An 89,851-nucleotide genomic window follows, 5' to 3' on the forward strand; every position below is an offset into this window, starting at 1 on the left:
CTTCGCCGCCGCCTCCGCGGCCTTCGCCGGGTCGAGCTTGCCGGTGCGGCCGAGCCCGGCCAGCGCGGCCACCACGATGGACTGCGCGTCGACGTTGAACACCCGCCGCGCGGCCGGGCGGGTGTCGGAGAAGCCGAAACCGTCCGTGCCGAGCGTGGTGAAGTCACCGGGCACCCACTTGCGGACCTGGTCGGGCACCGCCCGCATCCAGTCGGTCGCGGCCACGTACGGACCTTCGACCCGCGACAGGGCCTCGGTGACGTACGGAACCCCCGGCTCGGCGCCCGGGTCGCGCAGCGCGGCGATCTCCTTGTCCAGCGCCTCCTTGCGGAGCTCGCCCCACGAGGTCACCGACCACACGTCCGCCTGCACGCCCCACTCCTGCGCGAGCAGCGCCTGCGCGCGCAGGCCGTCCGGCACGGTGACGCCGGAGACCAGGATCTGGGCGCGCACGTCGCCCTCGCCTCCGCGCTGGTACAGGTAGATGCCCTTGAGCAGACCGGCGACGTCGAGGTCTTCCGGCTCGGCGGGCTGCGGGTAGGGCTCGTTGTAGAGGGTGATGTAGTAGAAGATGTCCTCGCCGCCGAACTCGCCGGGATCGCCGTGCGGGTGGGTGCCCGGCAGCGGTGCCGAGCCCTGCGGCGGGGTGCCGCCGCCGTACATGCGGCGCAGGCCGTCGCGCACGATGTGGGCGATCTCGAACGCGAACGCCGGGTCGTAGGTCACCACGGCCGGGTTGGTCGAGGCCAGCAGCAGCGAGTGCCCGTCGTTGTGCTGCAGGCCCTCACCGGTCAGCGTGGTGCGTCCTGCGGTCGCGCCGAGCACGAAGCCGCGGGCGAGCTGATCGGCGGCCGCCCACAGTCCGTCGCCGGTGCGCTGGAAGCCGAACATCGAGTAGAAGATGTACAGCGGGATCATCGGCTCGCCGTGCGTGGCGTAGGAGGTGCCCGCCGCGGTGAACGACGCCGTCGACCCGGCCTCGTTGATGCCCTCGTGCAGGATCTGCCCGACGGCGCTCTCTTTGTAGGCAAGCATCAATTCCGCGTCGACGGAGGTGTACAACTGCCCATTGCGGTTGTAGATCTTCAACGAAGGGAACCACGAGTCCATACCGAAGGTGCGGGCCTCGTCGGGGATGATCGGGACGATCCGCTTGCCGATCTCCTTGTCCCGCAGCAGCTCCTTCATCAGCCGCACCAGCGCCATCGTGGTGGCGACGTTCTGCTTGCCCGACCCCTTGCGCACCGAGCGGTAGGCCTCGTCGCCGGGCAGCTTCAGCGGCTTGGCCGCGGCGCGCCGCTCGGGCAGGAACCCGCCGAGCGCCTTGCGCCGGTCGAGCATGTACTGGATCTCGCGGGCCTCCATACCGGGGTGGTAGTACGGCGGCAGGTAGGGATCCTTCTCCAGCTCGGCGTCGCTGATCGGGATGCGCTGCAGGTCGCGGAAGTCTTTGAGGTCCTGCAGGGTCAGCTTCTTCATCTGGTGCGTGGCGTTGCGGCCCTCGAAGTGCTTGCCCAGGGTGTAGCCCTTGATGGTCTTGGCCAGGATCACCGTCGGCTGGCCCTTGTGCGCCATCGCGGCCGCGTAGGCGGCGTACACCTTGCGGTAGTCGTGGCCGCCGCGCTTGAGGTTCCAGATCTCCTGGTCGGACAGATCCTGCACCAGCGCCTTGGTGCGCGGGTCGCGGCCGAAGAAGTGGTCGCGGACGTACGCGCCGTCGTTGGCCTTGTAGGTCTGGTAGTCACCGTCGGGGGTGCTGTTCATCAGGTTCACCAGCGCGCCGTCGCGGTCGGCGCCCAGCAGCGCGTCCCACTCCCGGCCCCAGATCACCTTGATGACGTTCCAGCCCGCGCCGCGGAAGAACGACTCCAGCTCCTGGATGATCTTGCCGTTGCCGCGTACAGGGCCGTCCAGGCGCTGCAGGTTGCAGTTCACCACGAAGGTCAGGTTGTCCAGACCCTCCATGGCCGCGACGTGCGCGAGACCGCGCGACTCCGGCTCGTCCATCTCGCCGTCGCCGAGGAACGCCCAGACGTGCTGATCGGAGGTGTCCTTGATGCCGCGATCGTGCAGGTAGTGATTGAACCGCGCCTGGTAGATGGCGTTCATCGGGCCGAGACCCATGGACACCGTGGGGAACTCCCAGAAGTTGTTCAGCAACCGCGGATGCGGGTAGGACGGCAGGCCGTGGCCGGGGCCGCCGTTGCTGTACTCCTGGCGGAAACCGTCGAGCTGATCGGTCGACAGCCTGCCCTCCAGGAACGCGCGGGCGTAGATGCCCGGCGAGGCGTGGCCCTGGATGAAGATCGAGTCGCCGCCGCCGGGGTGGTCCTTGCCGCGGAAGAAGTGGTTGAAGCCGACCTCGTAGAGCGCCGCCGAGGACGCGTAGGTCGAGATGTGGCCGCCGACGCCGATGCCGGGGCGCTGGGCGCGATGCACCATGATCGCGGCGTTCCAGCGGATCCAGGCGCGGAAGCGGCGCTCCACCTCCTCGTCGCCGGGGAACCACGGCTCGTTCTCGGTGGGAATGGTGTTGACGTAGTCGGTGGAGGTCAGCGACGGGATGGCGACCCGACGTTCACCGGCCCGCTCCAGAAGACGGAGCATGAGGTAACGCGCACGGCCGGGGCCCTCCCGGTCGAGCATCTCGTCGAACGACTCTAGCCATTCGCTGGTTTCCTCCGGGTCGATGTCCGGTAGGTAGGACGCCACCCCTTCGCGGATCACCCGCACCCGTCCGGCCGGCTGCGGCGCGTGCGACCCATTCGGATCACGGCTCGCTGCGGGCGCGGGAGCGGAGCTGGTACCGGCGGATTTCGCCGGTGCGGAAGAGTGGATCAGGTCGGTCAAATCTGCTCCTCGTACAGGGGTGGACATGCTGATGGCGTCGGTATCCCCGGGCGGGTTCGCTGGTTGGCGGACCGCCCGTAAACGAAAGGTTCGGGCGCACCATCCATCCTTGCCGATGGCGCGTCCCAAATCATCATGTCAGCCGGAAATCCAGTACCGTTCGACAGGCAAGGTGAGCATGTCGAGCGTGGCAGCCCTGAGGAGCGGGAGGACGATGAAGCTGCTGAACCCACGCGGGTTCGGAATGGTGTGCGCCACCGGCGCGGTCGCCGTCGGAGTGGTCGTCGCGGGGTGCGCCAACCGGGTGGAAGGCGTGGCGGGTCCGAACACGAGCGATCTGGCGGCATACAAGACCGAGGCGGCGTCATCGTCGGCGGCGGCGACCTCTTCCCGGCGCGCGGCGGCCCAGGCCAAGGCCATCTCCGACAATTGCGGCCAGTTCCCCACCATCACCGGCGCCGGCGTCGGCAGATACAACGAGTTCGTCGACGCGCACGATTCGAACGCGCCGGACTACGTCGCCAAACGCGACTCGGCGGTGCAGACCCTCGAGGACGCCGCCAACAAGGTGGAAAGCGGCGTGAGTTCCGCGAAGGACGCGCTACCCCCGGATCTGGCGGCCCTGTTCACCGAATATGTCAACGCCGCCCGCGCGCTGGCCGCCGAGACCCGCAAGATGACCTACACCGCCCCGGTCGCGGCGCTCAACGACGCCAGCAAGCGGGTCAACGACGCGCGCAACGCCGTGCGCGACTCGTGCCCGAAGCGCTGAGAAGGCCCTTGACACACCATCGCAACGCGACATTCGGTACCTATTTCGCCCGATCGGCTTGCGCTGAAGCCCATAACCATGTTCGCTTGCAACTATCTACTGTCGGGAGTTGAGGAGGACACCACCGTGGTCGCCGCGGCGGACGCGCAGAACTACGCTCAGAAGCTTGGCATTTCACACGGCTTGGTTGTCCAGGAATTGGGCTGGGACGAGGACGTCGACGACGATCTGAGGGCCGATGTCGAGGACGCGATCGGCGGTGAACTCGTCGACGAGGACTCCGACGAGGTGATCGATGTCGTGCTGCTGTGGTGGCGCGACGGGGACGGGGATCTGGTCGACGCTCTGATGGACGCCATCGCCCCCCTCGCCGACGACGGTTTCGTCTGGGTGCTCACGCCCAAGACCGGGCAACCCGGCCATGTCGAGCCGAGTGAAATCGCCGAATCCGCACCGACCGCCGGTCTCACGCAGACCTCGGCGATCAGCCTCGGCTCGTGGACCGGCAGCCGACTCGTGCAGCCCAAGGCACCCTCGAAGCAGCGCTGAGCCACCGCGCTATGGTTTCCACCAGGGCGGCGCCGCACGCCCGCCCGGTGGAGACCCGACACGATGGAGGATTCGCTATGCCGCTCGAGGTTGGCACTGTCGCGCCGGATTTCACGCTGAAGGACCAGAACAACCAGGAAGTCAGCCTGTCGGACTACCGGGGGAAGAAGAACGTCCTGATCGTGTTCTACCCGCTCGCCTTCACCGGCATCTGTCAGGGCGAGCTGTGCAAGGTGCGCGACGAGCTGCCCAAGTTCCAGAACGACAACGCGGAGATCCTCGCGATCTCGGTCGGCCCGCCGCCCACCCACAAGATCTGGGCCGCCGAACAGGGCTACACCTTCCCGCTGCTGTCGGACTTCTGGCCGCACGGGGCGGTCGCCCAGGCCTACGGCGTCTTCAACGAGAAATCGGGCTACCCCAACCGCGGCACCTTCGTCGTCGACCGCGAGGGCTACATCCGCTTCGCCGAGATGAACGGCCCCGGCGAACCCCGTGACCAGGCAGCTTGGGAGAAAGCGCTCGCCGCGCTAGATTCATAAGCCGCCGGTAACGGCACGGGCGTATAGCTCAGCGGTAGAGCTCTGGTTTTACACACCAGCGGTCGGGGGTTCGATCCCCTCTGCGCCCACCGGTATAGCTGCAGGTAGACGACAGGCCATCCAGCATGGGTGTTTGCCCCATGTCACTCCGAACATGGGACAAACATCCCAGCGAGATGACTCTCAACCCGGTCGAGGGGGCCGAGTGAATCTTGTGGACCTGTGTTCCGCGATGAACTGGCTCGCGGTACGGACCTGGCAGGACTACGCAGACAGTTCCCGGTACCGGCTCTCCCTGGACGAGGAGACAACTACCGATCGCAACTTGCTCGAGCTGCGACGCTTGTTTCCAGACCTGCATGTTCACAAGTACACCCGACAGCGAGAACATACAGTCGGGGCCGACTGGGAGTGGTGGATCGGATCAGACAGCGAAGGCTGGCTGTGCCTGCGTATCCAAGCGAAACGGGTCTTCGCTACGACTTATAAGCAACTCGACCACCCGGGCGCCAAAAGGGGCGTGCACCAGGGCAAGTATCAATATGACACGCTCATAAGCAGCTGCAGAATGGCAGGATACATTTTCCCGTTTCACGTCTTCTACAACGGCTGGGAAGCGAGTCGGTTCGCCCGTCGAAGCGGCACGAGGCTCGACCTCGCGGCCCTGGAGCTGAACGATTTCTGGCCACGCTACGGGCCACGTTATGGGGCGAGGGCGTGGGGTTGCGCGGCCCTATCGACCTACCGTGTGGCGAGCCTTCACTCAGTTGGCGGCCCTACTCGGTCGAGCGTTCCACGCTATCTGGAGCATTCAGTGCCGTGGTCGGAGTTGTTCACGATCGCATCTGCACCAGACTCGCAAGACCACAGAACCGAGCTCGATCTTCTCCAAGAAAGTCTCACGACGGCCACCACGCACGCGACAGCGCCGATGTCCGGCGGCGAAACCGAGCTTGCTGCTCACCCCGAGCGCCGCCGCGAACGCCTACCAGAGTATGTGCAGATCATCCTTGCTGGTCGCTCCGATGGGGCGGACATCGGCATGTTTCGCGATTACGGATTCCTACCTGCCAAGCGTGTTGTGGTCGTACCGCTCGACCACAACACTGCTCGCAATCAGGATTGATTCCGGCCCTGTCCTGTGCGCATATGCCTTCGCCGTCCACACCGACTGCCACGTGGACGCACTAGTGGGAGTCCGCTGCCCCTCCCCGGCACGTTAGACGGGCAAGATATAAACCTTCAACAGGCTGGAAGCCAGGTTCCCGCGTCGCCACCCACCCAAGCTGAGTCGACCAGCGGTCGGGGGTTCGATCCCTTCTGCGCCCCGCTTGACAGTTCCCACTTCTGCACCTTCGGAAGAGTGTCCGCCGCAGACCAGCAGGCTATGCACGTTCGATCACCGCAGGAGGGTCAGCCGTAGTCGGATGGCCAGAAGATCATGGCGAACACCACCGCCAAGGGGACTGCGATCACGAATACGAGGCCGATCTGGGCCCCGCTCATCGGTGCACCCCGCCGAGAGCGGGCCACTTGGCGAAGGATGCTCGCGGTGTCGCGCATTCGACATCGACCACGGCCATCAGCCGGTCCAGGGTGACGGCGTCTATGTGCGCCGACGACGGCAGCAACACCACGTCAGCGCCACACGCCGTGACCTGTTCGACCAGACCCAATATCGATTTCGGGTCCGCCCAGTGCAGCGGGAACCCCAGTCGACGCGCCAGTCGCCGCACCTGGGCTGCGTCCCAATCCGGTGTCGGCGATGACGGGTCTATCCAGCCGATCGCGTCCATCCCCTGCGCCTTCCGTCTCTGCTGTCCGTTGGCAATCCCTCGCGCCGGGGAATCGAATTCGACCCAGCGCGAGGGCTGAGGCATACGTTGGCAGCGCGGACACCCTCGAACTCCGAAGGGTTTTCGTACTCTTGGAGCCTCGGCGCACTCAGGATGGAGTGGTGACCATGAGTGATAACCGCAGCGGCGTAGCGGCCCGGGTAGCCCAAGCTCGCAAGCTGGGTGGGCTGACACAACGGCAGCTCGCCGCGAAGGCGAACGTGTCGGTCGGACTGGTCCAGTCGGTCGAGCAGGGCCGCGTACCCGCCACACCGGCGTTTCTCGGCTCGGTGTCCAAGGCGTTGCGTGTGTCGGTCGCCGAACTCAACGGCCAGCCGTTCCCACCTGCCCCGGCAGACGTCGAGGTGCACAGCGCGATCGCAGTCCTACGCACCGAGCTGGCCGCCTACGACATCGACAACGCCGCCGTCCTCCAACCACGTGGGCTGGCGGAAATCGCCGCTGATGTCGAACAGGTGTGCCGGTATCGACGCAACGCTTCGTTCCACCGGCTCGGCGACATGCTGCCTGCACTGCTCGGCGAAGTTCGCGCCGTCGCGCACCGCACCGGCGGTACCGATCGGGATCGCGCCCTGGTGATGCTGTGCGAGTTGTACTACTCGGTGCACTCTCTCGCGCACAAGCTCGGCTATGCGGACTTGGCCGCGCTGGCGGTCGACCGGATAACGTGGGCTGCCGCCGAAGCCGATCACCCGCTGTGGCGGGCGACCGCGCAGTTCCAGCGCGCCGCGTTGCTCACCTCGGGCGGCGACTGGACGGCCGCGCTGTTGTTCCTCGAACGCTGTCGCGCGAACATCGAACCGCGGCTCGGCGAAGGACGGCGGGAGGATCTGATCGCCTGGGGTGGCCTGCACCTGCAATCCGGGCTCGCCGCCTCCCGATCAGGCAAACGCGACCTCGCCGACCAGCACCTCGCCGAAGCACGTGCGGCCGCCCGGCGCGTCGGCGACGACCGCGACGCGATCCTGTCGTTCGGCCCCATCAACGTCGGCATCTGGAGCGTCGCGCTCGCCGTCGAGGCCATGGACGGCGCCGAGGCATTGAACCGCGCTCGCACGCTCGTGATTCCTGCCGACGCGCCCAAGGAACGCGCCGGACACCACTACATCGACCTTGCCCGCGCCTACCTGCTGCACGGTGATCGGCGCGCTTCTCTCAACGCGCTGTTGACGGCGAAGTCCATCGCGCCGGCACAGACCCGTTACAGCCCCGGTGTCCACGAGACGGTGCGAGCGCTGGCACGCGCAGAGGCGCGCAGCGTCGACACCGTGCACGGATTCGCCGTGTGGTGCGGAATCACGAACCGGCTCTAGTAGGGCAGCCCCTTGGCTGCCGCCGGGGTCAGGAATTCGACGCGGAACGACTCGATGAACTCGCCGCGCCGGTCGAGGAAGCGCCGGGTATGCGGCTGCCGCTCATGTTCATCGAACGCGGCCCGATCTCGATACACCTCGTAGAAGACCCGTGACAGCGGCTCACCCTCGACTGTGTGAGTGGCGTATACGAGCGTGGCGGGCTCATGGCTGCGAATGGCCTCGACGGTCTCGGCGACAAGTTGGTCGAACGCTTCCGCCTTATCGGCGTCGATCAAGTCGAATTTCACCACGAGTGCGAACATTCGCAGACGGTACCGCAGCGCGTCGGTAGGGACGTGTCGGCGCGGGGCGAGCGAGTCTGATCGGTCTGGATAAAGACAAGGGGGTTCCGCGGCGTCGTGGCGATGACGTTGGCCTGGTCGGCACGGTTCTCGGTGCCTGGCTCTGGTCAGCTGGTGGGCCTGCCCGCGAAGGACGAGCTGTCTTCTTGGATACTGCTCCGTACAGGAGCGCCGCCGGAGCGCTTTCCGCATCGTCCTTTGCCCTGGTCCTGGGCGGCCGGATCGGTATCGTCGCGATATGCCCGCGTTGATCGCTCCGACGACACGTCTGCATGCGGCCTGGCTCGAGGCGCATCGGGAGTGGGGTCCCGGTCCGCATGAGGATGGTTTCGGGTTGCGGCCGTACGACGAGGTGCGTTCGCCCGCCGGTTTCGCGGCCTGGGTGGACCGGTTGGCCGGCGAATCGAGTGAGGCATGGGCCGGGACCGGCCGGGTGCGGTGCACCTATCGGTGGATCATCGAGGGCGAGCGGGTGGTCGGCGGGATCGCGCTGCGGCACGGGTTCGACGACTTCGTGCGGTGGGCCGGTCATATCGGCTACGGCATCCGGCCCTCCGCGCGCAGGCGCGGACTGGCCTGTTGGGCGCTCGGCCGGATGCTCGACGAGGCCGGGAAGCTGGGCATGGACCGGGTGCTGATCGTCTGCGCGGCCGACAACGTCGCCTCGGCGAAGACCATCGAACGCCAGGGCGGCGTGCTCGAGCGGATCGTGGACACCCAGCTCGGTCCGGCACGGCGGTATTGGGTCGACACCGTCGTCCATGTCCGACGGTCGCCCCGCTGCGCCGAACAGGCGACTGCGCGACCATGAAGCACACGGACCCCACACTTCGCATCGCGGAACTTGCCTTACTCGCGTGTTACTGCGCCCACTACCGGCCGCGTATCGAGTCGCACCGGCCCCTCTATGCGGCGGACGTAAAATGCTCGGTACGGAAACCACTCCTCCAGGAGGTCGGTGATGACCGACAGTCCACGATCAATTGCCGCCATCGACAAAACACTCCCGCCGGGTGCGGAGGATGAGCGATTTTCCGGCTACGGAGTGATGGGAATGCCTTTCGTCAGCGGTCACTACTTGGCCCTGCGGCATTTTCCCGCCAGTTCGGTCGGCGCGGGATACGACGCGGTGTGGCATCGAGATCCCGAGGAAAAATGGGTGATCTACAGCAGTGTTTCCCCGGCGACCAGCTGCGCCCGCTACTTCGGGTCAGCACTCGAGGACGCGCGAGTAGAGGACATCTCGGTGGATTGGACGGGGCCCGCCGCGTTCACCGTGCGGGTGGGCGACCGGATCGAGTGGGATCTGGAGCTGGGACGGTCGGTGGCTACCGCCGCGATGACCGGCCTCGGTCGCATGATGCCCGCCGCTTTATGGCGGCGTCCCGCCGTCTTGGCGCTCATGTCGCGGGTGGCGGGTCCGGCGCTCGGTCTCGGGCGGGTGCGTCTCAGCGGCACTTCCCCGAATGGTCAATGGTTCCTGGCCAATCCCCGAATGCTGTGGACCGTGGAGGACAGCACGGCCCGGATCGACGGAACAGATATCGGCCCGCCGGGACCTCTGGCCGAGCAGGCCAGATTGGGCGACTTCTGGCTACCGCAACGCGGAATGTTCGCCGTGGGCGAGTCGTATTTCGAGCAGTATGATCCCGCACGCCATCGCCCTGCCCGCCCGGTTTCCTGAATCGCCGCGCTCGACGCTCTCACCGGGCTTTGCCGGAACGTCGTCATCGTATGCAGGGTCATGGCCTCCCCTCGCAGTGCCCGAGCGCTGGAGTCGAAAGATTCCGGCCCGAGGGTTGATATCCTCTCGAGCCTCCCCCGAGCAAAGTAGGTGGTGTCCACGTGCGGGGAAACCCTGAGGACGAGATACCCATTCAGCTTGCGGTATCCAAGGGAGGATGAAATGAAGTACGTGGTTTCGTGGACTTACCGATGGACCGGCTCCGCACCGGAGAACGAGGCGAGTATCCGGCGCGCCTTGGATGTGTTCGCGAATTGGAAACCGCTCACCACCACGACCTACCACCAGCTCGTCGGCAGACTCGACGGCAGCGGTGGGTTCGCGGTGGTGGAGACCGACAATGCGGCGGACTTGGCGGACGCTCCCAATAAGTTCGCCTTTTTCGCGGACTACCAGATCTACCCCGTCGTCGATATTGCCGAAGCCGCGCAGGGAGTCCAGGAAGGCGCGGAGTTCAGGGCGTCGATCGCCTGAATTCGATCGGACTCATACTGACGTCGTGCACGCCGACGAAGTGCGGTCGGCGCTGCTCAATCCGAGCGACGTCCGGTGATAAGGAGGTATTCCCACTCCATCCGCCCGCTGCCCGCGTCGTGCCGGGCGGCGAGATCGACGAGTGCCCGATCCAGTTGCGCGACGCGGTCGGGCTCCGCACCGATGGCCTTGTACACCGCGACCGTCGGGCCGTAGTAGGACTTGAAGAAATCACGGAACTCGGCCGCGTCGGCGAAGCGGTCGATGACGGCCTTTTCACGTCGCAGCTCCAGTCCGGCGACACGATCGCCCAACAGCGACCGCACGTGCGCCTCGTCGCCCCACAGCGGCGGTGGCTGTGCGCCGGGCGGGGGCGGCGGAGCGAACGGCTTCATGGTGGCGAACATCTGCCCGATGAATCCGTCGGGCGTCCAGTTGATCAACCCGATGGTGCCGCCGGGCTTGGTCACGCGCACCAGTTCGTCCGCCGCCGCCTGATGGAACGGCGCGAACATGATGCCGACGCACGAGACCACGGCGTCGAACTCCGCATCGGCGTAAGGCAACGCCTCGGCGTCGGCCTCCTGCCACCGCAGCTCGACTCCCCGCGCGGCGGCGATACGCCGCCCGGCCTCGAACAGCTCCGGCGTGAGGTCGCTGGCCACGACGTCCGCACCGGCCTCGGCCGCGGGGATGGCGGCATTCCCGGATCCGGCCGCGATGTCCAGCACCCGCTGCCCCGGACCGATCCCGCAGACCTCGACCAGACGCCGGCCCAGTCCGGGGATGACTTCGGTGGCGATGGACGAATAGTCGCCCAGCGCCCACATCGCGCGATGCCGCCGCTTCAGGTCCGCTGATCCAGGCTCGGTCATCTGACGCTCCCTTGGTGGTCGGGTCGGTGGATGCCGCCGAAAGCCATCGAATTCGTTCCGGCCTGCCCCGTCCGCGCCGAGAGCCGTCCCTCCGCCTCGCGGCTGCGCGCAAGCCGGCCGCCCAGATGTCTACCCGGCAAAGCTCGCGGCAAACGGTACCCGGGCGCGCTGCCCCGGAGTTCTCACCAGCTTCGCGAGTGGCACACCATCGTGGGGGCTTCTCGCGTTTCGCCGCAGCCATGTGCCACTCGCGCGGATGCGGGGCGGGAGCCGGGGCGGGGTGCTGTCGTCAGTGGTGGCGCGGGGTTAGTGTCGTGATATGCCGAGCGAGTCCGCGCCGCCCCTCCCGTCTTTTCACGAAAGCGCGATTCCGGATACATCACAGGCTGATGCCGACGACCCGATGGCCGTGCTGGTCGGCATCCTCGATCTCCAAGCGGCGCTGCCGGGTATCCGGAGAATGCGGGCATGGGGGCACGAAGTGCTGGACGTCCAGCCGGGCGAACGCGCACTGGATATCGGGGCCGGGACGGGCACCGAGGTGATCGAATTGGCGGGCCGGGTCGGGCCCGGCGGGGAGGCGGTCGGGGTCGACCCGAACCCCGCGATGCTCGCCATCGCCCGTGGGCGCGCCGAGACGGCGGACTCCCCCGCCCGTTTCGTCGAGGGCACCGCGTATCACCTGCCGTTCCCGGACGGCTACTTCGACGCGGTGCGCTGTGAACGGGTCTACCAGCACCTCGACGACCCGGCGGCCGCCACCGCCGAGATCACCCGCGTGCTGCGACCGGGCGGTCGCGTACTGCTCATCGACACCGACTGGCACACCGTGATCGCCCATCCCGGCGACCCCGAGGTGGTCACCCGTCTGACGAAGGCGATGCTCGAGACCACCCCCAACCCCGCGTCGGGCCGCCACCTTCGCGGCCTGCTCACCGCCGCCGGTTTCACCATCGACGACATGGGATCGGAGGCGGTGATCTGGAACCCGGAAACCGCCCGTCCCTTGTTCACTCAGATGATCGCGTCCGCGAGCACCAGCGGCGCGATCACCGAGCAGGAAGGACGAGACCTGCTGGCCACCATGGAGGCAGGCATCGCCGAAGGCGACTACCACCTGTCGGTCACCATGTTCGCCGTGCTCGGTCACCGAGCCCGTTGACGCGACTGCCGCGAAACGACGACGCGACAAAGCGGGACGAGTCCGCTCACGACGATCGCCGGAGCGGCGCCAACGGTCATCGTCGCGTTACGCCTAGCCGTGTCGGCGCCGAGCACGACCACAACTACATCGGTGTCGAGGACCAGCTGTCCGCATTGCTCGGTGCGCCGATGTCCCCCCTCCGAACGCGCTTGACCCGAAACCGATGCAGCGACAACGAGCTACCGGACCCGGCCGAATGGATGATCCCCGGCGCTGTCGGTTCGCACGGCTCGCAACTTCAGCCCCTCAGAACAGATGGCACTGGTCGGCGGGGAGGACGCGCGCCACGCACAGGCCGACTATGCCGAAGAACAACACGCTCGCGATCGCGCCTCGAACCGCGTCGACGATGCCTGGGGGAATCTCCACTGCTGCCGCTACCGGTTCGGCGCTGATCTCGGCGGTGGCCGTCGCTGGGACGGCTGTCGCGGCCGTCAGGGCAATCGTCGCTGCGGCGATGATCCGCATACCGGCATGTTTCATGGTCGACTCCTCGCTCTCGGCACCGACCGCGTGACCACCCTACGTCCGTCGTCGGATCCCGGGCAGCCGCCAATTCCGGTGGCTCCCGGAGCCGCGAGCCCTACCCCACGTCCCGGCGCAGCCAGGTGACCTCCGCGCCGGATTCCGTTCCGTACCGGTAGATTTCGAGGTCCTCGTCCCAGGCCGTGCCGAGGGCGCGGTCGATTTCGGCGGCCAGGTCGTAGGCGGAGTACTTGCCGAGTTCGCGGGTGGCCTGGAGCATCGCGCGCAGGCGCATCTCGCCGATCATGACGTCGCCGTTGGCGCTCGTGGAGCCGTGCCACAGACCGAGGCCGGGGACGAAGCTGTAGCGCTCGCCGTCCACGCCGTCGCTGGGGTCCTCGGTGACCTCGAAGCGCAGAACCGGCCAGGAGCGCAAAGATTGGGCGATCTTCGACGCGGTGCCGACGGGGCCGATCCACTCACTGGTGGCGCGCAGTTGGCCGTCGGCCGGTTGGGCGGTCCAGCGCAGTTTCGCGGGGGCGCCGAGGGCCGAGGTGAGCGCCCACTCGACATGCGGGCACAGCGCGGCAGGCGACGAGTGGATGTAGACCACACCCGCCGTCGCGTCCGCGAACTGACTCGATGCGCGCACCACCAACACCTCCAGCTTCGACGAGGAACGTCTTCCCCAACGATTCGTCGAACTGGCGTTGCCTGAGTGTACTGGAGTGCCCGAAGTTACACGTGTTACTTCGTGACCGTGTTGCGCGTGGCGGTCGCCTCCGCGATGACGGCATCGCTCAGCGGTGGCCAGGCCGCGCGCGCCCAGTCGCCGAAATTCTCGTCGCTCAACGCGAGACACGCCAACCCCGTGCTCGGGTCAACCCATAAAAATGTCCCGGATTGGCCGAAATGTCCATAGGTTTGTGGCGAATTCGTGCCACCGGTCCAGTGCGGCGTCTTGCCGTCGCGGATCTCGAAGCCCAGTCCCCAGTCGTTCGGGCGCTGCGAACCGTAACCGGGCAGCACGCCGTTCATGCCGGGGAACTGCACCGAGGTGGCCTCGGCGTGCGTCTGCGCCGAGATCAGCTGGGGACGGAGCAATTCGGCGGCGAAACGGGCCAGATCCGCCGCGGAAGACCGCGCGGCGTGCCCGGCCGGACCGGTCAGCACCGAAGCGGTCATGCCCAGCGGCCGGAACACCGCGTCGCGCAGGTACTCGTCGAACGCGATCCCGGTCTGGGCGGTGACGAAGTCGGCGAGCACCTCGAAACCCGAACTGGAGTAGATCCGCCGGGTTCCTGGCGGGGCCTGGACGTCGGTGGTATCGAACGCGAGTCCGGACGTGTGCGCCAGCAGATGACGCACCGTGGCTCCGGGCGGGCCCGCGGGCTGGTCGAGTTCGACCGCGCCCTCCTCCACCGCGACCAGCACCGCGTAGGCCACCAGCGGCTTGGTCACCGACGCGAGCGGGAACACCCGCTGCACATCACCTTCGCTCGCGACACCGCCGTCGGCGGTGACCACCGCGGCCGCCGCGTGCCGGACCGGCCATTCCCGGATCTGCTCGAGTGAACGCACCCTGCGAGCCTACGAGAACCGGATAGCTACCATCCATTCACCATGAGTGAAACGCCCACTGTTCACGGAGACGTCGCGCCCGGCTTCGAACCGGTCGCCGACGCCTTCCGCCGCAATTTCGAGCGCCACGGCGAAATCGGCGCTGCTGTCGCGGTCTACGCGGGCGAGCGCCCCGTGGTGGATCTGTGGGCCGGGTTCCGCGATCGCGAGCGCACGCTCCCGTGGGAGCGGGACACGATCGTGCCGGTGTTCTCCTCGACCAAAGGCATGGCGGCGTTCACCGTCGCCGCCGCGGTGGCCGAAGGCCTGCTCGACTACGAGCAGCCGGTGGCGAAGTACTGGCCGGAGTTCGCCGCCAACGGCAAGGAAACGGTCACCGTGCGTCAGCTGATCGACCATCAGGCCGGGTTGTCCGGCCTCAGCCAGACCGTGCGTCTGCCCCAGATCGCCGACCTCGATGGCCTCGCGACCATTCTGGCGGCGCAGAAACCGGCTTGGCGGCCCGGCACCAGGCACGGGTATCACGCCATCACTCTCGGCCTGTACCAGGGCGAACTGCTGCGCCGGGTCGACCACGGCCGCCGCACGCTGGGGCGGATCTTCGCCGAGGACATCGCCGCACCGCTGGGCGCCGATTTCTTCATCGGCCTGCCCGCGGAGCAGAGCATGGACCGCATCGCCACGATGTCGGCCACCCGGGGGCTGGACGTGCTGCGCTACGAACGCGATATCCCGCTGCGCATCGGCGCGGAGATCTACGCCGAACGCGGTCTGTCCTACGCGGCGCTGACCAACCCGCGCTGCGGAGCGCCGGCGCGGGCGACCCGGCGCGAGTTCCTGGAAGTGGAACTGCCCGGCTCCAATGGCGTCGGCAACGCCCGCGCGCTGGCGAAGGTCTACGGCGCGGCTGCCGGTCGCACCGGCGCGCTGCCGATCGATGACGCACTGCTGGACCGGCTCGCCGCGGCCGATACCGCCGACGATGTGCCTGCCGAGGACCTGGTGCTGCACACCAAGAGCCGCTACCACCTCGGCTTCCGCAAGTCGCGCGGGAGCTTTCGCTTCGGCTCGGACAAACGCGCCTACGGCACCACGGGACTCGGCGGCTCGTTCGGGTTCGCCGATCCCGCGACGGGGCTCGGCTTCGGGTACACGATGAACCGGCTCGGTCTGGCGGTCCTCGACGACGTCCGCAGCCGCAACCTCCGCGAAGCGCTGCTGCGCTGCCGGATCTGAGCCCGCCGCGCCGAGCCTTCCACGACGCCCGCACCGGTGCTGCCTACACTCGCGAGACCCATGCCTGCGAAGGCAGATCGGTTACCGACCGCGCTGCACGAAGCCACCTAGGCGATGAGCTACGGCATTCTCACCTTCCGGCGCACGGCCGCGATATCGTGCACTTCGCGGGGTGGAAGCAGCATGTGAGCCTCCACCCGGTCCCGGACGGCGATCCCGCGTTGGCCCGCGAGCTCGGGCCGTACCGGGCGGGCAAGGGAACGCTGCGGTTCCGGCTCGGCGAACCGGTGCCGTACGAGCTGATCGCACGCGTCGTCATCGCGCTCGCCGAGCGGCGGTGAGGCGCTCTACCAGTCGGCTTCGGTGTACTTGATGATCCCGCGGATGTTCTTGCCGTCGAGCATGTCCTGGTAGCCCTGGTTGATCTCCTCCAGGGAGTAGCTGCGGGTGACCATGTCGTCCAGGTTCAGCTGGCCGGACTTGTACAGCGACAGCAGGCGCGGCGCGTCCTGGCGGGCGTTGCCGCCACCGAAGATGCAACCCTTCACCGTCTTCTGCAGCATCGACAGCAGGAAGCTGTTCAGCTTGACGTCGTTCTCGTCCATCCGGCCCATCGAGGTGACCACCAGGGTGCCCGCCTTCGAGGTGAGGATCAGGCCCTCTTCGATGTACTCGCCGTGCATCTCACCCATGGTCAGGATGACCTTCTCGGCCATCCGGCCCTCGGTGGCCTCCATCAGCGGCATGATCGCGGCGGCCATGCTCTCGTAGGTGTGCGTGGCGCCGAACTTCTGCGCCTGCTCGCGCTTCCACGGATTCGGATCGATCGCCACCACCTTCGACGCGCCGGACAGCACCGCGCCCTGCAAGGCGCTCATGCCGACGCCGCCGATGCCCGCGATGACCACGGTCTCGCCGGGAGCGACCTGGGCGACGTGGGTGGAGGAGCCGAAACCGGTGGGAACGCCGCAGCCGACCAGGCAGGCCACCTCGAAGGGGATGCTCGGATCGATCTTCACCACGGAGGTGTGGTGCACCGTCATGTACGGCGCGAAGGTGCCCAGCAGGCACATCGGGATGACGTTCTCGCCACGGGCCTGGATGCGGTAGGTGCCATCGCTGATCGCCTGTCCCATCAGCAGACCGGCGCCCAGATCGCACAGCGCCATATGTCCTGCCACGCAAGCCGGACAGCGGCCGCAGGCGGGGATGAACGACAGGATCACGTGGTCACCGACCTGCAAATCGGCCGGGCAGTTCGGGCCGAGCTTGGTGATCACGCCCGCGCCTTCGTGCCCGCCCATGACGGGGAAGGACGGCATCGGGGTCGCTCCGGTCACGATGTGGTGGTCGGAGTGGCACATACCGGCGGTTTCCATCCGGATCTGCACCTCACCGGCGACCGGGTCACCGACCTCGATCTCCTCCACCGACCACGGCTGGTCGATCCCCCACAGGATCGCGCCCTTCGTCTTCATTCCTGTCGACCCTCTCGCATGCACGTGCTTATATGTGACTGCACCCACAGTACGAGAAAAATGTAACGCGTTCTAGTGTCGGTCGAAAAATTCGTCGGTAGAGCGTGACCTTCTAGCCGAACGCGTTACAGTTCCGCGATGCGTTTCAGCCGCGCACGTCGTGCACGTGGTGCACCAGATCGTGCAGGATGTACCGGGCGAACGACTCCACGGTGAACTCCGCTCCGTCACTGCGCGCACCCCGCAGACCGCGCCGCTCGCGCGGCACCGAGGCGAAAGACCGCGCAGCCCGCTCGGCGGCCTCGGCGAACTCCTCGGCCACCCGGGCCGGGTCCTGCTCGTTGTAGCGGTCGGCTTCCGCGGCCGCGTCCTGATCCCAGTTCTGGAAGCGCGGCGGCTCGCCGTCGGGGTCACCGGCCAGCATCAGGCCGAGGCGAGTGTCGGACATACGGCACACGTCACGCACGTGCGCGCCGTATTCCAGAGCCGACCAGGTCGATTCATCCGGCCGCACGCGTACGCCGGGGCGGTCGAGCACCGCGGCGAAGCGGACAGCCGTCTCCCGGATCAGGGCGGGCACGGCTTCGTAGGTGGTCGCGGCGGCGTCGAAACCGCATTCCGGGCAAGGGCGCTCGAGCACCCAGGTCCAGTCCTTGACATCGGGAACGATCGGCATGCGCTCAACCTAGGCGCGGCCGTATCGCGCCTTCCACCGATATCCGGTCAACTATCGGGCACATCCCGACAGCGTCACTCCATCAGCCGCTGCGCCCGTTCGAACAGTTCCAGCGTGATCGCGTGCAGGAAGTCGCCGACCTGCTTGGGGGCCTTACCCGCGAACGCGCGGGCATGCGTGCCCTCCAGGACGATGCCGAGCTTGAAGCAGGCCAGCACGGTGTACCAGGGCATGGCGGTCAGGTCGCGATCGGAGAACCGCGCGTAGTGCTCGATCATCTGCTCGGCCGTCGGCAGCCCGCCGACCGCGCCGAGCTTGCCGACCAGCGCCGCACCGGTGGTGCCCGGCTCCGGACGGGTGGCGATCTGCCAGCCCAGATCCAACAGTGGGTCGCCGATGGTCGACATCTCCCAGTCGACCATCGCCGCCACCTGCGGCCCGTCGAAGGAGAACATCATGTTGGCCAGATGGCAGTCGCCGTGCAGGATGCCGGGGGTCCACTGGGCGGGGCGATTGCGGTCCAGCCACTCGCCCACCGCGGCCACGCCGGGGATCTCGGGGCCGGGGTAGCCCTCGTTGGCCGAGTAGGACTCGAGTTCACCCAGCCAGCGCGGCACCTGGCGTTCCAGGAAACCTTCCGGCTTGCCGTAATCGGCCAACCCGAGCGCCTGGTAGTCCAGCGCGCCCAGACGCGCGATGGCCTCGACCGCCGACAGGCCCATCTGCCTGCGGATCTCCGGATCGCTCGCATGCGGTTCCGGCAGTTCGTTCTGCGGATTGAAGCCGTGGATCGGCTCCATCAGGTAGAACACCGCGCCGAGCACCGACTCGTCGGTGCAGGCCGCGATCACCCTTGGCGCGCTGACCTCGGTGTCGCCCAGCGCGCCGAGCAGCCTGGCTTCCCGCCGGATCACGTCGTTGCTCTTGGCGCGCAGATGTTTCGGTCCGCGCCGCAGCACGTAGGTCCGGCCGCCGCGGGTGAAGCGGAGCATGATGTTCTGCGTCCCGCCGCCCAGCGCGGTCACGTCCTCGAACTCACCCCCGGACAGACCCTGCTCATCCATCCACTTTCCGACGACGGCGAAGTCGACGACGGCGGGATCCACATCGACCGGTTGCGCAACAGACATGCACCACATTGTGCACCACCCGCCGACCCGAACTGAAGGCAGACGACAACAGTTTGCCCCGACCGGCGCGGCGTAGGGTTTCCAGCACCATGCGCACGCTGTTGATCGACAACTACGACTCGTTCACCTACAACCTGTACCAGCTGATCAGCGAGGTGAACGGCGTCGAGCCCACGGTCGTGCGCAACGACGAGGCGCGCACGGTCGCCGAACTCGGTCTCCGACGCTACGACAACGTCGTCGTCTCGCCGGGGCCGGGGCGGCCGGACGTGGCCCGCGACGTAGGGATCTCCGCGGCGGTGATCCGGGACAGCGACCTGCCGCTGCTCGGCGTGTGCCTGGGCCATCAAGGGATCGTGGTCGCCGCGGGCGGCGTGGTGGCCGAAGCGCCTTCCGCTCGGCACGGTTACCTCGATCGCATCGAGCACGACGGCCGGGATCTGTTCGCCGGGGTTCCGCAGGGTTTCACCGCCGTGCGGTATCACTCGCTGTGCGCGCTGCGGCCGCTGCCCGACGACCTCGAGGTCACCGCGCTGTCGGGTGACGGCGTCGTGATGGGCGTGCGGCATCGCACGCGACCGCAATGGGGTGTGCAGTTCCACCCGGAATCGATCGCCAGCGAGTTCGGCGCGGCCCTGCTGCGCAACTTCGCGAGACTCACCACAGCGCACCGGAGCGGGCGCGCCTCGCCCGCGCCGAGCCCGTCGATCGACGCGGGAGAGGCGTTCGGCGCGGAGCCGGTTGCCCAGGGCCGCCCGCTCACCGCCGCCCGCACCGGGGACTCGCCCGTGCCGCTGGCCGCCGAGCAGTTCCCCGCCGGGGCGGCCGAACTCGAGCGTCCCGCCGGGCGCGCGGTTCGCGCCTATGCCCCGGCCCCGCGGACCTTCCGGCTGCAACGGGCCGTCCTCGAACGGCCGATCGATACCGAGAGCGCGTTCGTGCAGCTGTACGCCAACTCCCCGACCGCGTTCTGGCTCGACAGCGAACACGTCGAACCAGGCGCCGACCGCTTCTCCTTCCTGGGCGACGCGAGCGGTCCGCTGGCCGAGGTGCTGCGCTACCGCGTCGGCGACGGCGCGGTGACCGTGGAGTCGTCGGACGGGCATCGGCGCACCGCACCCGGCGGCATTCTCGAGTTCCTGGCCGCCGAGCTGCGCGCGCGCAAGCTCGAACTGCCGGATCTGCCCTTCGATTTCGCCGGCGGCTACGTCGGCTATCTCGGCTACGAGGTCAAAGCCGACTGCGGCGGGAACATGGCGCATCGCGCGCCGACTCCGGACGCGCAGTGGATCTTCGCCGACCGGATGGTGGTGGTCGACCACGTCGGCGGCCGCACGCATCTGCTGGCGCTGAGCGACGACGGGGAGACCGCCCGGTCGGCCGCCGACTGGCTGCGCGACACCCGCGAAACCCTCGATACCCTTCCGACCTGGACGAACCCGCCGCCCCTCGAACTGCCACCGGACGGTGACGCCGTCGCGCCACTGCTGACCCGCGGCCGGGAGCGCTATCTGGCCGACATCGCGGTCTGCCTGCAGCGACTGCACGCAGGCGAGTCCTACGAGATCAACCTGACCGACAGCGCCACCATCCCCGCCGCCGCGGCCGACGGCCTCGACTTCTACCGCACGCTGCGCCGGTGCAACCCCGCCCCGTATGCCGCCTACCTGCGTTTCGACGATCTCGACATCGCCTGCTCGTCACCGGAGCGCTTCCTCAAGATCGACCGCCGCCGCATCGTGGAGAGCAAGCCGATCAAGGGGACCGCGCCGCGCGGCGCGACGCAGGAGCAGGACGAGCGCCTGCGCCGCGAGCTGGCCGACAGCCCGAAGACCAGGGCGGAAAACCTCATGATCGTGGATCTGCTGCGCAACGATCTGGGCCGGGTCTGCGAGATCGGCAGTGTGTACGTCCCGAAACTGATGGTCACCGAGCAGTACGCGACCGTGCACCAACTGGTGTCGACGGTGCGCGGCAAACTGCGGCCCGAGGTCGGCGCGGTCGACTGCCTGCGGGCCTGCTTTCCTGGTGGATCGATGACCGGCGCGCCGAAGCTGCGCACCATGGAGATCATCGACGAACTGGAAACCGAAGCGCGCGGGGTCTATTCGGGCACTATCGGCTTCCTCGGGCTCGGGGGCACCGCCGACCTGAACATCGTGATCCGCACCGCCGTCCGCTACGGCGGACGCTGGCGGATCGGCGCGGGCGGCGCCATCGTGCTCGACTCCGACCCGGCAGACGAGTATCACGAGGTGCTGCTCAAGGCGGCCGCCACGTTGCGCGCGGCCGCCGACCCCGCGCACCGCTGAGCGCTGGATTCGACTATTTGCGCCGCCTGGCCGGCTTCCGCCGGGGCGGCTCGTCGGCGGGTGGCTCCGGCGCGCTGAGGCCGGTCAGCTTGCCGAGCAAGGCCACGCCGGGCAGCTTCGCCAACCGCCCGAGCACGTCCTCACCGAGCGAGATCATCGCCTCCAGCCGGGGCAGCAGCCGGTCATAAGCGGCGAAGGCCGGATCGGCCAGGGCCAAGGTGCGGTCGAGCCGGTCGATGGTGGAGTTGAGCCGCTCGATCGCGGTGGACAGGTTCTCGATCAGGCCGGGCAGTTGCGCGGCCAGCTGCGCCGACGCGGGCGGCAGCCGCACCGCCGTGTCGAACGCCGACGTCGCGGTCAGCTGGGCGGCTTCCAGCGCCTGGCCCGCGGCCGTCTGCGCCGCTTCGACCGCAGCCTGCGCGGCGGCGAGGACATCGGCGGGACCGGGCACACGCCCGCCGGGGAGCTTGGGGGTCTGCGGCTTACGACCCGGGCGCTTCGGGCTCGTCATGGGAACACTGTGCCGCACGCCCCGCCGAAGGACCGCCCTCGCGCGTTCGGCGTGTCGGAGGGTCGTGGCATAGTGCGAGCACCATGAAACTCAGCAAGGGCGCGAACGCAGCGGTACCGACATCCCTTCTAGCCGTAGTTGTTTCATGGCGATCGGAGCACGCGGTGGACGCGCACGCCTTGCTGCTGGACGCCTCCGGTTCGGTGCGCTCCGACCGCGACCTGGTGTTCTACAACGCGCCGCGGCACGTGTCCCAGGCGGTCACCCTCGATCAGGAACCCGCGCCGGGCACCGCGCGGCTGAGCGTCTCGCTGCCGCGCACCGAAGCCGACGTCGAGCGCATCGTGGTCTCCGGCTCGGTGGAGGACGCCACTTTCGGCGACATCCACGGGCTCACCGTCGCGGTGCACTCGGTCGACGGGGCGGTGGTGACGTTCGAGATCGATGACGCCGGCGCGGTGCAAGCGCTGATGTTCGGCGAGTTCTACCGCCGCGACAGGCAGTGGCGTTTCCGCGCGATCGGGCAGGGCTGGTCCAGCGGACTGGCCGGGTTGGTCACCGAGTTCGGCGTCCAGGTCAACGACCCCGAGGCGCCGGCCCGCACCACCCATCCCACCAACCCGTTCCGGGTGCGCCGCCCGGCTGTGAATACCTCTGCGCAGGAGCGGCTTTCGTCGAACAGGACAGAAGCCACCGAACCGGCCCGACGATTCGCGCACGGATCGCTGCCCTCCGGTCAACCTCCGCGAAACGGGCGATCTCCCGAAGATACGGAGCGAACCGACAGCGCCGAGAACGCACCGGCCCCGCGTGAGCGCCTCCGCGCCGACGACCCGGCCGGGCGGCTGGAAGCAACCGAGGTACGCCCGGATATCGACACCCCTGCCCGGTCGCACACCGAAGTGCTCGACCGCGTGGACACCTCTCCCCTGCCGCGGCACACCCACCGCGCGGTCGACCTCCACCGGCACAGCCGCGACGCCGCGCCCCTCGCTCCCCCGCCCCCGCGGCCCGAGCTCGCGGACTGGCACCCCGAGCCGGACAACCCGCAGGTCATGCGCTGGTGGGACGGCACAGCATGGACCGAGGACCGCTGTCTACGGCCACCGCCCGGCGATCGCCATTGCGCCCGCTGCGGAAACGCGCTGCGACGCAAGTTCTTCGGCGGGTTCGCGCCGTGCCAGAGGTGTGCCCAGGAGATCGAGGAGTTCCTCGTGCACTGGCATACCCGGGCGTGGCGGGTGCTCACCGGCCACGGGCCGCGCGGCCCCGAGTGGGCGGAAGTGTGGGCGTCGTTGCGTTACCAGCGCATCGACGCCGGAGCGGGCCGCGCGGCCTTGCGCGACGCGGCGCTCAGTTACGTGGAGCGGCTGGTCACCTTCGCCTTCGCCGACGGTGAGGTCAGGCACGCGGAATTGGAGCTGTTCGAGCACGCGGTCACCGAACTCGCCCTCGGCGGACCGCTCATCGAAGACCTGCGCAGGCGGATGCATCGCGGCAACACCCTCTACCGGCTGCGCACGGGCGATCTGCCGATCGTCCGCACACCCGGTCTGCACCTGGACCCCGAGGAGACGGTGCACCTCGACCTGCCCGCGACGCACGTGCGGCAGCTCGCGCGCGGGCCGAAGCTGACCGAGGGCAGGCTGATCGGAAGCAACAAGAAGCTGCGGTTCGTCGGCGCCGACACCGGCATCGAGATGCTGTGGTCGCGAGTGGTTTCCGTGCACGCGGAACAGGGGACGGTGGTGATCGCGGCCACGTCGGCGCGCGGCGGCGCGACCTTCGCCGTCGACGATCCGGATTATGTCTCGGCCGCGCTGGAGGGCGCGCTGCGCGTGGCCAAACGTCTCGTCCTCACGCCCGGTCAGCGCGACACCCGCAGCATCCCGCAAGAGGTGAAGGCGCAGGTGTGGCAGCGCGACGGCGGCCGCTGCGTCGAATGCGGCGACGGACACTACCTGGAGTTCGACCACATCATCCCGCTCAGCCGCGGCGGCGCGACCAGCGCCGCCAACCTCCAGATCCTGTGCCGCGCCTGCAACCGGGCCAAAGGGGCCCGCATCTAGCCCGGTGTCACTCGCCGAGCAGGCCCGCGGTGCGGCCCAGATCGGCGAGCATCGCGTCGAACAGGATCTCCGGATTGTCCAGCGGGATCGGATAGTTGCCGAACACCTCGAGCGTGACATGGCCGTAGAGCCGCGCCCAGATCTGGATCATCAAGTACGTCACCCCGAGGTCCAGCTTCTCGGCGGGGAACTTCTGGCCCGACTCCGACAGCGCAGCCAGCAGTTCGGTCTGGAAGTGCACCAGATCCTCGCGCAACTCCGGCGGGATGACGTCGGTGGGGGGCGTGACGATGTCGTAGTTCGCCAGCAGCCTGCCCGCCGCGGCCAGGAAGACCCGGCCGAAGGGCTCGTCGAAGCGGCGCAGCGCGCGGGCCCTGCCCGCGCCGGGCGAGGCGAACACCAAGGTGAACTCCCTGGTGTGCGTCAGCGCCCAGCGCCGGAACCCACGGCAGATGGCGAAGAACTGCGCGGCGCCGTCATCGGGCAGCGTGGCGATCTCCGCGGTCAGTTCCTCGGCCAAGTCGGCGCAGAAGTCCAGCCGCAGCCGCTCCAGCAGGTCTTCCAGCGAGCCGTAGTACCGGTACAGCGCCGGCGCGGTGACACCGAGTTCCCGTGCGATGGCGCGCAGGGTGACCGCGTCGGGCCCGCGCTGCACCAGCAGCGCGCTGGCCACCCGCCGGATATCGGTGTCGGTCACCACCGGCGAGCGGCCCCGGGGTTTGGACTGTTGCACCGATCGATTCAAGCGTATTCGACTTCCCAGCGCTTGATTCCGTTCAGCCAGCCCGACCGCAGCCGCACCGGCTCGGACACCTGGCGCAGGTTGGGCATCACGTCGGCGATGGCGTTGAACATCAGATCGATCTGCAACCGGGCCAGGTTCGCGCCGACGCAGTAATGCGTGCCGGTGCCGCCGAAGCCCACGTGCGGGTTCGGGTCGCGCAGCACGTCGAAGGTGAACGGATCCGCGAACGCATCCTCGTCGAAATTGGCCGAACTGTAGAACAACCCGAGCCGCTGGCCCTTCTTGATCTCCTGGCCCCCGAGCACGGTGTCCTGCGTCGCGGTGCGCTGGAAGGCGGTGACCGGCGTGGCCCACCGGACGATCTCGTCGGGCGCGGTGCGCGGACGCTGCTGCCGGTAGATCTCCCACTGCTCGGGGTGGTCCACGAACGCCTTCATGCCGTGGGTGATCGAGTTGCGCGTGGTCTCGTTGCCCGCCACCGACAGCAGGATGACGAAGAACGCGAACTCGTCCGAGCCGAGATGCTCACCGTCGATGTCGGCGTTGACCAGCTGGGTGACGATGTCCTCGGCCGGGCAGGCGCGCCGCTGCTCGGCCATGTTCCAGGCGTACCCCATCACTTCGGCGGTGGCGGCGTGGTGGTCGCCCTCGAACTCGGGATCGTCGTAGGAGATCATCTGGTTGGACCAGTCGAAGATCTTCTTGCGGTCCTCCTGCGGGATGCCGATCAGCTCGGCGATGGCCTGCAACGGCAGCTCGCAGGCGACCTGTTCGACGAAGTCGCCGCTGCCGGACTTCTTGGCTTCGTGCACGATGCGCGCGGCGCGTTCGGTCAGCGCGGCACGCAGGCTCTCCACCGCTCGCGGGGTGAAGCCCTTGGAGATGATGCGGCGGGTCTTGGTGTGCTTGGGCGGGTCCTGGTTGAGCAGCAGCATGTCGCCGAGCATGTCGATCTGCTCGCGGGTGGTCTCCTCGTTGAACCGGATGATCGCGGTGTTCTCGTGCGAGGAGAACACCTCGGGGTTCTTCGAGATCTCCTTGATGTGCGCGAGCTTGGAGACGACCCAGTAACCGCCGTCGTCGAACCCGCTGGCCCGATCGGATTGGGCGCACCACCACACCGGGGCGGTGCGGCGCAGTTCGGCGAACTCCTCGATGGGCAGGCGGGTGGCGAGCAGGTCGGGGTCGGTGAAGTCGAAGCCCGTCGGGATCGAGGGCGTGGTCACGGTCACGGCTAACTCCTACGGCGGTCTGGGCGCAGACCTGACGAACACGGTCAAGACAGATGCAACCACAGAACCGCCGTTCGTGAACAGCGTTTAGTAAAACCCGTTTACTTTTGCGCTCAGCGCAGCGCGATCAGCGGCGGCGGCTGCCAGCGCCGCTGCAGGACGGCCGCCTTCGGCTCGAACAACGCCAGGCTCGCCGAGAACGGATCCGATTCCGGCACCGGCAGCCAGTTGCCCTTCGGAACGCCGGGGCCGGGATCGTGCTGTTGCAGCGTGAGGTCGAGGGAACCGTCCGGATTGAGCACGACGGGCACGTGGTGGCCGACCGAGTAGATCTCGGCCTCGTTGGGCACCAGATAGTCTTCGGCGTCATAGACGGCCAGCGCCCAGAACGCGTCCACCGGCGGCAGCTCGCCCGCCGCGAAGTGCAGCCGGAACGGGCCCGCGCCCGCGGGCACCGCCGTGAAGAGGAAGTGCGCGTCCCGGGGCAACGGCATGCCCGGTGCGCCGAGCGCGGTGACCGCCCGCAGCAGATAGTCGGTGCCGTACCGGCCCGCACCCAGGTCGGAGACCCAGCCGTTCTCGTTGACCGTATTCGGGCCCAGCGTCACCGGGAGTTGCTGCTGAGCGGTCCGCACCGCGGCGGTCAGATCGGCATCGGAGATGCCTTCGATCGAGCCGCCCGGCCGGATCCCGATCTTCTCGAAGCGCCGCATCGCGGGCTCGTCCTCGGGCGCGGGCGGGTCGGTCGACATCAACCCGCACATCCGCGCGAAGAAATCGTGCGGATCCATCGTCAGCACCTGATCGACCGGGCGTTGCCCACTCGCCCGCGTGGGCGGCGCGACGGGCGGCTCGGCGCCCGCCACCCAGGCGCTCAACGGCACCAGCCGCAGTCCCTGCTGGATCGAGCGCACCACGGGCAGATCGTTCTCGCCGTCGACCTGGATCCGGACGATCAACCACACCGTCGGCGTCGGCATCGGCAACGGCGTGAGACCATCCGGCAGCGCACCCGACCAGCCCGGACCGGTCACCACATAGGTGTACGGCGGCGTCGCCGACCGCGCCTGGGGCCGGACGGCGCTGGGATCGTGCACATTGTTCGTCCAGGCATCCATCACCTGGGCCAGCCAGAACCGGCCGCCGTCCATCGCGGGCACGCTGAGCACCATCGGCTCGCTCGCCACATCCAGCCACGCGGTGGAGTGCAGCGTGTCGGGGTCCGGCCGCGCCACGGCACGTTCGGCCGAGGTGGGCAACGAGGTGGCGTGCTGGAACTGGTTGACCGGCGTGGCCGCTTCGGACGTCCTGCGGGCGACATCCATCAGCACCAGCGGAAAGCCGAACACGTAGGCGTCTTTGGCGATCGTCGCGGCGTCGCCGGTCACGGTCGGGTGGGCCGAATCGTCCTCGGACGAACCACCGCACGCCGCCACACCGAGCGCGGCCGCCGACGCCATGCCGAGCACGGCGCGCCGTGACAGCGCCGGAACGCGGTGGGTCCAGTCGTCCATGATCCTGTCCGCCTCCGATGCGATCGGTCGCCGCGTCAGCTCCGTCCCGGAGTATATCCGCACGTTTGCGGAAAGGTAGCCGACTGAGCGTCCCCCTCACCGGCCGAGCGCGGGCATCCATGCACGAAATCAGCGCGCCGGCGACAGCGGCGGCGGACGCCAGCGCCCCTGGATGACCTCCGCCTTCGGCGCGTACAGGCGCAGGGTCAGCGAGAATTGCCCGGATTCAGGAATGGGCAGCCAGTTCCCGGCGGCTACGGCGGAGCCGGGGTCGGTGTACTGCAACGCGATGTCGGCGGACCCGTCCGGATTCACCACCACCGGATCCGGATGGCCGACCGCGTAAATCCCAGCCGGGTTGGGCACCAGGTAGCTCTCGGCGTCATAGGCGGTCAGCGACCAGAAGTCGTCGACTGGCGGCAACTGGCCGGGTGCGAAGTGCAGCCGGAACCGCCCCGCGCCCGCGTCGGCTTCCGTCGAGGCGAACAGCGTCGGATAGAAGGCGGTCTCGGCCAGGCCTGCGCCGAGCGCGATCTGGGCGACGGCGGCGCGCAGGAGGTAGTTGGTGCCGAACCTGCCGACGTCGGGGTCGACGAGCCAGCCGTTCTCGTTGACCGTCCGGGCGCCCAGGTACACCGGGATCTGCTGCTTGGCGGTGTTCACCGCCGCGGTGAGTTCGGTCTCCGAGATGCCGTGGACCGTACCGCCCGGCCGGATGCCGATCTTCTCGAAGCGCCGCATCGCAGGCTCGTCACCAGGCGCGGGCGGGTCGGTCGACAGCAACGCGCACATCCGGTCGAAGAACATCCTCGGGTCCATCCCGGCGACCCATTCGGGCGGCGGCTGCGCACTCACCTGCCCGCTCTCGGCGGGCGCGGGCGGCTCGGCGCCCGCCACCCAGGCGCTCAACGGCACCAGCCGCAGTCCCTGCTGGATCGAGCGCACCACGGGCAGATCGTTCTCGCCGTCGACCTGGATCCGGACGATCAACCACACCGTCGGCGTCGGCATCGGCAACGGCGTGAGATCATCCGGCAGCGCACCCGACCAGCCCGGACCGGTCACCACATAGGTGTACGGCGGCCGGTCCGATTTCGCTTGCGGCCGACGGTTGTTCGGGTTGTGCGCGTTGTTCGTCCAGGCGTCGAGCACTTGGGCCACCCAGAACCGTCCGCTGTCCATCGCGGGCACGCTCAGCACCATCGGCTCGCTCGCCACATCCAGCCACGCGGTCGAACGCAGCGTGTCCCGGTCCAGCCGCACCACGTCGCGCTGCGCGGGGGTGGGCAACGCAGACGCGTGCTGGAAACGGTTGATCGGCGTGACCGTCTCCGCCGCCATCCGGGTGACGTCCAGCAACACCAGAGGGTAGCCGAATACGTAGGCGTCTTTGGCGATCGTTGCGGCGTCACCAGGGGCGGAATCGGTTGCGCGATCCTGCCCGGATCCGCCGCATGCCGCCGATCCGAGCGCGGCCACCGCCGACGCCGCGATGCCCAGCGCCCTGCGCCGCGACACCGTGAGCTTGTCCTCGGTGCTCTCGTCCATGATCCGCTCCGCCTCCGATCCTATCGGCAGCGCGAGATCCGCACCGGAGTACGACCGCACTCACGGCGGAAACCGCGGTTGGAAGGGCTTTCGCGGACCAAGTGGACGACCGTGCTCCAACGAGGTCCGAGGCAGACCCCCGCGATCACGGCCGGTGCGGCCCGTTCACCGCGTGTTCGCCGCCGAACGCGCGAGAAGCAGGGCCGCACCGCCCGCGCTCAGAACTCGAGCACGGTGTTCATGATGGTGCCCGCGCTGGTGGCCACCACTCCGCCGATCATCGCGCCGGCGATCATCTTCGGGGACTGCAATCCGCCGCCGCTCCACTTCTCCCAGGCGAATCTGCCGCCCGCGTAGATGATGCTGACGATGCCGGACGCGAGAGCGAACCAGGTCAGGTACCGGACGAACTGTAAGAGCTTGTCCGCCAGGGGCGGCGCCTCCGGGGTCGGATTGCCGATCTGCGCCAACGTCGTGAACGAATCGCCGACCGACGCCAGAATGATGCTCACCGTTTACTCCCTCTACGCTCGAATACAACCCTGCCGCCGACCAGCCGCTTTGCGAAAGCCGTTCGACCACCGATGAATTCGGCCACGAACCAGGATACGGGCACAGACGCCGCCGCGGTGCGCGCACTGCGTGCGACGTTCGCGCCCAGCGGTGGAACGGGCAGCACGCTCACAGGTCCGGCTACCCGGCCGATGGCGCGGGAAACACGAACTTCCCTGCGCTGCTTGGACCTGACTGCGTCGGGGCGAACGAACGGATACGATCTTCTCAGCGAATCACTTGCCCCTGTCCCGAATCCAGAATGAGCGAACGACGATGATCCTGGCCGCCGCTTACGACACCCTGGCGCAGATCGGCAACCCCACTCCAGAAGCACCGCCGATCTCCGACAAGTTCCTCCAACTGGTCCGCTACCTGACGTGGTTCGTGCTCCTGTCGGGCATCTGCGGCATCATCTACGCCGGTGGCCGCTTCGCCTGGGAGAAGTGGACCGGCGGCGGGCTCGAGTCACCGAAGATGGTGGCCGGGGCCATGATCGGCGGGGTGATCGCCACCAGCGCGGGCACCATCATGAACGCCGTCATCGGCTGAGCCGCCGCGAACCGGAAACACACACCGTCATAGCTTTTCGCTATAACAAGCGGGCAGTGTGCGGCGGGCAGGGTCTGCCGCCGCGGTGATCGACGCGTCCCTTCGCGCGATCAGCGCAGGATGCCCGCATGCCGAGCGGCGCGCAGCCAGTCCGGGAACTCGCCGAGCAATCGGGCGTAGAGCTGCGCGTCGTCGACCTGGTCGATGTCGTCGAGAGCGAAGAAGCCCGCGTTGTCGACGACCCGGTCGGACAATTCGTCCAGAGCGCGCAGCAGACCGTAGTTGGCGCGGCCGAGGCCGACGAACTGCCAGAAGGCGGGCAGCAGCGAGGCCCGGCGCATCAGCGCGGCGATCTCGCGTTTCTTGGCGAACCCGCCGTCGGTGAAGAACAACACCAGCGTCGGACGGCCGCCAGGGCGCAACGAGTCGATGATGTCGCGCATGACCGGTAGTTCGTCGTTGCGGCCGCCGAGCCGGTCGTAATCGATGTCGCCGTGGGTTCCGCCGAGATGCAGATAGGTGCGGGCCCACTCGTCACCGTGCTCGACCGTGATATCGGGCAGCTTGGCGAAGGAGAGGGCGTACAGGTACGCCTCCAGGACGCCGTCGTCGTCGAGCTGGGTGGCCACCGGGATCATCCGCTGCACGACGCGATGCACCACCTGGTCGCGGTACTGCCGTTGCATGCTGCCGGTCTTGTCGATCACCAGGACCACCCGGGCCCGGACACCGAAAGCGGCCTTGTCGATGAGGACTTTCGCGACCTCGCGCTTGCGCAGGTCCAGCGTCGCGCGTTTTTCGAAGGAGAGCTTCGCCTCGCCGGGAACGGTGAACACCTCCGCCGCCGGGGCGACCCCCGGCCCGGCCCGATCCGGGGAAGGAACGTCCGCACCGGCCGGTTCCTCGTCCACGCTCACACCGTGATCGGTGACCAGCGCGGCGAACCCGCCCGCATAGCCCTGCCCCACCGCGCGCACCTTCCACGCGCCTCCACGGCGATACAGTTCGAGCGCGATCACCACGGATTCGCTGCCCAACCCTTCGATGCGGTACTCGTACAGGATGTTTCCCGTCGGGTCGGCCACCGTGGCGACCGGAGGCGCGAACCCGCCGAAGGTCCGCGCCGGATCGTCGAGGGTGAGCACCGCGCGCACCTGCGCGATATCGGCGGGCAGATCGCCGAGTGAGACCGAGAGCGTGCCGGGTGTTCCCGCGCCCAGCGCCACACCCGGCGCGCTCGGCTGATTGAAGAACACGAAATCCGCGTCCGATCGCACCCGGCCCGCTTCGGTCACCAGGAGCGCCGACACATCGACCGCGGCCTCGGTGCGTACCGAAACCAGCACGTGAGCCGCGTCGAGTACACCGTTGTGACCCTTGACCAATGCCGTGCCCACCGAGACTCCCAGTCGTCGTCGCTCGTGAAACGCCCAACCGGATCAGGGTAAGGCCGGGCTCGCGAGCATGCGGAGTCTTCGCCGCGCCGCTAGCGGTTGGGCCTGCGACGATTCCGGCGCGGGGCGCGCCCCGCCGTCATCGGACGCCGGTGCCGGTCAGCGTGGCCATCGGCGGCCGGTCGGGCGCGGGCGCCGCTCCCCGCACCGCACGCCAGCTCGAGCCGTCCGGGAGGTACTGGGTCAGCGCTGCGCCCGAATCGGGGATACCGAGCCGGTCGAGCAGCGTCGCGATCACCTGCCTGCTCATCTCGGCCAGTTCGTGCAGCGGCCGATTGCGGTGCGCCCTGGCGCCGAGATCGACCTGCCCGATGGCTCGCGCTCCGTGCCTGCGCCACGTGTCGATCAGGATGCCGATCTCCACGCCGTAGGCGGGTGCGAACGGCAACGACCGCAGCAGTTCCCTGGTGGCCGCGTACTCTCCGCCCAGCGGCTGGCGCAACTCGGCCAGTTCCGGCGCGAGCGCGGCGAGCAGCGGCCGGGCCACGAGCTGGGTGACGCGCCCACCGCCGTCCGCGGCGGCGCCGAAAGGGCGGCGATAGAACCCTTTCACCAACCGTAGCCGCTCGTCCGACAGCAGCGGTGCGAGCAGCGACGGCACGAACCTCGGGTCGGGCGCGACCAGATCGGCGTCGACGAACACGATGAAATCACCGGAGGCCACCGCCAGCGACCGCCACAGCACCTCACCCTTGCCGGGACACGGCGGTACGGCGGGCAGCGCCTGTTCCCGGGAATAGACGGTCGCGCCCGCCGCTCTGGCGCGGGCGGCGGTCCGGTCGGTGGAGCCGGAGTCGAGCACGATCAGCTCGTCGACCAGGGTGCCGACGAGGTCGCGGATCGAGGCGACCACCTCCGCGACGGTGTCCTCCTCGTTCAGGGCGGGCACGACCACCGAGACGGTGCGGTGCCGCTTGCGTTCGAGAAGCTCGTCGTGCGACCAGGCACGGTCGTAGTGGACGATGCCGGGCGCTGCCGACGTCATGCGCGAGTGTCCTTTCGCTGGTCCATCGAGCGGTTGGCGCTCGCCGGGGTGCGTCTCGGCGAGGCGGGGAGGTCACCGTGGCTCCCCCCGCGGCGGCAGTGCGAGACTGAGCGCGACGAGCGCCAGCGCGGTTCCCGCCACCACCCACAGCACGGTGACGCAGGCGGCGAGGAAGGTGTGGGCGGCGGCGATCTGTCCGGCCAGATCCGCTCCCGCGCCGGGACAGGTGTGCGCGTCGAGGTGCGGGGTCGGCGAACGCAGCGCCGCTTCGGCGCAGTCGGCGAACGTCGTGACGACGCCGTCGCGCTGCGCGGTCGTAGCCGATGAGTCCGAAAACGATCCCGCGAGTACGGCTTTCGCGTGCTCGACGCCGAGGCCGGTGTCGGCGTCTACCCGGCGGAAGAACAGCGCGCCGAGCACCGCGACGCCCAGCGAACTGCCGATCTGCTGCACGGTCGGCACCGTTCCTGAGGCCGACCCGGTCGCCCGTTCCGCGACCCCCGCCATCATGGCCGCGGGCAGCGGCGCGGCGAACAGCCCCATCCCGGCTCCTGCGGCGAACACCGGAACGGCCAGGCGCCCCGGATCGATCGCCGCGTCGGCGGGATCGACGGTCATCGCGATGACCACGATGGCGACCGCGAACCCGAGCACACCGAGGGTGAGCCCACGATTGCCCAGCCGCGCCACCACGATCGGCGAGGTCAGCGCGCCGCACGCGCCACCGATGGCGAACGGGAGCACCAGGATTCCGGTCCGCAGCGCGGTGAATCCCAGCCCGGATTGCACGGTCACCGACACGGTGAACAAGAACGCGGCGAAGATCCCGAAGAACAACAGGGTGAGCACGGAGCCGACCGCGAAACCGCGGTCGGCGAACAGATCGATCCGCAGCAGCGGGCTCTGCCCGGCCCGCAGCCGCCTGCGCTGGTGCCAGACGAACACGACGAGCAGCCCGAGCCCGACGCCGAGCAACCCGAACAGCTGGGGCGGCCAGCGCTGTTCGCGCCCGGCCGCGAGCGGGTACAGCACCGCGACCAGCCCGCTGGTCGCCAGCAGCGCGCCGGCGACGTCCAGCGGTTCCCGACCCGGTGGCCTGCCGACGTGCAGATGCCGGTGCGCCAGCAGCAAGCCCAGCACGCACAGCGGAACGTTCAGCAGGAAGATCGCGCGCCACCCGAGGCCGAACGGATCGGAGGCGATGATCGCGCCGCCGAGCAGCGGCCCCACGATGGCCGCGAGCCCGGCGGCGGCTCCGTAGAGCCCGAAGGCCAATGGCTGCCGCGCTTTCGGGAACACCGCACTGATGATGGCGATGACCTGCGCGGACATCGCGGCGGCGGACAGCCCCTGGACCGCGCGCGCGGCGATCAGCTCACCGGGCAGGTGCGCCAGGCCGCACCACACCGAGGCCATGGTGAACGCCGCCATGGCGCCGAGGAAGACCCGCCGCCGCCCGACCGACTCCCCGACCCGCGCGGCGGTCATCAGCGTGCCCGCGAAGGCCAGGCTGTAGCCGGCCACGACGAACACCTGCGCCGAACCGGGCGCCGCCATTTCCGTGGCGATGCTCGGTAGCGCGGTGTTCACGATCGTCATGTCCAGCATCTGCATGAACACCGCGAGCAGGCACGCGCCCAGCGCCGCCCACGCACCCGAGCCGGAGACCGCCGTCGGCGTCGCGGTGGTCGTGCTCGCCGGTGTGCTCATGGCAGGGCGCCGACCCGCACCGCGCGGTCGCCCTTCGCGGCGACGTCGGCCACGATCGCCCGCATAGCGGTGACGTAGCGCCCGATCGCCTCGTGCGCCTGCGGGGTATCGGGAAACAGCAGGCTGAGCGTGGTGACATCGGTGAACCGGTTGACCCAGATGTAGACCTCGCGCGAGCTGCCGCGGTTGGCGAACATGCCGCCGTCGATCTTGTCGAACATCTCCACGCCGGCCATCTTGCGAATGTCCAGGTAGGACAGCATGCGTGCGGACCAACCCGGGCGGGTGCGGATGCCGAGCTCCGGCGGCGCAAGTTGCAGTGCCCGGTGCAGGGACACGTCGGTCAGGTCCTTGCCTTGGTCGTATGCCCGCTGAGCCGCGGCAGCCACGTCCGTGAACGACTGGTCGGCGTTCACCGGGAAGGCCACCGGGATCAGATTCGTGTACCACCCGACCGATGCCGCCTCGCCCTCGGTACGACGCGTGTTCACCGGTGTGAGACCGAAATACCAGTCACCACCGGCCAGTTCGGTCTCCGCGAGCGCGGCCGCGGCGAACAGGCCCCCGGTGAACCGGGCGTCGTTGGCGCGGCAGGCCTCCTCGAAGCGCAGCGCACCCGGCTCATCGATGAGAACGGTCGTCACCTGGGCGCCCCGGACGTGCTCGTCGCCGTCCACCCACAGATCCACCGGGAAGCCGGGAACATCGCCGCCGTTGCGTCGCAGCAGATCCAGCCAGACGGCGATCTGCGGTGAGTCGGCGGCGAGCTCGGCGCTGTAGCGGCGCTCGCGCTCGCAGTAGGCGATGTGACCGGTCACCGGCGCGGGCGTCAGGCTGCCGCCGGACAGTTCACTGCCGTAGAGGGTCAGCAGGTCCACGCACGACAGCGCCTGTGCCACGCCGTCGGTGTGCAGGTGATCCACCGCCGCGTACACCGTGAACGCTTCCGCGTGCTCGATGACGCCGAAGCTGAAGCAGTCCCAGTCCAGCGGGCCCGGCGTCTCGGTGAGCACATGCGCTCGGATGGCGTCGCTGTCGGTGTAGACGCCGTGCTCGGTCGCCGCCACCCGGATGTCGGCGGGGTCGAGCACCCTGCGTTCCACCCGGTCGTCCTCGGTCAGGACGAACCGGCTCCAGAACGTGTCGTGCCTGCGCAGGAATGCCTCGACCGTTCGCGTGAACGCGGCATGATCCGGCACGCCGGGAATCGTGAACGCGATCATGCACACCCGCGAAGTGCGCACGCCCGCATCGGCATTGCGGTGCGTGGTGCGCAGATATTCCTCCTGCTGATGTGACGGCGGCGCAGGATGAACCGGGGCACGGCGCGCCGCGGTGAGCGATTCCGGCGCCGCACGCCAACTGGTGAGCTTTCCCGCCGTCGGCTGCCATTCGTCGATGAAACCGAAATTGACCACTGGTGTTCTCGATTCGTGCTTGCGAGGAGAAATCCTCGGCTGAACCCCCAGGAAAGTTAACGACTCCGGTCGTCCGGCGACCATGGGTTGCACGAAATCTTGTGACCACCACCAGCCGGCCGCGCCGACGGCTCGTCGAGTCTCCCAAGAATGCGCGCCAGTGCTTGCCGGGGGGTGCGACCGCGCCCTACGTTCGCCACCACGAAATGCACGAAACAGGTTCGGAGGTCTCGCGTGCGGGCTCGAACGACATGCAGGCCGGGCGCGATCATCACCTCGATCGCCGTCGCCATCGCGCTCGCCGCGACACCGCTGTCACCGTCCTGGCCTGCGGCGACAGCCGAACCGACGGCACAGGCACCGGATCCGCCTGCCGCCACGGATGGCGCCCGAGTGGTCGGCATCGGGCCGGGCGCCGGTCGCCTGATCGAAGTGCAGATCCATTCCCCCGCGATGGGCGCCACCGTCCCGGTGAAAGTGATCCGCGCGCCGGATAATTCCGAACCCGCGCCGACGCTGTATCTGCTCAACGGCGCCAGCGGCGGCTCGGAAGGAAGCAACTGGCCCCACCGGACCGATATCGAGGATTTCTTCGGCGACAAACAAGTCAATGTCGTCGTGCCGATGGGCGGCGAGGGTAGCTATTTCGCGGATTGGCAGGCCGACGACCCGGTCCTCGGCAGGCAACGCTGGACGACATTTCTCACCAGAGAACTGCCGCCGCTGATCGACGCCACTTTCGGAGGCAACGGGGCCAACGCCGTCGCGGGCATCTCCATGGCGGCCACTTCGGTATTCCAACTCGCCCTCAACGCGCCGGGGCTGTACCGAGCCGTCGGCTCCTACAGCGGATGCGTCCGCACCAGCGATCCGCAGGGCCAAGCCATGGTCGCCGCCGTCGTCGCCCACTGGCACGGCAACGCGCTGAACATGTGGGGCCCGCCCACCGATCCGCACTGGGCCGCCAACGACCCGTACCTGCACGCCGAACAACTTCGCGGCACCGCCATCTATGTCTCCACCGGCACCGGCATACCGGGACCGTTCGACCGGCCCGATGGGCCAGGCATCGACGGAAATCGCGACAAACTGGTCAGTCAGCTCGCCACCGGCGGCGTGCTGGAGGCGATCATCAACCAGTGCGCGCACGATTTGAGCGATCGGCTGCGCGAACTGAACATCCCCGCGACGTTCGACTTCCGCCCCTCCGGCACCCACTCCTGGGGCTACTGGCAGGAGGACCTGCACAACTCGTGGCCGCTCATCGCCGCCGCGCTGGCGGCCTCCCCGGCCACCGGATAGCCGAAACCGGTGTCATCGCGGCCGGGACGACTCCGCGGCGCCGGTGATATTGCGCGCCATCCCGCCGAAAACGATCGTATGGAACGGCGCGATGGACTTCCAGTACAGATGTCCGGCCAGCCCATGCGGTTCGAACACCGCGCATTGGCGATAGGTGGCGCCTGGACCGTCCGGCTCCACCGCGAGCTCGAGCCACGCCCGGCCGGGAACCCGCATCTCGGCGCGCAGACGCAGCATCCGGGGCCGCTCGATCCGCTCCACCCGCCACCAATCCAGCGCCTCCCCTTCGTGCAACCGGTGCGGATCGCGGCGTCCGCGGCCGAGACCGGCGCCGCCCGCGAGCCGGTCGATCCATCCGCGCAGCGACCAGGCCAGCGGGAAGGAATACCAGCCGTGCTCGCCGCCGATCGCCTCGATCACCCGCCACAGCGTCGCCGGGTCGGCGTCGGTGTGGCGTTCGCGCACGTCCCGGTACAGCGAACCGCCCGACCACTCCGGGTCGGTGGGCAGCGGATCCGACGGCGCGCCCGGCGGATGCGCGTCCGACCACCTGGTCGGCACGTCCAGATCACGAATCCTGCGCAGCGCCAACATCACCGCCCGCCGGTAACCGGTCGGTCCGTCCGGCGGGTCCGGAATGAGGTCGGCGATCGCGTGGTCGCGGCAGACCACGTCGTTGATCAGCGACTCCATCAGCGGAACGGCGATCGCGCGCGGCACCGGGGTCACCAGGTTCACCCACTGCGCCGACAACCACGGCGTCAGCACCGACACCGGCACGATCAGCCGTCGCGGCAGCTGGGCCACTTCGGCATACTCGCGCATCATCTGCCGGTAGGTCAGCACGTCGGGGCCGCCGATGTCGAACGCGCCGCCCGCGCCTTCCGGCAGCGTCGCCGCTGCGGTCAGGTAGTACAGCACGTCACGCACCGCGATCGGCTGGATCCGGTTGCGCACCCAGCGCGGGGTGATCATCAGCGGCAAGCGCTCGGTCAGATAGCGCAGCATCTCGAAACTGGCCGAGCCGGAACCGATGATCACCGCGGCCCGCAGCACCAGGACCGGCACCGGACCCGCTCGCAAGATCTCGCCGACCTCGGTGCGGGAGGCCAGGTGCCGCGATAGCCGCTGGGCGTCAGGGACGATGCCGCCCAGGTAGACGATCCTGGTCAGCCCGGCGCGCGCCGCCTCGGCCGCGACCAGCGTGGCCGCCTCCCGGTCCACTGTGTCGAAATCGGCCCGCGTCAGCGAGTGGACCAGGTAGTACAGCACGTCCTGCCCCGCGAGCGCGGCGCGCACGTCGGCGGCCGAGGTCACGTCGCCCGCCACCACCTCGACGCGATCGCGCCAAGGCGCCTCGGTGAGTTTGCCGGGTGTGCGTGCCAGCACGCGAACCGTGTGACCGGCGCGCAGCAACTCCGGCACCAGTCGTCCGCCGATGTAGCCGGTCGCACCGAACACCACACACCGCACGGCAACCACCCTTCCGATGACCTGCTCAGGTGATGACCGAGGGCCGAGGGGTCAAACAGCGACCGCGGCGCCTGCGCACGGGGATCGGCCGAGCGCGAGCCCTGCTCGATCGCACGACGGCGTGCCAGACTGGGCCGGTGAGCGAAAGCAGCAAAAGCGGCAGACCGGACGAACCCACACCGCCCGATCGCGGTGATGTCATCGGTATGGGCCTGCTGTGGCTGGCCAAATGGGCGGTGTGCATCGTCGCGATCGCGGCGGGCGCGTGGGTGCTCGGCTTCCTGGTCGCCCGGCTGTGGGTGGTGATCCTGCCGGTGGCGCTGGCGATCGTGATCGCCACCGTGCTGTGGCCGCCGGTGCGCTGGCTCACCGCCCGCGGCTTGCCGCCCGCCGCGGCGGCCTCGATCGCGGTGCTCGGTTTCGTCGGCGTGCTGGCCGGCGTGATCGCGCTGATCGTGCCCTCGGTGGTCGACCAGGCCCCGGAGCTGGCCGACAAGGCGAGCGAGGGCGTCAACCAGGTGCGCGACTGGTTGCAAGGGCCGCCGTTGCGAGTGCGCGAAGAGCAATTGGATTCGGCGGTGGACGCCATCGTGTCCCGGTTGCAGTCGAGTTCCGCGCAGATCGCCAGCGGCGTGTTCACCGGCGTGACCACCGCGACGTCGGCGCTGATCACCCTGTTCCTTGTGCTCGTGCTCACTTTTTTCTTCGTCAAGGACGGGCCGCATTTCCTGCCCTGGCTGCACAGCGTCTCCGGCAGCCGCAGCGGCAGGCACCTGGAGGAGGTGCTCAGCCGCATCTGGGTCGTGCTCGGCGGGTTCATCCGCACCCAGGCGCTGGTCAGCCTGGTCGACGCGGTGCTCATCGGCGCCGGTCTGGTCATCCTCGGAGTGCCGCTGGCGCTGGTTCTCGCGGTGATCACCTTCCTGGGCGGATTCGTCCCCATGGTCGGCGCGTTCGTCGCGGGGGCCCTCGCGGTGCTGGTCGCCTTGGTCGGCAACGGCTTCGTCACCGCACTGATCGTGCTCGGCATCGTCGTCGCCGTGCAGCAGTTGGAGGGCAACGTGCTGCAACCGGTCCTGCAGAGCAGGAGCATGCAGCTGCACGCGGTCATCGTGCTGCTGGCGGTCACCGCGGGCGGCTCGCTGTACGGGATCGTCGGCGCGTTCCTGGCCGTGCCCGTCGTGGCGATCGCCGCGGTCGTCCTGCGCTACGTCGGCGAGCAGATCGACGCGGCCACCGCGCCGCGGCCGGAACCGGACAGCGATCCCGCGGACTGACGCAGCGCCCGCGGCCGCGCACCATCGTTGTACTCAGTCCGAATGTAACTATCGCCGTCGCCCGCCGCGGTTCCTAGCGTCAGTGGACATGACAACTGATGTGGGCACCCCGCTCAACGACATCGCCGACGCGACGGCCGAGGCGGTCGCCGACGACCCGGCGAACGCGCTGGTGGTGTTCCGTGCCTCCGGGACTCCGGAGGGGACGGTGGGCAGCGCGATCTCCCTCGGCAGATACACCGTGCGCGTGGACGAACCGCCGGCGCTCGGCGGCGCGGACACCGCGCCCAATCCGGTCGAGGTGTATCTGGCGTCGCTCATCGCCTGTCAAGTGGTCACCTATCGGTTCTGGGCCCAGCGCCTCGGCATCACGATCGATGAACTGGCCGTGAGCGCCGAAGGCGATCTCGACGTGCGTGGATTCTTCGGCTTGGATGAGAACGTTCGCCCCGGCTTCCAAGCGGTGCGGGTGACGGTTCGCATCGGCGGCCCCGAGACCGCGCAGCGTTATACCGAACTCCAGCAGGCCGTCGACGCGCACTGCCCCGTGCTGGATCTCACGACCGGGCGCACTCCGGTCGACACCACGCTGATCACCGATTAGCGGCCGTCCCGACCAGATCGACCACGCACAAGGAAGGACCTTCCCGATGACCGAACCCGACCTGTCCCAGAACTGGAGCTTCGAGACGAAGCAGATCCACGTCGGACAGATTCCGGACGGCACGACCAACGCCCGCGCCCTGCCGATCTACCAGACCACCTCCTACACCTTCCGCGACACCGCGCACGCGGCGGCGCTGTTCGGTCTGGCCGAGCCCGGCAACATCTACACCCGGATCATGAACCCGACCCAGGACGCGGTGGAACAGCGCATCGCCGCACTGGAAGGCGGCGTGGCGGCTCTGCTGCTGGCCTCGGGCCAAGCCGCGGAGACCTTCGCGATCCTCAACATCGCCAGCGCGGGCGACCACATCGTCTCCAGCCCCCGGCTCTACGGCGGCACCTACAACCTCTTCCACTACTCGCTGCCCAAGCTCGGCATCGAGGTGTCCTTCGTCGACGACCCCGACGACCTCGAGCAGTGGAAGGCCGCCATCCGCCCGAACACCAAGGCGCTCTACGGCGAGACGATCTCCAACCCGCAGAACCACATCCTCGACATCCCGGGGATCGCGGGTGTCGCGCACGACAACGGTGTTCCGCTGATCGTGGACAACACCGTCGCCACGCCGTACCTGATCCAGCCGCTGGCCCACGGCGCCGACATCGTCGTGCACTCGGCGACCAAGTACCTCGGCGGGCACGGCGCGGCCATCGCAGGCGTGATCGTGGACGGCGGCAAGTTCGACTGGACCGGCGGCCGGTTCCCCGGCTTCACCGAGCCCGACCCGAGCTACCACGGCGTCGTGTACGCCGAACTCGGCGCGCCCGCCTACGCGTTGAAGGCGCGCGTGCAGTTGCTGCGCGACCTGGGCTCGGCGGTGTCGCCGTTCAACGCGTTCCTGATCAGCCAGGGCCTGGAGACGCTGAGCCTGCGGGTGGAGCGGCACGTGCAGAACGCGCAGGCCGTGGCCGAATTCCTCACCACCCGTTCCGAAGTGACCTCGGTGTCCTACGCGGGACTGCCGTCGTCGCCGTGGTACGAGCGGGGCCGCGCTCTCGCGCCGAAGGGCGCGGGCGCGGTGATCGGCTTCGAGCTGGCCGGCGGCGTCGACGCGGGCAAGCGGTTCGTCGAGGCGCTGCGGCTGCACAGTCACGTCGCCAACATCGGCGACGTGCGCTCGCTGGTGATCCACCCGGCCTCCACCACCCACTCGCAGCTGACGCCGGAAGAGCAGCTGGCCGCGGGCGTCACCCCGGGCCTGGTCCGGCTCGCGGTCGGCATCGAGGGAATCGACGACATCCTCGCCGATCTGCGCGCCGGATTCGACGCCGCTTCCTGACGCGTCGCGCCCCGGGGCCGATCGGCCCCGGGGCGCTTCCCCGGTCACCCATGCGGATCGGAAGCCGCTCAGCGGGGCGAAAACCCGTTTCGGGCGCGATTTCCTGATTACCGTCGATGAATTGAACCGCAACCGCAGTTTCCATCGACCGACTCTCGGCGCCACCGCTATTCGTCGGCGGCACGCGGATTCGATTGGCGTACGCGCGGTTCCTCGCCCGCGCGAAAGAAATGGAACTGCCGCGCATCCGTAAGGCTTTCTGAACCGAACTAGAAGGGTAGGTATATGTCCTCTTCAGAATGAGGTGGGTAAGTTCATGGGCACAGCAGTACCCGAAATCGAAACTGCGGCACACCCCTTCTTACGCCGCGCCGTCACTCTGGTCGTCGCGAGCGCCATCCCGTTGTCCTTGGTCGGCGCCGCCGCCGGCGCCACCGCCGACCCGCTGCTGCCGGAGATCTCCGTCCAGATCCCGTTCGCCCCGGCGCCCGGCCTCGGCATCGTCCCTGCGGCCGATCCCGCGGACCCCGGAGCTGTTCCGCCCGAGTTCCTTCCGCCCGCGCCCCCGGTCTCCGCGGGCCGCAACGACCTGAGCGTCAACCGGCCGATGCCGGATCCGAACGTGCTCGCGCCGATCGAGCCGCAGCGGCTGCACCTGCCCAACCCCGCCGCCCCGGCTCCCGCGGTCGCGCCGATCGAGGCGCCGCCCGGCACGCTGCGCGTGGGTTCGGTGGTGATCGGCCGTCCCGATTTCATGACTCCCGAGCAGGGCAAGATGTTCAACGACGCGATCGCGGGTCCGGAAGCAAGCATCGCGCAGACCCTGGATTCTGCGGGCTTCGAACCGTCGCGTTCGGACCGCATCGCCGCCGACCTCATCGGCTCCACCGCCATCGGCGCCTCGGTTGGCAGCATGGTGGCCTCGCCGGTGGCCTCGATCGGTGCGGTCATCGGCGCGATCTGCGGCGCCATCGCGGGCCTGCCGATGATTCCGACCGGAACGATCGCCGTCATGGCCCTCGGCGCCGCCATCGGTTACGGATTCGTCGCCTCCCCGGCCATCGCCGTCGGCGCGGCCGTCGGCGCGGGTGTGGGTGTGCTGCAAGGACTTCTGACGCCGCCGACGGTTCCCGCCGCGTAAAGTTCCCCGTGCCGGAAACCGCCCATTACGCGGATCCGGCCTCGATTCCGAATACGCGAGATTTCCGCGAAGACCCGGTTTCCGCCGGGTCTTCTGCTTTTCCGGCGGAAATGGCCGATGTTTGGCCGCCGGATAACGGGCTACTGCGAAGAAGACCGGCTGAAGATGGCCGGCCGGTCGCTTCAGAAGGAGGTTGTGACATGAGCACAGTCGACAAGGCGAAGAACAAGACCGATAAACTCGCTGGTCAGGCCAAGGAAAAGTTCGGCGAGGCGGCGGGCGACCGCGGCAAGCGCGACGAAGGCCGCACCGACCAGATCAAGTCCGACCTGAAAGACGCGGGCGAGAAGGTCAAGGACGCCTTCAAGCACTGACCGTAGCGCCGCGCACGGAGCGCACGCGAGCTGAGCGACGCGCCCGGCCGAAGCGCATAAGGCGGATGGCCGCATCGAGCGGTCATCCGCCTTTTTCTTCCGACCAACTGGTCCAACCAGTTGACGTGTTGACCCTTCTGCGCGACACTCGGCGGCATGGAATTCGCCGCGGTCGCCCGCACCGCCGTCTCCGATGTGGTGTTCGGCCAGATCATCGACGCGATCTTGAGCGGCAAGCTCGCGCCGGAGGCGACGCTGCCCTCCGAGCGCGAACTGGCCGAGATGTTCCAGGTGAACCGCCACGCCGTCCGCGAAGCGCTCAAGCGCGTCCAGCAGAGCGGGCTGGTGCGCGTCACGCCCGGCGGCAAGACGCGGGTTCTGGACTGGCGCTCGCACGCGGGCTTGGACATCCTCACCGCGCTCACGCGCTCCGGCGCGGTGCCCGCGCGGCGGATCCTGCACGACATCGCGGTGATGCGGCGTTCGGTCGCCGCCGACGCGGCCCGGTTGTGCGCCGAACACGCCGACGCCGAGCAGCTGGCGGCGGTGCGACGCGCCGCGGCGACCTACCCGGACGCCACCGCGCCCTTCGACACCGTCGTGGAGGCCGATCTGGCGTTCTGGGTCGCGATCCTGGACGGCTCCGGCAACCTCGCCTACCGGTTGGCGTTGAACACCCTGGTGGCGGGCTATTTCGGGATCGGCATGGAGCTCGTCGCCGAACTCGGCCTGAACAAGGAGTACATCGACCCCGGCGCGCATCGCGCACTCGCGGAGTGCATCGCCCGCCGCGACTCGGACGCGGCCTACGACACCGCGTACACCCTGCTCACCCGCTTGGTGGACGCCCAAGCAGCACCGGAAGATTGACCCCTTGTTCGACCTGATCGCCCACGCCATACCGGTTTTCGTGCTCTGCCTGGCCCTGGAAGCGGCCTCCTTCCACCTGCTGCCAGACGACGACCAACTCGGCTACCAGTTCCGCGACGCACGCACCAGCGTGCTCATGGGACTGGGGAACGTGGTGGTGAATCTCGGCTGGAAACTCGTGGTGGTCGCGGTTTACGCCGCCGCGTACCTTCTCGCCCCGGTGCATCTTCCCGCGGACCATCCGCTGACCTGGGTCGCGCTGTTCTTCGCCGACGAGATCGCCTATTACTGGTATCACCGCACCCATCACACGGTGCGCGTGTTGTGGGCCAGCCACGTGGTGCACCACTCCAGCGAGTTCTACAACCTCTCCACCGCCCTGCGCCAGCCGTGGACCCCGTTCAGCTCGCTGCCCTACTGGCTGCCGCTGGCGCTGGCCGGTTTCCCGCCCTGGATGATCCTGCTGCAACAGTCGGTCAGCCTGGTCTACCAGTTCTTCATCCACACCGAGCGCGTGGCGACGCTGTGGCGCCCCCTGGAGTTCGTGTTCAACACCCCCTCCCATCATCGCGTGCACCACGGCTCCAACGACCGCTACCTGGACAAGAACTACGGCGGCATCCTGATCATCTGGGATCGGCTGTTCGGCACCTTCGAGCCGGAGGGCGAACGCGTCCGCTACGGGCTGACCCAGAACATCGAGACGTTCAATCCGGCGCGCGTCGCCACCCACGAGTGGGCCTCGATCTGGCGCGACCTGCGCGGTGCGCCGTCGTGGCGCGCCCGCGGCGGCTACTTGTTCCGCGGCCCCGGCTGGGCGCCGGCCGACTGATCCGCGGCGGAGCGCCCGTCGCCCTCCTCCTCGACGAGCCGCAGTGCGCTCGGCCACCAGATCCTGCGCCCGATCAGGCTGAACAGCGCGGGGATCACCACCGTGCGCACGACGAACGTATCGAGCAGGATGCCGAGGCCGACCACGATGCCGACCTGCGTCAATGTGATCAGCGGGAGCACGCCGAGCACACAGAACACCGCGGCGAGCACGATGCCGGCACTGGTGATCACCGCGCCGGTCACCGACACCGCCCGCACCATGCCGCGCGTGGTGCCGTGCCGGGGAGTCTCCTCGCGGGCCCTGGTCACCAGGAAGATCGTGTAGTCGACGCCGAGTGCGACCAGGAACAGGAACGCGAACAGCGGCACGCTGATGTCCAACGCGGGGAAGCCGAACACGTGCTCGCTCATCCAGCTGCCGAGACCGAGCGCGGCCAGCGCGCTCAACACCGTCACCGCGACCAGCAGCACCGCGGCGGGCACCGCCCGCAGCAGGGCCAGCAACACCACCAGCACCACGACGAGGATGAGCGGGATGATCAGCTTCCGGTCGCGGCTCGCGGCCGTCTGTACGTCCAGCGCCTGGGCATCGGTACCGCCGACGATCGCGTCGGCCCCTGGCACAGCGGCCACCGACGCCCGCAGCGCCTCGATCGTGTCGAACGCGCGCGCCGACGACGGCGGCGCGTCGATCACCACCGACCACCGGGTGAGCCCGGTCGGCGAGGCGCCGGTCTGCCAGGTCATCACCACGCCCTCCGTGCGATGGAACGCCGCGTCGATGCCCACCGCCGCGTCGCTGCGCGCGAGGACGATCGCGGGATCGGAGGCGCCGGAGGGGAAGTGCCGGGCGAGGGCGTCGAATCCCTCCACCGACTCCGCGCGAACCCGGAACTGCTCGGTCTGCGACAACCCCACCTGCGTCGACAGCAACCCGGTCGCGCAGACGACCAGCACCGCGATGGCGCTTGCGGCGACCACCGCGGGCCTGCGCACCACACGCGCGGCGATGGCGTGCCAGATGCCCTCATCGGCGGTATCGCGGTCGTCGGCCTGCGGCACGAACGGCCAGAACACGTTACGCCCGCACAACGCGAGCGCGGCGGGCAGCGCCAGCAGCACGAACACCACCGCCACCAGCAAGCCGAGCGCGGCCATCACGCCGAGGCTGCGCGTGCTCGGCACCGAGGCGAGCAGCAGCACCAGCAGCGCGGCGACCACCGTCACGTTGCTGGCCAGGATCGCGGGCCCGGCGCGCCGCACCGCCTGGCGCAAGGCGGTGCGGTGGTCGGCTTCCCGGTGCAGTTCGTCGCGATAGCGCGACACCAGCAACAGCGCGTAGTTGGTGCCGGCGCCGAACACCAGCACGCTGGTGACACCGGAGGTCGAGCCGTCGAAGGTCAGGTCGGTCAGGCGCGCCAGCGCGGTTCCGGCGCCGGTGGCCACCCGATCGGCCGCGCCCACCACCGCGAGCGGCACCAGCCACAGCACCGGGGAACGGTAGGTCGCGATCAGCAGCACGGCGACGACCACCGCGGTCACCGCCAGCAGGGTGACGTTCGCGCCGGAGAACGAGTCGGCGATGTCGGCGCCGAATGCCGGACCGCCGGTGACCTGCAGCAACAGTCCGTCGGGCAGCCCGTCCCCGGCGACGGTACGGATGTCGCCGATGCGGTCGGTGAGCGCGAATCCGCTCAGCTCGGCGTCCACGGGCACTTGCCCGATCGCCGCTTTCCGATCCGGGGAGGCGAGCAGGTCGGTCGGACCAGGGGTGCGTCCCGACGCGCGGGCCACCGCCGCCACGGTGGCGTCGCGGTCGTCATCGGTCAGTTCGCCGCCGTCGGCGCGCGTGACCACGATGATCGCCGCGGCCGACCCCGCGTCCGGGAATTCCTTCAGCGCCTGTTCCACCCGCGCGGATTCCGCCGAGGACGGCAGCGCGGTGGGGGCCTGCCCGGCGGACTCGTTTTCGCCCACCGCGCCGATCAGGCCGATCGATGCCGCGGCGAGCACCACGAGCAGCACCCACGAGGTCCGGGCGGTCACCACCGACGCATAACGATCCCAAGCACTCACCCCGCAACTCTCTCAGAAACTGAAATATTAAGCAATTGAGACACCTCGGTGAACTACGCTGACGCCCGTGTGCGAAAGGATGCCCCATTGACCGCTGATCCGAACGTCGACAGACCGGACCGCACCGGACTGGAAGCCGACATCGCCGCCGACATCCGGGCACTCACCGCGATCTCGGAGCAGATCGGGCAGGTCTTCGCGCGGTCGCACGACCTGCGCGCGGGCGACTTCCGCGCACTGATGCACGTCGCGACCGCCGAGATCGAGGGCGCGCCGCTGACCGCGGGCGCGCTCGGCAAGCTGATGGGAATCTCCTCGTCGGCGGTGACCTACCTGGTCGAGCGCATGATCGATTCCGGCCACCTGCGCCGCGCCGCCGATCCGGCCGACCGCAGGCGGGTCATCCTGCACTACGACGAGCACGGCATGGACGTGGCCCGCGGCTTCTTCACACCGCTCGGGCAGCGGACCCGCGCCGCGATGGCCGAACTGCCCGACGCGGACCTGCGCGCCGCGCACCGCGTGCTGGTCGCCGTCGTGCAGGCGATGCGGGGCTACCACGGCGAGCTGACCGGCGACTGAATGCCGCCCGGGGCGCGCGCGTCAGTCCCGCAGCGCCTGCTCGCGCAGCGATTTCAAGGTCTTCGACAGAATCCGCGAGACCTGCATCTGCGAGCACCCGATCCGCTGGGCGATCTGCTCCTGAGACATCGAATCGAAGAAGCGCATCACCAGCACCTGCTTCTCGCGTTCGGGCAATGCCGCCAGCAGCGGCTTCACCGCCAGGTAGTTCTCCACGGTGCCGAAGTCAGGGTCCTCGGCGCCGAGCGTGTCCAGCAGCGAGGGACCGCCGGACTCCGACTCGTCGGTGTCGGAGGCGGCGTCGATCGATGAGGTCTGGTAGGCGTTGCGGGCGATCAGCGCCTGGGTCACCTCGTTCAGATCCGCGCCCAGCTCCTCGGCGATCTCCCGCGCCCGCGGCATCCGGCCCAGCCGCTGCGACAGGATCTCCACCGTCGGACCGATGGTGGACTGAATCTCCTTGAGCCGGCGCGGCACTCGCACCGACCAGGCGTAGTCGCGGAAATGCCTGCGCACTTCGCCCATGATCGTCGGCACCGCGAACGAGAGGAAGGTCGCGCCGTGCCCCGGATCGAAGCGGTCGACGGCGGCGAGCATGCCCACCCGCGCGATCTGCAACAGGTCCTCGAAGCTCTCGCCGCGGCCGCTGAACTTGCGCGCGATGTGCTCGGCCAGCGGCAGGCACCGCTCGATCACCTCGGTGCGCAGGGCTTCGCGGCGCGGATCGTCCGGAGCCAGCGCGGCCAGTTCGGCGAAGAGCGGCTCGATATTGTCGTAGGTATCTCCCCGCGATTTCCGCTTGGAAGCGACCTGATTCGGCTCGCTACTCATTATTCGAGCCGCCGCGCACCCACCGGAAGTCGACGACAGTCGGGTAGCCGCCCGCCGCGGCGTCGTGCGCGCCTCGGGTGGCCGACACCGAGTGGGTGAGCGTCGCCACGATGTGCCAGCCGAAACCGGACTCGTCCGGGCTGCTGTCCGACACCGTGACGGTGGAGACGCGCACGTCCACCGCGTCGTCCTCGAAGCCGAACGCGCACTCCAGCTCCGCGCCGTCCACCGCGTCGAGCACCAGCGCGCTGGCCACCTCGTCGAGGGCGAGCCGGATGTCGGTCACCTCGTCGATGCCGAAATCGGCCATGAGCGTGACGGTCTCGGCCAAGGCACGCAACATCGCCAGCTGTTCGGACACCGCGGGCACCCGCACGCTGATCGTGCCGGTCCGCGTCGTCGCGGGAGGAGTCCCCTCACCCTTGCTCATGCACCGCTCCCAGAAGTCGCGCCGTCCGTCGGAGCGCCAAGCCTACGCCCTCTCGTCCGGGCGGTTCGATCGGCCACGGCACAGCGCGCGCGTCTGCGCCGTGGACGGCCCGTCGCGCGAGGCCGCGACGCGCTCCCCGCGACGGCCTTCGACGCCGATGGACAGCGCGTTCGCCGGCGCATCGGCCCGCGCTCGCCGTCCCTGCGCTCACCTGGACTCCGGCGCGGCAGGAACCCCGGTCCGTTCGGACGGAAGACGGCGACGGCCGTCGCCGATCGCGCGCACCAGATCGGTATAGGCGATCTCCAGTTCGGCCAGCCGGGTCCATGCCGCGTGCATGCGCTCGCCACCGGGATCGTCGTGCATGAGCAGATGGAACGCGTCTTCCGCGACGGCGGCCATCCGGTCGATCATCTCGCCGAGGCTCTCGTCGTGCACCCGCACCGCGGGGTCGGCACTCGGCAGGTGCAGCGCCGCCCAGGTGTCGATCCGATCGACCAGCTCGGCGCGTCGCCGCCGCGTGTCGACCGACTCTCGCCCGTCCTCCCGGCACTGCCGGTGCAGTTCGGTCAGCTCGCGCGCCCACCGGCTCACCGGGCCCTCCACGTGCTGGCCGCCCAGCGCGCACAGCAGGGCGCTCGGACTCGGCAAGGCCGAACCCTCGGACAGCTTTCGCGGTCGCGCACGCTGGACCAGCATCGGCCTACCTCCCCGGCCGACCGCACCGCTCGCACGGCCGGTCGTCCAAGCCTTCATCAGAACAGCGTTCATACCCGATCGGGCATGCCCGCTGCGGGCAGAGGCAAACTCACAGGGGCGCAGTGAGTTCGAGATGGATGCCGTCCGGATCGGAGAACGACAGGATCGCGATGCCGAAATCGGCCATCTCGGTGATCTCGCCGTGCTCGATGCCCGCCTCGGACAGGCGAGCGGCCGCGGCCACCAGATCGTCCCGCGCCGGGACGGTGAAACTGAGATGGTCCAAACCCACCCGCTCGGAATCGAATCGGTCCGCCGGATCGGCGACCGGGCGCAGGCCGAGCAACATGCCGTTGGCCTGGAACACCACCCCGCCGAACAGCCGCATCGGATCGGTGCGCACCGCAGGATCGTCCGGACTGCCCGGCGATTCGGCGGCGATGGGGAAACCGAGCACGTCGCGGTAGAAGGCACGCGACCGAGCGATATCGGTCACGGTCAGCCGGATGTGATGCGTCCCGGTCGTTTCGATCATGGTCACGCTCCCGAGCGGTGTACGGCGGTCCGATCGGCTCCCTCGCGCTGTCGGCGGGCAACCGTCTCGCGATGACGGTAGGACAGAATCCCGGCGGAACCGAGTGTCGTGAACGACATCTTCGGTACCGTTTCCGACATGGATGTCGTCGTCTTCGTAGTGGACGGCGTAGCCGATTTCGGATACGCCGCCTTGCTGGAGACCTTCAACACCGCCAACGCCGTGCGCACCGAACTGCCCGACCCGCCGCAGCCGTGGCGGGTGCGCAGCGCGTCGTTCGGGACCACGGTGCGATCCGGCAACGGCAACACCGTGCCGACGGTCCCGCTCGACGAGCTCGGCGACGCGTTCGAGCTGATGATCGTGCCCGCCGTGAACGTCATGGAGGCCGCGGCGCTGATCGACCTCGTTTCCGCACCCGCCAGCCGGCCGGTGCTCGACCGGCTGGCGGCGGCCCGCGATCGGGGCGCGCACCTCGCCGGGGCCTGCACCGGAACGTTCTTCCTCGCCGAGGCGGGCGTGCTGGACGGTTCCCCGGCGACCACGAGCTGGTGGCTCGGTCCCAGCTTCCGGCGCCGCTACCCCAGCGTGGAACTCGACGAGGGACGCACGCTGTGCCGCGGCCCGCGCGTCACCACCGCGGGCGCCGCGCTGTCGCACATGGACCTCGCGTTGTCGCTGATCGCGGGCAAGAGCCCGGCGCTGGCCGAACGCGCCATGCGCTACCTGGCGGTGGGCGCGGGACGACCGCAACGTGAGTTCATCGTTCCGGAGATCATCGCCCGTGGCGATTCCGTCACCGCCGCCTTCGAACGCTGGGTGCGCGCCCATCTGGGCGAGAATTTCCGGATATCCCAGGCCGCTCGCGCCATCGGTGTCACCGAACGCAGCCTGCAGCGGGCCACCCACGCCGAACTCGGCATGTCCCCCACCGAATTCGTGCACGACATCCGCCTGGAACGCGCCGTGCAGTTGCTGCGAACCACCTCGCTCACGGTGGACGCGGTGGCCGCCAAGGTGGGCTACCTCAATGCCGGAACCCTGCGCGGATTGTTCCGCCGCCGCCGCGGCGTGTCGATCTCCGAGATTCGCATGACGCGCGTGTCCTATTGAGCCGACCCCATCGGCACGAGCCGGTCCCGCGACGGCAGTTGCCCCAATTCGAACGTCGCCGAAATCGACAGTAGCCAATGGGCCGCGCTTACCGCCCCGGTTATCGGAATCGGCTGTCTCGCAGGCGGATTCCTATACGGCGCGGGATTGCCCAGGAGCGGTGAATCCTTCGGCGAATTCGATGAAGTTCTGCACGACGGTCTCGGCCTCCCGCCGCACAGTGCGCTTGAGCAGCAGGCCGGGCAGCAGGAGCGAGGATTGCAGCTCGGTGTGATACCAGACCTGCGATCCCGAGACGTCCTCGGAGACTTCGAACCAGCCACCGCCGCCGACCCCGACACAGCTGTCCACGACCTGCCAGGACACTCGATCCTCGGTCCACTCGTACTCCAGCACCTGGAGATCGGACCTGCCAAGCGGGGTCTCCGCGGTGACGTAAACCCGCTGCGGACGACCAGATTCGTCACGAGTGGCCACGCGCGCATCCGAATGCGTCGACCATTCGGGAAGCAATTCGATCGCGGCGACCGCATCGAAGACCTGTGCGGGATGGACGCCGACGGCGAAATGGATATCGGTTTTTACGCGCATAACTCCTCCACCCCCGGGACCAACCCGGCCGATTCTGCCCGTGCCCCTTCCCATCCGTCAACACGGGTGCGACTCGCAAACAGCAACCACCCACAAAGTTCGATGTCAGACACTTCCCATAGTCGGAAATAAGCAGTCAGCTACTTACCGGCTATTGGCAGTTCCAGCAGTTACCGGTGAGTATAAAAGTGGCCGGTCCGAGAATTCGTCCCTTGCATTCGTGGCACGACTCCGGCGCGAACTGAGCGAGTTCATTTCCCACCCGCAAGCAGTGCTCGTCATCCCGGGGAACGGGCGGCCACGCCGACCACCTCGAGCCCACGGCAGAATGGGCCGGTGCAGATCGGGATGCTTGGACCGCTCGAGATCCGGCTAGACGACGGTGGATCGATCGAGGTACCGGGTGCCCGATTGCGGGCGCTGTTGATCGCCCTCGCGCTCGAACCGGGCCGCACGGTCCCGAGAACGACGCTGGTCGATTGGATCTGGGGCGAGCAGCCGCCCGCCGACGCGGCGAACGCCGTACAGGCGCTGGTCTCCCGGCTGCGCAGACTGCTGCCGGAGGGGTCGCTCGACGGGCAGGCGGGCGGATACCGGCTGACGGTGCGACCCCACGCCGTCGACGCCGTGCGGTTCCAGCAGCTTCTCGACCAAGCCCGCGGCGGTGACGACACGCGCCGGGCCGAACTCCTGCGCGAAGCTCTCGGCCTGTGGCGCGGTGCGCCCATGCAGGATGTCGGGATACCGGACAGCGCGGCTTTCGACACGGTGGTCACCCGGCTGGAGGGGCTGCGCCTGGCCGCCATGGAGGACCGATACGAAGCGGAGATCCGCCTCGGCCGCGGCACGGAACTGATCACCGAACTCACCGAGCTGGTGGCCATGCACCCGGTACGGGAACGGCTGGTCGCCGCGCTGATGCGTGCGCTCGGCGCCGCCGGGCGTGGCGCCGAGGCACTGGTCGTGTACCAGCGCGCACGCGAAGCGCTCGCCGACACGTTGGGCGTCGATCCCTCGCCGGAGCTCTCCGCGCTCCACGTCGCACTGCTGCGCGGTGAAGTGCGGTCCGAGGAAGCCGGCCGCAAGACGAATCTGCGGGCAGAGTTGACCACATTCATCGGCAAATACGCCGACGTCGCCGCCGTGCGCGAACTCATCGCGAACCATCGGCTCACCACGTTGACCGGCCCCGGGGGTTCGGGCAAGACCAGGCTGGCCCTGGAAACCGCGCGGACCATGCTCGACGACCTGCCGGACGGGGCCTGGCTGGTGGAACTGGCGTCCATCGGCGCGAGCGGCGACCTGGCGCAATCGGCGCTCGCCGCGCTGGGGCTGCGGGACGCGCTGCTCGGCGGCGCACCGAACACCGAACCGATGGACCGGCTCGTCGCGGCGATCCGCGAGCGCGAGACGCTGTTGATCCTGGACAACTGCGAGCACGTGATCGAGTCCGCCGCGGCGTTCGCCCACCGATTGCTCGGGGAGTGCGGGCGGCTGCGGATCCTCGCGACGAGCCGGGAACCGCTCGGCATCATGGGCGAGGCGTTGTGGCTGGTGGAGCCGTTGGCGTTACCGGCGCAGGACGCGGACCCCGGCCAGATCGAGTCCTCCCCGGCCGTTCAGCTGTTGCGGGACCGGGCCGGCGCGGTGCGCAAGGATCTCACCGCCGACGCCTCCACCCTGGCGACCATGGCGCGCGTCTGCCGCGCGCTCGACGGCATCCCGCTGGCCATCGAACTGGCCGCGGCCAGGCTGCGCACCATGTCGCTCGATCAGCTCGCCCACCGCCTCGACGATCGGTTCCGCCTGCTCACCGGCGGCAGCCGGACCGCGATCCCACAGCACCGGACGTTGCGCGCGGTGGTCGACTGGAGCTGGGAGCTGCTCACCGACGCGGAACGGCTGGTGCTGCGCAGGCTCGCGGTGTTCTCCGGCGGCGCGAGCCTGGAGGCCGCCGAGCAGGTCTGCGCGCACGTCGACGGTGAGGAGAGCGTGACGGTCGGGCGGTGGGAGGTGCTCGAGCTACTGACCGCGCTGACCGAGAAATCGCTGCTGCTCACCGTGGAGGACAGCGGGCCGCGCTTCCGGATGCTCGACACGATCAAGCAGTACGCCCGCGACCGGCTCGCGGAGTCGGGGGAATCGGAATCGGCGCGCCGAGCGCATCTGGCGTACTTCACCGAACTCGCCGACAGCGCGGAGCCGCACCTGCGCCGAGCCGAGCAGTTGGAGTGGCTGGCCACGCTCGAGGTCGAACACGACAACATCGCTGTCGCGATGCGCGGCGCGCTCGCGGCCTCGGACGCGGCCGGGGCGATGCGCCTCGCGGCGGCCACGGGCTGGTACTGGTGGCTCGGCGGGCACAAGGCCGAGGGCATGGAATTGATCACCGCGGCTGCCGAGACGTCCGGCGAGGTGGACGACGAGACCAGGGCCAGGGTGTACGGGCTGATCGCGCATTTCATGAGTTCCGGGCCGGGTGACGAGCGCCAAGTGGCGGAATGGATCCGCAAGGCATACCGGTTCAGCCGGCGCGGTCCCAGCCGGTACCCGCTGCTGGCGTTCGTGGCCGCGCTGGAACAGATGTTGCAGGGGCCGGACGCGTTGCTGCCCGCGTTCGAACCGCTCCTCACCGACGACGACCCCTGGGTGCGGGCGCTGGCGCGGCTGCAGTTGGGCAAGGCGCGGATCGCGCTCGGCCGGGCGGGGCGGGAAGCGGACGAGTATCTCGAGACGGCGCTGGCCGAGTTCAGGGCCATCGGCGAGCGCTGGGGTATTTCGTTCGCTCTGACCGAACTGGCGAATCGGATCGCCATGCGCGGTGAGTTCGCCGGTGCGTGCGAGTACCTCGAACAGGCGATCGCGGTAGTGGCCGAGGTCGGCGCGATCGAGGACATCTTCCTCATGCGGGCCCGGCAGGCTCAGTTGTACTGGCTGCTCGGTGACACGCGGGCGAGCGCGGCGGCCATGGCGGAGGCGCAGCGGCACGCGGATCGGTCGGCCTGGCCGAACGCGCTGGCCGAACTCGCCATGACCAAGGCGGAGCTGGCCCGGTGGAGCGGCGACACCGAGCAGGCACGCCGGCAGATCGAGATCGCGGCGACCATGCTGGGCAGCGATGCGGAACAGCCCTACGTCACGGCGCTGACCCACAGCCTGCTCGGCTACCTCGCAGCCGGTCTCGACGAAGCCCGCGAACAACACGCCGCCGCCTTCCGTGCGGCAGCCGACACGGGGTACGCGCCGCTGATCGCGCAGATACTCGTGGGGATCGCCGACCTGGCGCTGCGCGCGGGCCACGACGAGCAGGCCGTGCGACTGCTCGCGGCCGGCGCCGGGGTGCGCGGTCTGTCCGACCGGTCCCAGCCGGATGTGACCCGAATCGAGCAGACAGCACGACGTCGCCTCGGTGACCAACGGTTCACCGAGGCGACGAGCGAGGGAGCGCAGGCGAGTTGGCGCGAACTGGTCGCCGCCGCGCTCGCCGGCTGACGGGGCACGGAGCGGGTCAGGCGGCGGTGGCGTGCCGGATGACGATGTTGCCGTAGGAGTTGCGCGCGTACACCCGCACGACGTCCGCGTTGCCGTCCGCCCGGTCCACCGGTCCCATCTGGTTGCGCACGGCACCGTGCAGGGCGTTGGTTTCCAGCTCCACCGCACTGCGCGGGCTGATTCCGACCTGTACCTCGCCCATGGACGTTTCCAGCCGGAGCACGCCGCGCGACGCTTCGCCGATGCGGATGTCGCCTTTGGCGGTTTTCGCGGTCACCGAATCGCGCGGACGCTCCACGGTGATGTCGCCCGCGGATACCTCCAGGTCGCACTCGCCGAGTTCGCCCGCGCCCAGCAATCGGCCCACCGCGGCGGTGCCCTTCAGCCGCGAGCCGGTGGGCACCTCGACGGTCAGCTCGATCGACGGGTTGCCGCCGAACGGGGTGTAGGTCCGCCAGTCTTTCGGCGTTCTCACGGTCAAAGCGGCCGCGGTGAATTCGACTCGGGTCTGCTCGGCGGCGCGCACGTCGCCCTTCTTGGACGGGTCGGCAGGGCGGACCGCGACGACGGTGTCGGTGCGGTCCGAGGCGATCACCGTGACGTGACCGGAGAGCACGTCGATGGTGACGTCGATCGGTTCCGGGGTCTCGAATGTGGGCATGGCTGTCTCCTGTGAGGGTGGAACAGGGGCTGGCAGAGCCGGCGGATCGACTACACGCGCTTGTCGAATGTGGCGCGCGACCACAGGTATCCGACGAGGGCGAACCCGGCGCACCAGGCGAGCGCGGCGGCGGTGTAACCGCCGGAGGGGTGGCCGAACAGAAACCCCCGCAACGCTTCGATGATCGGCGTGAAGGGCTGATACTGCGCGAACTGCCGGATGCCGGGCCCCATCTGCTCGGCGGGCACGATCGCGCTGCTCACGAACGGCAGCATGATCAGCGGCACCACCGTCATACCCGCGGATTCCGGCGTCTTCGCGGCCATTCCCAGCGCGACCGTGAGCCAGGCGGCCGCGAACGATGTCGCCGCCATGATGCCGATCGCGCCGAGCCAGTCGAGCGCGCTCGCCGGCGACCGGAACCCCAGTGCGAACGCCACACCGAGGACGGCGGCGATGGCCACCACGTTGGTCAGCACGGTGGCCGCCACATGGCCGGTCAGCACGGCGCCACGGGAGACGCTCATGACCTTGAACCGGTTGATGACGCCCTTGGCCATGTCGGAGCTCACCGACACCGCGGTGCCCGACAACCCGTAGCTGATGGCCAGCAGGATCATGCCCGGCGTCGCGTAGTCGATGTACTGTTCTCCGACGTCGAACGCGTTGCCGAACACGTACACGAAGATCAGCATCATCACGACCGGCATCAGAGCCGCGTTGAATATCGTGACCGGGGTCCGGGCGATGTGCTTGAAGTTGCGGCGCAGCATGATCGACGAATCGGCCAGCGGTGCGGAAATGGTGCTCATTGTGCGACAGCCTCCGTGGTGGCGTGACCGGTCAGGGCGAAGAAGACATCGTCGAGATCAGGGGTGTGGACGGAGACCTCGTCGGCGTCGACCGAGTCTTCGGCGAGCCGGTTCAGCAGCTCCCGCAGCGATTTCGTCCCGCCGTCACCCGGGACACGCAACATCAGCGCCTCGTCGTCGCGGGTGGCGGCGGGCAGAATCCGCGCCGCCGCGTCCAGTTCGTCGACGTGGGTGAACCGGAGCCGGATGTGGCTGCCGGGTATCCGGCGCTTGAGTTCGTCGGGCGTGCCCGCGCCGACGATGCGGCCCTGGTCGAGCACCGCGATCCGGTCGGCCAGTTGATCGGCTTCCTCGAGGTATTGGGTGGTGAGGAAGATCGTCACACCCTCGGTCGTCAGTTCCCGGACGATCTCCCACATGGTGCGGCGGCTGCGCGGATCGAGTCCGGTGGTCGGCTCGTCCAGGAAGACGATCCGCGGCTTGGTGACCAGCGTCATCGCCAGGTCCAGTTTCCGGCGCATACCCCCGGAGTAGGTCGAGGCCTGCTTGCGCGCCGATCCGGTCAGATCGAACCGTTCCAGCAACTCGGCGGCCACCCGCTTGCCCTCCTGGGGCCGCAAATGGTGCAGATCCGCCATCAGCCGCAGGTTCTCCTCCCCCGTCAGCAGATCGTCCACCGCCGCGAACTGGCCGGTCACCCCGATCGCCGCGCGCACCGCGTCGGGCTCGGTCGCGATATCGTGCCCGGCGACGCGCGCGGTGCCGCCATCGATCTTCAGCAGGGTGGTCAGCACGTTCACCGCCGTGGTCTTGCCCGCCCCGTTCGGGCCGAGCAGAGAGAAGATCGTGCCGGCACCTATTTCCAAATCGATGCCATCGAGGATCGTCTTGTCCCCGTATGCTTTTCGCAGCCCGGAAGCTGTAATCGCTGAACTGTTCACACGGATACTGTCGCCAGCCCGGCTGATACGGTCCTGACACCGGCCTGACATGTCCGCTGACACGGTGGCCACGCTCGGAAGCGCGGCCCGTCAGGGATGGAGTCACCCGGTGCAACGCGCCAGTCCACCGGGATCGAAAATACGTTCGACTCGAGGTAAGGTGCCGGAGCATGCCGGACCACGAGCCCATCCTCTTCGCTCGAACGCGGATCAACGACGTGCGCAGGCAGCTGCTGGACGCGGCCGCGTTCGGCAAACATCTGGGACCCGAACAACTGGAGAACATGGCGGGCAAGCTGGCCGAGGGTTTGCGCGCGTACACCGAGGCCTTCGCGGCCGAAGCCACACCGGTGAACCCGCCCGCCGACGGCCGCGCCTGCCTCGACTACCGCGGACGCATTCGCTGAAGGCCGGACTCCGCGATTTCGTATTCGTCCCGGCAGAAGCGTTGTCGGCGACACCCGTTGCGATGGGTACGCAGGCGGGCTAGATCGGGCGGAAGCCCGCTCCGGGGCCGCCGCGCGCGTCGACGTCGTCGAGGATGGTGGTCATCTTCATCCCGAGCTGCGGCCCGAGGCACGGCACCGTCACGTACGCGTTCACCATGCTCACCAGCGTCGTCCCGACTACGACCGGCCCACCGGAGTCACCGGGGACGACGCATATCTGCGTCCAGGTCCACGTGCTGGGCTCCACCACGTCTCCGTAGGTCAGTCCGCAGGTCTGACCGGTGCTATAGCCTTCCTTGCACGCGATATCGGGGAACTTCGCAGGGCCGCCCACCTGGGTGATCGTCGTGTTGCCGACGCGGCTCACCGGCACCACCTTGTCCGGTTCGAACACGATGACGGCGTAATCCATGTCGACGTTGGTCTGGGCGACAGTCCCGACCGGGCCTGCTTCGCGATCGGCCGCCGCGGTGACGCTGCTGCCCTCCCCACCACAATGCGCCGCGGTGAAGCCCACCAGCCGGCCCGCGCCATCGTGCCCGATGGTGGTGAGCGAACAGATGCCCTGCTCGTTGACGACGATGCCGGAGCCGCCGCCCAGCACGACCGGAACGGCGGCGCGCGCCGTACCCGCCTGCGCCCCGATCAGTGTCGCGCATGCTGCGAGCGCAGCAGCTGTTCCCGCAAGTTTCTCGAACATGCCGCATCCAATCGGTCGAAGGGAAGATCGTCCCCCCATGCCGCGCGAACATACTGCTGTGCACTTGAAAGGCTCGTCGACCAGGCGTCCATCACCAATGGTGCGGGATGCAGCCGGTTCAGGTGTGCGTCCTTGATGACGAAACGCCGACGGTCACGCCACGATCTGGTGCGCGGGCGTGCCGTGCGGCGTTCGTCGTTTTGTCGGCGATGCTGCCCAGCGAATCAGGCGAGGCAGACCGGGAAGAAGAAGATGAACGGCGGGAAGAAACAGACCGGCCAGAAGAATGGCGCCCAGAACAAGAATGCGTCATTGGTCTGCACTTGCCCATGCTGGGAGACGTCCACGGCTGCCGGAGGGGCAGGCACAGGGGCTCCTTCGGGGGAGGCGGTAGCCACGCCCGAACCGAAAGCGATCAGCGGCACACAGGCTGCCGCCGATACGGCTGCGATAACCTTGGTTTTGGTCATGATGCTTCCTTCAACTGACTGGTGGGATGCCTTCGCCCGTTCGTTGAAGACCTCCCGCATATGACCTCTCTCACTCTTCTCTCAGGAAGCGCGCGACATCATCGTCCCCGGGGTCGGAAACACTCACCCCCCGGGGTGAAACCGGAGGTGAGCACGGGCACCCGCGCCGGTGCCGTGCTAATGGCAGAAATCTCGTCTACGTCCTTCCTTCCACCGCGCCCGGTCTGCCAACCGCGTCCAGCGCGGGCCGGGATACGTCAACTCGGCATGCCCACCGCCGTCTCGATACCCGCCGAGCCAAGAGAAATGGGGGCTCTCCCGCCGGTCTACGATCAGCCCGACCTTCTGAGAGGAAATCATGACCAAGTCCTTCGCCGCTGCGCTCGCCGCGACCGCCGCCGCTCTGCTCTTCCTGCCCGCCGCCCCCGCGCAAGCCCGATCCCCCTTCTGCGCCAGGGCCATCGAACTGATCAACATCGCGATCGACACGAACGGCGGCACCCTCGACGGCGCGACGGCGGCAGAGCTGTCCGACCGACTGAACGCCCTGGCCTATCTCACCCAAGGCGCGGAGCAGGACGCCATCACCGCCTACGCCAACGCGCTGGTAGACGAGAACGTCACCGACCTCAACCCCTACACCGACGAACTCAACCGCGCCTGCGCCTGAATACGAGCTTCACCCCCGTTTGGTGGCTTGCCCCTAACGCTTCGCGACGAATGATCCATTACACGGACCGAACGACAACCGTCGACTAAACCGTGACGCCGAGCCGTCCGGCCAGTGCCCGCGATTCCCGCTCGACGATCTTTCCGCCGTGAGTGACCAACTCGGCAGCAAGTTTTCGCGACAGCGGAAGAAGGGGCGTCAGGGTGCGCCTGGTCTCGAAGATGATCGCGAATGGCGCACCGCACTCAGCACACCCCGGCGCCGTCCTCAGCCCGCCTAGAACCCGCGAGTGGCACATGACGGAGGCCGATCGCGAGCGACCTCTCGGTCATGTGCCACTCACGCGCGGGATCGGACGCGCCCCGCCTGCAAACGCCCGGCACGGATGCGGCGAGTTGGAGAATTGGAGCAACTTGGCCGCCGGCATGGGTATTTGCACTGATAGGCGGGCCTCGTTCAGGGACAAGCCGTGACGGGATGCCGGGTTCGTCATGCGCTGCGCAGCCGAATTCTTCGGGTCGCGTCGAGATGCCGGTCGACGGTGAACTGTGCGGTGGTGCCGACGATGGGGGGCGTGCCGGACCAGGACAGGACGGACCAGAGGCCGTCGAATGCTACGCAGTATTCGCGGTTGCTGGGGAAGACGTCGGTGATCTCGGCGGTGACTGCGGAGCCGACGGGGTGGCGGTTCTTGGCGGCGCACCATTCGGACTCGCTCGAGACGGGAAACCTTGGCGTGCTCGACCGGAAGGCGGGATCGAGAGGCCAGAGGCGAACCTGGCCGCGTGTGTGCTGGAGAACCTCGAACTCGGTCACTGTGCCCACGGCCGGCCATTGCTCGGCGGAAAACGGCAGACTCAGGATGTCGACGAATCCGGTGGGTGGATGGCCCAAGTCGACGAACAGTCCGACAACGCCGGGTCGCGGAATCAGCGTGACCACTCCGGTCACATGGTCACCGATCGGATAAAGGCCGTGCGCGGCCTTGAGTTCGTCTTCGAGTTGGGGGTCAGGTTCGATCATCGTTGGGCTATTTCAACGATCACTTCTACCGGTTGTCAACGGCCCGATGCGAAGGCGCATTATCTATCGTGGACGAGCGCTGTTCAAGATCGAAACCGCTCGTGAAAAACAAAACCCCCTGATCAGGGCCTATTTGTGGGGCGGGCGGGGCTCGAACCCGCGACCAATGGATTATGAGTCCACGGCTCTAACCGACTGAGCTACCGCCCCATCCCGCGGGAACCGCGAGCGTTGGGGATGCTACCGGGTCGGGTGGGTTCCGGACCAGTCGGAGGGGGATGACCTAGGGTGGGTGGGTCGGAAACTTACTGGAGGGTCAGGTATGGCCGGTCTGTTCACGAAGGTGCTGAAGGCGCATCAGTGGGTGTACGAGAACAGTGGCGGATTGGTGGGGCATCGGCTGCTGTTGGGGAATCCGACGCTGCTGCTGCGGACGGTGGGGCGCAAGTCCGGCAAGGAGCGCACCTCGGCGCTGACGTACGCGCGCGACGGCGCGGACTATCTGGTGACGGCGTCCAACGGCGGGTCGCCGCGGCCGCCGGGGTGGCTGGCGAATCTGAGAGCGCGACCGGAATGCGAAATCCAGGTCGGGCGGCGGAAACTCATGGTGCGGGCGCGGGCGACGCTGCCGGACGATCCCGAGTACGCACGACGGTGGGAGCTCGTCGACAAGGTGAACAAGGGTCGCTACAGCGCCTATCAGAAGCTGACCAAGCGGCCCATCGCGGTCGTGGTGCTGACCCCGGCGCAGGGTCAGCCCTCGCGATAGTCGTCGTCCCAGTCGTCCTCGTAGTCCTCGGCGTCGTCGTGGTCGTCCCATGGCTCGGCTTCCTTCGGCGGCCGGCTGGCGAACTGCACGACAGCGACCACGAAGCCGAGCACCACGATGACGATTACCACGACGAGCAGAGTTCCCACCCCGGCACCCTAGCGCCGTCGCCGGGGCGGCGCACTACATCGATTGTCCAGTTCGACGCATTGTTCACACTGTTAACAAAGTGCGCCCCAGCGCCGCCCTGGACTCGATGGCGGCATGCGCCCGAGCGGCTTCGTCGAGCGGGAAGGTCTGGCCGATGACGACCTCCAAGCGCCCCGCGGCGACCTCCTCCTGGGCGCGCCGGGCCAGCGCCGGCCAATCGATGCCGGCGCCGGTGATGTCGAACAGCCCGTACACCGTGACTCCGCGCGCCGCGGCGGCGTCCCGATCCAGTGCGGCGAATTCCCCTGCCGCAGCGCCGTATCCGAGGAAACGCCCGCCATCCGCGGCCACCGTGAGCGCGGCCTCGCCGAGCGCACCGCCCGCACCGTCGAACACCACGTGCGCGCCCGCTCCCCCGGTCGCGGCGCGCGCCTTCTCCGCCCAGTCGGGCTCGGAGTAGTCGACCACCGCGGTCGCGCCGAGCCGCTGGGCGAGTTCCAGCTTGGCGGCGCCACGCGCGGCGGCGACGACGTTCGCGCCCGCCGCGCGGGCCAGCTGGATCAACAGCACGCCCAGCCCACCGGCGGCGGCGGTGATCAGTACCCATTCGCCCGGCTGGACGGCGGCGCGGTCGAACACCGCCAGCGCGGTCCTGCCGTCGTGCGCCAGCGCGACGGCCTGCGCCGGGGTCAACCCGTCCGGCAAGGCGACCAGCGTGTCCGCCTTCGCCAGCGCTTTCTCGGCGTATCCGCCGATCGGCAGGCCCCCGCCGATACCGCTGGCCGCGGTGGGCGTCGACACCCGCTTGCCCACCCAGGACGGATCGACGCCCGGCCCGACCGAAGCCACCACCCCGGCGACCGCGCCGCCGGGCACATAGGGCAGTTCGATTGCGAAGAAATCGGTCCCCCAGCCCGACCGCAGCCGGGTGTCCAGGAACATCACGTCCGCGGCGGCCACGTCGACCACCACCTCCCCCGGTCCGGCCACCGGATCGGGCAGCTCACGCACGACGAGCACTTCCGGTCCACCGAACTCACTGGCTTGCACAGCCCGCATGACACAACCCTTCATCGTTCCTTGCCTTCTTCGGACGAAGATCAGCATGAAACCTGAAGTCATGTTGAGGTCAAATCGTGCGTCAGGAACCGCCGCCGCAACTGGAACTGCTACCACCACCGCAGCTGGAGCTACTGCCCCCGCCGCAGCTCGAACTGCTCCCGCCACCGCAGCTGGAGCTACTTCCGCCGCCGCACCCGCTTCCGCCACCGCAACTGCTGCCGTGGTGATGATGGTCGTGGTGGTGGTGATGCCCGCCGCTGGAGCCGCCGGGTTGGTCGGATCCGCCGAACAAACCGGCTCCGCCGGCCGCCCAGAACGGATCTGTGGAACCCCCCTCGTTGTATCCGCCGCCGCGGTAGCCGCCCCACCCGCCGTATGGGGGCGGCGGCATGAACCGGTTGCGTTGCGAGCGGATGATGACGACTACGACGATGATCGGAACCGCCACGAGGAGCAGCACCATCAGCAAGACGAACAGAAGGATGAGTGCGCTCATGTCAGAACGGTAGCGGCAGATCGGCGCGCACGTACAGTGAACTGTGGTGAACTTCAGGTTCCGTCGATCCCCGGCGCGCGGAATCGATCCGGCGGCCGTACGCGCCGCCGTCGACGCGCTGGAACTGCCCGAGGCGGTCTACAAGACGTGCCCTTGGCAGCCAAGGGATTTGGTGGACAAGGGATTGCGGCAGTGGCTGCTGTGCTGCGGCGCGGCCATGCGCGACGATCAGGTGATCGGCATGCCGTCACACGCGGTGGACGAGGCATGGCACGGATTCATCCTGTGCACCATGCGCTACGCCGATTTCTGCGCGAAGGCCTACGGCCGCTTCCTGCACCACTTCCCGGAGGGCGCCGGACCGCCGAACCCGGCGCACGGCTCGATGGCCGAACAGCTCGGCCGCACCGTGGTCGCGTGGTCGCTGGTGGCGGCTCCTGACGAGGAATGCGTGCTGTGGGACCTGGACCGGCGGGTCGGTGTCGAGCACCCATGGGGAATCGACTCCGATCGGGTCGCGGCCGTCGAGGCCGAGCTGGCGCACACCCGCGCTTCCTGATCCGCCAGAAACCGGACGAAGCCGGGCGCGACCCGATATCCGCGAGCACCGGCCCGACCGTCTCGTACACACCCGCAGGTCAGCTCACAGATCGAGCACGAGGCGGCCGCCGTCGGCGCGCGAGACGCAGACGAGCATCGCACCCGCCTCGCGTTCGGCGTCGGTGAGCACGCTGTCGCGGTGATCTGGTTCGCCGCCGAGCACGCGCACCTTGCAGGTGCGGCAGAATCCCTGCCTGCACGAGTACGGACGATCGGGCCGGGAAGCGAGAACGGCGTCGAGCGCGGTGCGATCCGCGCCGACCTCGACGACCTCCCCGGTGGAGGCGAATTGGATCTCGAACGGCTTGCCGCGCACGATCGGCGGTGGCGAGAACCGCTCGAAATGCAGTTCCACGCAGGGCATTTCCCGGACGGCGTCGGCGATGACGGTGATCATCGGCACCGGGCCGCAGCAATAGACGGCGGTACCGGGCCGCACGCCCGGCAGCAAGGTGCTCGCATCGGGGAGCCCGTGCTCGTCGTCGGTGCGGACGACCACGCGATCGCCGAATCTCGCCAGTTCGCCGAGGAACGGCAAGGTGTCCCGGCTGCGCCCGGTGTACACCATCGACCACTCGATGCCCAGCCGGTGCGCCAGCTCGACCATGGGCAGGATCGGCGTGACGCCGATGCCGCCCGCCACGAAATGCGAACGCGTGGCGGGTGATCCGTGGCCGGGCACGGCGAACGGGAAGGCGTTGCGCGGACCGCGCACCACGATCGGCGAACCCACCGGGAGGCGATCGTGCACTTCGACGGATCCACCGCCGCCTTCGGGGATCCGGCGCACAGCCACACGGTAGGCGTGCACGTCGGCCGGGTCGCCGCACAGCGAATACTGCCGCAGCCGACCGGAAGGCAGCTCCAGGTCGAGGTGCGCGCCCGGACGCCATGGCGGCAACGCGCGTCCGTCGGGGGCGGCCAGCCGCAGGCTCACCACGTCCTGGTCACGGGCCTCGATCCGCCGCTCGGTGACCACCAGCGCCAGCCGCCGGTCATCCACCTTCGGACGCGGATCGCGCCGGTTGACCAGAGCGGTCCAGCGCAGTCGCGCCGAGGCGACCGCGTGCAGCACGCGCACGGTGCGGTCGCGGTCGCGGTCGCGCCTGCCGAACAGGTCGGCGGGCAGCTGGTCGGGAACGGGCGATTTCACGAGGCCATCGCCCGCGCCGCCGGGGACTTGGCCAGATAGGCCACCGCCTGCGCGGTGGAGCCGACCGTCTCCGGGTCGTAGCCGGGCTTGAATGTGCTCAACGCGCTCCACAACAGCGAGGGGACGCCGGGCAACGCGCCGCGCCACATCGCACCGAAGACCCGCCCCAGCAACCGGGGGTAACCGAGGTCGGGCAGGTCGCGGTCCTGATGGACCAGGAATTTGGTGCCCCGCACCACCAGCGTCAGGAAGATCGGGAATACCAGCAGCATGAGGGCCGCGCGCCGCAGGTATCCCGCGCCGAAGTACACGGCCACGTCGTGCGCGACGTGCCGGTGCTCGACCTCCTCCGCCCCGTGCCAGCGGAACAGGTCCGCCATGCGCGGGTCGGCGCCGAACCGCTCCAGATCCGCGTTGAGCACCCAGTCGCCCAGGTAGGCGAAGAAGTGCTCCAGGCACGCGATGAAGGCCAGCCGCTCCACCATCACCTGCCGTTCGGCCACGCCCTCGACATCCCTCGGTCCGAGCGTCCGGCGGAACAGGTACTCGGCGTGCCGCACATAGGGTTCGGGATCGATGCCGTGTGCGGCGAGCACTTCGTGCAGCACCTTGTCGTGCGTCTCGGCGTGCATCGATTCCTGACCGATGAACCCGAGCATCGCTTCCCGCAGCCGCTCGTCCCGCACGTACGGCAGCGCCTCGGCGTACGCGGCGCAGAACATGCGCTCGCCCTCGGGCAGCAGGAGATTCAGCGAGTTGATCAGATGCGAGGCGATGGGCTCGGCGGGCATCCAGCGCAGCGGCGTGTCCGACCAGTCGAAGCGCACGTTGCGGGCGTGCAGCGCCACGGCGCCCGGGTCGGTGTCGGGCCGCCGCCTGCGAAGTAGCTTCATCGGTACTCCTCGATCCTCCCGCGCCCGCGTCGCCGCGCGATTCCTACGTTTCCGTAGCATACACATACATGAAACTTCCGGTAACACACAAAGCCGTCCCGTCGGCTGTACGGTGACACAACTCGCGAGAGTCGTCACACCCTGCCGCGTCCGACCCAAAATTAGAACAGGTTCTAGTAGGCTTTTGCTATGGAACGATTGACCGGATTGGATGCCAGCTTTCTCTACTTGGAAACCGGAACCCAGCATCTGCACGTCTGCGCGCTGCTGATCCTCGACCCGTCGTCGGGCGACTACTCGTTCGACGGATTCAAAGCCGAACTGGCCCGGCGGCTTCCGCTGATTCCGCAGATGCGCCGCCGCGTGCACGAGGTGCCGCTGAACCTCGACCACCCCGTCTGGGTGGAGGACGAGAATTTCGACCTCGACTACCACGTCCGCCGGATCGCGATCGCGGCGCCGGCCGGACGACGCGAACTGGCCGAGCTCGTCGGAGACATCGCAAGCCGCCCGATGGATCGCGACCGCCCGCTGTGGGAGATGTCCGTGGTGGAGGGCCTCGACGACGGGAAGGTCGCGGTGATCTGCAAATACCACCACGCCGCCGTGGACGGCATCACCGGCGCCGATCTGATGATGCACCTGTGCGATCCGGAGCCTGGCGTCACCAAGGCGGTGCCCGACCAGCAGTGGCGTCCCGAGCCGAAACCGAACGACTGGCAATTGCTGGCCGAGGCGGTGGTGAGATTCCCGGCCCGGGCGGGCATCGTCGGAATGCTGCCGAAAACCCTCGGCGTGGTAGCCGGGTTCGCACAGCGCCGTCGCCAGAACAAGGCGGGCATGGCCATACCGTTCTCCGCTCCTCGCACGCCCTTCAATCTCGCCATCACCCCGCACCGCGCCGTCGCGTTCACCGAGGCCGAACTCGACGCCGTCAAGGAGATTCGCTCCGCGTTCGGCGTCAAGGTGAACGACGTGGTGCTGACCGTCGTCGCGGGCGCGCTGCGCACCTACTTGGCCGGGCGCGACGAATTGCCCGACCGCTCGCTCATCGCGTCGGTTCCGGTGTCGGTGCACGAGTCCACCCGGCACAAGGCGGGCATCAACAAGGTGTCCGCGCTGTTCGCGCAGCTCGGCACCGACATCGCCGACCCGGTGGAACGCCTGCGCGAGGTGGCCGAGGCCAATCAGGGAGCCAAGGAAGAGCACAAAGTGATAGGTGCGGACTTCCTGCAGGACTGGTCGCAATACGCCCCGCCGAACACTTTCCGGCTCGCGGCGCGAATGTACTCCTCGCTGAAACTGGCGGAGAAGCACCCGGTGGTGCACAACTTGGTGGTGTCCAACGTGCCGGGTCCGCCGATGCCGCTGTACTTCCTCGGCGTCCGGGTGGAGGGGATGTACCCGTTCGGACCGGTGTTCCACGGCGCGGGCCTGACGGTGACCGTGCTGTCGAACAACGACAAATTGAACTTCGGCTTCATCGCCTGCAAGGAACTGGTGCCCGACATCGCGGCGCTGGCCGACGCCGTTCCCGGCGTGGTCGCCGACCTGCTCGCCGCGGCACGCACCTCGGGCTGAGCCCTTGGCCCCTGTCCGCCACCGCCGCCGGACAGGATCGGCCGAATCACCTCTTCGCGGCGACGGCCGCACAGGCTTCGAGCAACACCGGCACGAAACGGTCGGCCTCCAGCACACAGGACGCGTGCCCGGCCGCGACCAGATGCTTGCTCGCCCCCGGGATCAATGTCGCCAGCTCCAGCTGCCGAGAGACCGGAATCGCCCGGTCCTTGGTCGTGATCACCACAGCCGTCGGCATCGCCAGGTCGGGCAGCCACGCGGTCGCGTCGAAGCGCCCCACCGCCGCGAGCACCTGGGTGAGCGCCCACCCGCTGGTGCTGCGGAACTCGCCGAGCGCCCACCGATCCAATCGTCCTGGCGCCCAGGTGATCTCGGGAAGCTCGGGCAGACGGCCCGCGAGCCGCTCGGCACGGCGGTAGGAGTATTGCTCCACAGCGGCGGCGAAAGCGCCGAACGTCCGATGGAAAGCGTGCTCGCTCCATTTCTCGCGAAACCGATAGGGCGTCGCGCAGAGCACCAGCCCGCTCACCCGGTCCGGATGCCGATGCCCCGCCAGCAGGCTCACGATTCCGCCCAGCGAGAATCCCACGCAGATGGCTCGGTCGATTTCCAACGCGTCGAGCACGGCCGCCACGTCGTCGGCGCAGTCCTCCAGGGTGAACCGCTGCGAGCGGATGCCGCGCCCGTGCCACCGCTGGTCGAACAGGATGACCCGGTACCGCCGCGCCAGCTCCGCCAGCGACGGAAACCAGGTGAGGTACGCGGTGCAGGCGGTCGCGTGCAGGAGCACCAGCACGGGCGCGTGCTCGGGTCCGGGGATGTCGACCACGTAGGTCCGGCCCCGGCCCGCCAGATCGACCAGGCGGCCACCGGGCACCTCGGCGATGTCGGGCACCCGCAGGCGTCCGCCGAATCGCGTCACGCCGCGGCCGGAGTTCGTCATAGCGCACCTCCCGAGTGCTCACATGGGAGATATTTTAGAACACGTTCTACAGAGAGGCCCACCGCTGGTCGTCAGCCGAGGCATCCCGAGTGCCGCCTTCCGGGCGAGTTGTCCATTCCGTCGCGACCCATGACCGCCGACGCGGACGCGCCTGAACCTTCGCGCACCACGCGCGCTCCGTCAGGACCCGGCGAAGGGGACCCGGCCCAGACTTCGTCGAGGCGGCGTCGCAGCTCCCGTGAACACCACCCTTCTCCGTCGACGTACCGGCACGTTCGGATCCTTCGCGGCCACGTCGGCTCCGGATGGCCCGATTCGGGCATACGGACCGCTCACCGGGACGCGAAGACGATCGCGCCGTCACCGACGACCGTCTGGGCTACTGTCGCGAGACGCGCCACCACGAGGCGTGTTTCTGTAACGTGTTACAGACGATTCGAGAGACGGAGGTACCCCGGATGGGGCGGTTGACCGGCAAGGTGGCGTTGATCAGCGGCGGAGCGCGCGGAATGGGCGCGGCGCACGCCAAGGCCCTGGTCGCCGAGGACGCGCGCGTCGTGCTCGGCGACGTGCTCGACGACGAGGGCGCCGCGGTCGCCGCGGAACTCGGCGACCACGCCGCCTACGTCCACCTGGACGTGCGCGAGCCGGACGACTGGCGCAAAGCCGTCGGCACGGCGGTGGAGCGATTCGGGTCGCTGAGCGTACTGGTGAACAACGCGGGCATCGTGAACGGCAACCTGCTGGTGGCTTTCGAATTGGCCGAATGGCAGCGGATCATCGACATCAACCTCACCGGCACATTCCTCGGGATGCAGGCCGCGACGCCCGCGATGATCGAGGCGGGCGGCGGCTCGATCATCAACATCTCCTCCGTCGAGGGCATGCGCGGCAGCCCCGGGCTGCACGGCTACACGGCCACCAAGTTCGCCGTGCGCGGGCTCACCAAATCCACCGCGCTGGAGCTGGCGCAGTACAAGATCCGGGTGAATTCCGTGCACCCCGGCCTGATCCGGACGCCGATGACGGAGAACATCCCGGATGATTTCCTGCAGATCCCGCTCGGCCGCGGCGCCGACCCGTCCGAGGTCTCCGCGCTGGTGACCTTCCTGGCCAGCGACGAATCGTCGTACTCGACCGGCGCCGAGTTCGTCATCGACGGCGGTCTGACCGTGGGCGTCCCGCACAAGAGCTTCTGACTCACCCGCGGGTGGCCAGCAGCGCGAGCGGCGGCAGCGCCACCAGCGCCACGGCCACGGTCGCGTTGCTCCACTTGTAGGCCACCAGCAGCGCGGCGAATTCGCGCAGGAAGGCGCTCGGCAAGTAGTAGAAGGCGGTTCCCGCGCCCGTCACCTCGGCGTCGAGGTCGAGGCGGCGGGCCAGGATCGCGGTGCGCAACATGTGGAAGTTGCTCGTCACCAGCACCATTCGCGTGCTGGGCCCGCGCTCGCCGAGCAGCCGCTTGGTGAAGAGCAGATTCTCCTCGGTCGTCCCCGACCGGTCCTCCAGCACCACGCGGTCTCCCGGCACGCCCCGACCGATCAGGTAATCGGCCATGGCCGATGCCTCGGAGACCTTCTCGTCGTCTCCCTTGCCGCCACTGGCGATCAGCAAGGGAGCCCGGCCCGCATCGGCTTCGGCACGGTAGACCTCGATCGCCCGATCCAGGCGTGCGGCCAGCAACGGCGGCACCTCGCCGCCGGCCAAACCGGCTCCGTGCACGACGATCGCGTCCATTCCGGGACGGTAGGACAACAGTCCGTAGCAGAGCGAGTACAACAGGAACGCCGCGAACAGGAATCCGGCATAGCTGATCGCCATCGTCAGCGAGGCCAGAAGCACCATCAGCCAGACGTTCTCGGTCAGCAGCGCGAAGACGAGCACCACGTAGGGCGCCAGCAGGGCGAAACCGAGTCCGAGCGGCAATAGATTCGGAAGACGCCACCCCTCCCGCCGCACCAGTTGTGCGCCATTGGCGATGGACAACCCGGCCAGCACCAGCACCAGCACCGGCGACAGGAGCACCGTCAGCGGTGCGAGCACCACGGTGGCATCGCCCTCGGTGATCCGGCCGACCACCCAAGCACCCACGAACCCCAGTCCCAGAAGCAAGAACACCCCGTGCCCCAGCCGCCTGCGGTCCCTGCCGAATCGCACCGCGAACACACCGAGCAGGACCACGCCGACCAGCAGAAGCACCGGGCCACGGTAACCGAGGGGTGCGCGGCGCGCCGCCCCCGTCCACGAGCGGCGCGGCGACCTCGGCTTTTCCCGATCTTTCCCCTACAGTGTGCGAGTCCGGGCATCGGTCGTAGACGACCGGTGTCCGGCTGCATTCGGCTTCAGCACACCAGCGTTACGGAACAGCACGTTGTGATGAAGGGGAGTCGACGAAAAACATGCTTCGATTATTCATCGCCGCCGCGGCGGCCACCCTCTGTGTGATCGCACCGCAAGCCGCGGCGCAACCGATCTACCCAGCACCGGATCCCGATCCGTTCTACGCCGCTCCGGCCGGACTGGACCGAGCCGCACCGGGCGAGGTCCTCGCCGTGCGGCCGATGCCCGCCCTACCGACGTTCCCCGGCTCGACGGTCACGATGATCAAATTCCGCTCCACCAACTCGGCGGGCGAGCCGATCGCGGCCACCACCACCGTCCTGACCCCGCAAAATCCCGCTCCCGGTAGGCCGCTGCTGTCCTATCAGCACATCATCAACGCGCTCGGCACCCAGTGCACGGTGTCCCGCGTGCTCTACACCAGCGACCCCAACCTGGAGATCCGCGAAGCGCCCGCCCTCAACGCTCTGCTGCTGCGCGGGTGGTCGGTCGCTCTCCCCGACCACCTGGGTCCGACCAGCGCGTACGGCGCCGCGAAACTGGGCGGGATGATCACGCTGGACGGCCTCCGCGCCGCACGGCAGGTCACGGAACTCGGCCTGGCGGACAGCCCGATCGGCCTGCTCGGATATTCCGGCGGCGGCATGGCGAGCGCATGGGCGGCCGCGCTGGCGCCCACCTATGCGCCGGAACTGCCGCTCGTCGGAGTCGCGTCGGGCGGGGTGCCGATGAATCTGGTCAAGATGATCGAGGGACTGGGCTATGCACCGCACGCGGTGTTCGGTCTCGCTTTCGCGGCCGCCCTGGGACTGGAGCGCGAGTACCCGACCCGGCTGCCGGTGAGCGATCAGCTCAACTCGCTCGGATTGTCGGTTCGCGGCCGAATCGCCAACAGCTGCACCAACGAGATCCTGCTGGTCGGGGCCGGGCGCGGCATCGTCGACGTCGCGGCCTCCAATTCGCTGGCCGACGACGAACGCGCGCGCAAGGTGCTCGAGGAGAACAGCCTGGAACTTTACGGAGACATCCCGGCCACGCCGGTCTACCAATGGCGTGCGGAGCAGGACTCTCTCATCCCAGTGGACTCGGTGGACAACACGGTGCGGCGATATTGCGCCGCGGGCACCCGAGTGCAATACGAGAAATTCCTCAGCCCGGATCATCTGTCCGCGGCGGTGCTTGGCATACCGTCCGCCCTCAGCTGGCTGGAAGCGCGCTTCAAGGGCGTTCCAGCGCCGAGCAATTGCTGAGTCCGGCCCGGCGGTAACTCACCGCCGGGCCGGTACCTGGCCGTCACCGAACGGCCATATCGCATCTCACGCCGTGAGTCAGGCGTCCTTGCCGCTCTCGTACGCGCTCTGGCGAGCCTCGTCCAGATCCGCTTCGGCGCGGGCCTTCTCGGCCTCGGCTTCCTTCTGCGCCGCATCGCGCTGGGATTCGGCCTTGTCCTGCTGAGCGCGACCCTCGTTCTTCAGGTCCGCGTCACCGGTGACGACGCCAGCGGCTTCCTTCGCCTTCCCCTTGACATCCTCGACAACCCCTTCGACAGCTTCCAGGGGTCCGCTCCGATGCTCCGGCATCACTACCTCCCAATTCCTCGTCGGCTGACATGCGTCGCATACCCGCCTCCGGCGCGGACAATCATGCTGTGACCGTCGCCACCGAACGGCGCATCGACGCCGGTGCGGCGGCTGCCCTCACCGATCGCGCAGCGCGGAGACGGTGGCGACGATCAGCCCAAGCACCAGGGCCGCGACGATACTCCCGGCGAAGGCGGCCACACTCGGATCTGTGAGCACAGCCGCGCCGGCGAACGTGACGGCGAATGGCAGGAGCAGGAACGAAATGAGGGCAATGGTGGTCTGATTGCGGCGGTCGCGGTCCTCGAAGACCCGTCGGCGTTCCTCGGTGCGGCGCTGCCGTGCCTTTGCTTCGGCGAGCGCCTCGTCTTCCAGACGAGCGCGACGAGCTTGCAGATAGCGCGAGATATCGTCCAGATCGGCGACAACCTGTGCGTAGAGTTCGGTCATCCGATGCTGGCGTTGGAAGGCACGCAGCACGTCCGCAACCTGCACTCCGCGTTCGGAGACATTGTTCCACCATAGTTTCGCGCGCGTGTCGAGGATCTCGGCTTCCAGCGTCTCGACCGGCCCCGCCCCGGTGCGGTCCACCCGAATGTCCGCGATGCTATCTGCGATGCGGTGCAAGGCGTTCAGTTGCAGTGAGCCGAGCAGAACGGCGTCCAAGTGGATCGACCGCACGTAAGCGCGTGCGACGGTGTGGAAGTCGGTGGTGTCGGTCGAGGTCAGCGCGGTGTAGTTCACACCGTCACGCAGAACGAGCGCGCGCCAATCGCCCGAGAGGTGGACGGTATCGTCGAAAATTCCCGGATCGCCAGGGTCGGGCAGGCCGTCGGCTACGGACGTGCCGGACGCCAGGAACCATTGCCACCGTCGCGTTTCCGACCAGCACCCCAGTGTCGTCGGGTCGGGAACCGGCTCCGGCATCCGATCGCCTGCCCAGTGGAGGTGGCTGACGACGCGAGGTCGCCCGGACTCGAACGACACCTCGCCGACGAGCGCGGACAACCATCGGCGGCCGTCGCCGCGCGCTTTGGTCAATTCGGACAAGACCTCGACGGGCTGCTCCGACAGCTGTACATGCGCGACGGCGTAAGCACTTTCCGGACTCAGCAGCACTTCCCAGCCGTGGACGGTCGCACCGTGCAGGTCCGGCGCCGCTCGGATCATCTGCCGGTACCAGCGGCCGGTGCCCCCCACCGCATACTGTGCGCCGTACAGCGCGTCGTGCACGCGGGCCGAGAAGTACCCGGCTCGAGCGGTGCGGTCGGCGACCGCCGCTTCGCCCCCGCGCTCGGCTACGGAGCCGATTTCCGGGATCGGCACCGGAAACGGGCCGGGGAACCAGCCACAGGCCGAGGGCGTGCGATCGGCCGTCCAGCGCACCTGGAAGATCAGGCATGCGAATACATCAGCGGCCACGGCTTCTCCTGATTTCGGCGGTCACCGGCCTAGTAGCCTTCGAAGGAGAACGCGGCGGCGAACTGCTCCGCTTTCGGGGACAGCGGTGCGTTCTCGAGCACGGTCTTGACGTTGCGCAGCACCTCGGCGACGCCGGTCAGCAGACCGACCTGCAATTTCGTCCATGACTCGGCGTCGTCGTTCGCGAGGACTTTCCTTCCGGTCAATCTGAGGCAGATTCCCCCGAGAATTTCGGCATCCTCCGGATTGATGGAGGCGTGACCGTCGTTGTTCCGGAACCGCCGGACGGCATCCATCCGCCAATCGCGAATCGCCTCGCGGACCCCGTCGATCGGATACCGATCCTCGGGCTTCTTGGGGAGCTCGCCCTTGAGTCGCTTGTCCAACGCCTCGCCGAAAGCCTGCTGGCAGTGAATGATCCAGGCCGTGAAGTCGTGCGCGCCGTGCAGCGGACGCCCGAGCCCGAGCAGCCTGTCTTCGTGCAAGGAACCGAACAGTTCATCCGCACCGCATCGGCGCGAGAGATCGTTCAGGTGGGTCCGCAGATCCAGCAACTCTTCGGACAGTTGCTCCAGTCTCCGCCTCGCCTCGCGATCGACTCGCAGACCCGCGGGATGAAGTATGTCGATCGTCGACTGCAACCTGCCGCCGCGAGGACCGGATGGTTTGCCGACGTGGTGCGCGACGCCGGTGCCCAGATCCGCGAAATATCCGTGCAATACGTCCACACCGCCGGTCCGGCTCGGGTCGCCACCGCCCACCCGCACCAACTCCCGCAGCAGTGTGTGGTTCGGGATCAACCATTCCTGTGGATCGCCCTCGCCCGGTGGACGGTTCGTCCGCCACCAGCGCATGAAGGTGTCGCGCTCACCGATTCCGACGGCATGAAGGTTGATGCTCAGGAATTCGTGCAGTTCCTCCATCAGCGAGACGGGGTCGGTCACCGCGACCACGGCCTCTCCCGCGCTTTCCTCGCCCTGCTCGTGCCAGTCGGCTCCGTCACTGACCAGGACGATCAATCGGTCGTTACCCGGCACGCCATGGCGGTGCAGCAAGTCGGACGCGAAATGCAGTGCCTGCCCGATGTCGGTCGCCGCGTTCTCCGGTCGCAGCAGGCTGATAGCGCCCTGGAAGTCCCGCAGGGTCCGCTCGTCGTCAGGACCCTGGATCTCGGCCATGGAGCCCGACCGGGGAAAGACGCACATCGACGTAGTGGTGAATTTCACCAGAGCGATACGGGATACCCGGCCGGTGACATGCCGACGGATCTCGACCATATCCAGGAGGGAACGTTTCAGAGCTTCCATCCGCGAGATGAAGCTCGATCGCCGCTGCGACCCGAAACCGACCACCTCGGCCTGATACGCGATGTCGCTCCAGCCCATCGACCCGCTGCAATCGGCGAGGATCACGATATCGACCCCGTTGCGATTGCCGGCCAGGAACACGTCCAGTTCGGTCTCGGTGTCGATGTAGCAGAGGTCCGTCCGCTCCCGCCCGGAGCGGTCGAAAACCTGACGCACCCGGAACGACTCGCCGTCGGCGGATACCCACGGATCGCCGCCGAGATGAACCTGTTGTCCCACAAGGTCTTGCGCGTTGCGCAGCTGCTTGCACACGTCGTCCAGGCGGTTCTCGGTGAGCGGTTCCAGGACGATCCGCGCGGCCGGTTCGCAAGCCAGCGTGCTCAGGCGCCATCCGTGCTCATCAATCACTTCCAGCCGCAGCTGGTCCACCAGTTCCGTGCTGACGACGACGGACCCCTCCGGGACCGAAGGCGAGACGACGATCCGCACCGTCGCCTGCCGTGACGAGCCGGCGCCCACCTCGAAGACGCCGATCCGCGCGATGTCCGCCCCACCGGCCGTGCCGTGGCCGTCCACGGAGCGGACCGCGACGATATTCGCGCCGACGAGACCGTCGCCTTTCGCGACCTGCAATGTGTGCCGCCGGTTGTCCCATACGGTCGATGTCATCTCTCCTCCACTTTGACCTCGACACCGAGGGCTTTCGACGCCGCTCGACGCTCCGCGCCGCCGCGGCCGATGAACCTGCCCTTGTAGTCCGGCTCGACATGCACAAACAACAGGTTGGACCGAGGCCGGTAGTCCGAGAAGCCGATGTGGTCCGCGACCTCGGCGCGGCCGCGCGCCCGCAACCAAGCGGTGAGTCGATCGAAGAGTTCGCGGCCACGTCGCTCGGCTATGGCGGCGGCAGCCACGTCCGCAGCGCGAAGTTTCTCCTGTTCCTGCAACAGGCGACGCATCACGCTTTCCGTGCGGCTCTCGCGCTGGAGTTCGGCGAACATCCGGTCGATGGAAGCTATGTCCAGCTTGCGCGAGCGGGAGTTGATGAAGATATGCCTGACGATCGTCAGCCGAGGCAAACTGATATAGGCGCGCTTGGCTTCGGTGCGCGGGCCGCGCCGGCGGTTCGCGGTTCCCGCCACGATCTGGAAGACGATCTGGCGGTCCTCCAGCGATTTCAATCGGCGCGCGTGTTCCGGGCACAGCCCCAGCCCTCGTTTGTGGGGGCCGAAGATCTGCCAGCGATAAGCGTGCTTGGCACACGCCGCGTTCCCGCAGGTCCTAGTCCTGCCGTCGGTGACGAACTCGCACGCGATGCTCCCGGTCGAGGTGCATCCCGGTCCGGCGCATTCCGGGAATTCCTTCCGGTAACAGTCCGGGCAGTACGACAGGTCGGCGGCGCCGGGATGCGCGACGCGATGCCGGTCACAGAAAGCGTTGCGGCCGCGGCAGTTGTCCCCGTTGCACCGGAACGTAGCCGCTGCTCCGCACGCGCAACTCGGCCGATGACGCGCACAGGTCGCGGTCATCCGGCCTTCGAGGACCACGGCGTGCTCGTCGCACACGCGTCCCTGCCGATCGCCCTGGTCGCATCCGGCGCACAGGAACGGCGCGTAGGTGACCCGGCCCGAGGCCGCGCAGGTCGTGCACTTGTGCCGGACCATCGCGGGTTCCAGGACGCCGCGTATGGAGAAGGTCGTGTCGGCGTCGACCCGGGCCGGAGCACACAGTCGATCCTGTACCCACAGCACGCAGGTCCGGTTGTCCCGCAGCGGGACGACGATCTTCTCGGTGCCGCGAAGACTGGCGCCGGCCAGCTGCTGTTCGATCTGCGTCCACAGCGCGCGTAATCCGGCCAGATCGGTCGGCGGATTGCTCGTCTGCCGGATATCCAGCACGACGTTGACGGGTTGACTCATGCCTGCGCCCCTCCGTCGGAGTCCAAAATGATCATTTCGACGTTGGCGCGGCGATCGGTCTTGCGCGCGTAGGTCTGATTGGTGATCAATCCGGCGCATACTCCTTTCGGCAGTCTGCGCGCCAAGCCCAGCAACGCGTCCACCGCGGATCTCCGTTCGTCCTCGGGCACATCGAGACGCACGCAGGCCCGGCCGTTGTCCGACAGCAGGCTGCTCAGCTCGTCCGGTACGCCATCGCCGATTTCCGCCGGTCCGCCGAGGACGAGCACCGTGGCGTTCGGCTGCCGCAGTACCCGGCGGATCTCCTTGCCGCGGCCGAGACGCGACAGCGCGGGCGCCAGATTGCGCGGCGGGCGGCCGGACAGCAGAACGCGCAGCCTGTCGTCCATGTCGCGCTGCTCGGTCAGCTCGTCGAACTCGCGAATGATCTCCTCGTCCGGCCTGCGCTGACGGGCGGGACGCACCGGCGCTCTCCGCCCGTTCGCCGCAGGATGCCTCGACCGCTGAGCGGCCAGTCTGGTTCGCCAAGCCGCCTCCAGAGTTCCCAGGCTGCCCGGAGCGACCTGCCTGTTGTGCCTGGTCACCTGGTCGTCCGCCAGCGCCGCCCGGTCCCGCAGCAGCGCCGCGAACTCGCTGCTTCCGAGTCGGTGCTTTCGGCCCCAGGCCGCGAGCAGATCGTTCTCGGTCTGTGCGTATTCCGGGTGCAGCGACGCGAGCGCCGGAGCGGAGAGCAACGGCAGGATCTCGCGCGGCTCGATCTGCATCGCGTACAGTTCGGCGCTCAGGTCCTCCAGCAGATCGGCCACCGATTCGGCCGCCGAGCGGCGAACGGTTCCCTGTTCCCGTTCCCGCGTCCTGCGCCGCTCGTCGGCTTCGTGCTCGAACTCCCCGCCCATGCCCTTGGCAATGGCGTTGGCTCGATTCCGATCGAGCATCTGTTGCCTGGGGGCGGACATGCGCCCTCCCTCGCGCCCCATCATCCGCGCGCGCACCGCAAGTGCCTGCAGCAGAACAGCCTGCGCTACAGCGGAACTCGGGAAAACCTGGGCATCGATGCATCGGAGGCTGACATTCGGAATCCCCAACTCGCCGTCGCCGACCGGATTCACGTCCATCACCGCGAAGCCCGATACGCGATCGTCGCGGCGCAGCGCCTGCTCGACCCGCCGCAGGTGCCGGACGGAGGCGGACGCGATATACCGAGTCGAGACCTGGTCTTTCGACTCCGCCAAACGGAGCGAACCACGGCCGGTGACGCGGCCCGCGACGAACAGCGCACGCCCACTGAGTGCGATGAGCTCCGGGACGTAGCGCCGGATCAGGTTGCTGAGGATCTCGCGTTGGAGATCATCGGCGACCTCGATGGCATGCCCGTCCTCGCACAGCAGGCGATGCGGCGCGGCGCCCCAGGAGACGCCCGACGGCAGCATCGTCCCACCGGCCTGCCGTACCCGCTCCGCGGCGGCGGAGACGGACTCGGCCAAGCCGTCGACAACCGCGGAACGCTGCGCGGGCTCGCTGACCCACACCGGTCCCGTATCAATCCACAGACAGCCAGGCCGATTCGCCTTCAAATACACTCGCGGAAAATCATCGCCGGATGGCGATGACGCGACAAATGACCGCTGCAATTTTCGATGTATTTCATCGACATCGTCCGCGGCGATCACGTAGCCCTTCAGAATTCGATGCCGCAACGGCGCATTTCTGTAAGCGCTCACGAGCACAATACATACCTCATCACCCCGGCGGAGATGCGGACATGTACGTCCCTGTCTCCGGTCATACTCTCAATCATGTTACCGCCGAGCTACATCGATGGAGGCAGATGAAAGAAGTTATTTCTCACCGAGACCGACAAGTGTCGAGCAATATCTTGCCGAGCATCCGCCTCCCCCGGCAAATTCCAATCGGCCTGCGGTCGGATCGCCCGCACCCGGACCCACGCCCAGCGTGCGAGACGATCCTGTCCACCTCCCGTCAGCCTTGCTCCCCGCTCTCCGCGACGGACAGCTCCACAGCCACGGGATCGCTCGGGCTGTCGGCGACCACCGCGGCCGCGTCGCCCAGTTCGGGCAGCGCCACCGGCGATTCGACCGGGTCTTCGGGTTCCGAGACCGTGTCTCGCACGGCTTTGGGTTCGTCCTCCGGCTGCGGCGCGGGGGCACCGGCGCACTCGTCGTCCGCCGGATGCAGCGCCGCCAGATCGGGCGCCCCCGTGAGATCCACCTCGGCTCCGACCGGGTTCCGCCCGCAGGTCGGGCATTCGGGGTCGCCTTGGACGCTGAACCAAACCGACTGATACCCGTGCTGCGCGGCGGCGTCCCCGAAGAGCCGGGGGAAGAACTCGTAGCCGGGAACGGTGGAGAGGATGAGGAATTGGTACCCGCGCATCAACGCGGTGGACACGAGATTCCCGGCGGAATGGGCGGGCGCGCCCGCATGTCCGAGTTCCAGCAGTCCGATGGCGATCTTCACCGACGCCGTCACGATATGGCTGATGTCGGCGCCGAGCGCAGGCTCGGCGATCAACTGGCCGGTGCCGTAGTCGAGACCGGCTGAATCACGCTCCCGCGCCTGGCGATTGGCCGCCGCGCACCGATAGCAGCGGGTGATCCCGGGCACGGTGAACACCACCTCCCCCGCGTGTCCGCGCGCGTAGACGCCGCCGAAGACGGCGGGCACGCCGAGAGTCCACGCGCGGTGGTCGAGTTCCCGCTGCGCCTTCGGGTCGTCGGTGGCCGCGATCACCAGGTCGCAATCGCGGATCATGGTGAGCAGTTCGTGGTCCGGGACGTCGCTCAGTGCGGCAGTGCGGGTATCGACGGTCACGGCCGGGTTGATCGCCCGCAGATGGGAAGCCAGCGCCTCGGTCTTGGCCGAGCCGACATCGGCGAGGTCGTACACCGACCGGGACAGATTCTCCGGCGCGACCCGATCCGGATCGATCAGCGTGAACCGCTCCACGGACGCGCGCGCCAGCGCCTCCGCGGTCTGCGATCCGCCGGAACCCAGGCCGACGATCAGCACCCGCGCAGTCCGCAGCGTGGCAGCGGCCGCCCCGTCGAGGCGAGCCCGCAGACCCTCACGAGCGGCGTCTGATCCCTCGGAAGCGGATGCGTCCGAGGGAACGGTAGGGTGCCTGCCGGATCGCACCGTATCTCTCGCCATGGCCTCGTCCAGCGCGGACGCCAGACGCGATCCCTCATCGGTGTTGAGGCTCCAGGCCAGCGGCAACGCGACTGTGGCAGAGGAACCGAGGCCCGCGGCGATCTCCGCGAGCGGGCCGGGTCGTCCCGCCCGGCGGGTCAGCAGCACCAACGGCGGCACAGTGGGATAGAGCGCGGGAAACAACGCGGTGACATCGGCACTGCGCTCGCTGAGCGAAACGACGGCGTACAGCACACCGTCGATCGTGGCGTAGGAGACCGGCGACTCCACCCGCGCGCCGAGCCTGCGCGCGAGCAGGTTCGTGTCACGGAAGATCGGGATCACCCGCGGCCGTGCGGGTTCGACTCGCACCGCTCCGCGAACTCGCGCCTCCGCCACATACACCGACAGCGTGCCCGACCCCAGTGCCACCCGATGCTCATCCAGGAGCTGCCGTCCACCCGGCGAGGTGACGATGGGGCAGATCATCCGTCCGAGCCACGGCGCTTTGCCGAGTTGGTCGGCGAAGGCTCGATGATCGCCTGCCGAGGGATGGTCGATGCCTATCGGGTGCGAATGCACGATGCCCTTGAACTCGAGATTCGCGTCGGACCGCTCGGTCTGCGCGACCCGTTGCCGCAACGTCGGCGAGGGCGTGTACGTTACGCCGGTAACCGCGGCGTGGGGATCGGGAACGAACCGGGAGACCACCGGTTGCCCTACCGGCCCGACGAGGGCTCCGCCACGCTCGGGCGGATGGGCGGCGATGAAGCTGTCGATTTCCCAGAGCACGGTGTCGTGGAACGCGACCTCGAGGTTCGTCATGGTCAGTCCTGTCCGACGTTGAACTGGAACCCGTGGCCACGCCGATAGCACGACGCGCCCCGCGTCCACAGCGCCGCCTTCGCGTAGGTCGCGGCCATGCTGGGGTAGCCGCTGCCGTCCCGCTTGGTCAGGCAGAGTGTGCCGTCGGGCCAGAGGTGACTGCCGTGCGGGTCCACCGATCCGCCGAGGCGCGGTTCGACCAGCGCCACCCGATACACCCCATAGCCTTCGTGGTAGTAGAGGAACAGGCTGTATTTGTCGCCGAACTCGTTCGTGATGCTGAAATGCCAACCGTTGTAGGTCCCGTCCGAGACTCGAACGGTGTTGCGCGGCATATTGGACCGCACGAAACTCGACTCGGTCGCGATGCGGCCGGACGAGTAGAACGTGTCGCTGGTGACCTCGGCGATGCGCTCGCCGCCGGTGGCGTCATCGCCCATGAACAGCTCGCCTTCCCTGCCGACGTACACGTGCTTCGTCGGATCGTCCGGCTGCCCGTCGTTGCGCTGCGCCTCTTTGACCGCGTCTGCGATCGCGTTGAGATCGACCGCCATGGTCAGGCCGGTGACCGTGGCGAAACGCCCGGAATCACGGGTCCGGCGCCACGGCAGGCCATAGAAGGTGTCGCCGGTGACCTCGGCCACCGTTTCCCTGGCTGTGCTCTCGGCATCGACGATATCGATCGACCCGTCGCGCGCGACCTCGACCCGGGGATGGCGTCCGGGCACGGACGTCTCGGTCAGACCTCCGTCGACGACATCCTCCTCGTGCGCGAACGGCGGGCGCGGCACGATGTCGCTACTGGTCGGCGGACTGTCGAAGACCATGGAACGGGGTATCGGCGCGTCCGATTCAACCGGTTCCGAACGATCCCACGGGTAATCCTCATCTGTCATGGGGCAATTTTCGAGCTACAGCTAGGTGCGGCTCTAGAGGATTGATTCCCCCAAATATCTTGCCGCGTATGGAGCAGTGCCCGCAAAATTCAGCCGGTTCGCGGGCTCGCCCCTCGTTACGAACGTCCATCCACGAGCCGGATCCAAGCGCCATACCGGTGCATGAGCCAATACAGCCGCTGGTGCCCGTCTCGGGCCCGGTCTCCATCGGCCGTCGGCGGAACCAGTTGAGCAACCAACTCCGCGATGCTCTCGCTGACCTTCTTCTCCGTCGAGTACACCGCGCCCGCGATGGCGGCGGTCGTCGGGACGATCGATCCGGCCGCGACAACCTGGAGGATGCTCCGTTGCAAAGGCGTGCAGCGAAACGGGCTTCGGCGCGGTCGACGCGACACATAGGCGTAGACGAACGCCGCCGCCGTTCGATCCACCCTCTCCCCGTCGGCTCGGCCCGCGACAATTTCCAGCGCCCGTTCGATCGCCATGGTGGCCGGCTCGGCCGTCCCACGGCCGGCTTCGGGGCTTTCGAGCTTGCGTAGTTTGCGGTCGCTGAGCTTGGACCTGCGCTCCGACAACGTCACCACCCGGATGTCGGTCGCACCGAGCTCGAGTCCGGTCTCATAGGCGATCGCGTGCTGCGTCGCCACCGAAACCTCCAGGGTGGGAGCCACGACGGCCACTGCCACGTCCGGTGGCCGATCGAGCTGACCACGAATGGCGCGCGCTTCGACGACTGGGTCGTAGCGCAACCGGCTGTCGAAAGTGGCCTCGAAGACCACCGAGTAGTGCGTTCGGACGGGTAGGGCCGACCGCGCCGCGCCGCCGGACGGAGCGACCAGATCGACTCGGCGCCAACCTGATTCCACTTTGGGCACGAAGAACTCCGTCGCCGCCAGCCAGAACAGCACATGCTCGTCGGCCGAACTGGCGTCATGCGCGGTCGCCACTATCCGCGGCGGCGTGCCGGCGACCCGGGATCCGCGCGAGGAACGGCCGAGCCGTGCCTGCGCGGGCTCGACGTGGTCGCTGCTGGGTATCTTGATCACGTGGGTCACTCCCGTTCTCGGTTCCACCTGCGGCCGTTCCGGAGAACCAGATGGTTTCGAGCCTCGCGAGTCGACGAACCATATTCCCTGACAGCCCCATTTGCCCGGTCTGCCGCGCAGCACCCACGCGATGATGTCGCAGCCGACGCGGGCCCCGCCAGGCCGGACGTTCGAATGGGGAACACCGTAGCGCCCCGGGACAACCGGTCGGGTGGTAGCGAGGCCATACCTCGCTCGTAAGCAGCGCGGCCACGAGCCGCGCGAATTGTTGAACCCCGGTTATCGGCACCGGATGCGCTGGTCGCTTCTCCGGTGCCACGGACCTGGACGGTGCGGCCGACCAAGCCTGAGCCTGTGTCCTTCCGGTGACTCGCATCCTCGGCATCGGATGCGGGGTACGCGGGGACGGCGTGACGGCGACCTGTGTGGGTCCGCCGCCAGCTCCGTCGAGAATAGTCGGCGTGCGGACCGTCTTCGAGGTGCCCCGTACCGGGTTCCGCCGGAGACGCACTCGCGGCAGCGTGGCGAATCCGCACCCTGCCAGCCGGTACGTCATCTGACGAGCCCCTGTGACAGACCGATCGGAACCGAACGGACCGCCGTTACCGCCTCGGCGTGTCTACGGGAGTGTCGAATGCCGACCCAGCGGCTGTCCATACGCCGAAGGCCCTGGCCGTCGACGCGACCAGGGCCTTCGCCGTGTGGGAATCCGTTAGTGCTTGGCGAGTACGGGAGCCGCGGACTCCGGCTCCTCCGCTCCCTCCGGTGCGGCGGACCGGCCCGGCAGCAGCACCGCCATGACGATCACGATCAGCGCCAGCGCCGCCGAGACGAGGAAGGCCAGGCGCATGCCGTCGAGGTGGGCGGCGACGAGGTCGGCGCCATCGGCGGCGAGCGAGGTGGCGCGCGCCGACATCACCGTCACCACCAGAGCGGTGCCGAACGCCGCGGCGACCTGCTGCAAGGTGCCGAGCATGGAACTGCCGTGCGAGTACAGATGCTGCGGCAGCGCACCGAGACCCAGGGTGAACACCGGGGTGAAGGCCGCCGCCAGCGACACCATCAGCACGATGTGCAGGCCGAGCAGCTGCCAGTACGGCATGGTCATCGAGATCTGGGTGAACCCGGCCAGCGAGGCGGCGATGCCGACCGACCCGGGAATCACCAGCCAGCGACCGCCGAACCGGTCGAACAGGCGACCGACCGTCGGTCCGAGCAGACCCATCGCCAAACCGCCCGGCATCACCAGCAGGCCGGTGGCCAACGGGCTCAGTCCGCGCAGGTTCTGCAGGTACAGCGGCAGCAGGATCATCGACCCGAGCATGGCCATGAACGCCACCGACATAAGGATCAACGCCTTGGCGTAGGTGCCCGACAGCAGAACGCGCAGATCGAGCAGCGGGGTGCCGGTGCGCTGCAAGCGCAACTGACGCCACACGAACAGGGCGATCAGCGCCGAGCCCACGGCGACGATGCCGATCGGGCCTGCGACGTCGTCGCTTTCGAATCGGCTGAGTCCGAACACCAGTCCACCGAACCCGAGCGCCGCCAGCGCCACGCTGGCCACATCGATCTGCCCGGCTTGCGGTTCACCGACGTTCTCCAGCTGCCGCAGCCCCAGCCAAGTGATCACACCCGCGATCGGCAGCACCAACACGAAAAGCCAACGCCACGACGCGATTTGCAGCACACCGCCGGAGATCACCGGACCCATCGCGGGCGCCACCGAGATGGCCAAGGTGACATTGCCCATCACTCTGCCGCGGTCGTGCTCGGCCACCACCGTCATCAATGTGGTCATCAACAGCGGCATCATCACCGCGGTGCCGAAGGCTTGCACGATCCGGCCGAGCAGCAGCACCGCGAACGACGGCGCGATCGCCGACAACGCCGTGCCCGCCAGGAAGACGCCCATCGCCGCCGCGTACGCCTGCCGGGTCGACACGCGTTGCAGGAACCAGCCGGTGGTCGGGATGACCGCCGCCATCGTCAGCATGAACGCCGTCGACACCCACTGCGCCGCCCGGTCGGTGATCGCCAGATCCGACATCAAGCGCGGAATCGCGTTGATCATGATGGTCTCGTTCAGGATCACCACGAAGGTAGCGAGAACCAGCACCCGGATGACGGTCGGCGTCCGCCCTCCCGAAGCTGGAACGGATGGTGCGGCGGACATCGGATACCTCCGGAGGCATGGGTCGTTGACAGAACATGTGGCCCGTTGCCGAGTCACCGGATCGCGTCCCGGCGCCACAGCTGTAGAGACGTCGTCACTCGGTCGAACTCATCGGGCGCGGGTCAGTATTCCGCCCGGCACCGACACAAATCACCTGGTTTTCCCGCCGCCCGAGTCCGCAATCTACCCGTAACCCGCTGGTCAACAGCTCGCGCCCGCAGCCACCGAGACCAAATCGTGAGCCTGGTCACTACCTCGGCACGCCCGGGAGACGGCCACGGCCGTCACGGCGCCGACATCCGTGCGAAGACCGCGATGTCATCCGGAGCGTCCTCGGCGCGATCCGCAGTCGCGGGGTCGTTCAACAACCCCCGCAAAGCGGGGATGACACGCTTTCCATCGATAGCTCGATGGATGCGAGCGACATGCCAGAGGGCCGTGGCCGCAACCCCACGCACATGGGAGTCCCAATCGCCGAGCAAAGCCAGAGCCCGATCGGTCACCCACGCGGCATCCGAATCATGCAGTCCCACCCGCAGAATCGCTTCACGAACAGCCGCGCTTTCGTCGGATGCCAACATTGCCATCGCCTCATCCCGCGGGATCGGTTCCAGCCTTCGATACACAGCCACAACAGTTCACCCTCTTGGAAGGAGGCAATTGACGTGAACCAGCCTGATGAGCAACCCTGTGACGCGGATGGATACCCGAAGCACCCGCAATAGACGTTCGGCGCTTTTCTGGGGTCGAATACGAAATCGGCCCCCAACCTCGGAAAACCCGCGGGTCAGGGGCCGTTTGCTCCCCCATCTGGACTCGAACCAGAAACCTGCCGTTATCGATGTGTTCGATAACACTTCCCGAGAATTCTCAAAAGTACCCATGAGCTGCGCAGATAGCCGATTTCGATCCTCCGACACTTCTCACTGAATCCCGGCAGTTCGCGGTGAATCCATGTCGTTTCCGTGTCGTTCGTCGAATGAGCGCAGCGGTCGACAGAGGTTCTCCGCTCAGGCGAAACAGGTCAGCCAGCAACGGGCAAGTCGGCGTGTCGCAAGGCGGCGCGCCGACAATCTTCGCGATCAGCTACCCATTGGCAATCAATACCGGTTGCAGGGTCCGCGGCCCAGACCGGGAATTCGCGTCTCGGCGTCGACCACCTCGGACGCGACGACACTTGTGACCCGTCCACGCCCGCGCCCCGATAGGACCCGGCTAGAATTCACGTCATGAGTGATGGGGGGACGCCAGCCTCTGGCCCGAATCTCTCTGTGGTACCCGATGAGGTGTGGGAACTCGGCAAGTACGTCTACGAGTTGGCAGATGCGCTGCGCGCGGCGCTGGATTCCGCCGCGAAGGACGTCGCCTCGCTCACCGATGGCAGCTGGACCGGGGATGCGGCCAATGAGTTCTCCGCGGGCTGGACCGATGTCCGTGACGGTGGCTCCCAGGTCATGAACGCCCTGACGGGTATGGCGGAGAAGCTCGGCGTCACCGCCGATACCTATCGGGCACGTGATGAGAGCAACGCCGCGTCCTTCAACACATCGAGCTTGGATCTGCCATGAACTCACGATTTTCGGTCGATCTCGACCACCTCGAAGAGATCGTCGCCCGCCTGTCGGGGCTCGCCGGCTTCATCGGCGAACATCTCGATGAAATCGATGACCGGGTCGCCACCTTGACCGGCACTGGCTGGGAAAGCGTCGCCGCTCGGGCGTATGCCGAGGCCCACACTCAATGGGTCGCCGGGGCACGCGAATTCGTTGAAGGTCTTAGGGATATGAGCGATGCAGCGAAGGCTGCACACACGCGCTATACCCGTGCCGTCGATACTAATTACAAGATGTTCAACGGGGGGTAGCCCACCATGGGCGTACTGGTCATCGACTGGCAGACCTACTACGACGCCGCCAAGAAGTGCCATAGCCTCGCGACCGACCTCCGTACCGCCGACAAGCCGGTCCACGATGCCGTCAAAGGTGAGTGCGCTGGCATGGCCGGTGACGCGCCGGGCTGTGAGCAATGGGGTAAAGCCTATGACCGCGCCGCCCAGGAAACGATGCAGACCTGCACGAACCTGGCCGACGCACTCACAAACTTCGGCAACATGCTCTACGCCGCCGGATACAACTGGGCACTGGCCAATAAGTCCAATCCGATGCCCGACCGCCCCACCGCCACGGCGATGTCGGAATATAAGGTGTCGATTCCGACATCAGTGGGAAGCAACGGCGACGGCGTCACCGAGGGCAACGGCAGCATCCCCGGCTTCTACGACGCCCTGGTCGGCAAGATCCAGGACGAGTTCGGCAGCAAGCTACCCAATGGCAACAAGGACAAGCTCGCCAAAGCCGCATCCACCTGGAAGACCTTCGCCGAACACCCCACCATCACCGGCGCCCCCGCCCGAATCACCGCAATAAGCAGCCTCTTCGACGACATCCAGGACAAGAAGGGCCTCGAAGCCCTCCTCGGGCACCTCACCACACTGAACAGCGGTGCCACACAACTCGCCGCCGCATCCGTCAACCTCGCCGCGCCCGTCGGCGAATACAGCGAAGCCACCGCCGATGTCCGCGACAAGTTCAAAGAAGCGGTCACCAACGCCCTGGTAGCGGCTGGAGCCACAGTCGTCATCGGTGTCGCGGCCTCCTGGATCACCGCCGCTCTCAGCAACGTCGCCGCGAGCGTCGGCGTTCTGGCGATCGCCGGCAACACCGCCCGAGTGCTCAAAAGCACCTATGACATCAGCAAACTCATCAGGATCATCGGCGCCGCAGCCGCGGCAACAGGCACTGCCGCCTTCGTCGTCACAGCGTTCGACAAAGTCCCCAGCCTCACCGATATCGCCGTCAAACTCGGCACCATCATCGCCATGAAGGTGTACATCGATGACGACGGAAACCCCGTCAGCGAAGGTGACACCTCCGGCGCTCCTTCGAGCGCGGTCACCGACGAGATGGCAAGAATGCTGCGAGAGGGCATCCATCCAGGCGAAGACTGTTCCGAGATCGCAGAACACTTGAAGAAGGTTGCCGCTGGAGCAGGAGAGATACTCAGAGTGGATCCCGCTCCCGGGCAAGAGGTAACCGTCGAAGAATATGGACAACGTGAACAATTCCTATACCACGAGGTCTATACCGACGGAAAATATGTGTACGATCCCAGACACAGTCCAAACCCCATCCCTATCGAGCAATGGCGGAAGACTATTATGGGAGATAACCCCGGCGCCACAGTCAAGAAGGTAGGGTAATGAACTCTGGCGACTTCATCACTCGATTGAAGCGGTACGGAGACCTGGAGTGGTACCGCCATGCGGGCGGCACCGGCGACGACGGTACTCCCACTCCACCACTTGTTGTCTGGCGCTTTCCCGAACCTCAGCCGGCTCGCCTCGCTGAACTCTTGCACGAGGCCGCCTCCGCCGCGAAGCGAGAGATCGACTGGCTGTTCGACACCACCCGACGAAACTGGGTACTCGTACCTTCACGAGTGATGGCAGAGAAAGAACGCCACGGACTGGCCACCGAAGCACAAGCTGTCGACCTACTGGTGCGGACAGACCCAGATTTCTGCCACCGGTCGGTACGTGATCTCGAGAGAATCATCGCGGTATTGGACCGATATTCCGGCGGCTGACGCGTCAAACTCACGCCACTAAAGATGGTGAGCAGCCTAATGGCGTACGTGTCATGCTGAAACGGACTAACCTCTCACCTGGTAATTGGCGACCCTGGCGGTAACCCGCAACCATGCATCCCGGCTCAGCCTGGCCTGCCAGACCTCGCAATTTTCCACAACCGCCAGCGCCACAACACGCCCCCGGCTCAGATAGGTGGGCTGACGGGACCCCGTTGATCGGTCCACCGTGAGTAGCGTAGCCCGCGGGGGTTTGATAGCCCAGGGCTGAGTGCCTGCGGTGGTGGTTGTAGTCGTCCTTCCAGTCGCTGATCACGACGCGGGCTTGGGTCAGCGACCAGAAGTTGTTGATGTTGAGGCATTCGTCGCGCAGTCGGCCGTTGAACGATTCGATGTAGCCGTTGCGCCAAGGCTGTCCGGGTGGGATGAACGCCAGGCCGACGCGTTCACCGGCCCAGTCCCGCATCGCCTGGCATGCCAGTTCCGGGCCGTTGTCGCTGCGCAGCGCGGCCGGGTATCCGCGGCCGGTGGCGATACGGTCGAGTTCGTCAATGAGCCGGTCGGCGGTGATGGAGCGTTCGACCAGCCCGCCCAGGCATTCGCGGGTGTGCTCATCGACGATGGACACGATCTTGACCGGACGGCCGTCGTCGGTGGCGTCGAACTGGAAATCGACTGCCCACACTCGATTCGGCGCGTCCGCGGTCACCGCCGTGACCGTCGAGTCACCGATTCGTTTACGGCGCCGTCGCTGCGGCACCCGTAGCCCTTCCTGCCGCCACAGGCGTTGGATCTTCTTGTGATTCACCGTCCAGCCCTCGCCGCGGGCGTCGTGGTAGGCGCGACGGAACCCTTGACGTGGATGGTTGCGTGCCCAGTCACGCAACCATGCCCGCAACGGTGCATCCCGATCCG

General features: G+C 68.1%; 86 protein-coding genes, 2 tRNA genes and 1 pseudogene (1 of these 89 running past the window's edge). 38 read left to right on the forward strand and 51 right to left on the reverse strand.

Annotated features, from left to right (window positions below):
- On the reverse strand, nucleotides 1–2,850 hold the 5' portion of the coding sequence (gene aceE / locus ACWDMM_RS18215; protein WP_397070030.1) for a pyruvate dehydrogenase (acetyl-transferring), homodimeric type. 66 nt of this gene lie to the left of the window's left edge; only the first 2,850 of its 2,916 coding nucleotides appear in the window; its start codon is at nucleotides 2,848–2,850; the stop codon falls past the left edge of the window.
- Nucleotides 2,851–3,064: 214 nt separating this feature from the next.
- On the opposite strand from aceE, the gene ACWDMM_RS18220 reads away from it, so the two are divergent.
- From ACWDMM_RS18220 to ACWDMM_RS18240, 5 genes are all read left to right on the forward strand, one after another.
- On the forward strand, nucleotides 3,065–3,622 hold the full coding sequence (locus ACWDMM_RS18220) for a hypothetical protein (RefSeq protein WP_195077720.1): 558 nt from the start codon (nucleotides 3,065–3,067) through the stop codon (nucleotides 3,620–3,622).
- 126 nt (nucleotides 3,623–3,748) lie between these two features.
- Nucleotides 3,749–4,171 (forward strand): DUF3052 domain-containing protein, encoded by a 423-nt coding sequence (locus tag ACWDMM_RS18225; RefSeq protein ID WP_039796889.1) that lies wholly within the window; start codon nucleotides 3,749–3,751, stop codon nucleotides 4,169–4,171.
- Between the two features lie 77 nt (nucleotides 4,172–4,248).
- Nucleotides 4,249–4,713 (forward strand): peroxiredoxin, encoded by a 465-nt coding sequence (locus ACWDMM_RS18230; protein WP_067800944.1) that lies wholly within the window; start codon nucleotides 4,249–4,251, stop codon nucleotides 4,711–4,713.
- 17 nt (nucleotides 4,714–4,730) lie between these two features.
- Nucleotides 4,731–4,802 (forward strand) — tRNA-Val (locus ACWDMM_RS18235).
- A 116-nt stretch (nucleotides 4,803–4,918) separates the two neighbouring features.
- Nucleotides 4,919–5,839 (forward strand): DUF6615 family protein, encoded by a 921-nt coding sequence (locus ACWDMM_RS18240; protein ID WP_357108900.1) that lies wholly within the window; start codon nucleotides 4,919–4,921, stop codon nucleotides 5,837–5,839.
- 376 nt (nucleotides 5,840–6,215) lie between these two features.
- On the opposite strand, the gene ACWDMM_RS18245 is transcribed toward ACWDMM_RS18240, so the two are convergent.
- Nucleotides 6,216–6,509: a hypothetical protein gene (locus ACWDMM_RS18245; protein WP_357108897.1), complete on the reverse strand. Its 294-nt coding sequence runs from the start codon at nucleotides 6,507–6,509 to the stop codon at nucleotides 6,216–6,218.
- Between the two features lie 167 nt (nucleotides 6,510–6,676).
- Between ACWDMM_RS18245 and ACWDMM_RS18250 the strand changes: the two genes are divergently transcribed.
- Nucleotides 6,677–7,882 carry a helix-turn-helix domain-containing protein gene (locus tag ACWDMM_RS18250; RefSeq protein WP_357108894.1) on the forward strand — a complete coding sequence of 402 codons (1,206 nt, stop codon included), beginning with the start codon at nucleotides 6,677–6,679 and terminating at the stop codon, nucleotides 7,880–7,882.
- Here the strand turns inward: ACWDMM_RS18250 and ACWDMM_RS18255 are convergent.
- Nucleotides 7,879–8,187, reverse strand: coding sequence for a putative quinol monooxygenase (locus ACWDMM_RS18255; RefSeq protein ID WP_357108891.1), 309 nt, complete (start codon nucleotides 8,185–8,187; stop codon nucleotides 7,879–7,881). The genes ACWDMM_RS18250 and ACWDMM_RS18255 overlap by 4 nt on opposite strands.
- Nucleotides 8,188–8,464: 277 nt before the next feature.
- On the opposite strand from ACWDMM_RS18255, the gene ACWDMM_RS18260 reads away from it, so the two are divergent.
- The 3 genes from ACWDMM_RS18260 to ACWDMM_RS18270 all read left to right on the forward strand — a co-directional run bounded on the left by ACWDMM_RS18260 (nucleotide 8,465) and on the right by ACWDMM_RS18270 (nucleotide 10,444).
- On the forward strand, nucleotides 8,465–9,037 hold the full coding sequence (locus ACWDMM_RS18260; protein ID WP_357205287.1) for a GNAT family N-acetyltransferase: 573 nt from the start codon (nucleotides 8,465–8,467) through the stop codon (nucleotides 9,035–9,037).
- A 243-nt stretch (nucleotides 9,038–9,280) separates the two neighbouring features.
- Nucleotides 9,281–9,910 carry a hypothetical protein gene (locus ACWDMM_RS18265; protein ID WP_357205285.1) on the forward strand — a complete coding sequence of 210 codons (630 nt, stop codon included), beginning with the start codon at nucleotides 9,281–9,283 and terminating at the stop codon, nucleotides 9,908–9,910.
- Between the two features lie 222 nt (nucleotides 9,911–10,132).
- The gene (locus ACWDMM_RS18270) at nucleotides 10,133–10,444 is read left to right on the forward strand and encodes a DUF3303 domain-containing protein (RefSeq protein WP_195077717.1); all 312 of its coding nucleotides are present in this window, start codon (nucleotides 10,133–10,135) and stop codon (nucleotides 10,442–10,444) included.
- Nucleotides 10,445–10,500: 56 nt separating this feature from the next.
- Here ACWDMM_RS18270 and ACWDMM_RS18275 read toward each other — a convergent pair whose 3' ends face one another.
- Complete coding sequence (locus ACWDMM_RS18275) at nucleotides 10,501–11,319, reverse strand: class I SAM-dependent methyltransferase (RefSeq protein ID WP_195077716.1); 819 nt, start codon at nucleotides 11,317–11,319, stop codon at nucleotides 10,501–10,503.
- 319 nt (nucleotides 11,320–11,638) lie between these two features.
- On the opposite strand from ACWDMM_RS18275, the gene ACWDMM_RS18280 reads away from it, so the two are divergent.
- A complete protein-coding gene (locus ACWDMM_RS18280) occupies nucleotides 11,639–12,481 on the forward strand; it encodes a methyltransferase domain-containing protein (RefSeq protein WP_323123893.1) in 843 nt (280 codons plus the stop codon).
- Nucleotides 12,482–12,769: 288 nt separating this feature from the next.
- Here ACWDMM_RS18280 and ACWDMM_RS18285 read toward each other — a convergent pair whose 3' ends face one another.
- The 3 genes from ACWDMM_RS18285 to ACWDMM_RS18295 all read right to left on the reverse strand — a co-directional run bounded on the left by ACWDMM_RS18285 (nucleotide 12,770) and on the right by ACWDMM_RS18295 (nucleotide 14,569).
- The gene (locus tag ACWDMM_RS18285; RefSeq protein WP_195077715.1) at nucleotides 12,770–12,991 is read right to left on the reverse strand and encodes a hypothetical protein; all 222 of its coding nucleotides are present in this window, start codon (nucleotides 12,989–12,991) and stop codon (nucleotides 12,770–12,772) included.
- A gap of 115 nt (nucleotides 12,992–13,106) precedes the next feature.
- Nucleotides 13,107–13,640 carry a DUF3145 domain-containing protein gene (locus ACWDMM_RS18290; protein WP_039796858.1) on the reverse strand — a complete coding sequence of 178 codons (534 nt, stop codon included), beginning with the start codon at nucleotides 13,638–13,640 and terminating at the stop codon, nucleotides 13,107–13,109.
- A 95-nt stretch (nucleotides 13,641–13,735) separates the two neighbouring features.
- Nucleotides 13,736–14,569, reverse strand: coding sequence for a serine hydrolase domain-containing protein (locus ACWDMM_RS18295; RefSeq protein WP_195077714.1), 834 nt, complete (start codon nucleotides 14,567–14,569; stop codon nucleotides 13,736–13,738).
- Nucleotides 14,570–14,611: 42 nt separating this feature from the next.
- Between ACWDMM_RS18295 and ACWDMM_RS18300 the strand changes: the two genes are divergently transcribed.
- Complete coding sequence (locus ACWDMM_RS18300; RefSeq protein WP_195077713.1) at nucleotides 14,612–15,805, forward strand: serine hydrolase domain-containing protein; 1,194 nt, start codon at nucleotides 14,612–14,614, stop codon at nucleotides 15,803–15,805.
- A gap of 185 nt (nucleotides 15,806–15,990) precedes the next feature.
- Complete coding sequence (locus ACWDMM_RS18305) at nucleotides 15,991–16,146, forward strand: hypothetical protein (protein ID WP_195077712.1); 156 nt, start codon at nucleotides 15,991–15,993, stop codon at nucleotides 16,144–16,146.
- A gap of 6 nt (nucleotides 16,147–16,152) precedes the next feature.
- Here the strand turns inward: ACWDMM_RS18305 and ACWDMM_RS18310 are convergent, their stop codons facing one another.
- The 3 genes from ACWDMM_RS18310 to ACWDMM_RS18320 form a co-directional block, all read right to left on the reverse strand.
- Nucleotides 16,153–17,283: an NDMA-dependent alcohol dehydrogenase gene (locus tag ACWDMM_RS18310; RefSeq protein WP_067800980.1), complete on the reverse strand. Its 1,131-nt coding sequence runs from the start codon at nucleotides 17,281–17,283 to the stop codon at nucleotides 16,153–16,155.
- Nucleotides 17,284–17,428: 145 nt separating this feature from the next.
- Complete coding sequence (locus ACWDMM_RS18315; RefSeq protein WP_357108881.1) at nucleotides 17,429–17,959, reverse strand: DinB family protein; 531 nt, start codon at nucleotides 17,957–17,959, stop codon at nucleotides 17,429–17,431.
- Between the two features lie 74 nt (nucleotides 17,960–18,033).
- A complete protein-coding gene (locus ACWDMM_RS18320; protein ID WP_397070021.1) occupies nucleotides 18,034–19,089 on the reverse strand; it encodes a phosphotransferase in 1,056 nt (351 codons plus the stop codon).
- An 89-nt stretch (nucleotides 19,090–19,178) separates the two neighbouring features.
- On the opposite strand from ACWDMM_RS18320, the gene pabB reads away from it, so the two are divergent.
- Nucleotides 19,179–21,401, forward strand: coding sequence for an aminodeoxychorismate synthase component I (pabB, locus tag ACWDMM_RS18325; RefSeq protein ID WP_195077709.1), 2,223 nt, complete (start codon nucleotides 19,179–19,181; stop codon nucleotides 21,399–21,401).
- 13 nt (nucleotides 21,402–21,414) lie between these two features.
- Here the strand turns inward: pabB and ACWDMM_RS18330 are convergent, their stop codons facing one another.
- A complete protein-coding gene (locus ACWDMM_RS18330; RefSeq protein WP_195077708.1) occupies nucleotides 21,415–21,912 on the reverse strand; it encodes a hypothetical protein in 498 nt (165 codons plus the stop codon).
- Nucleotides 21,913–21,995: 83 nt separating this feature from the next.
- Here ACWDMM_RS18330 and ACWDMM_RS18335 point away from each other — a divergent pair, with 83 nt between their 5' ends.
- Complete coding sequence (locus ACWDMM_RS18335; RefSeq protein WP_449938510.1) at nucleotides 21,996–23,981, forward strand: TerD family protein; 1,986 nt, start codon at nucleotides 21,996–21,998, stop codon at nucleotides 23,979–23,981.
- 7 nt (nucleotides 23,982–23,988) lie between these two features.
- Here the strand turns inward: ACWDMM_RS18335 and ACWDMM_RS18340 are convergent, their stop codons facing one another.
- The 5 genes from ACWDMM_RS18340 to ACWDMM_RS18360 all read right to left on the reverse strand — a co-directional run bounded on the left by ACWDMM_RS18340 (nucleotide 23,989) and on the right by ACWDMM_RS18360 (nucleotide 29,532).
- Nucleotides 23,989–24,714, reverse strand: coding sequence for a TetR/AcrR family transcriptional regulator (locus ACWDMM_RS18340; protein ID WP_323123894.1), 726 nt, complete (start codon nucleotides 24,712–24,714; stop codon nucleotides 23,989–23,991).
- Nucleotides 24,715–24,722: 8 nt separating this feature from the next.
- Complete coding sequence (locus tag ACWDMM_RS18345; RefSeq protein ID WP_449938577.1) at nucleotides 24,723–25,952, reverse strand: cytochrome P450; 1,230 nt, start codon at nucleotides 25,950–25,952, stop codon at nucleotides 24,723–24,725.
- A gap of 119 nt (nucleotides 25,953–26,071) precedes the next feature.
- Nucleotides 26,072–27,472 carry a DUF1254 domain-containing protein gene (locus ACWDMM_RS18350; RefSeq protein ID WP_449938512.1) on the reverse strand — a complete coding sequence of 467 codons (1,401 nt, stop codon included), beginning with the start codon at nucleotides 27,470–27,472 and terminating at the stop codon, nucleotides 26,072–26,074.
- A 129-nt stretch (nucleotides 27,473–27,601) separates the two neighbouring features.
- The gene (locus tag ACWDMM_RS18355) at nucleotides 27,602–29,020 is read right to left on the reverse strand and encodes a DUF1254 domain-containing protein (RefSeq protein WP_195077705.1); all 1,419 of its coding nucleotides are present in this window, start codon (nucleotides 29,018–29,020) and stop codon (nucleotides 27,602–27,604) included.
- A 218-nt stretch (nucleotides 29,021–29,238) separates the two neighbouring features.
- A complete protein-coding gene (locus tag ACWDMM_RS18360; RefSeq protein WP_195077704.1) occupies nucleotides 29,239–29,532 on the reverse strand; it encodes a hypothetical protein in 294 nt (97 codons plus the stop codon).
- Nucleotides 29,533–29,848: 316 nt separating this feature from the next.
- Here ACWDMM_RS18360 and ACWDMM_RS18365 point away from each other — a divergent pair, with 316 nt between their 5' ends.
- Nucleotides 29,849–30,124: a hypothetical protein gene (locus tag ACWDMM_RS18365; protein WP_039796837.1), complete on the forward strand. Its 276-nt coding sequence runs from the start codon at nucleotides 29,849–29,851 to the stop codon at nucleotides 30,122–30,124.
- Nucleotides 30,125–30,234: 110 nt separating this feature from the next.
- Here ACWDMM_RS18365 and ACWDMM_RS18370 read toward each other — a convergent pair whose 3' ends face one another.
- The 4 genes from ACWDMM_RS18370 to ACWDMM_RS18385 all read right to left on the reverse strand — a co-directional run bounded on the left by ACWDMM_RS18370 (nucleotide 30,235) and on the right by ACWDMM_RS18385 (nucleotide 35,775).
- A complete protein-coding gene (locus ACWDMM_RS18370; protein WP_195077703.1) occupies nucleotides 30,235–31,521 on the reverse strand; it encodes a vWA domain-containing protein in 1,287 nt (428 codons plus the stop codon).
- A gap of 136 nt (nucleotides 31,522–31,657) precedes the next feature.
- Entirely contained in the window at nucleotides 31,658–32,563 is a 906-nt protein-coding gene (locus tag ACWDMM_RS18375) for a glucosyl-3-phosphoglycerate synthase (RefSeq protein WP_195077702.1), read from the reverse strand.
- 72 nt (nucleotides 32,564–32,635) lie between these two features.
- A complete protein-coding gene (locus tag ACWDMM_RS18380; protein ID WP_449938517.1) occupies nucleotides 32,636–34,273 on the reverse strand; it encodes an MFS transporter in 1,638 nt (545 codons plus the stop codon).
- Nucleotides 34,270–35,775: a condensation domain-containing protein gene (locus tag ACWDMM_RS18385; protein WP_357108861.1), complete on the reverse strand. Its 1,506-nt coding sequence runs from the start codon at nucleotides 35,773–35,775 to the stop codon at nucleotides 34,270–34,272. Before ACWDMM_RS18385 ends, ACWDMM_RS18380 begins: the two co-directional genes overlap by 4 nt.
- 150 nt (nucleotides 35,776–35,925) lie before the next feature.
- Here ACWDMM_RS18385 and ACWDMM_RS18390 point away from each other — a divergent pair, with 150 nt between their 5' ends.
- A complete protein-coding gene (locus ACWDMM_RS18390; protein ID WP_449938519.1) occupies nucleotides 35,926–36,993 on the forward strand; it encodes an alpha/beta hydrolase in 1,068 nt (355 codons plus the stop codon).
- Nucleotides 36,994–37,005: 12 nt separating this feature from the next.
- Here the strand turns inward: ACWDMM_RS18390 and ACWDMM_RS18395 are convergent, their stop codons facing one another.
- Nucleotides 37,006–38,466 carry an SDR family oxidoreductase gene (locus ACWDMM_RS18395; RefSeq protein ID WP_449938522.1) on the reverse strand — a complete coding sequence of 487 codons (1,461 nt, stop codon included), beginning with the start codon at nucleotides 38,464–38,466 and terminating at the stop codon, nucleotides 37,006–37,008.
- Between the two features lie 206 nt (nucleotides 38,467–38,672).
- Between ACWDMM_RS18395 and ACWDMM_RS18400 the strand changes: the two genes are divergently transcribed.
- From ACWDMM_RS18400 to ACWDMM_RS18430, 7 genes are all read left to right on the forward strand, one after another.
- Nucleotides 38,673–39,743, forward strand: coding sequence for an AI-2E family transporter (locus tag ACWDMM_RS18400; RefSeq protein WP_449938580.1), 1,071 nt, complete (start codon nucleotides 38,673–38,675; stop codon nucleotides 39,741–39,743).
- Between the two features lie 88 nt (nucleotides 39,744–39,831).
- Nucleotides 39,832–40,347, forward strand: a complete 516-nt coding sequence (locus ACWDMM_RS18405) for an OsmC family protein (protein WP_195077697.1) — start codon at nucleotides 39,832–39,834, stop codon at nucleotides 40,345–40,347.
- Nucleotides 40,348–40,393: 46 nt separating this feature from the next.
- On the forward strand, nucleotides 40,394–41,689 hold the full coding sequence (locus tag ACWDMM_RS18410; RefSeq protein ID WP_449938525.1) for a bifunctional o-acetylhomoserine/o-acetylserine sulfhydrylase: 1,296 nt from the start codon (nucleotides 40,394–40,396) through the stop codon (nucleotides 41,687–41,689).
- 316 nt (nucleotides 41,690–42,005) lie between these two features.
- Entirely contained in the window at nucleotides 42,006–42,830 is an 825-nt protein-coding gene (locus tag ACWDMM_RS18415; protein WP_195077695.1) for a hypothetical protein, read from the forward strand.
- 200 nt (nucleotides 42,831–43,030) lie between these two features.
- The gene (locus ACWDMM_RS18420) at nucleotides 43,031–43,204 is read left to right on the forward strand and encodes a CsbD family protein (protein ID WP_195077936.1); all 174 of its coding nucleotides are present in this window, start codon (nucleotides 43,031–43,033) and stop codon (nucleotides 43,202–43,204) included.
- A 156-nt stretch (nucleotides 43,205–43,360) separates the two neighbouring features.
- The gene (locus ACWDMM_RS18425; protein WP_195077694.1) at nucleotides 43,361–44,074 is read left to right on the forward strand and encodes a FadR/GntR family transcriptional regulator; all 714 of its coding nucleotides are present in this window, start codon (nucleotides 43,361–43,363) and stop codon (nucleotides 44,072–44,074) included.
- A gap of 4 nt (nucleotides 44,075–44,078) precedes the next feature.
- A complete protein-coding gene (locus tag ACWDMM_RS18430) occupies nucleotides 44,079–44,906 on the forward strand; it encodes a sterol desaturase family protein (protein ID WP_449938530.1) in 828 nt (275 codons plus the stop codon).
- Here ACWDMM_RS18430 and ACWDMM_RS18435 read toward each other — a convergent pair.
- The gene (locus tag ACWDMM_RS18435) at nucleotides 44,867–46,984 is read right to left on the reverse strand and encodes an MMPL family transporter (RefSeq protein WP_449938533.1); all 2,118 of its coding nucleotides are present in this window, start codon (nucleotides 46,982–46,984) and stop codon (nucleotides 44,867–44,869) included. The genes ACWDMM_RS18430 and ACWDMM_RS18435 overlap by 40 nt on opposite strands.
- A gap of 87 nt (nucleotides 46,985–47,071) precedes the next feature.
- Between ACWDMM_RS18435 and ACWDMM_RS18440 the strand changes: the two genes are divergently transcribed.
- Nucleotides 47,072–47,566, forward strand: coding sequence for a MarR family winged helix-turn-helix transcriptional regulator (locus ACWDMM_RS18440; protein WP_195077691.1), 495 nt, complete (start codon nucleotides 47,072–47,074; stop codon nucleotides 47,564–47,566).
- Between the two features lie 21 nt (nucleotides 47,567–47,587).
- Here ACWDMM_RS18440 and ACWDMM_RS18445 read toward each other — a convergent pair whose 3' ends face one another.
- The 4 genes from ACWDMM_RS18445 to ACWDMM_RS18460 form a co-directional block, all read right to left on the reverse strand.
- Complete coding sequence (locus tag ACWDMM_RS18445; RefSeq protein ID WP_195077690.1) at nucleotides 47,588–48,397, reverse strand: RNA polymerase sigma factor SigF; 810 nt, start codon at nucleotides 48,395–48,397, stop codon at nucleotides 47,588–47,590.
- A complete protein-coding gene (locus ACWDMM_RS18450) occupies nucleotides 48,390–48,827 on the reverse strand; it encodes an ATP-binding protein (protein ID WP_195077689.1) in 438 nt (145 codons plus the stop codon). The genes ACWDMM_RS18445 and ACWDMM_RS18450 overlap by 8 nt, the downstream gene beginning before the upstream one ends.
- Nucleotides 48,828–49,034: 207 nt before the next feature.
- A complete protein-coding gene (locus tag ACWDMM_RS18455; protein ID WP_449938538.1) occupies nucleotides 49,035–49,526 on the reverse strand; it encodes a DUF4254 domain-containing protein in 492 nt (163 codons plus the stop codon).
- Between the two features lie 109 nt (nucleotides 49,527–49,635).
- Complete coding sequence (locus ACWDMM_RS18460; RefSeq protein WP_195077687.1) at nucleotides 49,636–50,061, reverse strand: VOC family protein; 426 nt, start codon at nucleotides 50,059–50,061, stop codon at nucleotides 49,636–49,638.
- A 138-nt stretch (nucleotides 50,062–50,199) separates the two neighbouring features.
- Here ACWDMM_RS18460 and ACWDMM_RS18465 point away from each other — a divergent pair, with 138 nt between their 5' ends.
- A complete protein-coding gene (locus ACWDMM_RS18465) occupies nucleotides 50,200–51,174 on the forward strand; it encodes a GlxA family transcriptional regulator (RefSeq protein WP_449938541.1) in 975 nt (324 codons plus the stop codon).
- Between the two features lie 132 nt (nucleotides 51,175–51,306).
- On the opposite strand, the gene ACWDMM_RS18470 is transcribed toward ACWDMM_RS18465, so the two are convergent.
- Nucleotides 51,307–51,765: an SRPBCC family protein gene (locus tag ACWDMM_RS18470; RefSeq protein WP_195077685.1), complete on the reverse strand. Its 459-nt coding sequence runs from the start codon at nucleotides 51,763–51,765 to the stop codon at nucleotides 51,307–51,309.
- A 336-nt stretch (nucleotides 51,766–52,101) separates the two neighbouring features.
- Between ACWDMM_RS18470 and ACWDMM_RS18475 the strand changes: the two genes are divergently transcribed.
- Nucleotides 52,102–55,257, forward strand: a complete 3,156-nt coding sequence (locus tag ACWDMM_RS18475; RefSeq protein WP_449938544.1) for a BTAD domain-containing putative transcriptional regulator — start codon at nucleotides 52,102–52,104, stop codon at nucleotides 55,255–55,257.
- 16 nt (nucleotides 55,258–55,273) lie between these two features.
- Here the strand turns inward: ACWDMM_RS18475 and ACWDMM_RS18480 are convergent, their stop codons facing one another.
- Genes ACWDMM_RS18480 through ACWDMM_RS18490 form a run of 3 tightly spaced genes read right to left on the reverse strand, consistent with a single transcriptional unit; the run spans nucleotide 55,274 to nucleotide 57,722 of the window.
- Nucleotides 55,274–55,918 carry a hypothetical protein gene (locus ACWDMM_RS18480; protein ID WP_449938547.1) on the reverse strand — a complete coding sequence of 215 codons (645 nt, stop codon included), beginning with the start codon at nucleotides 55,916–55,918 and terminating at the stop codon, nucleotides 55,274–55,276.
- 50 nt (nucleotides 55,919–55,968) lie between these two features.
- A complete protein-coding gene (locus ACWDMM_RS18485; protein ID WP_195077682.1) occupies nucleotides 55,969–56,730 on the reverse strand; it encodes an ABC transporter permease in 762 nt (253 codons plus the stop codon).
- On the reverse strand, nucleotides 56,727–57,722 hold the full coding sequence (locus tag ACWDMM_RS18490) for an ATP-binding cassette domain-containing protein (protein WP_449938550.1): 996 nt from the start codon (nucleotides 57,720–57,722) through the stop codon (nucleotides 56,727–56,729). The genes ACWDMM_RS18485 and ACWDMM_RS18490 overlap by 4 nt, the downstream gene beginning before the upstream one ends.
- Nucleotides 57,723–57,841: 119 nt before the next feature.
- Here ACWDMM_RS18490 and ACWDMM_RS18495 point away from each other — a divergent pair, with 119 nt between their 5' ends.
- A complete protein-coding gene (locus ACWDMM_RS18495; RefSeq protein ID WP_357108827.1) occupies nucleotides 57,842–58,078 on the forward strand; it encodes a DUF6374 family protein in 237 nt (78 codons plus the stop codon).
- Between the two features lie 79 nt (nucleotides 58,079–58,157).
- Here ACWDMM_RS18495 and ACWDMM_RS18500 read toward each other — a convergent pair whose 3' ends face one another.
- Both ACWDMM_RS18500 and ACWDMM_RS18505 read right to left on the reverse strand, forming a co-directional pair.
- Entirely contained in the window at nucleotides 58,158–58,820 is a 663-nt protein-coding gene (locus ACWDMM_RS18500; protein WP_195077679.1) for a chymotrypsin family serine protease, read from the reverse strand.
- Nucleotides 58,821–59,044: 224 nt separating this feature from the next.
- Entirely contained in the window at nucleotides 59,045–59,290 is a 246-nt protein-coding gene (locus ACWDMM_RS18505) for a hypothetical protein (RefSeq protein ID WP_195077678.1), read from the reverse strand.
- Between the two features lie 358 nt (nucleotides 59,291–59,648).
- On the opposite strand from ACWDMM_RS18505, the gene ACWDMM_RS18510 reads away from it, so the two are divergent.
- Nucleotides 59,649–59,960, forward strand: coding sequence for a hypothetical protein (locus ACWDMM_RS18510; protein ID WP_195077677.1), 312 nt, complete (start codon nucleotides 59,649–59,651; stop codon nucleotides 59,958–59,960).
- Between the two features lie 489 nt (nucleotides 59,961–60,449).
- On the opposite strand, the gene ACWDMM_RS18515 is transcribed toward ACWDMM_RS18510, so the two are convergent.
- Both ACWDMM_RS18515 and ACWDMM_RS18520 read right to left on the reverse strand, forming a co-directional pair.
- A complete protein-coding gene (locus ACWDMM_RS18515) occupies nucleotides 60,450–60,983 on the reverse strand; it encodes a hypothetical protein (RefSeq protein ID WP_449938554.1) in 534 nt (177 codons plus the stop codon).
- 136 nt (nucleotides 60,984–61,119) lie between these two features.
- A tRNA-Ile gene (locus tag ACWDMM_RS18520) sits at nucleotides 61,120–61,193 on the reverse strand.
- Nucleotides 61,194–61,305: 112 nt separating this feature from the next.
- On the opposite strand from ACWDMM_RS18520, the gene ACWDMM_RS18525 reads away from it, so the two are divergent.
- On the forward strand, nucleotides 61,306–61,752 hold the full coding sequence (locus tag ACWDMM_RS18525) for a nitroreductase/quinone reductase family protein (protein ID WP_357108819.1): 447 nt from the start codon (nucleotides 61,306–61,308) through the stop codon (nucleotides 61,750–61,752).
- Here the strand turns inward: ACWDMM_RS18525 and ACWDMM_RS18530 are convergent.
- Together ACWDMM_RS18530 and ACWDMM_RS18535 are read right to left on the reverse strand one after the other, a co-directional pair.
- Nucleotides 61,737–61,901, reverse strand: coding sequence for a hypothetical protein (locus ACWDMM_RS18530; RefSeq protein ID WP_195077674.1), 165 nt, complete (start codon nucleotides 61,899–61,901; stop codon nucleotides 61,737–61,739). The two genes, ACWDMM_RS18525 and ACWDMM_RS18530, sit on opposite strands and share 16 nt — an antisense overlap.
- A 64-nt stretch (nucleotides 61,902–61,965) precedes the next feature.
- Nucleotides 61,966–62,961, reverse strand: coding sequence for a zinc-binding dehydrogenase (locus ACWDMM_RS18535; protein ID WP_195077673.1), 996 nt, complete (start codon nucleotides 62,959–62,961; stop codon nucleotides 61,966–61,968).
- A gap of 77 nt (nucleotides 62,962–63,038) precedes the next feature.
- On the opposite strand from ACWDMM_RS18535, the gene ACWDMM_RS18540 reads away from it, so the two are divergent.
- Together ACWDMM_RS18540 and ACWDMM_RS18545 are read left to right on the forward strand one after the other, a co-directional pair.
- Complete coding sequence (locus ACWDMM_RS18540) at nucleotides 63,039–63,191, forward strand: hypothetical protein (protein WP_195077672.1); 153 nt, start codon at nucleotides 63,039–63,041, stop codon at nucleotides 63,189–63,191.
- Between the two features lie 312 nt (nucleotides 63,192–63,503).
- Nucleotides 63,504–64,019 (forward strand): hypothetical protein, encoded by a 516-nt coding sequence (locus ACWDMM_RS18545; RefSeq protein ID WP_449938559.1) that lies wholly within the window; start codon nucleotides 63,504–63,506, stop codon nucleotides 64,017–64,019.
- A gap of 84 nt (nucleotides 64,020–64,103) precedes the next feature.
- On the opposite strand, the gene ACWDMM_RS18550 is transcribed toward ACWDMM_RS18545, so the two are convergent.
- The gene (locus ACWDMM_RS18550; protein WP_449938582.1) at nucleotides 64,104–65,189 is read right to left on the reverse strand and encodes a PDR/VanB family oxidoreductase; all 1,086 of its coding nucleotides are present in this window, start codon (nucleotides 65,187–65,189) and stop codon (nucleotides 64,104–64,106) included.
- A 20-nt stretch (nucleotides 65,190–65,209) separates the two neighbouring features.
- Complete coding sequence (locus tag ACWDMM_RS18555; RefSeq protein ID WP_357205252.1) at nucleotides 65,210–66,106, reverse strand: metal-dependent hydrolase; 897 nt, start codon at nucleotides 66,104–66,106, stop codon at nucleotides 65,210–65,212.
- A gap of 189 nt (nucleotides 66,107–66,295) precedes the next feature.
- On the opposite strand from ACWDMM_RS18555, the gene ACWDMM_RS18560 reads away from it, so the two are divergent.
- Nucleotides 66,296–67,687 (forward strand): WS/DGAT/MGAT family O-acyltransferase, encoded by a 1,392-nt coding sequence (locus tag ACWDMM_RS18560; RefSeq protein WP_195077671.1) that lies wholly within the window; start codon nucleotides 66,296–66,298, stop codon nucleotides 67,685–67,687.
- A gap of 46 nt (nucleotides 67,688–67,733) precedes the next feature.
- On the opposite strand, the gene ACWDMM_RS18565 is transcribed toward ACWDMM_RS18560, so the two are convergent.
- Nucleotides 67,734–68,630, reverse strand: a complete 897-nt coding sequence (locus tag ACWDMM_RS18565; RefSeq protein WP_195077670.1) for an alpha/beta fold hydrolase — start codon at nucleotides 68,628–68,630, stop codon at nucleotides 67,734–67,736.
- 458 nt (nucleotides 68,631–69,088) lie between these two features.
- On the opposite strand from ACWDMM_RS18565, the gene ACWDMM_RS18570 reads away from it, so the two are divergent.
- On the forward strand, nucleotides 69,089–69,829 hold the full coding sequence (locus tag ACWDMM_RS18570) for a glucose 1-dehydrogenase (protein ID WP_195077669.1): 741 nt from the start codon (nucleotides 69,089–69,091) through the stop codon (nucleotides 69,827–69,829).
- 1 nt (nucleotide 69,830) lies between these two features.
- On the opposite strand, the gene ACWDMM_RS18575 is transcribed toward ACWDMM_RS18570, so the two are convergent.
- On the reverse strand, nucleotides 69,831–70,829 hold the full coding sequence (locus tag ACWDMM_RS18575) for a YdcF family protein (RefSeq protein WP_357108805.1): 999 nt from the start codon (nucleotides 70,827–70,829) through the stop codon (nucleotides 69,831–69,833).
- Between the two features lie 200 nt (nucleotides 70,830–71,029).
- Here ACWDMM_RS18575 and ACWDMM_RS18580 point away from each other — a divergent pair, with 200 nt between their 5' ends.
- On the forward strand, nucleotides 71,030–72,220 hold the full coding sequence (locus ACWDMM_RS18580) for a lipase family protein (RefSeq protein WP_357108802.1): 1,191 nt from the start codon (nucleotides 71,030–71,032) through the stop codon (nucleotides 72,218–72,220).
- A 78-nt stretch (nucleotides 72,221–72,298) separates the two neighbouring features.
- Here the strand turns inward: ACWDMM_RS18580 and mbp1 are convergent, their stop codons facing one another.
- The 10 genes from mbp1 to ACWDMM_RS18630 form a co-directional block, all read right to left on the reverse strand.
- The gene (gene mbp1, locus ACWDMM_RS18585) at nucleotides 72,299–72,550 is read right to left on the reverse strand and encodes a microaggregate-binding protein 1 (protein ID WP_195077666.1); all 252 of its coding nucleotides are present in this window, start codon (nucleotides 72,548–72,550) and stop codon (nucleotides 72,299–72,301) included.
- 117 nt (nucleotides 72,551–72,667) lie between these two features.
- Nucleotides 72,668–73,972, reverse strand: coding sequence for a hypothetical protein (locus ACWDMM_RS18590; protein ID WP_357108799.1), 1,305 nt, complete (start codon nucleotides 73,970–73,972; stop codon nucleotides 72,668–72,670).
- A gap of 29 nt (nucleotides 73,973–74,001) precedes the next feature.
- Nucleotides 74,002–75,948: a vWA domain-containing protein gene (locus ACWDMM_RS18595; protein WP_195077664.1), complete on the reverse strand. Its 1,947-nt coding sequence runs from the start codon at nucleotides 75,946–75,948 to the stop codon at nucleotides 74,002–74,004.
- Nucleotides 75,945–77,198: a KH domain-containing protein gene (locus tag ACWDMM_RS18600; RefSeq protein ID WP_449938563.1), complete on the reverse strand. Its 1,254-nt coding sequence runs from the start codon at nucleotides 77,196–77,198 to the stop codon at nucleotides 75,945–75,947. Before ACWDMM_RS18600 ends, ACWDMM_RS18595 begins: the two co-directional genes overlap by 4 nt.
- The gene (locus ACWDMM_RS18605) at nucleotides 77,195–78,919 is read right to left on the reverse strand and encodes a hypothetical protein (RefSeq protein WP_449938565.1); all 1,725 of its coding nucleotides are present in this window, start codon (nucleotides 78,917–78,919) and stop codon (nucleotides 77,195–77,197) included. Before ACWDMM_RS18605 ends, ACWDMM_RS18600 begins: the two co-directional genes overlap by 4 nt.
- Nucleotides 78,920–79,178: 259 nt before the next feature.
- A complete protein-coding gene (locus tag ACWDMM_RS18610; protein WP_449938568.1) occupies nucleotides 79,179–81,173 on the reverse strand; it encodes a ThiF family adenylyltransferase in 1,995 nt (664 codons plus the stop codon).
- Nucleotides 81,174–81,175: 2 nt separating this feature from the next.
- Nucleotides 81,176–82,069, reverse strand: a complete 894-nt coding sequence (locus ACWDMM_RS18615; protein WP_195077660.1) for a hypothetical protein — start codon at nucleotides 82,067–82,069, stop codon at nucleotides 81,176–81,178.
- A gap of 116 nt (nucleotides 82,070–82,185) precedes the next feature.
- Complete coding sequence (locus tag ACWDMM_RS18620) at nucleotides 82,186–83,115, reverse strand: hypothetical protein (protein WP_357462231.1); 930 nt, start codon at nucleotides 83,113–83,115, stop codon at nucleotides 82,186–82,188.
- 712 nt (nucleotides 83,116–83,827) lie between these two features.
- Complete coding sequence (locus tag ACWDMM_RS18625; RefSeq protein WP_357108785.1) at nucleotides 83,828–85,291, reverse strand: MDR family MFS transporter; 1,464 nt, start codon at nucleotides 85,289–85,291, stop codon at nucleotides 83,828–83,830.
- A 284-nt stretch (nucleotides 85,292–85,575) separates the two neighbouring features.
- Nucleotides 85,576–85,878, reverse strand: a complete 303-nt coding sequence (locus ACWDMM_RS18630) for a hypothetical protein (protein ID WP_449938571.1) — start codon at nucleotides 85,876–85,878, stop codon at nucleotides 85,576–85,578.
- A gap of 642 nt (nucleotides 85,879–86,520) precedes the next feature.
- On the opposite strand from ACWDMM_RS18630, the gene ACWDMM_RS18635 reads away from it, so the two are divergent.
- From ACWDMM_RS18635 to ACWDMM_RS18650, 4 genes are read left to right on the forward strand one after another with little or no spacing between them, the layout of a single operon-like run.
- Nucleotides 86,521–86,859, forward strand: coding sequence for a WXG100 family type VII secretion target (locus ACWDMM_RS18635; RefSeq protein ID WP_011208093.1), 339 nt, complete (start codon nucleotides 86,521–86,523; stop codon nucleotides 86,857–86,859).
- Complete coding sequence (locus ACWDMM_RS18640; RefSeq protein ID WP_449938573.1) at nucleotides 86,856–87,155, forward strand: WXG100 family type VII secretion target; 300 nt, start codon at nucleotides 86,856–86,858, stop codon at nucleotides 87,153–87,155. The genes ACWDMM_RS18635 and ACWDMM_RS18640 overlap by 4 nt, the downstream gene beginning before the upstream one ends.
- A gap of 6 nt (nucleotides 87,156–87,161) precedes the next feature.
- Nucleotides 87,162–88,550 carry a hypothetical protein gene (locus ACWDMM_RS18645; protein ID WP_357108776.1) on the forward strand — a complete coding sequence of 463 codons (1,389 nt, stop codon included), beginning with the start codon at nucleotides 87,162–87,164 and terminating at the stop codon, nucleotides 88,548–88,550.
- The gene (locus tag ACWDMM_RS18650; protein ID WP_195077656.1) at nucleotides 88,550–88,936 is read left to right on the forward strand and encodes a hypothetical protein; all 387 of its coding nucleotides are present in this window, start codon (nucleotides 88,550–88,552) and stop codon (nucleotides 88,934–88,936) included. Before ACWDMM_RS18645 ends, ACWDMM_RS18650 begins: the two co-directional genes overlap by 1 nt.
- A gap of 235 nt (nucleotides 88,937–89,171) precedes the next feature.
- Here the strand turns inward: ACWDMM_RS18650 and ACWDMM_RS18655 are convergent.
- Nucleotides 89,172–89,851, reverse strand: a pseudogene (locus tag ACWDMM_RS18655) (IS3 family transposase); the annotation flags it as partial.

Source organism: Nocardia sp. NPDC003726, from assembly GCF_053586955.1.

Excerpts from the sequence above, each read along its gene's own strand:
- ACWDMM_RS18220 (WP_195077720.1), top strand. The coding sequence starts at position 3,065 with ATGAAGCTGCTGAACCCACGCGGGTTCGGAATGGTGTGCGCCACCGGC.
- ACWDMM_RS18230 (WP_067800944.1), top strand. The coding sequence starts at position 4,249 with ATGCCGCTCGAGGTTGGCACTGTCGCGCCGGATTTCACGCTGAAGGAC.
- ACWDMM_RS18245 (WP_357108897.1), bottom strand. The coding sequence starts at position 6,509 with ATGGACGCGATCGGCTGGATAGACCCGTCATCGCCGACACCGGATTGG.
- ACWDMM_RS18250 (WP_357108894.1), top strand. The coding sequence starts at position 6,677 with ATGAGTGATAACCGCAGCGGCGTAGCGGCCCGGGTAGCCCAAGCTCGC.
- ACWDMM_RS18255 (WP_357108891.1), bottom strand. The coding sequence starts at position 8,187 with ATGTTCGCACTCGTGGTGAAATTCGACTTGATCGACGCCGATAAGGCG.
- ACWDMM_RS18260 (WP_357205287.1), top strand. The coding sequence starts at position 8,465 with ATGCCCGCGTTGATCGCTCCGACGACACGTCTGCATGCGGCCTGGCTC.
- ACWDMM_RS18265 (WP_357205285.1), top strand. The coding sequence starts at position 9,281 with ATGCCTTTCGTCAGCGGTCACTACTTGGCCCTGCGGCATTTTCCCGCC.
- ACWDMM_RS18270 (WP_195077717.1), top strand. The coding sequence starts at position 10,133 with ATGAAGTACGTGGTTTCGTGGACTTACCGATGGACCGGCTCCGCACCG.
- ACWDMM_RS18275 (WP_195077716.1), bottom strand. The coding sequence starts at position 11,319 with ATGACCGAGCCTGGATCAGCGGACCTGAAGCGGCGGCATCGCGCGATG.
- ACWDMM_RS18280 (WP_323123893.1), top strand. The coding sequence starts at position 11,639 with ATGCCGAGCGAGTCCGCGCCGCCCCTCCCGTCTTTTCACGAAAGCGCG.
- ACWDMM_RS18285 (WP_195077715.1), bottom strand. The coding sequence starts at position 12,991 with ATGCGGATCATCGCCGCAGCGACGATTGCCCTGACGGCCGCGACAGCC.
- ACWDMM_RS18300 (WP_195077713.1), top strand. The coding sequence starts at position 14,612 with ATGAGTGAAACGCCCACTGTTCACGGAGACGTCGCGCCCGGCTTCGAA.
- ACWDMM_RS18310 (WP_067800980.1), bottom strand. The coding sequence starts at position 17,283 with ATGAAGACGAAGGGCGCGATCCTGTGGGGGATCGACCAGCCGTGGTCG.
- ACWDMM_RS18315 (WP_357108881.1), bottom strand. The coding sequence starts at position 17,959 with ATGCCGATCGTTCCCGATGTCAAGGACTGGACCTGGGTGCTCGAGCGC.
- ACWDMM_RS18320 (WP_397070021.1), bottom strand. The coding sequence starts at position 19,089 with ATGTCTGTTGCGCAACCGGTCGATGTGGATCCCGCCGTCGTCGACTTC.
- pabB (WP_195077709.1), top strand. The coding sequence starts at position 19,179 with ATGCGCACGCTGTTGATCGACAACTACGACTCGTTCACCTACAACCTG.
- ACWDMM_RS18330 (WP_195077708.1), bottom strand. The coding sequence starts at position 21,912 with ATGACGAGCCCGAAGCGCCCGGGTCGTAAGCCGCAGACCCCCAAGCTC.
- ACWDMM_RS18335 (WP_449938510.1), top strand. The coding sequence starts at position 21,996 with ATGAAACTCAGCAAGGGCGCGAACGCAGCGGTACCGACATCCCTTCTA.
- ACWDMM_RS18350 (WP_449938512.1), bottom strand. The coding sequence starts at position 27,472 with ATGGACGACTGGACCCACCGCGTTCCGGCGCTGTCACGGCGCGCCGTG.
- ACWDMM_RS18355 (WP_195077705.1), bottom strand. The coding sequence starts at position 29,020 with ATGGACGAGAGCACCGAGGACAAGCTCACGGTGTCGCGGCGCAGGGCG.
- ACWDMM_RS18365 (WP_039796837.1), top strand. The coding sequence starts at position 29,849 with ATGATCCTGGCCGCCGCTTACGACACCCTGGCGCAGATCGGCAACCCC.
- ACWDMM_RS18375 (WP_195077702.1), bottom strand. The coding sequence starts at position 32,563 with ATGACGTCGGCAGCGCCCGGCATCGTCCACTACGACCGTGCCTGGTCG.
- ACWDMM_RS18380 (WP_449938517.1), bottom strand. The coding sequence starts at position 34,273 with ATGAGCACACCGGCGAGCACGACCACCGCGACGCCGACGGCGGTCTCC.
- ACWDMM_RS18385 (WP_357108861.1), bottom strand. The coding sequence starts at position 35,775 with ATGGTCGCCGGACGACCGGAGTCGTTAACTTTCCTGGGGGTTCAGCCG.
- ACWDMM_RS18400 (WP_449938580.1), top strand. The coding sequence starts at position 38,673 with ATGGGCCTGCTGTGGCTGGCCAAATGGGCGGTGTGCATCGTCGCGATC.
- ACWDMM_RS18405 (WP_195077697.1), top strand. The coding sequence starts at position 39,832 with ATGACAACTGATGTGGGCACCCCGCTCAACGACATCGCCGACGCGACG.
- ACWDMM_RS18410 (WP_449938525.1), top strand. The coding sequence starts at position 40,394 with ATGACCGAACCCGACCTGTCCCAGAACTGGAGCTTCGAGACGAAGCAG.
- ACWDMM_RS18415 (WP_195077695.1), top strand. The coding sequence starts at position 42,006 with ATGGGCACAGCAGTACCCGAAATCGAAACTGCGGCACACCCCTTCTTA.
- ACWDMM_RS18420 (WP_195077936.1), top strand. The coding sequence starts at position 43,031 with ATGAGCACAGTCGACAAGGCGAAGAACAAGACCGATAAACTCGCTGGT.
- ACWDMM_RS18425 (WP_195077694.1), top strand. The coding sequence starts at position 43,361 with ATGGAATTCGCCGCGGTCGCCCGCACCGCCGTCTCCGATGTGGTGTTC.
- ACWDMM_RS18445 (WP_195077690.1), bottom strand. The coding sequence starts at position 48,397 with ATGAGTAGCGAGCCGAATCAGGTCGCTTCCAAGCGGAAATCGCGGGGA.
- ACWDMM_RS18450 (WP_195077689.1), bottom strand. The coding sequence starts at position 48,827 with ATGAGCAAGGGTGAGGGGACTCCTCCCGCGACGACGCGGACCGGCACG.
- ACWDMM_RS18455 (WP_449938538.1), bottom strand. The coding sequence starts at position 49,526 with ATGCTGGTCCAGCGTGCGCGACCGCGAAAGCTGTCCGAGGGTTCGGCC.
- ACWDMM_RS18460 (WP_195077687.1), bottom strand. The coding sequence starts at position 50,061 with ATGATCGAAACGACCGGGACGCATCACATCCGGCTGACCGTGACCGAT.
- ACWDMM_RS18465 (WP_449938541.1), top strand. The coding sequence starts at position 50,200 with ATGGATGTCGTCGTCTTCGTAGTGGACGGCGTAGCCGATTTCGGATAC.
- ACWDMM_RS18470 (WP_195077685.1), bottom strand. The coding sequence starts at position 51,765 with ATGCGCGTAAAAACCGATATCCATTTCGCCGTCGGCGTCCATCCCGCA.
- ACWDMM_RS18480 (WP_449938547.1), bottom strand. The coding sequence starts at position 55,918 with ATGCCCACATTCGAGACCCCGGAACCGATCGACGTCACCATCGACGTG.
- ACWDMM_RS18485 (WP_195077682.1), bottom strand. The coding sequence starts at position 56,730 with ATGAGCACCATTTCCGCACCGCTGGCCGATTCGTCGATCATGCTGCGC.
- ACWDMM_RS18490 (WP_449938550.1), bottom strand. The coding sequence starts at position 57,722 with ATGTCAGGCCGGTGTCAGGACCGTATCAGCCGGGCTGGCGACAGTATC.
- ACWDMM_RS18495 (WP_357108827.1), top strand. The coding sequence starts at position 57,842 with ATGCCGGACCACGAGCCCATCCTCTTCGCTCGAACGCGGATCAACGAC.
- ACWDMM_RS18500 (WP_195077679.1), bottom strand. The coding sequence starts at position 58,820 with ATGTTCGAGAAACTTGCGGGAACAGCTGCTGCGCTCGCAGCATGCGCG.
- ACWDMM_RS18505 (WP_195077678.1), bottom strand. The coding sequence starts at position 59,290 with ATGACCAAAACCAAGGTTATCGCAGCCGTATCGGCGGCAGCCTGTGTG.
- ACWDMM_RS18510 (WP_195077677.1), top strand. The coding sequence starts at position 59,649 with ATGACCAAGTCCTTCGCCGCTGCGCTCGCCGCGACCGCCGCCGCTCTG.
- ACWDMM_RS18515 (WP_449938554.1), bottom strand. The coding sequence starts at position 60,983 with ATGATCGAACCTGACCCCCAACTCGAAGACGAACTCAAGGCCGCGCAC.
- ACWDMM_RS18525 (WP_357108819.1), top strand. The coding sequence starts at position 61,306 with ATGGCCGGTCTGTTCACGAAGGTGCTGAAGGCGCATCAGTGGGTGTAC.
- ACWDMM_RS18535 (WP_195077673.1), bottom strand. The coding sequence starts at position 62,961 with ATGCGGGCTGTGCAAGCCAGTGAGTTCGGTGGACCGGAAGTGCTCGTC.
- ACWDMM_RS18555 (WP_357205252.1), bottom strand. The coding sequence starts at position 66,106 with ATGAAGCTACTTCGCAGGCGGCGGCCCGACACCGACCCGGGCGCCGTG.
- ACWDMM_RS18560 (WP_195077671.1), top strand. The coding sequence starts at position 66,296 with ATGGAACGATTGACCGGATTGGATGCCAGCTTTCTCTACTTGGAAACC.
- ACWDMM_RS18565 (WP_195077670.1), bottom strand. The coding sequence starts at position 68,630 with ATGACGAACTCCGGCCGCGGCGTGACGCGATTCGGCGGACGCCTGCGG.
- ACWDMM_RS18570 (WP_195077669.1), top strand. The coding sequence starts at position 69,089 with ATGGGGCGGTTGACCGGCAAGGTGGCGTTGATCAGCGGCGGAGCGCGC.
- ACWDMM_RS18580 (WP_357108802.1), top strand. The coding sequence starts at position 71,030 with ATGCTTCGATTATTCATCGCCGCCGCGGCGGCCACCCTCTGTGTGATC.
- mbp1 (WP_195077666.1), bottom strand. The coding sequence starts at position 72,550 with ATGCCGGAGCATCGGAGCGGACCCCTGGAAGCTGTCGAAGGGGTTGTC.
- ACWDMM_RS18595 (WP_195077664.1), bottom strand. The coding sequence starts at position 75,948 with ATGACATCGACCGTATGGGACAACCGGCGGCACACATTGCAGGTCGCG.
- ACWDMM_RS18600 (WP_449938563.1), bottom strand. The coding sequence starts at position 77,198 with ATGAGTCAACCCGTCAACGTCGTGCTGGATATCCGGCAGACGAGCAAT.
- ACWDMM_RS18610 (WP_449938568.1), bottom strand. The coding sequence starts at position 81,173 with ATGACGAACCTCGAGGTCGCGTTCCACGACACCGTGCTCTGGGAAATC.
- ACWDMM_RS18615 (WP_195077660.1), bottom strand. The coding sequence starts at position 82,069 with ATGACAGATGAGGATTACCCGTGGGATCGTTCGGAACCGGTTGAATCG.
- ACWDMM_RS18625 (WP_357108785.1), bottom strand. The coding sequence starts at position 85,291 with ATGTCCGCCGCACCATCCGTTCCAGCTTCGGGAGGGCGGACGCCGACC.
- ACWDMM_RS18630 (WP_449938571.1), bottom strand. The coding sequence starts at position 85,878 with ATGGCAATGTTGGCATCCGACGAAAGCGCGGCTGTTCGTGAAGCGATT.
- ACWDMM_RS18635 (WP_011208093.1), top strand. The coding sequence starts at position 86,521 with ATGAGTGATGGGGGGACGCCAGCCTCTGGCCCGAATCTCTCTGTGGTA.
- ACWDMM_RS18640 (WP_449938573.1), top strand. The coding sequence starts at position 86,856 with ATGAACTCACGATTTTCGGTCGATCTCGACCACCTCGAAGAGATCGTC.
- ACWDMM_RS18645 (WP_357108776.1), top strand. The coding sequence starts at position 87,162 with ATGGGCGTACTGGTCATCGACTGGCAGACCTACTACGACGCCGCCAAG.
- ACWDMM_RS18650 (WP_195077656.1), top strand. The coding sequence starts at position 88,550 with ATGAACTCTGGCGACTTCATCACTCGATTGAAGCGGTACGGAGACCTG.